The 91,702-nt window shown below is 73.1% G+C and carries 82 protein-coding genes, 1 tRNA gene, 4 pseudogenes and 1 riboswitch; of the genes and pseudogenes, 51 read left to right on the top strand and 36 right to left on the bottom strand.

The genetic code is table 11. The features are described 5' to 3' along the window. Positions 1-136: 136 nt before the first annotated feature. From shc to AB0F11_RS21985, 4 genes are read left to right on the top strand one after another with little or no spacing between them, the layout of a single operon-like run. Positions 137-2,377, top strand: coding sequence for a squalene--hopene cyclase (gene shc, locus AB0F11_RS22000; protein WP_362176261.1), 2,241 nt, complete (start codon positions 137-139; stop codon positions 2,375-2,377). Continuing rightward, positions 2,377-3,141, top strand: coding sequence for a 1-hydroxy-2-methyl-2-butenyl 4-diphosphate reductase (locus AB0F11_RS21995; RefSeq protein WP_362176240.1), 765 nt, complete (start codon positions 2,377-2,379; stop codon positions 3,139-3,141). Before shc ends, AB0F11_RS21995 begins: the two co-directional genes overlap by 1 nt. Positions 3,142-3,146: 5 nt before the next feature. Continuing rightward, positions 3,147-4,178 (top strand): adenosyl-hopene transferase HpnH, encoded by a 1,032-nt coding sequence (gene hpnH, locus AB0F11_RS21990; RefSeq protein WP_362176237.1) that lies wholly within the window; start codon positions 3,147-3,149, stop codon positions 4,176-4,178. Next, the gene (locus tag AB0F11_RS21985) at positions 4,175-5,614 is read left to right on the top strand and encodes an aspartate aminotransferase family protein (protein WP_362176234.1); all 1,440 of its coding nucleotides are present in this window, start codon (positions 4,175-4,177) and stop codon (positions 5,612-5,614) included. The genes hpnH and AB0F11_RS21985 overlap by 4 nt, the downstream gene beginning before the upstream one ends. 23 nt (positions 5,615-5,637) lie before the next feature. On the opposite strand, the gene AB0F11_RS21980 is transcribed toward AB0F11_RS21985, so the two are convergent. Together AB0F11_RS21980 and AB0F11_RS21975 are read right to left on the bottom strand one after the other, a co-directional pair. After that, a complete protein-coding gene (locus AB0F11_RS21980) occupies positions 5,638-6,078 on the bottom strand; it encodes an SRPBCC family protein (RefSeq protein ID WP_362176231.1) in 441 nt (146 codons plus the stop codon). 78 nt (positions 6,079-6,156) lie between these two features. After that, the gene (locus tag AB0F11_RS21975) at positions 6,157-6,975 is read right to left on the bottom strand and encodes a tyrosine-protein phosphatase (protein WP_362176228.1); all 819 of its coding nucleotides are present in this window, start codon (positions 6,973-6,975) and stop codon (positions 6,157-6,159) included. Positions 6,976-7,326: 351 nt separating this feature from the next. Beyond that, a riboswitch (cyclic di-AMP (ydaO/yuaA leader) is annotated at positions 7,327-7,531 on the top strand. A 4-nt stretch (positions 7,532-7,535) separates the two neighbouring features. On the opposite strand from AB0F11_RS21975, the gene AB0F11_RS21970 reads away from it, so the two are divergent. The 3 genes from AB0F11_RS21970 (at position 7,536) to AB0F11_RS21960 (ending at position 10,876) form a co-directional block, all read left to right on the top strand. Continuing rightward, entirely contained in the window at positions 7,536-8,498 is a 963-nt protein-coding gene (locus AB0F11_RS21970) for a LysM peptidoglycan-binding domain-containing M23 family metallopeptidase (RefSeq protein WP_362176225.1), read from the top strand. Positions 8,499-8,681: 183 nt separating this feature from the next. Continuing rightward, entirely contained in the window at positions 8,682-9,482 is an 801-nt protein-coding gene (locus AB0F11_RS21965; protein WP_362176222.1) for an SGNH/GDSL hydrolase family protein, read from the top strand. Positions 9,483-9,673: 191 nt separating this feature from the next. Then, complete coding sequence (locus AB0F11_RS21960; protein ID WP_362176219.1) at positions 9,674-10,876, top strand: MBL fold metallo-hydrolase; 1,203 nt, start codon at positions 9,674-9,676, stop codon at positions 10,874-10,876. Between the two features lie 913 nt (positions 10,877-11,789). Here AB0F11_RS21960 and AB0F11_RS21955 read toward each other — a convergent pair. Continuing rightward, entirely contained in the window at positions 11,790-13,334 is a 1,545-nt protein-coding gene (locus AB0F11_RS21955) for an FAD-dependent monooxygenase (RefSeq protein WP_362176216.1), read from the bottom strand. Between the two features lie 120 nt (positions 13,335-13,454). On the opposite strand from AB0F11_RS21955, the gene AB0F11_RS21950 reads away from it, so the two are divergent. The 6 genes from AB0F11_RS21950 (at position 13,455) to AB0F11_RS21925 (ending at position 18,976) form a co-directional block, all read left to right on the top strand. Then, positions 13,455-14,108: a TetR/AcrR family transcriptional regulator C-terminal domain-containing protein gene (locus AB0F11_RS21950; protein ID WP_362176213.1), complete on the top strand. Its 654-nt coding sequence runs from the start codon at positions 13,455-13,457 to the stop codon at positions 14,106-14,108. Positions 14,109-14,388: 280 nt separating this feature from the next. Beyond that, positions 14,389-16,839 carry an ATP-binding protein gene (locus AB0F11_RS21945; RefSeq protein ID WP_362176210.1) on the top strand — a complete coding sequence of 817 codons (2,451 nt, stop codon included), beginning with the start codon at positions 14,389-14,391 and terminating at the stop codon, positions 16,837-16,839. Positions 16,840-16,901: 62 nt separating this feature from the next. Beyond that, positions 16,902-17,393, top strand: a complete 492-nt coding sequence (locus AB0F11_RS21940; protein WP_362176258.1) for a roadblock/LC7 domain-containing protein — start codon at positions 16,902-16,904, stop codon at positions 17,391-17,393. Further along, positions 17,393-17,806, top strand: coding sequence for a DUF742 domain-containing protein (locus tag AB0F11_RS21935; RefSeq protein ID WP_362176207.1), 414 nt, complete (start codon positions 17,393-17,395; stop codon positions 17,804-17,806). Before AB0F11_RS21940 ends, AB0F11_RS21935 begins: the two co-directional genes overlap by 1 nt. Then, complete coding sequence (locus AB0F11_RS21930) at positions 17,784-18,428, top strand: ATP/GTP-binding protein (protein ID WP_362176204.1); 645 nt, start codon at positions 17,784-17,786, stop codon at positions 18,426-18,428. Before AB0F11_RS21935 ends, AB0F11_RS21930 begins: the two co-directional genes overlap by 23 nt. Then, positions 18,425-18,976: a GAF domain-containing protein gene (locus AB0F11_RS21925; protein ID WP_362176201.1), complete on the top strand. Its 552-nt coding sequence runs from the start codon at positions 18,425-18,427 to the stop codon at positions 18,974-18,976. Before AB0F11_RS21930 ends, AB0F11_RS21925 begins: the two co-directional genes overlap by 4 nt. An 87-nt stretch (positions 18,977-19,063) precedes the next feature. On the opposite strand, the gene AB0F11_RS21920 is transcribed toward AB0F11_RS21925, so the two are convergent. Then, the gene (locus AB0F11_RS21920; RefSeq protein WP_362176255.1) at positions 19,064-19,960 is read right to left on the bottom strand and encodes a transketolase C-terminal domain-containing protein; all 897 of its coding nucleotides are present in this window, start codon (positions 19,958-19,960) and stop codon (positions 19,064-19,066) included. 11 nt (positions 19,961-19,971) lie between these two features. Further along, entirely contained in the window at positions 19,972-20,673 is a 702-nt protein-coding gene (locus AB0F11_RS21915; RefSeq protein ID WP_362176198.1) for a transketolase, read from the bottom strand. 146 nt (positions 20,674-20,819) lie between these two features. On the opposite strand from AB0F11_RS21915, the gene AB0F11_RS21910 reads away from it, so the two are divergent. Next, positions 20,820-20,893 (top strand) — tRNA-Pro (locus tag AB0F11_RS21910). A 32-nt stretch (positions 20,894-20,925) separates the two neighbouring features. Here AB0F11_RS21910 and AB0F11_RS21905 read toward each other — a convergent pair. The 4 genes and pseudogenes from AB0F11_RS21905 to AB0F11_RS21890 all read right to left on the bottom strand — a co-directional run bounded on the left by AB0F11_RS21905 (position 20,926) and on the right by AB0F11_RS21890 (position 25,997). Continuing rightward, positions 20,926-21,498: a tyrosine-type recombinase/integrase gene (locus tag AB0F11_RS21905; protein WP_362176252.1), complete on the bottom strand. Its 573-nt coding sequence runs from the start codon at positions 21,496-21,498 to the stop codon at positions 20,926-20,928. Between the two features lie 38 nt (positions 21,499-21,536). Continuing rightward, positions 21,537-22,001: pseudogene (locus AB0F11_RS21900) on the bottom strand (IS5 family transposase); the annotation flags it as partial. A gap of 45 nt (positions 22,002-22,046) precedes the next feature. Then, positions 22,047-22,817, bottom strand: a complete 771-nt coding sequence (locus tag AB0F11_RS21895; RefSeq protein WP_362176195.1) for a transposase family protein — start codon at positions 22,815-22,817, stop codon at positions 22,047-22,049. Positions 22,818-23,042: 225 nt separating this feature from the next. Continuing rightward, on the bottom strand, positions 23,043-25,997 hold the full coding sequence (locus tag AB0F11_RS21890; RefSeq protein ID WP_116157895.1) for a BTAD domain-containing putative transcriptional regulator: 2,955 nt from the start codon (positions 25,995-25,997) through the stop codon (positions 23,043-23,045). A gap of 80 nt (positions 25,998-26,077) precedes the next feature. Here AB0F11_RS21890 and AB0F11_RS21885 point away from each other — a divergent pair, with 80 nt between their 5' ends. The 3 genes and pseudogenes from AB0F11_RS21885 (at position 26,078) to AB0F11_RS21875 (ending at position 29,623) form a co-directional block, all read left to right on the top strand. Next, positions 26,078-27,607, top strand: a complete 1,530-nt coding sequence (locus AB0F11_RS21885) for a GNAT family N-acetyltransferase (RefSeq protein WP_362176192.1) — start codon at positions 26,078-26,080, stop codon at positions 27,605-27,607. Positions 27,608-27,643: 36 nt separating this feature from the next. Next, positions 27,644-28,834 (top strand): annotated as a pseudogene (locus AB0F11_RS21880) (glycosyltransferase); the annotation flags it as partial. A gap of 51 nt (positions 28,835-28,885) precedes the next feature. Then, the gene (locus AB0F11_RS21875; protein ID WP_362176249.1) at positions 28,886-29,623 is read left to right on the top strand and encodes a class I SAM-dependent methyltransferase; all 738 of its coding nucleotides are present in this window, start codon (positions 28,886-28,888) and stop codon (positions 29,621-29,623) included. A gap of 232 nt (positions 29,624-29,855) precedes the next feature. Here the strand turns inward: AB0F11_RS21875 and AB0F11_RS21870 are convergent, their stop codons facing one another. Beyond that, a complete protein-coding gene (locus AB0F11_RS21870; RefSeq protein ID WP_177181577.1) occupies positions 29,856-30,020 on the bottom strand; it encodes a hypothetical protein in 165 nt (54 codons plus the stop codon). A 282-nt stretch (positions 30,021-30,302) separates the two neighbouring features. Between AB0F11_RS21870 and AB0F11_RS21865 the strand changes: the two genes are divergently transcribed. Together AB0F11_RS21865 and AB0F11_RS21860 are read left to right on the top strand one after the other, a co-directional pair. After that, positions 30,303-30,974 (top strand): DUF4097 family beta strand repeat-containing protein, encoded by a 672-nt coding sequence (locus AB0F11_RS21865; protein ID WP_116165214.1) that lies wholly within the window; start codon positions 30,303-30,305, stop codon positions 30,972-30,974. A gap of 107 nt (positions 30,975-31,081) precedes the next feature. Beyond that, complete coding sequence (locus AB0F11_RS21860; protein WP_362176189.1) at positions 31,082-33,358, top strand: DPP IV N-terminal domain-containing protein; 2,277 nt, start codon at positions 31,082-31,084, stop codon at positions 33,356-33,358. A 246-nt stretch (positions 33,359-33,604) separates the two neighbouring features. Here the strand turns inward: AB0F11_RS21860 and AB0F11_RS21855 are convergent. The 4 genes and pseudogenes from AB0F11_RS21855 to AB0F11_RS21840 all read right to left on the bottom strand — a co-directional run. After that, a pseudogene (locus tag AB0F11_RS21855) lies at positions 33,605-34,126 on the bottom strand (serine/threonine-protein kinase); the annotation flags it as partial. 510 nt (positions 34,127-34,636) lie between these two features. Further along, complete coding sequence (locus tag AB0F11_RS21850; RefSeq protein WP_362176186.1) at positions 34,637-35,050, bottom strand: TraR/DksA C4-type zinc finger protein; 414 nt, start codon at positions 35,048-35,050, stop codon at positions 34,637-34,639. 44 nt (positions 35,051-35,094) lie between these two features. Continuing rightward, the gene (locus AB0F11_RS21845; RefSeq protein WP_362176183.1) at positions 35,095-35,601 is read right to left on the bottom strand and encodes a hypothetical protein; all 507 of its coding nucleotides are present in this window, start codon (positions 35,599-35,601) and stop codon (positions 35,095-35,097) included. Between the two features lie 195 nt (positions 35,602-35,796). Beyond that, positions 35,797-36,357, bottom strand: coding sequence for a hemerythrin domain-containing protein (locus AB0F11_RS21840; protein ID WP_362176180.1), 561 nt, complete (start codon positions 36,355-36,357; stop codon positions 35,797-35,799). 406 nt (positions 36,358-36,763) lie between these two features. Here AB0F11_RS21840 and AB0F11_RS21835 point away from each other — a divergent pair, with 406 nt between their 5' ends. Continuing rightward, positions 36,764-38,395: an MFS transporter gene (locus AB0F11_RS21835; RefSeq protein ID WP_362176177.1), complete on the top strand. Its 1,632-nt coding sequence runs from the start codon at positions 36,764-36,766 to the stop codon at positions 38,393-38,395. 58 nt (positions 38,396-38,453) lie between these two features. On the opposite strand, the gene AB0F11_RS21830 is transcribed toward AB0F11_RS21835, so the two are convergent. The 3 genes and pseudogenes from AB0F11_RS21830 to AB0F11_RS21820 all read right to left on the bottom strand — a co-directional run. Beyond that, positions 38,454-38,876 carry a hypothetical protein gene (locus tag AB0F11_RS21830; RefSeq protein ID WP_362176174.1) on the bottom strand — a complete coding sequence of 141 codons (423 nt, stop codon included), beginning with the start codon at positions 38,874-38,876 and terminating at the stop codon, positions 38,454-38,456. A 107-nt stretch (positions 38,877-38,983) separates the two neighbouring features. Continuing rightward, entirely contained in the window at positions 38,984-39,613 is a 630-nt protein-coding gene (locus AB0F11_RS21825) for a potassium channel family protein (RefSeq protein ID WP_362176171.1), read from the bottom strand. Between the two features lie 736 nt (positions 39,614-40,349). Further along, positions 40,350-41,630: pseudogene (locus AB0F11_RS21820) on the bottom strand (diacylglycerol kinase family protein); the annotation flags it as partial. Between the two features lie 257 nt (positions 41,631-41,887). On the opposite strand from AB0F11_RS21820, the gene AB0F11_RS21815 reads away from it, so the two are divergent. The 7 genes from AB0F11_RS21815 to AB0F11_RS21785 all read left to right on the top strand — a co-directional run bounded on the left by AB0F11_RS21815 (position 41,888) and on the right by AB0F11_RS21785 (position 50,637). Continuing rightward, entirely contained in the window at positions 41,888-44,491 is a 2,604-nt protein-coding gene (locus AB0F11_RS21815) for a LuxR C-terminal-related transcriptional regulator (RefSeq protein WP_362176168.1), read from the top strand. Positions 44,492-44,616: 125 nt separating this feature from the next. Then, complete coding sequence (locus tag AB0F11_RS21810; protein ID WP_362176165.1) at positions 44,617-44,814, top strand: hypothetical protein; 198 nt, start codon at positions 44,617-44,619, stop codon at positions 44,812-44,814. A gap of 47 nt (positions 44,815-44,861) precedes the next feature. Continuing rightward, positions 44,862-46,271, top strand: coding sequence for a DUF2252 domain-containing protein (locus AB0F11_RS21805; RefSeq protein WP_362176162.1), 1,410 nt, complete (start codon positions 44,862-44,864; stop codon positions 46,269-46,271). A 54-nt stretch (positions 46,272-46,325) separates the two neighbouring features. Continuing rightward, positions 46,326-47,684: a hypothetical protein gene (locus tag AB0F11_RS21800; RefSeq protein ID WP_362176159.1), complete on the top strand. Its 1,359-nt coding sequence runs from the start codon at positions 46,326-46,328 to the stop codon at positions 47,682-47,684. 87 nt (positions 47,685-47,771) lie between these two features. Next, the gene (locus AB0F11_RS21795; protein ID WP_362176157.1) at positions 47,772-48,179 is read left to right on the top strand and encodes an SHOCT domain-containing protein; all 408 of its coding nucleotides are present in this window, start codon (positions 47,772-47,774) and stop codon (positions 48,177-48,179) included. 42 nt (positions 48,180-48,221) lie between these two features. Next, positions 48,222-49,181 carry a hypothetical protein gene (locus AB0F11_RS21790; protein ID WP_362176156.1) on the top strand — a complete coding sequence of 320 codons (960 nt, stop codon included), beginning with the start codon at positions 48,222-48,224 and terminating at the stop codon, positions 49,179-49,181. 187 nt (positions 49,182-49,368) lie between these two features. Beyond that, positions 49,369-50,637 carry a phosphatase PAP2 family protein gene (locus AB0F11_RS21785; RefSeq protein ID WP_362176153.1) on the top strand — a complete coding sequence of 423 codons (1,269 nt, stop codon included), beginning with the start codon at positions 49,369-49,371 and terminating at the stop codon, positions 50,635-50,637. A 24-nt stretch (positions 50,638-50,661) separates the two neighbouring features. Here the strand turns inward: AB0F11_RS21785 and AB0F11_RS21780 are convergent, their stop codons facing one another. After that, complete coding sequence (locus AB0F11_RS21780; RefSeq protein ID WP_362176150.1) at positions 50,662-51,126, bottom strand: hypothetical protein; 465 nt, start codon at positions 51,124-51,126, stop codon at positions 50,662-50,664. 512 nt (positions 51,127-51,638) lie between these two features. Between AB0F11_RS21780 and AB0F11_RS21775 the strand changes: the two genes are divergently transcribed. Beyond that, the gene (locus tag AB0F11_RS21775; RefSeq protein ID WP_362176147.1) at positions 51,639-52,577 is read left to right on the top strand and encodes a Rieske (2Fe-2S) protein; all 939 of its coding nucleotides are present in this window, start codon (positions 51,639-51,641) and stop codon (positions 52,575-52,577) included. 12 nt (positions 52,578-52,589) lie between these two features. Here the strand turns inward: AB0F11_RS21775 and AB0F11_RS21770 are convergent, their stop codons facing one another. The 5 genes from AB0F11_RS21770 to AB0F11_RS21750 all read right to left on the bottom strand — a co-directional run bounded on the left by AB0F11_RS21770 (position 52,590) and on the right by AB0F11_RS21750 (position 56,502). After that, entirely contained in the window at positions 52,590-53,324 is a 735-nt protein-coding gene (locus tag AB0F11_RS21770) for a DUF6766 family protein (RefSeq protein ID WP_362176144.1), read from the bottom strand. 81 nt (positions 53,325-53,405) lie between these two features. After that, positions 53,406-53,891, bottom strand: coding sequence for a hypothetical protein (locus AB0F11_RS21765; RefSeq protein ID WP_362176141.1), 486 nt, complete (start codon positions 53,889-53,891; stop codon positions 53,406-53,408). A 184-nt stretch (positions 53,892-54,075) separates the two neighbouring features. Continuing rightward, positions 54,076-54,318, bottom strand: a complete 243-nt coding sequence (locus AB0F11_RS21760; RefSeq protein ID WP_362176138.1) for a DUF6480 family protein — start codon at positions 54,316-54,318, stop codon at positions 54,076-54,078. A gap of 47 nt (positions 54,319-54,365) precedes the next feature. Next, on the bottom strand, positions 54,366-55,310 hold the full coding sequence (locus AB0F11_RS21755; protein WP_362176135.1) for a helix-turn-helix domain-containing protein: 945 nt from the start codon (positions 55,308-55,310) through the stop codon (positions 54,366-54,368). A gap of 391 nt (positions 55,311-55,701) precedes the next feature. Then, on the bottom strand, positions 55,702-56,502 hold the full coding sequence (locus tag AB0F11_RS21750) for a VOC family protein (protein WP_362176132.1): 801 nt from the start codon (positions 56,500-56,502) through the stop codon (positions 55,702-55,704). Between the two features lie 179 nt (positions 56,503-56,681). Between AB0F11_RS21750 and AB0F11_RS21745 the strand changes: the two genes are divergently transcribed. Next, the gene (locus tag AB0F11_RS21745; RefSeq protein ID WP_362176130.1) at positions 56,682-57,044 is read left to right on the top strand and encodes a hypothetical protein; all 363 of its coding nucleotides are present in this window, start codon (positions 56,682-56,684) and stop codon (positions 57,042-57,044) included. A gap of 69 nt (positions 57,045-57,113) precedes the next feature. On the opposite strand, the gene AB0F11_RS21740 is transcribed toward AB0F11_RS21745, so the two are convergent. After that, positions 57,114-57,452: a hypothetical protein gene (locus AB0F11_RS21740; RefSeq protein ID WP_362176127.1), complete on the bottom strand. Its 339-nt coding sequence runs from the start codon at positions 57,450-57,452 to the stop codon at positions 57,114-57,116. 255 nt (positions 57,453-57,707) lie between these two features. Between AB0F11_RS21740 and AB0F11_RS21735 the strand changes: the two genes are divergently transcribed. The 6 genes from AB0F11_RS21735 (at position 57,708) to AB0F11_RS21710 (ending at position 61,928) form a co-directional block, all read left to right on the top strand. Then, positions 57,708-58,898 (top strand): zinc-dependent alcohol dehydrogenase, encoded by a 1,191-nt coding sequence (locus AB0F11_RS21735; protein WP_362176124.1) that lies wholly within the window; start codon positions 57,708-57,710, stop codon positions 58,896-58,898. A gap of 70 nt (positions 58,899-58,968) precedes the next feature. Beyond that, complete coding sequence (locus AB0F11_RS21730; RefSeq protein WP_362176121.1) at positions 58,969-59,397, top strand: STAS domain-containing protein; 429 nt, start codon at positions 58,969-58,971, stop codon at positions 59,395-59,397. Positions 59,398-59,485: 88 nt separating this feature from the next. After that, a complete protein-coding gene (locus AB0F11_RS21725) occupies positions 59,486-60,037 on the top strand; it encodes a hypothetical protein (RefSeq protein ID WP_362176118.1) in 552 nt (183 codons plus the stop codon). A 20-nt stretch (positions 60,038-60,057) separates the two neighbouring features. After that, positions 60,058-60,621, top strand: a complete 564-nt coding sequence (locus AB0F11_RS21720; protein ID WP_362176115.1) for a hypothetical protein — start codon at positions 60,058-60,060, stop codon at positions 60,619-60,621. Between the two features lie 117 nt (positions 60,622-60,738). Beyond that, positions 60,739-61,671, top strand: a complete 933-nt coding sequence (locus AB0F11_RS21715; RefSeq protein WP_362176112.1) for an endopeptidase — start codon at positions 60,739-60,741, stop codon at positions 61,669-61,671. Next, entirely contained in the window at positions 61,668-61,928 is a 261-nt protein-coding gene (locus tag AB0F11_RS21710; protein WP_362176246.1) for a carboxypeptidase-like regulatory domain-containing protein, read from the top strand. The genes AB0F11_RS21715 and AB0F11_RS21710 overlap by 4 nt, the downstream gene beginning before the upstream one ends. A gap of 57 nt (positions 61,929-61,985) precedes the next feature. On the opposite strand, the gene AB0F11_RS21705 is transcribed toward AB0F11_RS21710, so the two are convergent. From AB0F11_RS21705 to AB0F11_RS21690, 4 genes are all read right to left on the bottom strand, one after another. Then, positions 61,986-63,164, bottom strand: coding sequence for a cytochrome P450 (locus AB0F11_RS21705; protein ID WP_362176109.1), 1,179 nt, complete (start codon positions 63,162-63,164; stop codon positions 61,986-61,988). Then, a complete protein-coding gene (locus AB0F11_RS21700; protein ID WP_362176106.1) occupies positions 63,161-63,862 on the bottom strand; it encodes a tRNA-dependent cyclodipeptide synthase in 702 nt (233 codons plus the stop codon). The genes AB0F11_RS21705 and AB0F11_RS21700 overlap by 4 nt, the downstream gene beginning before the upstream one ends. Before the next feature lie 314 nt (positions 63,863-64,176). Continuing rightward, a complete protein-coding gene (locus AB0F11_RS21695) occupies positions 64,177-64,479 on the bottom strand; it encodes an SHOCT domain-containing protein (RefSeq protein ID WP_362176103.1) in 303 nt (100 codons plus the stop codon). 43 nt (positions 64,480-64,522) lie between these two features. Further along, positions 64,523-64,978 (bottom strand): DUF6325 family protein, encoded by a 456-nt coding sequence (locus AB0F11_RS21690; RefSeq protein WP_362176100.1) that lies wholly within the window; start codon positions 64,976-64,978, stop codon positions 64,523-64,525. Between the two features lie 180 nt (positions 64,979-65,158). Between AB0F11_RS21690 and AB0F11_RS21685 the strand changes: the two genes are divergently transcribed. Beyond that, positions 65,159-65,998, top strand: coding sequence for a class II glutamine amidotransferase (locus AB0F11_RS21685; RefSeq protein WP_362176097.1), 840 nt, complete (start codon positions 65,159-65,161; stop codon positions 65,996-65,998). A gap of 9 nt (positions 65,999-66,007) precedes the next feature. Beyond that, positions 66,008-66,673 (top strand): DUF308 domain-containing protein, encoded by a 666-nt coding sequence (locus tag AB0F11_RS21680; RefSeq protein ID WP_362176094.1) that lies wholly within the window; start codon positions 66,008-66,010, stop codon positions 66,671-66,673. 13 nt (positions 66,674-66,686) lie between these two features. Here AB0F11_RS21680 and AB0F11_RS21675 read toward each other — a convergent pair whose 3' ends face one another. Further along, complete coding sequence (locus tag AB0F11_RS21675; protein ID WP_362176091.1) at positions 66,687-67,391, bottom strand: hypothetical protein; 705 nt, start codon at positions 67,389-67,391, stop codon at positions 66,687-66,689. 237 nt (positions 67,392-67,628) lie between these two features. Between AB0F11_RS21675 and AB0F11_RS21670 the strand changes: the two genes are divergently transcribed. Then, entirely contained in the window at positions 67,629-69,449 is a 1,821-nt protein-coding gene (locus AB0F11_RS21670; protein ID WP_362176088.1) for a VanW family protein, read from the top strand. Between the two features lie 51 nt (positions 69,450-69,500). Here AB0F11_RS21670 and AB0F11_RS21665 read toward each other — a convergent pair whose 3' ends face one another. Both AB0F11_RS21665 and AB0F11_RS21660 read right to left on the bottom strand, forming a co-directional pair. Further along, the gene (locus tag AB0F11_RS21665; protein WP_362176085.1) at positions 69,501-69,725 is read right to left on the bottom strand and encodes an acyl-CoA carboxylase epsilon subunit; all 225 of its coding nucleotides are present in this window, start codon (positions 69,723-69,725) and stop codon (positions 69,501-69,503) included. Continuing rightward, on the bottom strand, positions 69,722-70,966 hold the full coding sequence (locus tag AB0F11_RS21660; RefSeq protein ID WP_362176082.1) for a cytochrome P450: 1,245 nt from the start codon (positions 70,964-70,966) through the stop codon (positions 69,722-69,724). Before AB0F11_RS21660 ends, AB0F11_RS21665 begins: the two co-directional genes overlap by 4 nt. A gap of 223 nt (positions 70,967-71,189) precedes the next feature. Here AB0F11_RS21660 and AB0F11_RS21655 point away from each other — a divergent pair, with 223 nt between their 5' ends. From AB0F11_RS21655 to AB0F11_RS21640, 4 genes are all read left to right on the top strand, one after another. Beyond that, positions 71,190-72,251, top strand: coding sequence for a type III polyketide synthase (locus tag AB0F11_RS21655; protein ID WP_362176079.1), 1,062 nt, complete (start codon positions 71,190-71,192; stop codon positions 72,249-72,251). 16 nt (positions 72,252-72,267) lie between these two features. Beyond that, positions 72,268-73,485, top strand: coding sequence for a cytochrome P450 (locus tag AB0F11_RS21650; RefSeq protein WP_362176077.1), 1,218 nt, complete (start codon positions 72,268-72,270; stop codon positions 73,483-73,485). Beyond that, entirely contained in the window at positions 73,482-74,018 is a 537-nt protein-coding gene (locus AB0F11_RS21645) for a cupin domain-containing protein (RefSeq protein ID WP_362176074.1), read from the top strand. The genes AB0F11_RS21650 and AB0F11_RS21645 overlap by 4 nt, the downstream gene beginning before the upstream one ends. An 87-nt stretch (positions 74,019-74,105) precedes the next feature. Next, positions 74,106-75,128 carry a hypothetical protein gene (locus tag AB0F11_RS21640; RefSeq protein WP_362176072.1) on the top strand — a complete coding sequence of 341 codons (1,023 nt, stop codon included), beginning with the start codon at positions 74,106-74,108 and terminating at the stop codon, positions 75,126-75,128. Between the two features lie 3 nt (positions 75,129-75,131). Here the strand turns inward: AB0F11_RS21640 and AB0F11_RS21635 are convergent, their stop codons facing one another. The 3 genes from AB0F11_RS21635 to AB0F11_RS21625 form a co-directional block, all read right to left on the bottom strand. Further along, a complete protein-coding gene (locus AB0F11_RS21635) occupies positions 75,132-76,673 on the bottom strand; it encodes an MFS transporter (RefSeq protein ID WP_362176069.1) in 1,542 nt (513 codons plus the stop codon). 152 nt (positions 76,674-76,825) lie between these two features. Next, complete coding sequence (locus AB0F11_RS21630; RefSeq protein WP_362176066.1) at positions 76,826-77,893, bottom strand: NUDIX domain-containing protein; 1,068 nt, start codon at positions 77,891-77,893, stop codon at positions 76,826-76,828. Positions 77,894-77,978: 85 nt separating this feature from the next. After that, on the bottom strand, positions 77,979-78,602 hold the full coding sequence (locus tag AB0F11_RS21625; protein WP_362176064.1) for a LysE/ArgO family amino acid transporter: 624 nt from the start codon (positions 78,600-78,602) through the stop codon (positions 77,979-77,981). Between the two features lie 69 nt (positions 78,603-78,671). Here AB0F11_RS21625 and AB0F11_RS21620 point away from each other — a divergent pair, with 69 nt between their 5' ends. From AB0F11_RS21620 to AB0F11_RS21585, 8 genes are all read left to right on the top strand, one after another. After that, complete coding sequence (locus AB0F11_RS21620; protein ID WP_362176061.1) at positions 78,672-79,598, top strand: LysR family transcriptional regulator ArgP; 927 nt, start codon at positions 78,672-78,674, stop codon at positions 79,596-79,598. 9 nt (positions 79,599-79,607) lie between these two features. After that, a complete protein-coding gene (locus tag AB0F11_RS21615; protein ID WP_362176058.1) occupies positions 79,608-80,003 on the top strand; it encodes a TOBE domain-containing protein in 396 nt (131 codons plus the stop codon). Between the two features lie 467 nt (positions 80,004-80,470). Further along, positions 80,471-81,553, top strand: a complete 1,083-nt coding sequence (gene corA, locus AB0F11_RS21610; RefSeq protein ID WP_362176055.1) for a magnesium/cobalt transporter CorA — start codon at positions 80,471-80,473, stop codon at positions 81,551-81,553. Positions 81,554-81,875: 322 nt separating this feature from the next. Then, positions 81,876-82,679, top strand: a complete 804-nt coding sequence (locus tag AB0F11_RS21605) for a chitosanase (protein WP_362176243.1) — start codon at positions 81,876-81,878, stop codon at positions 82,677-82,679. A gap of 345 nt (positions 82,680-83,024) precedes the next feature. Further along, positions 83,025-83,378: a DUF805 domain-containing protein gene (locus AB0F11_RS21600; RefSeq protein WP_362176052.1), complete on the top strand. Its 354-nt coding sequence runs from the start codon at positions 83,025-83,027 to the stop codon at positions 83,376-83,378. Between the two features lie 233 nt (positions 83,379-83,611). Next, positions 83,612-85,837, top strand: a complete 2,226-nt coding sequence (locus tag AB0F11_RS21595) for an NADP-dependent isocitrate dehydrogenase (protein WP_362176049.1) — start codon at positions 83,612-83,614, stop codon at positions 85,835-85,837. Between the two features lie 118 nt (positions 85,838-85,955). Then, positions 85,956-86,531: a GNAT family protein gene (locus tag AB0F11_RS21590; RefSeq protein WP_362176046.1), complete on the top strand. Its 576-nt coding sequence runs from the start codon at positions 85,956-85,958 to the stop codon at positions 86,529-86,531. Positions 86,532-86,592: 61 nt separating this feature from the next. Then, positions 86,593-87,369, top strand: a complete 777-nt coding sequence (locus AB0F11_RS21585) for a hypothetical protein (RefSeq protein ID WP_362176043.1) — start codon at positions 86,593-86,595, stop codon at positions 87,367-87,369. A 270-nt stretch (positions 87,370-87,639) separates the two neighbouring features. On the opposite strand, the gene AB0F11_RS21580 is transcribed toward AB0F11_RS21585, so the two are convergent. Together AB0F11_RS21580 and AB0F11_RS21575 are read right to left on the bottom strand one after the other, a co-directional pair. Beyond that, positions 87,640-88,110, bottom strand: a complete 471-nt coding sequence (locus AB0F11_RS21580; RefSeq protein ID WP_362176040.1) for a hypothetical protein — start codon at positions 88,108-88,110, stop codon at positions 87,640-87,642. A gap of 134 nt (positions 88,111-88,244) precedes the next feature. Next, on the bottom strand, positions 88,245-89,588 hold the full coding sequence (locus AB0F11_RS21575) for a DUF2254 domain-containing protein (protein WP_362176037.1): 1,344 nt from the start codon (positions 89,586-89,588) through the stop codon (positions 88,245-88,247). Positions 89,589-89,734: 146 nt separating this feature from the next. Here AB0F11_RS21575 and AB0F11_RS21570 point away from each other — a divergent pair, with 146 nt between their 5' ends. Continuing rightward, entirely contained in the window at positions 89,735-91,399 is a 1,665-nt protein-coding gene (locus tag AB0F11_RS21570; RefSeq protein WP_362176034.1) for a glycoside hydrolase family 71 protein, read from the top strand. The last annotated feature ends 303 nt before the right edge of the window (positions 91,400-91,702 follow it).

Genomic DNA, 91,702 nt, shown 5'->3' with positions numbered 1-91,702 from the left:
GACGCAGGCGGCTGCGCCGCCCTGCGGCGCAGCCGCCCACCGGCCCGGCCACGCCCCGGCCGCCCGGTCCGAGCCCCGGCCTGCGGCCGTGACCGCATCCGAGCCCGTGAGCGCGGCCGTGATCGAGCCCGAGCTCATGGCTGCGGTCGTGGTCGAGCACGAGCTCATGGCTGCGGCCGTGAGCGAGCCCGAGCCGGTGACCGCGGCCGTGACCGCACCCGAGTCCGTGGCGGCGGCCGTGTTCGAGCCCGTGGCCGCGCCCGCGGGCGGGCTTGAAACCGCATCCGGGGACGGACCGGCGGCCGGCACCCCGCCCGCGCCCGGCTCTGCTCCGCTCCGGGAACGGAGCGGAACCCGGCACCCGGCCCGTGACCGCAGCCGGGGGCGTACGGGCCCGGTCCTGGTCCCGACGGCCGGCCCGGACCACGGCGGCGCGGGCCCCGGCCCCGGCGGTGTTCCTCCGGGGGTGTACGAGGCCGCCGCGCGCGCGACCCGGCACCTGCTGGAGCGCCAGGACGCCGCCGGCTGGTGGAAGGGCGACCTGGAGACCAACGTCACCATGGACGCCGAGGACCTCCTGCTGCGCCAGTTCCTCGGCATCCGCGACGAGGCCACCACCCGCGCCGCCGCCCGGCACATCCGCGCAAAGCAGCGCGAGGACGGCACCTGGGCCACCTTCCACGGCGGCCCGCCCGAACTCTCCGCCACCATCGAGGCGTACGTCGCCCTGCGCCTGGCCGGCGACGCCCCCGAGGCCCCGCACATGGCCCGCGCCTCCGCCTGGATCCGGGGGCACGGCGGCATCGCCGGCGCCCGCGTCTTCACCCGGATCTGGCTGGCCCTGTTCGGCTGGTGGAGCTGGGACCACCTGCCCGAAATCCCGCCCGAGCTCGTCCTGTTGCCCTCGTGGGTGCCGCTGAACATCTACGACTTCGGCTGCTGGGCCCGCCAGACCATCGTCCCGCTCACCATCGTCTCCGCGCACCGCCCCGTCCGCCCCGCCCCCTTCACGCTGGACGAGCTGCACACCGACGCCCGCCGGCCGCGCCCCGCCATCCGCCCGGCGCCGCTGACCGGTTGGGAGGGCCTCTTCCAGCGGATGGACAAGGCCCTGCACCTCTACCGGCGCATCGCCCCGCGCCCGCTGCGCAGGGCGGCGATGGCGAAGGCCGCCCGCTGGATCATCGAGCGGCAGGAGAACGACGGCTGCTGGGGCGGAATCCAGCCGCCGGCCGTCTACTCGGTCATCGCCCTGCACCTGCTCGGATACGACCTCGGCCACCCGGTCATGCGGGCCGGGCTGGAGTCCCTCGACCGCTTCGCCGTCTGGAGCGAGGAGCCGCCCGGGCCCGACGGCGCCCCCGGCGGCCCCGTCCGCATGGTCGAGGCCTGCCAGTCACCGGTCTGGGACACCTGCCTCGCCGCGATCGCCCTCGTCGACGCGGGTCTGCCGCCCGACCACCCGGCCCTGGTCAGGGCCGCCGACTGGATGCTGGGCGAGGAGATCACCCGTACCGGTGACTGGGCCGTACGCAGGCCCCGACTCGCCCCCGGAGGCTGGGCGTTCGAGTTCCACAACGACACCTACCCCGACATCGACGACACCGCCGAGGTGGTCCTCGCCCTGCGTCGGATCCGCCACCCGGACCCGGCCAGGGCCCAGGCGACCGTGGCCCGCGCCGTGTCCTGGACCCTCGGCATGCAGTCCCGGGACGGCGGCTGGGGCGCCTTCGACGCCGACAACACCAGCCCCTTCCCGAACCGGCTGCCGTTCTGCGACTTCGGCGAGGTCATCGACCCCCCGTCCGCCGACGTCACCGCCCACGTGGTGGAGATGCTCGCCGTCGAGGGCCGGGCCGCCGACCCGCGGGCCCGCCGCGGCATCACCTGGCTGCTCGCGCACCAGGAGCCCGACGGCAGCTGGTTCGGCCGCTGGGGCACCAACTACGTCTACGGGACCGGCTCGGTGCTCCCGGCGCTCGCCGCCGCCGGGATCCCCCCGGCCCATCCGGCCGTGCGCCGCGCCGTGCGCTGGCTGGAGTCCGTACAGAACGAGGACGGGGGCTGGGGCGAGGACCAGCGCTCCTACCGGGACCCCGCCTGGGCCGGCAAGGGCGCCTCCACCGCCTCCCAGACCGCATGGGCGCTGATGGCCCTGCTCTCGGCGGGGGAGCGGGACGGCAAGGCCGTCGAGCGGGGCATCGGGTACCTGGTGGGGACGCAGGCCCCGGACGGCTCCTGGGACGAGCCGTACTTCACCGGAACCGGCTTCCCGTGGGACTTCTCCATCAACTACCACCTGTACCGGCAGGTGTTCCCGCTCACTGCGCTCGGCCGCTACCTGTACGGGGAACCCTTCGCGCCCGGGGCCTCCTGATGGCCGCCGCCCGGGCCGGCGGGCCCCGGTCCGGCCCCGGCCCCGGGCCCGATCCCCGGTCCGGCCCCGGCCCCGGGCCCGATCCCCGGTCCGACCGCGGGCCCGTACCGCTGCTGGTCGCCTGCGCCCTGCGCATCGAGCAGGCGGCCCTGCGCAGCGGCGGCGAGCGCGGCGCCCCCGACCGGTACGCCCTGCTGCGCACCGGCATGGGTCCGCGCGCCGCCGAACGGGCCGTGGGCCGGGCCCTCGCGGAGCCCGCCCTGCGCGGGGCGGCCGTGCTGGCCACCGGGTTCTGCGCCGGACTGGTCCCCGGCATGCACCCAGGCGACCTGGTCGTCGCCGAGGAGACCCGCGACCCGCGGGGCACCGTCGCCTGCTCGGGGACGGCCCTGCTCGCCGAGGCACTGGCCCGGGCCGCACCGGGCCGCACCGTGCACACCGGCCCCCTGACCGGCTCCGACCACGTCGTCCGAGGCCAGGAGCGCGCCCAGCTGCGCGCCGGCGGCGCCATCGCGGTCGACATGGAGTCCGCGGCCACCCTGTGGACCGCCGCCCGGGCGGGGCCGCCCTGGCCGCCCGCACCTCCCGGTCCTCCCGGCCCCCACCGCCCGGTTGCGGCCGTCCGGGTGATCGTGGACGCTCCGGAGCACGAGCTCCTCCGTATCGGCACGGTCCGCGGTGGAATATCTGCCTTCCGCGTACTACGTGCCGTAATGCCCGCTTTCTATGACTGGCACCGTTCTTTGCTGCTCCCCAGGAGGTGAGCCAGATGGCCATGCCGCTGCGACAGTCCATCAGGGTCGGGACCTATCTGCTCGAACAAAAGCTCCGGAAGCGGGAGAAGTTCCCGCTGATCGTCGAGCTCGAGCCGCTCTACGCCTGCAACCTGGCCTGCGAGGGCTGCGGGAAGATCCAGCACCCGGCCGGCGTGCTCAAGCAGCGCATGCCGGTGGCCCAGGCCGTCGGGGCCGTCCTGGAGTCCGGCGCGCCCATGGTGTCCATCGCGGGCGGCGAGCCGCTGATGCACCCGCAGATCGACGAGATCGTGCGGCAGTTGGTTGCGCGGCGCAAGTACGTCTTCCTCTGCACCAACGCCCTGCTGCTCCGCAAGAAGATCGAGAAGTTCGCCCCCTCGCCCTATTTCGCCTTCGCCGTGCACATCGACGGACTGCGCGAGCGCCACGACGAGTCGGTCGCCAAGGAAGGCGTCTTCGACGAAGCCGTCGCGGCCATCAAGGAGGCGAAGCGGCGCGGGTTCCGGGTGACCACCAACTCCACCTTCTTCAACACGGACACCCCGCAGACCGTCATCGAGGTGCTCAACTACCTCAATGACGACCTCAAGGTCGACGAAATGATGATCTCGCCCGCCTACGCCTACGAAAAGGCGCCCGACCAGGAGCACTTCCTCGGCGTCGAGCAGACCAGGGAACTCTTCAAGAAGGCCTTCGCGGGCGGGAACCGGCGCCGCTGGCGGCTCAACCACTCGCCGCTCTTCCTTGACTTCCTCGAAGGCAAGGCCGATTTCCCGTGCACCGCCTGGGCCATTCCGAATTACTCGCTCTTCGGCTGGCAGCGCCCCTGCTATCTGATGAGCGACGGGTACGTGCCCACCTACCGCCAACTGATCGAGGAAACCGACTGGAACGCCTACGGCCGCGGAAAGGACCCGCGCTGCGCGAACTGCATGGCGCACTGCGGCTACGAGCCCACCGCCGTCCTCGCCACCATGGGATCGCTCAAGGAGTCCCTGCGCGCGGCCCGGGAGACCCTCGGCGGCAACCGGGGCACCTCGTCATGAGCACCCCCGCCACGCCGGCCACCCCTGCCACCCCTGCCACCCCGCGGCAGGGCCGCACGGGCTTCGACCTGAAGGCCCTGCTGGCCGAGCGCGGCGGGGAGCGCTACGAGCTCCACGCCCGCCACCTCAACCCCCAGCTGCCCCGGATGCTCCACACCATCGGCTTCGACAAGGTCTACGAGCGGGCCGAGGGCGCCCACTTCTGGGACGCCGAGGGCAACGACTACCTGGACATGCTCGCCGGCTTCGGGGTGATGGGCCTGGGCCGCCACCACCCCGTCGTCCGCCGCGCCCTGCACGACGTCCTCGACGCCGGCCTCGCCGACCTGACCCGCTTCGACTGCCCGCCGCTGCCCGGACTGCTGGCCGAGAAGCTGCTCGCGTACAGCCCCCACCTGGAGCGGGTCTTCTTCGGCAACAGCGGCACCGAGGCCGTGGAGACCGCCCTGAAGTTCGCCCGGTACGCCACCGGGCGGCCCAGGATCCTCTACTGCGACCACGCCTTCCACGGGCTGACCACCGGATCCCTCTCGGTCAACGGGGAGAGCGGGTTCCGCGACGGCTTCGCCCCGCTCCTGCCCGACACCCGGATCGCGCTCGGCGACCTGGCCGCGCTGGAGCGGGAGCTGAAGCAGGGGGACGTCGCCGCGTTCGTCGTCGAGCCGATCCAGGGCAAGGGCGTGCACGCGACCCCGCCCGGCTTCCTCGCGGCGGCGCAGGAACTGCTGCGCCGGCACAAGGCGCTGCTGATCGCCGACGAGGTGCAGACCGGCCTCGGCCGAACCGGCGATTTCTACGCGTACCAGCACGAGCCGGGCGTGGAGCCGGACCTGGTGTGTGTGGCCAAGGCGCTGTCGGGGGGCTACGTCCCCGTCGGGGCGACCCTGGGCCGGGAGTGGATCTTCCGGAAGGTCTACTCGTCCATGGACCGGGTGCTGGTGCACTCCGCCAGCTTCGGCTCCAACGCCCAGGCCATGGCGGCCGGGCTGGCGGTCCTCAGCGTCATGGAGGAGGAGGGACTCACCGCCCGTGCCCGAACCATGGGCGACCTGCTGCGCGGGCGCCTCGCGGCCCTGGTGGACGAGTACGAGCTGCTGCACGAGGTGCGCGGGCGGGGCCTGATGATCGGCATCGAGTTCGGCCGGCCCGCCTCCCTGCGGCTGCGCAGCCGGTGGACGATGCTCCAGGCGGCCCGCAAGGGCCTGTTCGCGCAGATGGTCGTGGTGCCGCTGCTCCAGAGGCACCGGATCCTGACCCAGGTCTCGGGGGACCACCTGGAGGTCATCAAGCTGATTCCGCCGCTCGTCGTGGACGAGTCCGACATCGACCGGTTCGTGGTGGCGTTCCGCGCGGTCATGGACGAGGCCCACGGCGGCGGCGGACTCATGTGGGACTTCGGCAGGACCCTGGTCAAGCAGGCCGTCGGCGGAGGCTGACGGCCTGCGGCCGGGCCGGGCGGTCAGGCCGCCTTGGCCCGGCGGATCACGTCCAGGGTGTGGGCGACGGCCTCGGCCATGGTGGCTTCCCGGCGCTCCGCCTCGTCCGGCCCGAACTCCTCGGCGTACTCGCCGCTGAAGGTGAGCAGGAGTCCGCCGCGCTCGTCCTCGTCGATGTCGTTGGTGATGGTCCACACGGCGCGGTCGTCGGAGCGGTGGAACGCCACCCGGCGGCCGGTGTCGAAGACGATGTCCTCGACGAACCGGTCGCCGCCGAGGACGATCTCCCGGACCAGGCCCTGCGGCCCGCTGGAGAGCACGGTGCACTCGGTGATGGCGGGGATGTACGGCAGCGGGTCGGCGGCCTTGGCCACCAGCCCGGCCCAGACGTCCTCGCGGGTGAGGCGGGGCTCGGCCGTGCCGTCGGCTCCGTTGACGGGCAGGGTGAAAGCGGTGCGGGTCACTTCGGCTCCCTCGTCGGATGATCTTGCCGAAAGGGCCAACCGGGTAGGGGCCGGATCCATTCCGCCGCCGGACAGGCCCTAGTGGAGGAACTGCTCGCGCAGCCGGGCGAGGGTCTCCGGAGCGAGGCGCAGACCCTCGGCGAGGTAGTGCTCGACGCCGCCCCAGCGCTCTTCGATGGCTGCGAAGGCCGCGTCCAGGTAGGCGGCGCGGGCGTCGAAGAGCGGGGCGAGCAGCTCCATCACCTCGGGGGAGCGGGCCTCGGGCACATCGCTGCCGCGGCGCACGCGGTAGCGGCGGTGCGGGGCGTTCGACTCCAGGTAGTCCGCACTGATGGCCTCGCGCTCCACCCCGAGGGCGAGCAGGGTGACGGCGATCGACAGGCCGGCCCGGTCCTTCCCGGCCGCGCAGTGCATGAGCGCCGGGACGCTGTCCTCGGCGAGGGCGTGCAGGACCCGGCTGTGCTCGGCGGTGCGCTCCAGGACGATCGCGCGGTACGAGTTCGTCATCCGGGCGGCGGCCTTCCCGTCGCCGAGGATCCCGCGGAGCTGCTCGACGTCGCCGTCGCGGACCATCGTCCAGAACTCCTTGCCGTCGGCCGGGTCGGACAGGGGGATGTTCACGTTGCGCACGCCCGGCAGCTCGACGTCGGGGCCCTCCAGGGCCTGGTCGGCGCGGTTGCGGAAGTCGAAGACGGTGTGGAGGCCGAGCGATGCGAGGAATTCTGCATCGGTTTCGGTGGCATGTGCGAGATGTCCGCTTCGGAACAGCCGTCCCGGCCTGACCCTCCGCCCGTCCGTGGTCGGCAGTCCGCCCACGTCGCGGAAGTTGCGCACTCCGGACAGTTCGGGCTCCGGTATCCGGTCCGCCGACGGGGGCGGGGGTATCTGCTGGGTCACGGGAACTCCTCCGGCGTTGTCGTGGTGTATCGGCGTGCGTCTGGTTCTGTCGAGGTCTGTCGCGGTCTGTCGAGGTTTGGCGTGGTGTCCGAATTGCACTGCTTGGGGCCAACTTGCCGTTGTCGGTGGCCAGATCGGGCGCAACCGGCGTGAGCCAGATCATACGGTGACCGTGAGTGCCTGATCGTCAATCCCGAATGGCCCGGCAGGAAAGGCCGTTGGCGGCGCGGAATGGACGGAGGGTGACCGGTAATTGCCTCGAAATCCCGCTTCTGTGAATCCGTCAGGAATTCATGGCTTGTTCCGTGATGCCGTACTCGATTACCTTCGCCATCGATCCGGATGGACCGCCTAATCCTGCCGCCGTCCGGAAAACCGCACCCGACCGAACATGTGCGGCAGGAGCGGGGGAACCAGGTAGGCCGCTGCTCTTTTTGGATCTTTTCCTTGAGGAGCAGCTCGGGGTGAAGCCGTACACGTTCCGCTCGGTGCGTGTTCGGCCGGACATCTCCAGTCCGAACCCGACAGCTCACCTCGCAGGCGACGGAGAGGAATGCGCCATGCCGGCTCAGGGCAAGCACCGCCGTCCCAAGTCCCGCTCGATAGCCCGCGGCTTCGCCTTCGCCGGCACCGGTGGCGCCGCCCTCGCGCTTCCGCTGATCGGCGCCGCCGGCGCCCACGCGGCCGCCCCGGCCGCGGCCCCCGCGGTCGCCCCGCAGGTCCCGGTGTCGCTCCAGGCCCAGCCGACCGCTGCCGTGCAGGCCGCGCCCCAGGCAGCGCCGGCCGTGTACACGGTCGTGCCGGGCGACTGCCTCTCCACCATCGCCGCCGACCGCCACCTGCCGGGCGGCTGGGAGCGGCTGTACGCCGACAACCGCGAGGCCGTCGGCACCGACCCGTCGCTGATCCACCCCGGCCTGAAGCTGACCCTGGGTGCGCAGGGCGACGCCGCTGCGGCCGCGAAGCCCTCCGAGGCCCCGGCCGGGAAGCCCGCTGCCGCGCCGCAGGCCGCGCCGAAGAAGAAGTCCCCGGCGGCCGCCGCCGACCAGGGCGCCCCGGCCGTCGCGGCCGCCCCCGCTCCCGCTCCCGCGGCGAAGGCCCCGGAGGCCGCCCCGGCCGCCGCCTTCGTCGCCCCCGTCGGTGGCGGCATCTCCACCCAGTACAAGACCCCCGGCGCCATGTGGTCCAGCGGTTACCACACCGGTGTCGACTTCATCGCGAGCTCCGGCACCACCGTCAAGGCGGTCGGCGCGGGCACCGTCGTCTCCGCCGGCTGGGGCGGCGCGTACGGCAACCAGGTCGTGATCCGGCACGCGGACGGCAAGTACTCCCAGTACGGCCACCTGTCCCAGCTGTCCGTCTCGGTCGGCCAGACCGTCGCCGCCGGCCAGCAGATCGGCCTCTCCGGCTCCACGGGCAACTCCACCGGCCCGCACCTGCACTTCGAGGTCCGCACGGGCCCCTCGTACGGCTCGGACATCGACCCGCTGGCCTACCTCCGCTCGAAGGGCGTCAGCATCTGACGGCCGCCGTCGCCGCCGCTGCCGTCGCCGCGGAGGCGTGAAGACCCGCGTGAGGCCGGGACCCGAGGGGGGCCCCGGCCTCACGCGCTGTTATTCCGCACCTGCCCGGTGGTAAAGATCACGGTCCGTCAACCCCTTCCTACGGTGGCGTAGGTCACGCGCCGCGGTGAAGGATATGGTCCCGTGGCAGCGACGACGACAGAGACGACGAAGAAGACGAACAGGACCATCGGCTCGTACGCGGCGATCGGGGACAGCTTCACGGAGGGTGTGGGGGACCCGGGACCCGAGGGGAGCTTCGTCGGCTGGGCGGACCGCCTGGCCGTGCTCTTGGCCGACCAGCGCCCGGAGGGCCGGTTCCGGTACGCGAACCTCGCGGTGCGGGGGCGCCTGCTCGACCAGATCGTGGCCGAACAGGTCCCGCGGGCCAAGGAGCTCGCGCCGGACCTCGTGACCTTCTGCGCGGGCGGCAACGACATCATCCGGCCCGGCAGCGACCCGGACGCCGTGGCGGAGCGGTTCGAGGCGGCCGTCGCCGACCTCGCCGGCTCCGTCGGACAGGTCATGATCACCACCGGGTTCGACACCCGTGGCGTGCCCGTCCTCAAGCACCTGCGGGGCAAGGTCGCGACGTACAGCGCGCACGTGCGCGCCATCGCCGACCGGTACGACTGCCCGGTCCTCGACCTCTGGTCGCTGAAGTCCGTACAGGACCGGCGCGCTTGGGACGACGACCGGCTCCACCTGTCGCCCGAGGGCCACACCCGGGTCGCCCTGCGCGCCGCCCAGGTGCTCGGGCTCGGGGTGCCGGCCGACCCCGACCAGCCGTGGCCGCCGCAGCAGCCGCGCGGCTCGGTGGACGTGACCCGCGACAACATCCAGTGGGCCCGCGAGCACCTGGTGCCGTGGATCGGGCGCCGGCTGCGCGGGGAGTCCTCCGGAGACCATGTCGAGGCGAAGCGGCCGGACCTGCTGCCGCTGTAGGCCGCCCGCGGTGGGCCGCGTCCGGACCGGAGCGGGGGGCGGGGGCGCTGCGGAGTCCGTTGCGGAGTCCGTCGCAGAATCCGATGCGGAATCCGATGCGGAATCCTTCGGGGCCGCGACGCGTTGGGATGGTGGCGGGCCGGGGTGTCATCCCGGCCTGCTCCCGTCCGCCCCACCTCCCAGGAGGCGCCTTGACCGGCTCCCTTCCCCTGCGTCCCCGGCTGCGCGCCCTGCGCCCCGAAGCCTTCGGCGCGGATCCGTCCGGCGCACGGCTGGAGCGCATCCGGCGCTCGCCGAACTTCGCCGACGGCGTGTTCCAGAACCCGGTGGGGGCCCGGACCAGGCCTTCCGGCTCCATGCTGGAGTTCGCCAAGATCTACTTCCACAAGGAGCAGCGGATCCGGCGCAGCCCCGTCGCGCCCGTCCCCGTCTACCCGACCACCCTCGCCGAGCTCGCGAAGCCGCCGGCCAGCGGGCTGCGCCTGACCTGGATGGGGCACTCCAGCGTCCTCGCCGAGATCGACGGGCGCCGTGTGCTGTTCGACCCGGTCTGGGGCGAGCGGTGCTCCCCGTTCCCCTTCGCCGGGCCCCGGCGGCTGCACCCCGTACCCGTGCCGCTCGCCTCGCTGGGGCCGGTCGACGCCGTGGTGATCTCGCACGACCACTACGACCACCTCGACCTGCCCACCATCAAGCAGCTGGCCGGCACCGACACCGTCTTCGCCGTCCCGCTCGGCGTGGGCGCGCACCTGGAGCGCTGGGGCGTGTCCGCGGACCGGCTGCGCGAACTCGACTGGAACGAGAACACCGAGATCGCCGGGCTGTCCCTGACGGCGACCCCCGCACGGCACTTCTGCGGCCGCGGGCTGCGCAACCAGCAGCACACCCTGTGGGCCTCGTGGGTCGTCGCCGGAGACGAGCACCGGATCTTCCACAGCGGCGACACCGGCTACTTCCCCGGCTTCGAGGAGATCGGCGCCGCGCACGGCCCCTTCGACGCCACGATGATCCAGATCGGTGCGTACTCGGAGTACTGGCCCGACATCCACATGACCCCGGAGGAGGGCATGCGCGCCCACCTCGACCTCCAGGGCGGGATCCCGCACGGCACGATGCTGCCGATCCACTGGGGCACCTTCAACCTGGCCCCGCACCCGTGGGAGGAGCCCGGCGAGGGCACCGTCGCCGCGGCGCAGGAGCGGGGGGCCGCCGTCGCCCTGCCGATTCCTGGGCAGCCCTTCGAGCCGGGGGCCGCCGACGTACCGGCCGAGCCGTGGTGGCGCCCCTTCGCCGTCATTCCGGTGCGGCCCGCGGCGCCCGCAGCCGCCCTCTCGGCAGCCGCCGAACCGCAGCCGCCGGTCGCCCGCGAGGAACCGGAGGCCGTGGGCTCGTAGTCGCGGGGCGCGCCCCGGGCCGGCCGGCCTACGACCCGCCGGGCCGACCGATGCCGCGCCCACCCGCACCGCCGTCCGCCGGGCTCCGCCCGACCCCGCGCCTCAAACGCCGGCGGGGCTGGATTTGCCCGCCCCTGGCTTCGACGGCGGCCGTCGACCTGTCCTGGGCCGCTTTCGAAGCGGGTGTGGGCTACTTCAGCCTCGCCGGCGTTGGAGGCGCGGGCTTTGGGGCGGCGCCTCAGGAAACCCGGCTCCGCCGGGCACCGGGCTCTGCCAGGACTGCCGCCTCGGCCGCCGGCGGGGCTGGTTTTGTCTCGCCCCTGGCTTCGACGGCGGCCGTCGACCTGTCCTGGGCCGTTTTCGAAGCGGGTGTGGGCTACTTCAGCCTCGCCGGCGTTGGAGGCGAGGGGTCTGGGGCGGAGCCCCGGAACGCCCGGCCCCGCCGACCTTCGAAGCCCGGGGCTGGTTTTGCCCCGATCCTGGCTTCGAGGGCGGTCGGGCTGTACTGGACGACTTTCGGAGCGGGGGTTGGCATCCCAGCCTCGCCGGCGTTCGAGGCGCGGGGTTTGGGGCGGCGCCCCAGGACACCCGGCTCCGCCGGGCACCCGGCTCTGCCCGGACCCTCCCCCAGACTTCGTCCGGGGGACCCCCACTCAAACGCCGGCGAGGCGGGAAATGCCGGGCTCTCGTCGTAGGCGTCGGCAGAGCGCCCTGAAGTGCCGGGTCTGCCGGGTGCCGCCGGTGGGGGGGCATGGGATGCCGGCTCGCCGGGTGTCGCGGTGGGGGCGTGGGATGCCGGTCCTGCCGGTGTCGCGGTGGGGGCGTGGGATGCCGGTCCTGCCGACGGCGGGGCGTGTGGGATGCGGGGCCTGGCGGCGGTGAGGTGCCGGCTCTGGCGGGCTTCGGGACCTGGTCAGCCCGCCGGGGTGGACGGTGCGCTCTGCGTCGGACCGGGCGCCGGCGGGCCGAACCAGGTGGTGAGGGCCGTGTGGAGGGCTGACGTGTCCGGTATGGCGTCGGCCGCCCAGGCCACGTGGCCGTCGGGGCGGATCAGGAGTGCGGCGGGGGCCGGTATCGGCTCGGCGCCCGGGACGGCCCAGGGGCCGTCGTCGCACCGGGCCTCGACCAGGTCGACGCGGTCGGACCAGCCCCCGGCAGCCGCCGCCACGGCCGTGCTGCCGCGCAGGTCGAGGAGGACCGGGCGGGCGCCGCGCAGCAGCTCGACGACGCGGGTTTCGCCGTCGGCGGTCTTCAGGTCGGCGTCGGGGACCCGCCGGCCCGCCAGCGGGTGCTTGCAGCCGACGGCATAGCGGACGTCCAGCGCGCTGATCATGCCGCCCAGGTACGCGTTGACGTCCTCGAACCCGATGAGCCGGGCGAACACGTCGCGCAGCGCATCGGCCTGCGGGCCGGGCCGGGACAGTGCCGTCTGCGCACGCGTGTTGTGCAGCACCCGCTCCGCGACCGGATACCGCTCGGCGTGGTAGCTGTCGAGCAGCGTCTGCGGCGCCCGGCCGCGCACCACCGAGGCAAGCTTCCAGCCGAGGTTGACGGCGTCCTGCATTCCGGTGTTCATGCCCTGGCCCCCGGCGGGGTAGTGGACGTGCGCCGCGTCGCCCGCCAGGAGCACCCTGCCCTCGCGGTACCGCTCGGCCTGCCGGGCGGCATCGCCGAACCGGGAGACCCAACGCGGGCTGTGCATGCCGAAGTCGGTGCCCGCGGTCCGGAGCAGCGACTCCCGCAGCTGCTCGTACGTCGCCGGCTCGCCGCGGCCCGCGACGCGGTCGTACTGCACGGTGATCACCCGGTACCAGTCCGGCCCGAAGGGGATCACCGAGAAGTCGCCCTGCGCACTGCGCTGCATGAACACCGGCTCCGCGGGCGGTTCCTGGAGTTCGACGTCGCCGAGCAGCGCGGTCAGCGTCGCAGGCGTGCCGGGGAAGCCGATGCCGGCGAGCCTGCGCACCGCGCTGCGCCCGCCGTCGCAGCCCACGAGGTACCGGGCCCGCAGCGTGCGCCGGGGCGCGCCCGGGGTGTCCAGCGCGGCCTCGACCCCGGCGGCGTCCTGGCGGATCCCCGTCACCTCCGAGGACCAGCGCACCCGTACGCCCAGCTCCAGGGCCCACTGCGCCAGCACCTGCTCGGTGGCGGACTGCAGGATCATCAGCGGCTGCGGGTACCTGGTGGCGAGGTGGTCGAAGTCCAGCCACAGCCCCGAGAAGTGCCCGATCCGGCGCGGTACCCCCGCCGCCAGGAAGCGGTCGAGGACCCCGCGCTGGTCCAGCACCTCCATCGTCCGGGCGTGCATCCCGCCGGCCCGTGACTCGCCGCTCCGCTCCGCGAGCCGGTCGACGACCGCCACGTCGACGCCGGCCAGCCGCAGTTCGCAGGCGAGCATGAGGCCGGTCGGGCCGGCGCCCGCGATCAGTACGTCCGTGACCCTGCTGCCGTCGGTCATCGGTTCCCCCTTGGTACGGTCCGGTTGATGTTCTCTAACACCATTAGAGGTTCTCTCTAATGGTGTTAGAGTGTCAAGTGGCGGATGCGCAGGGGGAATAAGGGAGAGCGGGCCGGTCGGATGAAGATCAACCCTGAGCTGATCGCGCAGACGGCACTGCGCCTGCTCGACGAGGTGGGCCTCGACGGGCTCAGCATGCGCGCGGTCGCCGACGAGCTCGGCGTACGGGCGCCGACGCTCTACTGGCACATCAAGGACAAGCAGCAGCTGCTCGACGCCATGGCCACCCTCGTCTACGTCGAAGCGGCCGAGCAGCTCCGGCCGCCCCGCGAGGGCGCCTCCTGGGACGACTGGCTCGGCGACTGGGCCCGGCACCTGCGCCGGGCGATGCTCGGGCACCGCGACGGCGCGCGCGTCCTGGCCGGCACCTACGTGAGCCACCCGTCCGTGCAGCGGGCCGTGGAACTCGCCCTGCGCACCCTCCAGGACGCGGGGTTCGGCCCCAGCGAGGCCGCGCGGGGCCTCCCGACCCTCCTGCACTTCACCATCGGCCAGACCATCGAGGAGCAGGCCCACAGCGGCGCGGCGTACGGCGAGGACAACCCGTACGCGCCCGAGCGCATGGCCGCCGGCATCGACGCCGAGCGCTTCCCGCTGACCGCCGGCGCCATGGCCGAGCTGCTCGGCGCGGACGGCGACCAGGCCTTCGAGCACGGGCTGCGGATCATCCTCCTCGGCATGCAGGCGGCCAGGACGCCCCCGCGCGGGGAATGACCGCGCGCGGGAGGCGCGCACCGGGCGACGCGCCGGACCGCCGGACTGCCTTACGACCCGGCAGCGCACCCCGTACGGCCGCAGCGCAGCACCGCACCGAACACGCGCTCCCGGCGGATTCGGGCGGCCGTACGAGCGCTCCCGCGGGAGCGGGAAGCACCCCGGTGAAGTTCCCCAACTGGCTGTCAGCAGCAGGATCCTGCGGTCTAGCGTGGGTATCCGGTGATCAACACCGGGCCCCGGAACCCCTGGTGGCCCGGGCCCCACGTAGAGGACGCCGATGTCCGGACTCCGCGCTGCCCGCCACGCCCCGTCGAGACACGCCGCCACCGGTCCCGGGCGGCAGATACGGCCCCAGCTGGTGCGCGCCGCCGTGCTGCCCACCCTCGCCGCCGGTCTCAGCGGAACCGCCGCGGTGATCTTCACCCTCCAGCTCGGCGGCGGCGCGGGCCACCGCGACGCCCGCCTGTGGCCGGTCCTCTTCGGCTGCGCCCTGCTCGTCGTCGGCGCCCTGACCGCCGCCCTGCTCGGAGCCCAGCGCTCCGCCAAGGCCGTACGGGACCGGTGCGAGGCCCTGCGCCGCTCCAGCGTGCGCGGCCGCCAGGAGCTGCGCGCCGCCGCCGACCGGCTGGAGCGCGGCGAGCCCCCCGCCCGGCCCGTGCGCGGCGGACCCACCGCGCCGCCGCCCGGCACCGACCCCGAGCGGGTCGACGAGTTCTGGCTGCTCTCCCAGGAGTTGCGCGGCGCCCGCGAACTGGCGCACACCACCCTCGTCCGGCTGGCAGGACCCGCGGCCCCCTCCGACAGCGACCGCAAGGTCGAGGTCTTCGTGAACCTCGCCCGGCGCCTGCAGTCCCTCGTGCACCGGGAGATCTCGCTGCTCGACGAGCTGGAGGACACCGTCGAGGACCCCGACCTCCTCAAGGAGCTCTTCCACGTCGACCACCTGGCCACCCGGATCCGCCGCCACGCCGAGAACCTGGCTGTCCTCGGCGGCGCCGCCTCGCGCCGCCAGTGGACCCGGCCCATCGACCTGAGCGAGGTGCTGCGTTCGGCCGTCGCGGAGGTCGAGCAGTACACCCGGGTCAAGGTCGTGCCGCCCGCCGGGGGCACCGTACGCGGCCACGCCGTCGCCGACGTCGTGCACCTGCTGGCCGAACTCATCGAGAACGCCACGGTGTTCTCCGCCCCCGACACCGACGTGGTGGTGCGGGCCGAGCGGGTCACCGCGGGCATCGCGGTCGAGGTGGAGGACCGCGGCCTCGGCATGCCGGCGGCCGAGCAGCACCGGATGAACTCCCTGCTCGTCGACCCCGACCAGGTCAGCGTCCGGCACCTGCTGGCGGACGGGCGGATCGGGCTGTTCGTGGTCTCCGCCCTGGCCCGGCGGCACGGGATCGCCGTCGAGCTCAAGTCCAACATCTACGGCGGCGTGCTCGCGGTGCTCGTCCTGCCGCAGGACCTGCTCGGTGCGCAGGCGCCCGGCGGCGCCGACGCGCTGAACGGCTCGCGCGCCACCTCGTGGGGGACCGGCCAGGGCTCGGGCACACCACCGCTGGAACCGGTCCGGGTGAACGTGCCGCGGCCGATTCCGTCGACCCCGCCGACGCCACGGCCTACGTCGATCCCCGCGGCGCCGCAGGCCCGCCCGGCCTCGCCGGCGGAGGGGTCCCGCGAGGCAGCTGCTGGGCGGCACGCCGGTCCGGCGCCGGTCCGGGACGCGGGGCGTACGGCGGTTCCTGATCCCGCCGAGGCGCCCGCGGCGCCGCAGGCCCGTTCGGTTTCGTCGGCAGAGGGGTTCCGCGAGGGCGCCCCGGGTCGGCACGCCGGTCCGGTGTCGGTCCGGCACGCGGGGCGTGCGGCCGTGTCCGGTCCCGTCGAGGCGCCCGAGGACCGCTCGGCTTCGTCGGTGGACGGGTTCCGCGAGGGCTCCGCCGGGCGGCACGCCGGTCCGGCGTCCGTTCGGGACGCGGGGCGTGCGGCCGTGTCCGGTCCTGCCGAGGCGCCCGTCCGGCATACCGGGCCGGGCAGCAGCGGGGCGATGGCATCCGGCTCCGGGGTCCGGGGCGGAGCCCCGGTTTCGGGAAGGGGCGGGGTGGGGAATCCGCCGGAGGCCGAAGCGCCCCCGGCCGGGTCTGCCGGCGCCCCGCGTGACGGGGGAGCCGCCCGGGACAGGGCGGCCGACGCCTGGTCGCTGTACTTCCGGGGTACGGGGGCCGCCCCGGCCGCCGCCCCGGGCCCGGTGGAGGCGTCCGGCCCCGCGGGGGACGCGGACCCCGCTTCCGTACGGAGCCCGGGGCGGGCCTCGGCGGCGGATCCCGGCCGGGACGCCGCGCCGGTCTCCGGCTGGGACGGGGGGTCCCGGCCCGGCGGCGCCGGTGCCCTGGGGGCAGCCGGGGACCCGGTCCCGGGGGCCGCCCTGGACCTCGGGGCCGGGCTGGACCTCGGCCGGGATCCGGGACCGGGACCGCGGTCGGCCCCCGCCCCCCGCGGGGCAGCCCACCCGGGGCCCACCCCCGACCGGCTGCCCGTGACCGTACCGGCGGCGCGGACGGACCCCGACCGGCCGCCCCTGCCCCGCCGGCGGGCCCAGTCCCACCTCGCGCCCGAACTGCGCGACGCCCCCGCCCCGCGGCGGGCCGGCACGCCCGACCAACCCGTCCACGACCCCGGCCTGATGGCCGCCTTCCGGCGCGGCTTCGGCCTCGCGCACGCGGAGGACGAGGCATGACCCCGACCACCCCGACCACCCCGACCCCTCCGACCCCCCACCCCAGCAAGGAGCGCACCACCATGGGCGGCGAAACGGCAACGCGGACCAGCCGGCTCTCGGACCTCGACTGGCTGCTCAGCGGCCTGGTCCAGCGGGTCCCGTACACCCGCAGCGCGGTGCTCCTCACCGCCGACGGCCTGGTCACCTGCCGCCACGGCCTCGACGCCGACAGCGCCGACCACCTCGCCGCGCTCGCCTCCGGCCTGTACTCCCTCGGCCGCAGCGCCGGATCCCGCTTCGGCGACGGCGCCGAGGTCCGGCAGGTGGTGGTCGAGCTCGACAGCGCGCTCGTCTTCGTCTCCGCCGCCGGATCCGGCACCTGTCTGGCGGTCCTCGCGGACCGGGAGGCCGATGCGGGCGTGCTCGGCTACGAGATGGCCATGCTGGTCAAGAGCGTCCGCCCCTACCTGGCCGCCCCGCCGCGGCGCCCCGTCGCCGCCGACCGGGACCCCGACCGGGACCTCCACCGGGACCTCGACGGGGAGCCGGCCCGCGACCGGGCTCCGGAGTGATGCGGGCCCGCACCGCACCCGGCCGGGGAGCCCCGCGCGACGCCACGCCCTGGCTCGACGACTCGGCGGGCCGGGTGATGCGCCCGTACACGGCCAGCGGCGGCCGGACCCGCCCCGCCGTCGCCCTGGACCTGCTGTCCCTGGTGACCGCGACGGGGGTCCGGCCGCGCGCCGCCCTCGGCACCGAGCACACCCTCGCCCTGCGGCTGTGCGCGGGCGCCGCGGCCGTCACCGTCGCCGAGGTGGCCGGGCAACTGCGGCTCCCGGCCGTGGTGGTGAAGGTGCTGCTGTCCGACCTGATGGAATCGGGGGCCGTCACGGCGCAGGCGCCGCGGTTCCCCGGCGGCTCCTTGGCCGCAGACGACCTCTCCCTGCTCCGGGCGGTGCTCGATGGCCTACGCCGACGACTGTGACACCCGCACCGCCACCCTGCCCGCGACGCTCAAGATCCTGGTTGCGGGCGGGTTCGGGGCGGGCAAGACGACCTTCGTGGGCGCGGTGAGCGAGATCGAGCCCCTGTGCACGGAGGAGCTGCTCAGCGGGTTCGGCGAGGCCGACGACCCGCTGGACGGCGTCGAGCGGAAGACCGCCACGACCGTGGCGCTCGACTTCGGGCGGATCACCCTGGACGAGCGGCACGTCCTCTACCTCTTCGGCACGCCCGGCCAGCAGCGCTTCTGGTTTCTGTGGGAGGAGCTGTGCGTGGGCGCGCTCGGCGCGGTGGTCCTCGCCGACACGCGCCGGCTCGCCGACTGCTTCCCGGCCGTCGACTTCTTCGAGCGGCGCGGGATCGGATTCATCGTCGCCGTCAACGAGTTCGACGACGGCCACCGCTACAGCGCCGAGGAGGTCCGCGACGCGGTGGGGCTCGGGCCCGAGGTGCCGGTCGTACGGTGCGACGCGCGGCTGGCGAGCTCGGGCAACGGGGCCCTGGCGGCCCTCGTCAACCACCTGCTGTTCACGGCGGCGTCGGCCACGCCGGCCTCGGCGGCAGACAACTCAGCGAAGTCCTCGGATTGGGGGGAACGGCCATGACGTACTACGAGTCGACCGGACACCTGTTGCTCACGCCGGTGGACCGGGAGGCGCCCGCGCGCGCCGTCCGGCTGCGCGAACTGGGCCTGGGGGAGCGGGCGGACCCGGAGCTCGACGCCTTCGCCCGGCGGGTCGCGGGCGCGCTGGACGCGCCGTACGCGGGGGTCAACTTCGTCGGCGAGGAACGGCAGTTCTTCGCCGGGCTGCACCACACCCCGGACGCCCCCGCGAGCGGCTACCCGGCGCGGGTGCTGCCCCGCGACCACGGCTACTGCCCGCACGTGGTGGTGCGCAGGAGGGCGCTGGTCCTGGAGGACGTCCGGGACTTCGCCCGGTTCGCCGGCAACGCCGTCGTCGACGAGTGCGGGGTCCGCTCGTACGCGGGGGCGCCGCTGACCGACGCGCGGGGGATGGTGCTGGGCACGGTGTGCGTGGTCGACCTCGAACCGCGCCGGTGGGGCCTGCAGGGACTGGCCGCGGTGAAGTCCCTCGCGGCGGAGCTCGTGGAGCTCATTCAGGCGCGCGAGGAGACCCTGCGGGCCGGCTGAGCGCCGCTGCCGCGGGCCGCCCGGCGGCCCGCGGCCCGGGAGGGGCGGTACGCGTCCTCCCGGGGCGGGGTCCCTCCCGGGGCGGGGTCACCGCAGGAAGGTGCCGATCCGCTCGCGCAGCGCGCGCGGGTCCAGGCCGTGCGCCGCGGTGTGCTGGTCGATGGTGCCGTAGCGGCGCAGCTCCGCCCGCCCCACGCCGAGCCCGAGCACGCGGTGCGGCACCTCGACCAGGGCATGCGCGGCGGCCTGCGAGGAGGTCCCGGCGAGGTAGGGCTCGACCAGGACCACGTCGGCGGCGCCCCGACCGACGGCCGCGCGCAGCGCCGCGTCGTCGAAGGGCCGCACGGTGCTCGCGTACAGCACCGTCACGTCCAGCTCCTCGGTCGCGGCGAGGACGTTGTCGAGCAGCGGGCCGACGGCGACGACCACGCCCCGGCTCCCCTCCCGTACGGTCCGCATCCGCAGGCCGTCCACGGGCTGCGGCGCGGCGTTCGACTGGAGCGACAGCCGGACGTACACCTTCTCGTCCCCGGCGGCGTACGCGTGGCGCAGCAGCGCCTCGGCCTCGTCCGGGTGCCCCGGCACGTGGACCGTCCAGCCGTCGAGGGTGTCCAGCAGGGCCACGTCGCCCGGCGCCATGTGGGTGAACCCGCCGGCCGGCCAGTCGTAGCTGGCGGCCGCGCTGACCAGGACCCCGCCCGTGCCCTGGTGCCCGAAGTCCAGCTTGACCTGCTCGAACGGCCGCTCCACGAGGAAGCTGGCGAAGGTGTGCAAGACGGGCCGCATCCCGGTGAGGGCGAGGCCGCCGCCGACGCCGAGCAGCAGCTGCTCGCGGATGCCGACGTTGATCACGCGCTCCGGGTGGCGCTGCTGGGCGGGCCGGAACCCGTCCATCGAGATCTCGGCGAGCACCAGCGCCAGCCGGGGATCCCGGTCGAGCTCCCGGGACGTGACCGAGATGAACCGCTCGCGCATGTTGTCCATGACGCTCCCCCTCATGCCTTCTTCTCGACGCGGGCGACCACGGCGTGCGGCCGGCCCGGGTGCGGTGCCGTGTAGGCGGCGTGCAGTGCCGCGTGGTCGCGCCCGTCCACGGTGACCGCGGACCAGCCGGCTGCCTCGAAGCGGGAGGCGATCCCGCCCTGCCAGCCGTGGGTCGCCGAGGCGTTGTCGATCACCAGCGTGTGCAGCCGGTCCAGGCCGGCCGAGCCCGCGTACGCGATCGCCTCGTGGTTGCTGCCCTCGTCGAGCTCGGCGTCCCCGATGAGCACCCACACCGCCGGGTCGGTCAGCCCCTGGGCCCGCAGGCCGAGCGCACTGCCGACGGCGAGCGGCAGGCCGTGCCCGAGCGATCCGCTGGCGATCTCCACGCCCGGGATCAGGAGGCGGTCGGGGTGGTGTCCGAGCGGCGAGTGGTACGAGCCGAAGCCGCTGAGCCAGTCGACGGGGAAGAACCCCTTGGCGGCGAGCACGGCGTAGTACGCCATCGGCCCGTGCCCCTTGGAGAGCAGGAACCGGTCCCGCCCGGGGTCCTGGGCTGTCCCCGGCCCGACCCGCAGCACGCGGTCGTAGAGCACCCACAGTGCGTCCAGCGTGGACGTGGCCGCGGGCCCGTGCTTCTCGTCCCCGGTCATGAGCGCCATGAGGCGGTTCAGATCCTCGTAGCGGAACTCGGATTCCGCGGTTGCCTGTGTCATGAAAGGATCATGCAACCTCAAGCGCGATTGAGGTCAACAGCCGCCTGCGCCGACCCTCCGGGGAAACCTGCGCGCGACCACCCGGCGAAGTGCGGTATTGTTCTCGTGCGCGTTCGGCAAGGGGGAAACCCCAGGTCAGCGGGCATCGGGACGTGGCGCAGCTTGGTAGCGCACTTGACTGGGGGTCAAGGGGTCGCAGGTTCAAATCCTGTCGTCCCGACTGTGCGGAAACGCAGGTCGGAGGCCGTTCTCTCATCCATGAGAGGGCGGCCTTTCGTGCGTTCGGGAGCGTGGTGGTCGCAGTGTGGTCGCACGCCCGGGCTGGGATTGATTGGCTGCAGCGCTGGAGGCGGGCGGTGTGGGGGAGCGGAGCCGGCCGACGACCTCGCGGAGGCGGTGGAGGTGGTCGCGCGGTGGTCGCAGCCACGCGGGCCGGTCCGTACGGTCGGCCTTCTGCTGGGCGCCGCTGAGGACGTGGTCGATGGTGTCGACGGCCTGGTGCGCGGCCTGTTGGGTCAGGTGGCTGTACAGGTTCGCGGTCGTCGACAGGGTGGAGTGCCGCAGCGTCTTGGAGACCACGGTGAGGGGGACGCCGGCGGTGATGGTGATGGTGGCGGCGAGGTGTCGCAGGTCGTGGACGGTGACTCGGGGGACGCCGGCTTCCTCGGACAGCTGGTGGAGCCGGTCGAGCACGAGGTGCGGTCCGAGCGGGCGGCCTTCGGGTCGGCAGAAGACCAGACCCGCGAACGGATCACTGGGGTCGCCGCAGGTCCGGGCTGCCGAGCGTGCCCGGCGGCGGAGGGCTGCGGCGACGCGGGGCGAGATGGCGACCCAGCCTCTGCTCGAAGGCTATCACCACGCTGTCCTGCGGTGACCAGCAGGGACAGCGGCCGCTGGCCTTGCTCGCAGGCCAGGTGGATCTTCGTGGTGAAGCCGCCGCGGGACCGGCCCAGGCCGTGGTCGTCGGGCTCGACATGGATGCCGCCCGGCGGCTCGTTCTGAGCGTGTCCGTCGCGGCGGGCACCTGCGGCATGTTGGTGGGCCCGGCAGATCGTGGAGTCCACGTTGACCTCCCACGTGATCAGCCCGGCCGCGTCCGCCCGGGCCTGCAGCCCGGTCAGCAGCGCAGGCCACGTGCCGTCGCGCTGCCAGCGGCGGAAGAGTTCATAGACGGTCTGCCACGGCCCGTACTCCGACGGCAGATCCCTCCACGGAGCACCGGTCCGCACCCGCCACCGGATCCCGTTGATCAGCCTCCTCCGGCCAACCGACGGTCTGCCCAGCACCGCAACCGGCAACAACGGCTCCAGCACCGACCATTGCTCGTCTGGTTGCGTCCGGGCAGGTCGGGTCTGGTTTCGGTGCCGGTCTGGTCATGCGGCGAGGGCGAGGTTGTGCATATGGGCGACGGCCTGGACCGCGTGGTGGAGGCCGTTGCCGCGCTGTCGGCAGTCGCGGAGGATCTTGTAGTGCTTCATGCGGGCGAAGGCGTGCTCGACACGGGCCCGCACCCGCCGGTGCTCGGCGTTGTCCTCCTCCTCGCCCGGCAGCAGGGCCCGGCCGGGGCGTTTGCGGTGCGGGACGACCAGGCCGGTGTTGATGTAGGCGCCGTCGGCCAGCACGGTCACACCCTCGCACGCGGTGGCCAGGCCGGAGTCCCGCCAGGCCTTCGCGTCCGCGGTGGTGCCCGGCACCGGCCGGGCCGCAGCGACCACGAGTTTCGTGTCCGCGTCGATGATGACCTGCACGTTCGCCGAGAACCGGTAGTTGCGTGAGGACGCCCCGGTCTTTCGGTCGCGGACCGGGATGAGGGTGCCGTCCACGATCCACAACCGCTCGAGGGCGTCGGCCGGACGGGAAACGGGTTCGATCGCGAGCAGCGGCCGCAGCCGCTTGATCACCCGGCACACCGTCGCCGGTGAGACCCCGAAGAGCGGGGCGAGCTGCCGCATGGTGAGGTTCGTGCGGTAGTAGACGGCGACGAGCAGCACCCGGTCCGCCAGCGGCAGGCACCACGGCCGGCCACCACCAGGCCCGTTCCCACCCCGTTCACGCACGACCTTCACCAGCCGTTCGAACTGCCGCATCCGCAGGCCGGTGAACGTCTCAACCCACAACGGCTCAGCCCTCAACACCCCACGCATACAAGGGAAATGCCCGCTCCGCCGCCTTCTGCAACACGCTTTAGGCGGCGTCCCCGGGGGCGTGTCCGGAAAGTCTGGCCCGGCTCTGCGGGCGGACGCCAGTTCACTCCCGCGACCCGGCCTTGGTCGGCCCGGTCGCGGCGGAGCCGGAAGGGCACGCTGCTGCGGCTGGTCCGCAGCGGCCTCCCGTCGCCCGAGGCCCGTGGCCGAGGGCCGGGACCCCGGTCAGGACGTCTGGATGGAGCCCGTCGCGCCGTGACCGCCGCCGCCCATGCCGCCGGGACAGCCCTCGGTCGGCGGTAGCTCGGTGAGGAAGGTGCGGATCTCCTCGGCCTCGGGGACGGCGAGGGCGGTGTACAGGTCGAGGGCGTGTCGGGCGTGGTCGTGGGCGAGGGCGATGTGCCCCAGGTCGCGGTGGATGTGCGCCAGGCCGTCGTGGGCTCGGGCCTGCTCGGGCCGGTAGCCGGACTCGCGGGCGAGGGCCAGCGCGGTGTCGTGTTCGACCGCGGCCTGGGCCAGGTTGCCCAGGGAGCGGGCGGCCTCCGCGAGGGCGTTGAGCGACTCGGCCTCGTCTCCGGGGAAGTCGAACCTGCGGCTCAGCTCCAGGGCATCGCTGTGATGGCGCCGGGCCTCCTCGTAGCGGCCCTGCTGTTGGCACAGGAGCCCGAGGTTGTTCAGGACGATGGTCTCGCCGATGCGGGAACCCGCATCGCGGTAGGCATGCAGCGCTTGCCGATGGTGCTCGTGGGCGTCCTCGTACTGTCCTCGGCGTTCGTGGAGGAGGCCGAGGTCGGTCAGGCACCTGGCCTCGCCGGCGCGGTCGCCGAGCTCGCGGAAGAGCACGAGGGACTGCGTGCAGTGGTCGTGAGCCTCGTCGTACGCGCGCCGCCGCCGGGCGACGGTGCTGAGGCCCTGCAGGGCCCGGGCCGCGGCGCCCTGGTCGCCGGTCTCGTGCGCGAGGTCCAGGGCCTGGCGGTAGTGCTCGGCCGCCTGCTCGTGGTCGCCGTGCCACCAGTAGTGCACCTCGCCGAGATCGATGAGGGTGCGCGCTTCGGCAGCCGTGTCGCCGCTGCGGCGGCCGGCCTGGAGGGCCAAGCCGTGGAGGGCCAACGCCTCGGCCTGGTGGGCGTGGCCCAGCAGGTAGCGGTGCAAGGTGGCGGCCAGTTGGCTGGTGTGCAGGGGCCAGTCGTGTTCGGCCGCGTACGGGGCGGTTGCCATGAGGTTCGCGCGTTCGCTGTCCAGCCAGGTGATCGCCTCGGCCTCGTCCTGCGGGGGACTGGCGACCGGGCTGTCCGGCGCGGGGATGCGGGGCCTGCGGTTCCTGCCCTCGGGGTAGAGGTGGTCGATGGCCGTGCTCGCGGTGTGGAGATAGTGGTGGAACACCCGGCCGAGGGCCTCGCGCCGGGTGTCGGGGGATTCCTGTTCGGCCGCGGTGGCGAGGGCGTGCTCGCGCAGAAGGTCGTGGAAGGTGTAGCGGCCGAGCTGGTGCTGGGCCAGGACATGGGCGTCCAGGAGGTCTTCCAGGAGTATCTCGGCCTCATCGAGGGAGACGTCGGCCAGCGCGGCGGCCGCCTCAGGGACGATGTCACGGCCCGGCTGGAGCCCCAGGAGCCGGAACATGCGCTGCTGATCCGCGCTCAGCTGCTGGTAGGACAGCGTGAACGCCGCCGCCACTCCGCGCTCCGAGGTGGCCAGCTCCGCGAGTCTGCGGCGCTGGTCGCGGAGCCGCCCGGCCAGGTAGGCGACGGTCCAGCGGGGGCGATGGTGCAGGCGGGCGGCGGCGATGCGGACGGCCAGCGGCAGGAACCCGCACAACTGCAGGACATCGAGGACGGCCAGCGGTTCGGCGGCCGCTCGCTCGCCGACGATCGACGCAAACAACTCCATGGCGTCCGCGGCAGGCAGCACGTCCAAGGACAGGGCGTGCGCCCCGTCCAGGTCGGTCAGCCGTCGGCGGCTGGTGATCAGGACGAGCGCGCGGGAGGCCCCGGGCAGCAACGGGCGTACCTGCTCCGCGCCGAGGGCGTTGTCGAGGACCGCCAGCACGCGCCGGCCGGAGAGCTCGGCCCGCCACAGCGCGGCGCGATCGGCGACCGACGCGGGTATGTGGGCTGCGGGCACGCCGAGTTGACCGAGGAGGACTTCGAGCGCGGCACCGGCGTCGAGCGGCGCCTGGCCGGCGGTGTGCGCCTGCAGGTCGACGAAGAGCTGCCCGTCCGGGAAGCGGTCCGCCAGGCGGTGCCCCGCGTGGACCGCGAGGGTCGTCTTGCCGACACCAGCCATCCCGTCGATCGCCGAAATCGTCACGACAGCGCCGTTGTCGCCTGACCACAGGCGGATCAGCCCGTCCAGCTCGCCCTCCCGACCGGTGAAGTCCGGGACGTCGTACGGAAGGAAGTTGACCCCCTGTGGCCTCGCCGGGGGCGCGGCGACCGGCGGCCGTAGATCGGGAGCGTCCCGCAGGATGTCCTGTTCGAGCTTGCCGAACGCGTGGCCGGGGTCCAGTCCCTGCTGCTCGGCCAGGGTCGCTCGGAAGGTACGTGCCACCTCCAACGCGTCGGTCTGGCGCCCGGCGCGGTGCAGCGCGAGCATCAGCTGACAGCACAGCCGCTCCCGCAGGGGGTGCGCCGCCGCGTGGACGGAGAGCTCGTCGATGAGGGCCTCGTGCCGGCCCCGGGCCAGCTCCAGCTCGGCCAGGCGCTCGACGGCGGTGAGCAGTTGTCCGTTGAGACGCGCTCGGGCGCCCTGGACGTAGTCGGCGGTGATGTCGGCCAGCGGCTCTCCCCGCCACAGCGCCAGCCCGGAACGTATCCGGTCCGCGGCGTCTCCCGGGTCGTCGGAGGCGGCCGGTGCCGTGCCGATCAGGCTGGTGAACTCGTCCAGGTCGAGCTGTCCCGGCTCGGGGGTGATCACGTATCCGCCAGGCCGGGTGGCCAGCATCCCGTCGGCTCCCGAAGCACGCAGCATCCGCCGGATCGCGGCGATCGTGGTCTGGATCTGCGCGCGGGCGGAATCCGGCGGCAGCGGCCCCCACATCGCGTCGACCAGACGATCCGTACTGATCGCCACTCCCGCATGCAGCAGCAGATAGGCCAGCACCGCGCGATGACGGGGCGCCAAGGCGGGCGCATCGGATCCGGGAGCCACGGCCTCCACCGGTCCGAGGATCGAGAACCGCATGCCGTTACTCCCGGGGTCACCAGCGCGTGCATAGAAGAAGCATCGGGAATGTATCAAGATCAACCGGCAGGGTTATCCGCATGACAGCACTCCACACCGTCGAACCGGAGACCGCGACCGGCGAGGCCGCGGCCCTGTTCACGGCCACGCACCAGGCTCTCGGGGTCATCCCCAACCTGGCCAGGGTGATGGCCAACAGCCCCGCCGTGCTGAAGGGGTACGTGGGCGCCCTCACCGCCCTGAGTACGGCGGGCGCCCTGCCGGCCTCCCTGCGCGAACGCATCGCGCTGCTGGTGGCGCAGGAGAACCGGTCCGACTACTGCCTGTCCGTGCACGCGTTCCGCGGGACCAGGACGGCCGGGCTGAGTGCGGCCGAGACCACCCGCGCCCGCCGCGGCGCGTCCGACGACCCCTGGGCCGCCGCCGTCCTGGGTCTGGCCGCGACGATGGTCCGCGACCGCGGCGCCGTCCCGAACGAGCAGCTGGCCGCAGCCCGGCGCGCCGGCCTGTCCGACGGGCAGATCGTCGAGGTCGTCGCCCATGTCGCCCTCAACGTCTTCACCAACTACCTCGCCACGACGGCCCGTATCGACATCGACTGGCCGCTCGTGCGCCACACCGAGGATCCCCACATGATCAGCATCGCCCCGCTCACCCACGTCTCTCCTGAAGCAGCCGCCGCCTGGCACACAGTCGTGTCGGCTTCGCTGGCCCACGATCTTCCGGAAGAACCCCGCCCCACGCTCGACCAGATCCACGCCCAGCTCACCGTCCCCGGGCGGGACAACCGCCGACTGCTCTGGCAGGCCACCGCGAGCGACGGTGCGGTGGTCGGCGTGGCCGCGCTGCGCTTGTTCACCTCGCCCGGTCAAAGCCACCTGTCCCAGCTGGAGCTGCACGTCGCTCCCGACCGGCGGCGCTCGGGCGTCGGCTCGCGCCTGCTCGCCACGGCCGTGGCGGCGGCACAGGCCGATCAGCGCCGCAGCCTCATCGCGGCCGTAGGCGGCAACGGGCCAGGTGACGCCTTCTGCGCCGCACGCGGCTTCCGGCGGGTGCTGGCACTGGACCACCTGCTGCTCGACGTCGCGCAGGCGGACGATGCCGCGGCCGACGCCGAGCACCCCGGCTACGAACTGGCGAGCTGGACCGGCACCGTACCCGACGCCCTGGCCGAGGCGTTCGCCGCCGCCAAGAACGCGATGAACGACATGCCCATGGGCGACATGGACTACGGCAGCCAGACCTGGACCGCCGACCGCGTCCGGGCCATGGCCGAAGTGCTCGCCGATCGCGGTGACGTCCTGCTCACGACGGCTGTGCTCGGCAAGGGCGAGATGGCCGGGTACACCGAGATCGTCATCCGGGCCGGGGAGACCCACCGGGCCCTGCAGTACGACACCGTCGTGGTACCCGCGCATCGCGGCCACGGGCTCGGACTGTGGGTCAAGGCGGAGATGCTGCGCAGGCTCCGCGTCGAGCACCCCGGAATCGTGGAGATCGAGACCGACAACGCCCAGGACAACACCCATATGCTCGCCGTCAACCGGCAGTTGGGCTTCCGCTTCCACCGCAGCACCCACGAGTACCAACTCGACCTGCCCACCACCTGAACACCCCACATCTCAGAGAAAAGAGAAATCACGCCCATGCGTGTGCTGTTGATGGCGTACGGATCGCGCGGCGACATCGCGCCGCTCGCGGGACTTGCGGCGCAGCTGCGGAAACGCGGCGCGGAGGTACGCGTCTGCGCCCCGCCGGACGACGAGTTCGCTGAACTGCTTGCGGGAGTCGGCGCGGAACTGGTGCCCTTCGGGCGCGACGTGCGCGAGCTGGTCACGGGGGCGCCGCCCTCGGACGTCTCCGGGTTCGCGGCCGAGCTGGTCGCCGCGCACTTCGAGACGGTCGGCAAGGCGGCCGAGGGCTGCGACGTGCTCGTGGCGAGCGGACTGATGCCGGCCGGCGCCCGTTCGGTGGCCGAGAAGCTGGGCATCCGCTACGTGTACGCAGGGTTCCATCCGTTCGACCTGCCCTCCGCGCACTACCCGCCGCCGCCGCGGCCCGGCCCGCCCGCGCCGGACGACATGACCGACAACCAGGCCCTGTGGGACCTGGACGCCCAGAAGGTCAACGCCCTCTACCGCGAGCCGCTCAACGCCCACCGCGAGGCGATCGGCCTCGCCCCAGTGGACAACGTCCGCGACCACGTCTTCACCGACCGGCCATTGCTGGCGGCGGACCCGGTCCTGGGCCCGTGGGAGCAGCTGACGAACCTCGACCTCGTGCAGACCGGCGCGTGGATCCTGCCCGACGACCGCCCCCTGCCCGCCGATCTGGAGGCGTTCCTGGACGCCGGCACCCCACCGGTGTACGTCGGCTTCGGCAGCATGCCCATGAAGGCCGCCACCGACATCGCCCGGACAGCCGTCGAGGCGGCCCGCGCGCAGGGCCGCCGTGTGCTCGTCTCCCGCGGCTGGGCGGACCTGGACCTCGTGGACGCCTCGGACGACTGCTTCGCCGTGGGCGACGTCAGCCACCAGACCCTATTCCGTCGGGTCGCGGCAGTCGTCCACCACGGCGGGGCGGGCACCACGACCACCGCAGCCCGAGCCGGTGCACCCCAGGTGGTGGTGCCCCAGTTCGTGGACCAGCCGCATTGGGCCGCCCGGGTGGCCGAGCTGGGCATCGGCGCGGCACACGACGGCCCCACCCCGACCTTCGAGACCCTGTCCGCCGCACTCAGGACCGCCCTGACCCCCGAGACGCAAGCACGGGCGAAGGCCGTCGCCGCCACGATCCGCACCGACGGGACGGCGGTCGCCGCGGACCTGCTCCTCGACGGGACAGTGGCGGCCGCGGACCTGCTCCTCGACACGAAGCCGGCGCCTCCACTGAGCCGCGAACAGATCTCCGCGATCGCCCACACCCACCACCCGATCAAGTCTCCGCTCGACGACGACTCGGTCAGCCGACTGCTCGAACACGCCCTCCCGCGAGGCGACGAGCGCGTCCTCGACCTCGGATGCGGCACAGCGGAGTGGTTGCTGCGCGCCCTGGCCACCCGCCCGCAGCTCCATGCCGAGGGCGTCGACGTCTCCGAAGTCGCCTTGACGCAGGCCCGCCGATCAGCAGGCAGGCTCGGGGTGGACGAGCGCCTGGTCCTCCACCGGCAGGAAGCCGCGGACTTCAGCCCCCCCCAGCCGTACGACCTGGTGATCAGCGTCGGCGCCACGCACGCCTTCGGCGGTCTTCTCGCCACCCTCGCGGCGGCCCGCAAGCACCTGGCTCCCGGAGGCCGCGTCCTGATCGGCGAGTCCTTCTGGGAGCGCACCCCGTCGCCGGCGGCCCTCGAGATGTTCGGCGACCTCGCCGATCTGGCCACCACGGTGGACAGCGTCGTCGCCGACGGGTGGACCCCCGTCCACGGTCACGTCAGCACACGCGGGGAGCGGGACGCGTACGAGTGGGCCTGCTGGGGATCGCTCGCCTCATGGGCCCTGGACCACCAGGACGATCCGGCCGGCGCCCAGGCACTGGAGACGGCCACTGCCGCGCGTTCCGACTGGCTGCACGGGTACCGGGACAGCTTCGGCTTCGTCTGCCTGGTCCTGCGCCGGACATCCGATTAAGAAGTCGTCTTTTGGCGGGTCAGTTCGCTGTGCGGGGGATCGTGAGTGTCTGGCCGCGACACCCACGGGACCGTGCTGCCGGAGCTCGACCTCGGCGGCGGTCACGGCATCGCCTACCGGCAAGGTACGCGCCCCGCCTGATCGGGCGTCACTCGCCGGCCGGAGTCGAGTGCGTGACGGAGCCCTGGGGTGAACGGCTGTTCCGTCTCACCGATCCCAACGGTGTCGTGGTTCAGCTCGCCGAATGGGTGCCGCCGGCCGGCGCCTTCGAACGCCGGTAGTCGAAGGGGTCCGCCTCCTTCGACGAGGGCGAGAGTCCCAAGACGATCGCCGCGTGGGGGGCACGGCGGGCGGCCCGCTGCTCGGCGGCCGACTGATCGCCGCGTACTGGGGGCATGCCGATCAACCTTCCGGTCGCGGGGGAAGCCGCTCGTGCGCAGGACCAGTTCGCCACGGTCGCCGGACCCTGACGTGCAGCCGCTTCGCATCCCTGAGCGTTCACCCTCAATTCATTGCAACGAGTAAGCGGCTGTCGTTGCGTTAATTTCGAGAGTCGCTGCAATGATTTCCCCCAACAGACCTGCGCAAACGATGGTTTCTTGCGGTGATCGTGTTGAGGAATGTATGAATGCAACGTAGCTTTTCCCTCATCGGAAACAACGAGCTCAAGGAGAGCGTCATGCAGAAGTTCGCCACCCCCGCCCCGATCGCCGCCGTCCTGGACATCCCCGCGGGAAGCATCCGGTTCATCGCCGCCGACCGGGCCGACACCACGGTCGAGGTCCTGCCCGCGGATGCCTCGAAGGGCCGCGACGTGCAGGCGGCGGAGCAGACCACGGTCGAATACGGCAACGGCGTCCTGCGGATCGCGGTCCCCGCGCCGAAGAGCCAGATCCTCGGCAACTCCGGATTCGTCCAGGTCGTCGTCCAGCTGCCCGCCGACTCCCGCATCGAGGCGAAGACGGCCAGCGGCGAGTTCCAGGGCGTCGGACGGCTCGGCGACGTCGCCTTCGAGGGCGCACAGGGCACGGTCAAGCTCGACGAGACCGCGAGCGCCCGCCTCGCCCTTCTCGACGGCGACGTCTCGGTCGGCCGCCTGGGCGGCCCCGCCCACATCAGCACCCAGAAGGGCGACATCCACATCGCCGAGGCCATGACCGGCACGGTCACCCTGACCACCGAGCACGGCGAGATCTCCGTCGGCGCCGCCCGCGGGGTCAACGCCTCCCTGGCCGCAGGCACCTCCTACGGCCGGATCCACAACTCGCTCAACAACACCGAAGGCGACGCCGCGAGCCTGAAGCTCCACGCGACCACCTCCTACGGCGACATCACCGCCCGCAGCCTCTGACCCACGCAGCCCCGAAGGGGCACCCCGCTGCAGCCGACGGCCCTGCCGTGAAGGCGCCACCGTGGCGCCACCATGCCCGAAACCGACACCGAAGAAGGACCGAAGAAATGAGCACCACTCAGAACTACCAGGCCGCGGAGCAGCTCCTGTGCCGGCCCGCCCGACCCGGTGAGCTCGTCGTCGGCGACAGGATCAGGCCGCAGTGGATCGACGGAGACACCCGCTTCTGGTACGCGGTGAGCAACGGCGTCGGCAAGCGGTTCGTGCTGGTCGACCCGGCGGCCGGCACCCGTGAGCCGGCCTTCGACCACGCCCGGCTCGCCGCCGCGCTGGCCGCAGCCTCCGGGCAGCAGGCCGACCCCGAATTCCTGCCGACCACGGCGATACAACTGGCCTCGAACACTGTTGAGTTCGACGCGTTCGGCGAGTGGTGGCGCTGCGACCTGGACGACTACACCTGCGAGCGGGCCGAGTTCACGCCGCCGGGCAATCCCCTCGAAGTGCCGTCACCCGACGGGAAGACCGCGGTTTCCCGGCGAGGGGAAGACCTCTGGGCGCGCTCGTTGTCCGACGGCCGCGAATGGGCGCTGACCACCGACGGCGTGCCCGGCTACCAGTACGGCACCGGCCCGGACTGCACGGCGAACGGCACCCTGCTGCGCAAGATCGGCCTGCCGTACATGCCGCCCGCGGTGGCCTGGTCGCTTGACTCGACGAAGGTGCTGGCACACCGCACCGACGAGCGCGACGTCCGGCGGACCCACCTGGTGGAGGCCAGGCCTGCCGACGGCGGGGCCCCGGCGCTGCACACCCAGCGGTACGCCTACCCCGGGGACGAGCACGTACCGCTGGCCGAACTGGTCGTACTGGACGTCGCCGCGGGCACGGTGGTCCGCGCGCAGGCCGATCCGCTCCTCATGCCTCAGCTGTCGCCCATCATGACCAAGTGGGCCTGGTGGGCGGAGGACAGCTCGGCGGTGTACTACCTCGGTCGGCCCCGCGACCTGCGCACGCTCACCCTGTACCGCCTGGACGCGGTCACCGGCGAGGTCACCACCGTGCTCAGCGAGACCGGGGACACCCGCGTGGAGCCCAACCAGTTCGGGTACGAGCCCCCGATCGTGCGGGTCCTCGCCGACGCCGCCGAGGTGCTGTGGTACTCCCAGCGGGACGGCTGGGGCCACCTGTACCGATACGACCTGCACACCGGCGCGCTGCTCGGGCAGGTCACCTCCGGGCCGTGGGCGGTACGGCAGATCCTGCGCGTCGACGAGGCCGAGCGGGTCGTGTACTTCACCGCCTCCGGGCAGGTCGACGAGGACCCCTACCGGCGTACGGTCTGCCGCGTCGCCCTGGACGGCTCCGGCTTCGCCCGGCTCACGGACGACGACCGGGACCACACCGTCACCGTCCACCCGCAGTACTTCATCGACTCCGCGTCCACCGTCGACACCCCGCCGGTGACGACGGTCCGCGACTGGACCGGCCGGGTCCTTGTGGAACTGGAGCGCGCAGACATCGGCAAGCTCACCGCCACCGGCTGGACCGCGCCGGAACGGTTCCGCGTCAAGGCGGCCGACGGGGTGACGGACCTCTACGGGGTGCTGTACCGGCCGCGGGCGTTCGACCCCGCCCACCGCTACCCCGTGGTGGACAACGTCTACCCGGGCCCGCAGGTCAACCGGGTCGCCCCCTGCTTCGACCCCGGCGGCATGGGCCTCGACGCCGAACCCCTCGCGGCGCTGGGCTTCGTGGTGGTGGCACTGGACGGACGCGGCACCCCCGGCCGGGACAAGGCCTTCCATGACACCTCCTACGGCCACCTGGCCGACGCGGGCGGGCTGGCCGACCACGTCGCGGCCCTGCGGCAGCTGGCCGAGTCCCGGCCGTGGATGGACCTGGACCGCGTGGGCGTGCTCGGCCACTCCGGAGGCGGCTTCGCCGCGGCCCGCGCGATGCTGGACTTCCCCGAGACGTACAAGGCCGGAGCCGCCCTCTCCGGCTCGCACGAGGCCCGGCACTTCAACGCCGGCTTCGTGGAGACCTACGACGGCACGGACAACTCCGAGGCCTGGGCCCGCACCTCCAACGTGGACCTCGCCGACCGTCTGGCGGGCAAACTGCTCCTGATCCACGGCGAAATGGACGACCAGGTCCACCCGGACCACACACTGCGCCTGGCCGACCGCCTCATCGCCGCGGGCAAGGACTTCGAACTGCTCATCGTGCCCGGGGCCGAGCACACGTTCATCGACCACCTGGCCTACGTCCGCACACGCTGCTGGGACTTCCTGGTGCGCGAGCTGATGGGCACGCAGCCTCCCGCCTACCGCCCCGCCCCCATCGCCATCGGCCCCGAGATGCTGGCCGAGCTGTTCGCCTGAGCCGGACAGGCGGACGAGCAGCCCGCAGGCTCATGTGACCCGGATCGTTCCGGATGGGCCGATGAGTTCGCTCATGCCTCACGGTCATTCAGGCGACGGGATTCCCGTCCTGCGATCCCTGCCCCGGGTGGGGATCGCAGGCGAGGTGGGCGCGCCATGCCCCACACGATCAGCGCCTCCAGCTCCGCCATACCCAGCGCAGCCGCGCGCCCGACCGGCGGGGTCGGCCCGCGGGGCGCGCCGGGGTCCGGCGGAGCCGGTGCGGTAGTGCTCGGGGCTGACCCAGCCGGGGGTGCCGGTCATGACGCCGGTTCGGGTCACGGACGTGCCGTCTGCGGCATGGGCGATGCCGAAGTCGAGGACGCGGGGGCAGGCCGGGGTGAGGATGACGTTCTGCGGTTTGACGTCCCGATGGACGACCCCCGCCGCATGGATGGCCGCGAGGGCCTGGGCGGTGCCAGCGGCGAAGGCGAGCAGAGTGGCGCCGGTGAGGGGGCCGTGCGCTGTGAGGTGTTGGTCGAGGGTGAGACCTGGAGCGTAGGCAGTGGCCAGCCATGGGGTGTCCGCGTCCGGATCGGCCGCGAGGAGGGCTATGAGACACGGTCCCTGGACGCGGGCGGAGAGCTGGACCTCGCGGCGGAAACGGGCGCGGAACTCAGGGTCATCGGTTTGAGCAGGATGGATGACCTTGACCGCGACCCGGAGGCCTGCGGCGTTCAGGCCGGCGTGAACGGTGCCCATGCCGCCCGAGCCGAGGCGCCCGATGATGCGGTACGGGCCGACCCGCTTGGGGTCATCTGGGCGGCTGGGCTGTACCCGCCCGCCGGGGCGAGCATTGCTCACGAGGCATCCGTTTCTCTGCTGCGATGGAGCGCGTGGGACTGAACTCACCAGTCGCAGGCACCATTCAGGCCTGGTCGCAGGATGCTATCCGCAAGCCCCTGAAACGAGTGGAGGGAGCTCGCTCCTTGGCTGCCGTGCAGTCATCGCCGGCCTCCCGATGGCAGGACACCGAGCATCTTGGGGACCATTTGGGGACCACACGGTGTGCGCGGCGGTGCACGATGGGCCATCCCGTGCACAACCTACGCCCAGATTAAGCCCGCTATATCCAGAAAATACCCCTGACCCGCTGGGGGTCAAGGGCTCGCAGGTTCAAATCCTGTCGTCCCGACTCTGCTTTCGCAGGTCGGAGGCCGTTCTCTCATGCTGAGAGGGCGGCCTTTCGTGCATCCCGTAGCCATGGTGGTCCCGTGGTGGTCGCAGGCGCGCCGGGTGTTACGCGGGCCGTGGTGACCGGCGGGGGTCGGGGCGGGCGCAGGACACGCAGGTGGTTGCCGCCGGGCGGATCTCCAGGCGCTCGGGCGGGATCGTCCTGCCGCAGGTTTCGCACTGCCCGTAGGTGCCGTGTTCGACCCTGCCCAGGGCTTGGTCCAGTTCTGCCAAATGCTCGCGTGCCTGTGTCAGCAGGGAGGCCACGTGGGCGCGCTCGAAGGCGGTGGTCCCTCCTTCGGGGTCGTGCTCGTCGTCGACTGCGACCAAGGCGTTCGCTGCGACGATCCCGTCGAAATCCCGGCCCACCGCTGCCATCCGCGCCAGTGTGTCGGCGCGGTCGGCTGCGAGGTGCTCACGGACGGTCGCGGCGTCGGGACGGCCCTGCTCGGCACGGGCATGCAGAGGGGCATCGCTCATGTGTACGACAACATGAGTTCGGGGTCGTGCGATTCCTCGTGGCCCTACCCCAGGGCGGCGTTCTCATTGGCCAGCAGGTCCAGCAGCTGCGCCCGGTGGAGGGCGGCGACCGGCTCGAGCAGGTCGGGATGGCGCAGCAGGGGCGCGGCGTCGTGTTCGCGGTCGCCGGGGCGGGTGAGACGGGTGGCCTCGCCGGCCTGGCCGCGATCGACGAGGTGGTGGGCATCGACGGCGAGGGCGGGCGCCGCGAGGAGGCAGGCGGCCCAGCTGACGACGGTTTCGTCCACCCAGGTCCGCCAGCCGGTCTCGGCGTCGTCGTCACCGTGGTCGGCGCCGGTCAGCCAGTCCAGCCCGGCGCTTCCGCCCGGGCCGAGGAGGTGCAGGAGCTCCGCGTCGAGCGGGGTCGGGTACCGCAGGGCGGCGGCGACGGTGACGGCCTGCCGGGCCTGGGCTTCGGCCAGGGCCTGGCTGAAGGCGCCCGGGGCGGGCGGGAAAGCGGTCAGCAGCCAGCGGGTGCCGGCGGCTATGACGGGTGTGAGATCGGCGGACACAGCGGATTCCTCGGGGGCGTGCTCGCCCTGGCCCGTGCCGGGTCCGCGAGCTGCGGCGCGAAGCTGCGCCGCTCCGCTCGTGGGGCATCCAGCGTAGCCGGAAGCGACAGGCGTGCGGCATGACGCACGTCACCGTCCTTCCGGGGGCGGCGGGCCCGGACGCGTACCTGGGGGCCCGCCGCCCCGGACCGGGGTTCAGGACTTGCCGCGCCCGGTCACGAAGTCGCGTGCCCGGTCCACCAGACCGGCGCCCGGTGCGAGGAGTTTGCTGGCCGTGGGGCTGCTCGGTGCGGCGGGGTGCGGGCGGGTGGGTGCCATGGACTTGGCGCGGCGGATCTTGTCACCGAGATCGTCCAGCTGCTGCGGGGTACAGGCCGTTCTCAGCATCGGGAAGAGGTTGGTCTCCTCGTCCTGGACGTGGGCGGCGACCTCGTCCATGAGCTGCCGCAGGAGCGGGCCCATCTGTGCGTCGTCGGGACTCATCTTCTCCAGCTGCTTGAGCATCTTCTCGACGCGGCCGTGGTCCTCGATCTCCTTGTCCGCCATCGGCCCGCCGCCCTCGACGTGCTCACGCACCGCAGGGTAGAGGTACTGCTCCTCGGCGACCGAGTGCCGCACCAGCTCGATGGTCATCTCGTCGATGAGATCGCGGAGCTCCTGACCGCCGCCGGTCATGCCGTGGATACGGCTGAACATCTCCTCCACCTCGCGGTGGTCGGCCATCAGCTCGTCGATCACATTTCCGCCGTGTCCCATGTCGCCTCCGTGTGTGCTCGGGGTCGGGCCGCTGCGGCCCGATCCGATCGGTTCCCCGCCGGACCCGGAGGCGCCCGGCCGCACGGGGCGTCTCACCCACTTGGCCGAGGACTGACCACGACGTGCCGGAGGCACTCTGCTGGTTTTCGGCCGGGCCATGGGTACCGGCAAGAGCCTGCCGCCGCCGCCCGCGCAGCATTCCCGGCTTCACGGCCACGCTCTTCCACCGCCCCGGGCTGATCAATGCCGCGCTCGCGGACGCCTTCGGCAAGCCCGTTCCACCGCCTCCCACCGCATGAGAACGTCCGGCGAGGAGAACGGTGCAGTGCCGGTGTCCCCGGGGCCTCGGAGTCGTGTGGGGCGCGTCGCGGCCGGGGGGTGCGTCAGGGCTGGGATGCTTGCGGGCATGGCACCCGGAGGCACTTCGCCGCGTCCCACGTCCGCCCGGACCACGCTGCTGGCGCTCGCGTCCGCGCAGTTCCTGATGGCGCTGGACAGCTCGGTCATGAACGTCTCGATCGCGACGGTCGCGGCCGACGTGGACTCGACCGTGTCGGGGATCCAGGGCGCCATCACCGCGTACACCCTCGTCATGGCGATGTTCATGATTCCCGGCGGCAAGGTCGGGGCCATGATCGGCCGCAAGCGGGCGTTCATGATCGGTGGCGTGGTGTACGGCTGCGGGTCGTTCACGACCTCGATCGCCCCGAACCTGCCCGTGCTGCTGCTGGGCTGGTCGTTCCTGGAGGGCATCGGTGCGGCCCTCATCCTGCCCGCCATCGTGGCCTTGGTCGCCGAGAACTTCGCCCGCGAACGACGGCCGGCCGCGTACGGGCTCGTCACCGCGGCCGGCGCCGTCGCGATCGCGGTGGGGCCGCTGATCGGAGGCTTGGCGACGACCTACTTCTCGTGGCGCTGGGTCTTCGCCGGCGAGGTGGTCCTCGTGATCGTCATCCTGCTGCTCGCCCGCCGTGTCGCCGACGCCCCGGCCGAGGCCCGGCCCGGCATCGACTTCGTCGGCGCCCTGCTGTCCATCCTCGGCCTCGGCCTCTTCGTCTTCGGTGTGCTGCGGACCTCGGTCTGGGGTTGGTTCCTGCCGAAATCCGGTGGGCCGGCCTGGCTCGGGCTTTCGCCGGTGGTGTGGCTGATGGGGGCCGGCCTGTTCCTGATGTGGCTCTTCATGACCTGGGAGGCCCGCGTCGCCCGGCAGGGCCGGGAACCCCTCGTGGATCCGCAACTGCTGGCCAACCGGCAGCTGACCGGCGGCCTGACGATGTTCTTCTTCCAGTACCTGGTGCAGATGGGGGTGTTCTTCCTCGTTCCGCTGTACCTGTCGGTCGCCCTCGGCCTGTCGGCCCTGACCACCGGGGTGCACATCCTGCCCCTGTCGGCCACGCTGATGGCCGCGGCGCTCCTGATCCCCCGGCTGCTGCCCAACGTGTCGCCGCGCCGGGTGGTGCGCCTCGGGGTCCTGGCGCTGCTGGCCGGTGCGGTGGTCCTGATGGCCGCGCTCGATGCCGACGCGGGCGCGAGTGTCGTGACGATCCCGCTCCTGCTGATCGGACTGGGCATGGGCGCGCTGGCGTCACAGCTGGGCTCGGTCACCGTGTCCGCCGTACCGGACGAGCGCAGCGCCGAGGTGGGCGGCGTACAGAACTCCGTGACCAACCTCGGTGCGTCGATCGGGACGGCGCTGGCCGGGTCGGTCATGCTCGCGGTGCTGACCTCCTCGTTCATCACCAGCATCGAGCAGAACCCGGCCGTTCCCGAATCGGTCAAGACGCAGGCGTCCGCCGAACTCGACAGCGGGGTGCCGTTCCTCTCCGACGCCGACCTGAAGACGGCCCTGGACAACGCGGGTGCGAGCCCGGAGGTGTCCCAGGCTGCCCTCGAAGCCAATGCCGAGGCCCGGTTGGAGGGACTGCGCGCCGCACTCGGGATCCTCGGCCTCACCGCCCTCATCGCGCTGCTCTTCACCCAGCGGATCCCGACCTCCCAGCCCCGTTCACCGGGCGGAGCAGCAGCCCCGGAGCGGTGATCCTCCGGGCGCGCGAGACGCCGGTACGCGGTGTGCCGCGTACCGGCGCCCCACCCCGTCACTGCATGTCCGCCGGGGAGATGATGCACAGCGCCCAGATGACGAAGCCGCTGATGGCGACGGCGATGAGCGACCAGAACGGGTAGTAGGGCAGGGAGAGGAAGTTCAGCAGGATGACGACGGCCGCGATGGCGACTCCCGCGATGCGCCCCCACAGGGGTGCCTTGAAGAGGGCGGCGCCCACGACCACGGCGATGATGCCGAAGATCAGGTGCAGCCATCCCCACGCGGTCACGTCGAACTGGAAGATGTAGTGCGGCGTCCGGACGAACACTTCGTCGCGGGCGATGCCCATGATGCCGCGGCAGATGCCGAGCACTCCGGCGACGAGCAGCATCACGGCGGCGAATACCACCAGTCCTCCGGCAGCCGCCAGGGTCTTTGCGGAGTGGCCGCGTGACGTGGTCGGTGTGTTTGCCATGGTGATCCTTCTCTTTCCGGCCCCCGCTGTTCGCCTTCAGGATCGGTGCGCGGGCCGGCCGTGCCCTCACCCGTGACGGGTGGTTCGGCGACCCGGTGCCGGCACCGCTACCGAGGTTCCTGTGGTTCCTGTGGTCCCTGCGGTTCCTGTGGTCCCTGCGGGGCCCGGGTGTCGGCGGACCGGCGTCGCACGGCTGCCTCCACCGCACCGAACACGATCCGCGTGGCCACGCCGACGGCCAGGATGTTGCCCACCATCTGCGTCATCGTCACGACCCGCGCGGGCTCGGAGACGGCCACGATGTCCCCGAAGCCGACGGTGCTGAACACCGTGAGCGTGAAGTACAGGGAATCGGTGCGGGTGAGGGGCTCCGAGAAGCTCCCGGGCGCGGACGCCTCGATGAGGTAGTAGGCCGTCGCATAGAGCAGCAGGAACAGCGGGATCGTCGTGGCGAGCGCCTCGACCGCCCGCAGCCGCGGGTGGTCGGAGCGGGCGATCGACCGGATCTGCACGGCGAAGATGACCGCGACTGCGCTCAGGCCGAGGGCGAGGCCGGTGGCGTCGACGTTCTGCCCGCTGAAGGGCAGCTGGTAGTACGCGGCGACGACGAGGGCGACCGTGCTCAGGGACCTGAGGGTCACGGCCAGCGCCGCCCGGCCGGGCCGGCGCCGGCCGTCGGCGGGCGCCGCGGGTCCGCCGGGCGCAGCGCCGCCGTGGGCGGAGTCCGTCGCGTCCATCCTGCCTCCCGCCCGGCCCTCACCCGTCCTGGGTGACAGCATGGACCACGCCACGCCGGATCACGGGCATGCGGTGCCGCGGGGGCCGGGGTGCACACGGATGGGCGCGCCGCGCCGTTCCTCAGTGGGACAGGGCCGATTTGGCAGCCACGATCACCGCGCCGAGCACCAGGTTGACCGCGGCGGACGCGGCGACCAGACGGCGCGGCGCCCCCGCGCGCACGGATCCGGCGACGGCCCAGCCGATCTGGCCGCACAGGGCGACGGCGAACGCCAGCCACAGCGTGCCCTTGAGGTCCAGCCCGAGCAGGGGGCTGATCGCCACGGCGGCGGCCGGGGGCACCGCGGCCTCGGCGACGGACCGCTCGTCCTTGCACACCGCCCGGAACTCGTGCCAGGTCAGGCCCCCCTCGGTCAGCGAGATGCCGAAGAGGTGCGCGTAGACGTGGGCGGCCCAGAACACCAGGCCCGTGCACAGCAGTACTGCGCTCAGCTCCACCCGGGGGTACTGCCCGAGCGTGCCCGCCCCGACGATCACGGAGGCGGCCAGCAGCGATCCGTAGACGGCGCCCGTGTAGTCGACGGGCGCCCGGTCCGGTGAGCGCCGCCAGTGCCAGTGCCGCTTGCGGGCCCCGGCCGCACCGGGCTCCTCCCGCGCCGCCGCACCCGGCTGCTCCCGCGCCGCCGCCCCGCGCCCGCCCGCGGGCCCTGCGGGCGGCTCCGGCCGGCGGCCGCCCGCCGCCCGGCCCACCGTCAGGGCCAGTCTGCGCACACCGGCCCAGTCCATCGGGACGCCCGCGCGGTTCCCCGGCCGGTGCCTCGGTACGAGGACGCGCAGCGCGCCGGGCTCCACACGGCAGCGCACCGGTGCCGGCACCGTGAGCGACTCCCCGTCGATCCCGACGCTGACGAGCGGCGCGTCCGAGTCCACCAGCACCTCTCGGGCGGTCAGCGCGGTCAGTCCCGAGGCGTACCGGCCGCGCAGGATGCCCGCGGCCTGCGCGGCGCTGTCGACCTTCACGCCGAGGACGCCGAGGACCCCCGCGTCGAGCCGGCTGCGCCGGCCCAGGCCCGCCGGGTCACCGGTTCCGTAGGGGTTGTTGCTGACCAGCACCGCCTGCGGGCCCTCGACCGTGGTGCCCTCGGCGCGGACCGTCAGCCGGGGGCCGGCGTGGTGCGCCAGCAGGTCCGGCAGCAGGCTCAGCATCGTACCGATCTTGTCGTCGCGGTACGCCGGGCTCTGGACCACCTCGGCGTAGGTGCCGAAGGAGGCGTTGTTGACAAATGCGCGCTCTCCCAGGCGGCCGAGGTCCACGCGCAGTTCGATGCCGTCGGTGAGGGCGTCCAGACACCTCGACGGGTCGCGCCGGTCCAGCCCGAGGTCCATCGCGAAGTGGTTGCGGGTGCCCGCGCTGATGACCAGGAACGGGACCCCGCGCTCGGCGGCGACGTCGGCGACCAGGGCTTGCGTGCCGTCACCCCCGGCGACCCCGAGGAGGTCGGCGCCGCGGTCCACGGCTCGGCGCGCGAGCTCTGCGACGTCCTCGTGGCGGTCGGGGTCGAGCAGCACCACCTCGGCGCCGAGGGCCTCGGCCTTCTCGCGCAGGTGGAAGGCGGCGACCTTCCCTCCCCCGGACCGCGGGTTCATGATCAGGAAGGGGTGCTGCGACGCCTGCGCCGGATACCCCGGCATGCGGGACCGCCCCTCGTCGGCCAGCGCCGACCGTCCCGTCTCCACGGCCAGCGCCCACAGGGCCGCCGCGCACAGCACGACCCACAGGAGCTCTGCGCGTACGTACGAGAGGATCACGGCGACGGGCGCCGCCACGGCCAGGGCCAGGGCGATCCAGCGGACCGGCCCGCGGTGCGCGAGGAACAGCCACGCCGTCGCCGCGGTGACGGCCACCCCGGCCAGGCCCACCGCCACCAGGACGATGCTGCGCAGTCCGGCGAAGACCAGCATGACGGCGAGCGCCGCCACGCCTGCCAGCAGCGCCACCCGGGCCTTGGCGTGCATGCCCACGCAGCCCACCTCCACTCCGCGACACCCGTTCCCCGTCCATTGGCGACCGGGACCCGGCCGGCCCGCATCGCCCGGGCCGGGCGATGTGCGCGGCGTGCGATCAAGACGGCGGGACGTGACCATGGGAGGGCAGTGCTCGGGGCCCCGCCACCGCCCGGCAGCGGCTCCGGCGGCGGGGAGCGGACACGAACACCTGGGCCGAGAGAAGCGGCCCCGGCCGTGCTGAGCCGCTCCACCGGGGGTATGACCTCATGACCGTGCCTCTGACCGGCGACCCCTTGCTCGCCGCCAAACTCTCCGTGCCCTTCCAGGCCCCCGGCCTGGTGCGCCGACAGCGGCTGCTGAACCGGCTCACCCGGGGGACCGAGGGGCCGCTGACGCTGATCACCGGAGCGCCCGGCGTCGGGAAGACCGCCCTGGCCGCCTCGTGGGCCCGGTCAGCGTCCGCGCCCGGCCCCGTGGTCTGGCTGACGCTCGACGAGGACGACACCCCGGGCGTCTTCTGGGCCTACGTCATCGAAGGGCTCCGGCGCTCCGGCGAACTGGCCGAGGACGCCCTCGGCACACCCGTCTGCGCGGACGACGTCGACCGCTCGCTGCTGATCCGTCTCGCCTCCGCACTCGAAGGCGCGCCCGGTCCGCTCGTGGTGGTCGTCGACGGCCTGGAAAAGGCCCGGGGCAAGGCCGTACACGGCGGCTTGCGGTTCGTCTCGGAGCGCGCCGGCCCGGCCCTGCGGCTGGTCCTCATCAGCCGGGAGGACCCGCCGCTGCCGCTGCACCGCTACCGGGCCGAGGGCCGCCTGCACGAAATCCGCGAGCACGACCTGGCGTTCACCCGGCGCGAGGCGGTCCAACTGCTGCGGGGCCAGGGGCCCGCCCCCGACGACCACGTCGTGGACCTCCTCCTGGAACACACCGAGGGCTGGGCCGCGGGCCTGCGCCTGTGCGCGCTCGCCATGGCGCGCTCCGAGGACCCCGCCGCCTTCGCCCGCTCCTTCACCGCGTCCGAGCAGGCGGTGTCCGACTACCTCCTCACCGAGGTCCTCGCCGTCCAGCCCGAGCCGGCCCGCGAACTGCTGCTGCGCACGGGAATCCTGAGCCACGTCCACCCCGACCTCGCCGCGGCCCTGACCGGGCGGACCGACTCCGGCCGCATCCTGCAGAACCTGGCCCGCTGCCATGCGTTCGTCGAACCGCTCCCCGGCACCCGGTGGTACCGCTTCCATCCCCTGTTCGCCGAGGTCCTGCGCGCCCACCTGCGCAGCAGGCAGCCCGAGCTGGAACCCCTGCTGCACCGCCGCGCCGCCCGCTGGTACGCCGAACAGGGCCGCAGCGCCGAGGCGGTGGACGAGGCCGCCGCGGGCGGCGACTGGAGCTTCGCCGCCGCCCAGACCGTCCGGCACCTGCTGGTCGCGCCCATCCTCGCCGGCTCCGGTGCCTCCCCGTCCGCCGACACCTTCTCCCGCATGCCCGACGACACCCCCGGCGCCAGACCGGCCCTCGTCGCCGCCGCCTGCTGCATGGCCCGCCAGGACGTCGAGGGCTGTCGCTCCCGGCTCGCCCGCGCCGAGGACGGAGCGGACGGCCCCGGCCTGGAGGCCGAACCGGCCGACCGGCTCACCGCCGCCCTCCTGCGGCTGCTGTCCGCCCCCGGCCCCGCCGACGAGGCGGCGCACCGGATCACCGCACTCCTGGCGCGAGTACCGGCCGAGGAATGCATCCGCCACCCCGAGATAGAGCCGCTGCGCCTCTACGGCCAGGCGTGCGCCTGCCTGCGCGGCGGCCGCCTGCAGTCCGCCCGCGAGGGCCTCGAACAGGCGGTGCGGGCCTGTTCCGGCGACGCCACGGTGCTGCTGCGCCACCGCTGTCTGGGACGGCTGGCCCTGGCCGACGCCGTCGCCGGAGCACTGACCCTCGCCGAGGAGCACGGCGCAGCCTCCCTGGCCATCGCCGACCAGCACGGCATCCCCGATTCCCACCGCTCCGGTGCGGCCGGCCTGGCACTCGCCGCCGTGGCCGTCGAACGGGAGGAGCTCGCCGCGGCGGCCGTGCAGCTGGACCGCGCCGAACTGCTCGCCGACACCCATCGCGACCCCGACCTGCTGATCGAGTGGTCGGTGCTCCGCGCGCAGTTGGAAACTGCCCGGGGCCGCTGGGACGCCGCCCGCAGCCACCTCGACGGCCACCTCGACGAGGCGGCCGCCTCCCCGCCCGGGCCGGCCGCGCGCCTCGCCGTCGCCTACGCCACCGCGGCCCTGGCCCGCGGCGACGTCGACGCGGCGGCCACCGCCCTGGACCACGTTCCGGCGGAGGCCGGCCCCCCTTCGCACACCGTGGCCCTCGCGCAGGTCCGGGCCGCCGCCGACCACCCCGTACAGGCCCTGCAGCTGATCGAGACCGCGGAGGAGTCCGATGCGGTGACCGTGCCCGACCGGGTCCGCCTGGTCCTGCTGCGCGCCCACCGGGCACTCCTCGACGGCCACGAGGACACGGCACGCACCCTGCTCGTCCAGGCCCTCGACACGGCACGCCCCGAAGGACTCAGGCGGCCGTTCACGGAGGCCGGCCCCTGGGTGCGGCACCTGGCCGCCGGCCTCAACGGGCGCAGCGACTCGTACGCGTGGCTCGCCACCCCGCACGGCCCGGCCGACCGCCGGGTGGTCGAGGAGCTGAGCCGCCGTGAGCGGGAGGTCCTCCGGCAGGTGGCGCGCATGATGTCCACCGAGGAGGTCGCCGCCGAGCTGCACCTGTCCGTCAACACGGTCAAGACCCACCTGCGCGGCATCTACCGCAAGCTGTGCGTCTCCCGCCGGCGCGACGCGGTCGAACGCGCCCGCGAGCTGCACATGCTGTGACGCCGCCGCCACCCGCGCGGCCCCTCCTCACCTGCGACGGGTGAAGTGCGCCGACGGGCCGCTGCCCACCATGGACGAGGCGGGCCCGACGGGCTGCGGCGACTGGGAGGGAAGGACGGGTGCCCATGCGCTACGAATTTCGGATCACAGGCCACGTGTCCGAGCCGGTCTCCCATGCCTTCCCGGAACTCAGCGAGTCCCCGGCGGCCCGGCAGACCCTCTTCTTCGGCACCGTGACGGACGAGGCACACCTCTACGGCCTGCTCGGGCGGTTCCGGGACCTGGGGCTGCACGTCGAGGAGATGCGACGCCTGCCCGACTGACCGGGCAGGGTCGCCCAGGACCCACGCAGGCAGGAGGCGGCAGCACCGTGACCACGTCCGCAGTCCCCCCGGTCCACGCCCTCACCCTGGCCGAGCGCGCCGAGCGCGGCAAGCGGGCGCGCGGATACGTACCGCGCTCCCAGCAGGCGTGGTTCGATCCGGGCGAGGACAGGCCCGACCCCGTCGAGGTGCTGCTGGCCCAGGCCGAGACACGGGTGCCGGAACTGGTTCCCATCCGGCACGGGCGCATGCTGCAGTCGCCCTTCCGCTTCTACCGCGGTGCCGCCGCCGTCATGGCCGGCGACCTGGGACGCGCACCTCACACGGGCCTCACCGTCCAACTGTGCGGGGACGCCCACGTCCTGAACTTCGGCCTCTTCGCCTCGCCCGAGCGCTCCCTCGTCTTCGACGTCAACGACTTCGACGAGACGTACCCCGGCCCCTTCGAATGGGACGTCAAACGGCTCGCGGGGAGCCTCGCCGTCGCCGGCCGCGACAACGGGTTCACCCCGCAGGAGCGGGCCGCCGTCGTGAGCGAGGCCGCCTCGGCGTACCGGCGGCGGATGCGGCGCCTCGCCGAGATGCGCGTCCTGGACGTCTGGTACGCCCAGGACGACTCCGAAGACCTCCGCCTGATCGCCGCACAGGGCGGCGACCGCATCCTGCGCCGCATGGACCGGACCCTGGCCAAGGCCCGCACCAAGGACCACCGCCAGGCCCTCGCCAAGCTCACCCACCGCGTCGACGGGAAGCTGCGCATCGCGCCCGACCCGCCCCTGATCGTGCCCCTGTCCGACCTGCTGGACGACTCCGCCCGCACGGACCAGGACACCGCCGTGCGCAGCCTCGTCGAGGCCTACGCGCAGAGCCTGTCCACGGAACGCCGCACACTGCTCGCGCGCTTCCGCCTGGTCGACATCGCCCGCAAGGTGGTCGGCGTCGGCAGCGTCGGCACCCGCTGCTGGATCGTCCTGCTGGCCGGCCGGGACGAGGACGACCCGCTCCTGCTCCAGGCGAAAGAGGCACAGGAGTCCGTCCTCGCCCCCTACACCGCCCCGGTCTCCTACGAGAGCCAGGGCCAGCGCGTCGTGTCCGGACAGCGGCTGATGCAGGCCACCAGCGACATCTTCCTCGGCTGGATGCGGGCCACCGGCATCGACGGCCTGAGCCGCGACTTCTACGTCCGCCAGCTGCTCGACTGGAAGGGCGGCGCCCCCGTGGAGACGATGCGCCCGGAGGGCCTGCGCCTGCTCGCCCGGGCCTGCGGCTTCTCCCTCGCCCGGGGCCACGCCCGCTCCGGCGACCCCGTCGCCATCGCCTCCTACCTCGGCATGGCCGACACCTTCGACCGGGCGCTGACCGCATTCGCCGAGACGTACGCCGAACAGAACCTGCGTGACTACGACGCGCTCGTCGACGCCGCGCGGACAGGCCGCGTACCGACGGCCGAGGGCTGACCGACCGACCGCCCGCGGGCCACGCCTGCGGGCACCGAAGGAGGGACGAAGAACATGGACCCGACCGCCCCGGTCCCCCCGGAAGGCCAGAGCCCCCAAGGGCCCCACCCCCCGCTGAGCGCGGAGGAGCAGGCGGAGTACAGACGGCTGCGCAAGGCCGCCACGGTGCGCCACCGGCGGGTGCGCTACTCGGGGGCCTCGGTCCTGCTCCTGCTCGCGCTCCTGCTGTCGCCGGTCGCCGTCGTGGCGGCCTGGCTGGACGAGACGATCAGTGACACGGACCGGTACGTGCAGACGGTGGCCCCCCTCGCCGACGAGCCCGCCGTGCAGAACGCGGTGACCGACCGGCTGACCAACCGGGTCGTCTCCAACGTCGACGTCAAGGGGATCACCGAGGCGCTCGGCCGGGCCCTGGAGAAGGCCGACGCGCCGCCCGTGATCGTGGAGAAGTCGCAGGCGCTGGAAGGCCCGTTGAAGAGCGCCCTCACCTCGGCGGTCCACGCAGTGGTGGCCAAAGTGGTGACGAGCGACCAGTTCGAGACGGTGTGGACCGAGGCCAACCGGCGGGCCCAGGCCGCCGTGGTCAAGGTGCTGACCGGTGAGGGCTCCAGCGCCGTACAGGCCAGCGGGGACACGATCGTCCTCAACCTCGGCACGCTCACCGACGAGCTCAAGAAGCGCCTCGTCGATGCCGGGTTCGAGAAGGCGTCCGCCATCCCCGAGGTGGACAAGCAGATCCCGCTGCTCAAGGTCGACAAACTCAACCAGGCCCAGGACGCCATGCGGCTGTTGAACGTCGTCGGCGTGTGGCTGCCCGTGGTGGCCCTCGCCCTGGCGGCCCTCGCCATCTGGTGCGCCCCCGCCCACCGGGTGTGGCTGATGGCCACCGCCATCGGAGTGGGCGTGATGATGGCGGTGCTGCTCATTGCCCTGGCCGTGGCCCGGCAGATCTACCTCGACTCGGTGCCGCCAGCGACCCTGCCGCCGGACGCCGCCGCCGTCATCTACGACACGCTGGTGCGGTTCCTGCGGGAGAGCGCCCGCACGCTCATCGTTCTCGCCGTGGTCATCCTGCTGGCCGCGTACCTGTACGGGCCGGGGCGCGGCGCCCGCGTCGTGCGCACCGCGGCCGGCCGAACCACCGGCGCCGCAGGGCACTCGCTCGCGCGGCTCGGCCTGCGGACCGGTTCCACGGGGCGGTGGCTGGACGGCCACCGGCGCTGGACGACCGGCGTGGTGATCGGGGCCGGGGCGCTGGCCCTGCTGCTCTGGAACCATCCGACATCCGCGGTCGTGGCGATCGTCTTCGGGATCGTCGTCGTCGTCCTGTTCCTCCTCGGCATCCTCGCGGCCGCCCCGGGCGACGGTCCGCATCCCGGCCGGGAGGCGGGCCACCCCACCCGGAGCGGGTGATGCGGCCGGCGGACGAGCGGAGGGAGCGTGGAGTAGGCCAAGCATTCGCCGCCCCGACATCGGGGCGGCGGCCCGACGGAGGCGAAAATGAACGACTATCCGCTGCTCAACGCATTCCTCACCATGCTCTACTTCTTCCTGTGGATCATGTGGTTCTTCCTGCTCTTCAAGGTCATCTCGGACATCTTCCGGGATGACAGCCTGGGCGGCTGGGGAAAGGCCGGCTGGACCGTCTTCGTCTGCCTGCTCCCCTTCCTGGGCGTCTTCGTGTACCTCCTCGCCCGCGGCCGCGGCATGGGCGAACGCGACGTGAAGCAGGTGCGTGAGCAGGAGCAGGCCTTCCGGTCGTACGTGCAGCAGGCGGCCGAGAGCGCCCCGTCCGCGGCTCCGACGACGGGCGAGGAGCTGTCCAAGCTCGCCGCGCTGCGCGACCACGGCGACATCACCCCCGCCGAGTACGAGCAGGCCAAGACGAAGGTCCTCGCATCCCACTGACCGCAACGTGCGCAGGAGGGTGCCCGGGAAACGGAGGGCGAGGTGGCCGCTCCCGAGGGTGCGCCTGAGGTCCTCCTGCGTGCGGTCCTGCGCACGCCGCAGAGGATGCCCGAACTGCTCGCCGACTTCGCGCTGCGGCACGCCGGACCGCGTGCCGCACGAAGCGTGGCCCGGCTGCGCGCCGAGCGGCCCGACGCGGACGTCGGCTCGCTCGGTGCCGAGGCGGTCGCGCGGGGCATGCGCAGGACGGTCAGCGAGGGCGCCTTCGTCGGCGGCCCGTTCCTGGTCTTCGTCCCGGTCGCGTTCTGCGCGGCGCTGCTGAGCCAGGCCCGGACGATGCTGGAGCTGGCCGCGCTGGCCGGCCACGACCCGACGGCGCCGCGGCGGGCCGCCGAACTCCTGGTGCTGCAAGGGGTCTACGAGGACGAGGAAACCGCGGAGAAGGCCCTGGCGGCGGACCGGGCCGAGGACCGCCGACCGCCCGAGCCGGACGGGGACGGCCCGCGACGCCGCCGGTTCTCCGTATTGACCGCCCTGGTCCTGCGCATGGCCAAACTCCTCGGGCTGATGCCGCCCCGCCGTACGGACCCCCCTCCGACCGCCCGCGACCGCCTCGTCCTGGTGGGCCGCTGGGCGCTCCTGGGTGTGACGTTCCTGGTGGGCACGGTGGCCCCGCTGGTCTGGCTGCCGTACATGGCGGTGTCGTACCGCAGGGCAACCCGCCAGGTGCTGGGCCGCGCCGCGGCGTACTACCTGACCGACGCCCCGCTGCCTTCGCAGCGCAGCCCCACGTCCCGCCTGGACCCCGGCATGCTGGCCGCCGCGGTGCGGGCCATGGGATTCGTAGTGCTTCCGGTGCTTTTGGTGCTGCTCGTCCATCTGTTCAACCTTCGGATGGCCGGAAGCCCCTGGCCGGTGGTGGCCATCGTCCTGATCGCGGCATCCGTCGTGGCGGGCGCGCTGTGGCACTACGGACGACGCCGCCGCCGTCGCTCGGACTGACCAGGCCGTAGGCAGTGCTCCCCTCCGCGGGGGAGCGGTCTAGCATGTGCGGACCAACCATGACCAAGTTGAAAACATGAACATCGGCTGAAAATTGATATCTGCGATAGCGCGAGCGGGTGCGCGAACAGACGGGGGAGACGGGTCCGGTGCATGGCGCCGGCCGCGGGTCCTGCTGTGGGCCGCGGTGAGCGTGGTGGGCCTCGGGTTCCTGATCGCCCTGGAGATCGCCGCGCGCCACTACGGCGTGCCGGGCCCGATCACCGTCCAGTCGCGCGAGGTGATCCTCGCGCCGCAGTCGGGCACGGTGCTGTACGCCAGCATGGCGTTGATGCTGGTCGTGCTGCCGTGGCGGCAGCGGTTCTGGGCCATCGGCGCCGCGGTCGGCATCGACCTGGTCTTCTGGCTGGTGCGGTGGGCGGTCGGCGCCCAGATGATGTTCGGCAACGGCGCGCTGTGGGTGACCCTGGGCTGCGCCGTCATCGCCGTCACGCGCCGCACCGGGCGGGAGCGCGCCCTGCTGCTCAAGGGCGTCGGACTGGCCCTGCTGCTGGTGACCGGCCGCAAGACCGGCTACACCTGGCTGCTGATCACCTCGAAGACCCGACCGATGGTGCTCGACCAGTACGTGGCGACCGCCGACCACGCGCTCGGCAACCCGTCCTGGGTGGCGGGCCGGATCGTCGAGGCCACCGGCACGGTCGGCGCCCACGTCCTCGACTGGGTCTACATCCAGCTCGCGGTGGGTGCGGTCCTCGTCGCGCTGTACCAGCTGCGCAACGTGGCGGCCGAGCGGCGCTTCCCGCGCCACCACCTCGTGCGCACGTTCCTCGTCATCGGGCTGCTCGGCCCCGGCATCTACATGATCTTCCCCGTGGTCGGACCGATCTTCGCCTACGGGGCCGACGGCGGGCACTGGGCGGTCGCCGACCTGTGGCCGAACACGCCGTCGCCCGTCGGCATCCCGCAGCCGATGCCCTTCGACGGGGTCACCCCGCGCAACTGCATGCCCAGCCTGCACACGGCCTGGGCCACCGCGATCTTCCTCCACTCCCGCAAGGGCCCGCGGGCCCTGCGCTGGCTCGGCACGTTCTGGCTGATCGCCACCCTCGGCGCCACGCTGGGATTCGGCTACCACTACGGCGCGGACATCGTCGGCGGCGTGGTGTTCACGCTCACGATCGACGCGGCACTGCGCGCGCACGACCAGAGCTGGGACCGGCGGGGCATCCGGCTGACGGTGTACGGCACGGTCGTCTTCGCCGCGCTGCTGTCCTCGTACCGCTACCTGTCCACCCAGATGGCCGGACACCCGTGGGTGTTCGGGCCGCTGGTCGTCCTGGCGATGGGCTCGGTGATCTACGGCTACGTGCGGACCACCAGGGCGTGGGAACGGCAGGACGCCTCCGTACGGCTGCCGCAGCCGCGGCGCGAACGGCAGCCCGAACCGGTCTGAGCCGCGGCGCCCGGCGACACGGGGTCAGGGTGCGGTGGGTGCCGCGGCCTGCACCGGGTGGGCCGCTCCGCGGCCGGGCTCGCAGAGGCGGAAGCGGTGCCGCTCGGCGGCCAGCACATGGCCCGCCGCATCGCTGAACGTCCCGGTGACCTCGTACGTGTCGCCCACCGCGCGACCGTTCGGCAGCCGCTCGGGAGGCATGCGGATCTCGTACGGTCCGCCGGCCCGGTAGCCGCCCAGGGCGGTCCGGATGGTGGAGAGCACCGCGCCGTCGCGGACCCGGGTCTCGGTGTAGACCAGGCCGTCGACGTCCACGGCCGTCCGGAAACTGAGGGCCAGAGTGACCACCGCTCCGTGCGGCAGGTCGAACGGGTCCGGGACCGTCCCGTCGGAGGGCGCCTCCAGGGGGACGTCCATCCGTCCGAACTCCTCGGACAGGAGCGCGATGCCCACCAGCCGGAAGGCGGTGCCCGGTGTCGTGCCGTTCATGGCAGCCGCCTGCCCCTGAACGGCGGCCGGAAACGCGGCCGGGCAGCCGGTCGGGGACGGGCACGCCGCGGGTACGCGGGAACGCCACCCGGCCGGAGCCGGGCCGCCCGTCGAAGCGGCGGTCGAGCCGGCCGTCGAGGAGGAGCCGGAGCCGCGCGCTCCCGGCATCCGCCGGGGGGACAGCGCCCCAGCGGTACGGACCGAAGGGCTCGGCCCCGTACCCGTGGACCTCGCCGGCGGCAACCGCCGCGCCGGCGGCACCGCGCCCGTGCGCCGCACCCGTGGACCCCGTCCACCCGGCCCGCCCCCGCTGCGCCGGTCCCGCTCGGATACGGGTCCGCCGAGATCTCCCGCACCCTGATCGGCGACCCCGGGGGTGGCGAAGAAGAAGACGGCTTGGAAGGCGGACAGGCAGCGGAGGAGGACGACGCGGAACCGGAGGCCGACCCGGCGGACGCCCCCGACGCCGACCCGCACCGCATGCGCCCGGGGCCCTCGGGTAGGCGCGGGCCATGGACACCTACGGCATGACTCCCACGGTCGGCGCGGCCGGGCCGGGCCCGCTGCTCGCGGCCGTGGAACGCCTCGAACAGTCACCGCAGGCCGACGCGTTGATCGGGCTGATCCGCCGGGCCGTACGGGCCGTCCCGCTCGGCCCCGCCCGCGATCTGCTCCACGGCCGCCCCCTGGGCCACCCCGCCCACCCCCTGCTCGTCCAGATCCCCCTCGGGACCTGGCTTTCGGCCGCCGTGCTGGACCTCGGCCCCGGCCGGTGCCGCGCCGCCCACGTCCTCGTCGGGACCGGGCTCCTCGCCGCCGCGCCCGCCGCCGCGGCCGGCTGGGCGGACTGGGCCGAGCTGCCGCCCGAACAGGCTCGCACCGGCCTCGTCCACGCCCTCGGCAACACCGCCGCGGTCGCCCTCTACGCCGGCTCCTTCCTCGCCCGTACCCGCGGCCGCACCCTCCGCGGCAAGGCCCTGGCCATGGCCGGACTGGCCACCGCCGGCGCCGCGGGCGCCCTCGGCGGGCACCTGGCCTACCGCCAGGCGGCCGGAGCGAACCACGCCGAGCACGTCTCCCACCTCGTCTCCGACGGCTGGCACCCCCTCGGCGCCCTCACCGACTACCCCCTCGGACGCGCAGCCCGCGCCCGCCTCGACGGAGTCGACGTACTCGTCGTACGCCAGGGCGAGGACAGCGCCCACGTGCTCGCCGACCGGTGCGCCCACATGGCCGGCCCGCTCGCCGAAGGGGAGATCGCCGACGGCTGCGTCCGCTGCCCCTGGCACGGCAGCCGCTTCCGACTCTCCGACGGCTGGAACGTCGAAGGGCCGGCCACCGCCCCCCAGCCGGCCTTCGACACCCGCGTCGTCGACGGCCGCCTCGAAGCCCGGCTGCGCCACGGCCACGAGCGCCACCGCCACGACGGACAGCGCCCGTCCGCCGCATGACGGCGGCTCCGATCAGCCCTCCACACCGGTCGCCGTGTGGGGGGCGCCGACCGGCTTGGACTCCGGGGAGCCGCGCTGGCGCAGGTACACCGACAGGATGACCATGGCGGCGACCGCCAGCAGCTCCGACTGCCAGTTCTGCAGCGACCGGTTCCAGAAGTCGGGCGTGCCGAGGTACGCACCCCAGGAAACCGGGTCCTCCAGCTGCCGCAGCTGCTGTTCGTCGTAGGCGGCCCGGCCCGCGATGGACTGGGCGAGCCAGGACAGCACGAACAGGGCGCCCATCACCAGGCCCAGGGAGCGGGAGTAGAGGTGCTGGCGCCAGTCCTTCGTACGCGCCCAGCGCGGCGAGCCGGGGCCGGCGTGCTCGCCCATCCGCTGCTCGCGCTCGCTCTCGGGGCCCGCCTTGTGGACCTCCTTGGACTCCGGCGATCCGCGCTGCACCAACCACACGGTGCCGAAGATGTAGAGGAAGAACTGCAGGAACTCCGACTGCCAGTTCTCGGTGACGTCGACGGCGAAGTCCGAGGACGCGAGGTACTGGAGCAGGGTGATCTGCTGGAGCCCGTCCACGCCGAGCTGCTCGTTGAACTCCGCCCGCCCGGACAGCGCCTGGCCGGCCAGGACGACGAGGAAGGCGGCGCCGAAGGCCAGCGTGAGGCTGTTGTCGTGCCAGAAGCCGCCGCGACGGCCGCCTTCCCCGTTCCGGCCGTCCCGACCCTGTTTCCGTTCCCGTCCCGCGTTCATCGGTGCATCGCTCCGATCGCGATGAAGTAGCCGAGCCCGCCCACGATCAGGACCAGGGTCGCCACAAAGAGGAAGCGCATGTCAGTTGCCTTTCACGGCGCACCGGTACGGCTTGTCCGCCTCGGGCCGGCACCCCGCAGCGACGACCCGCCAGCCGCCGTCGAACTGGGAGAGGAACAGGGTGTCCTCCTCCAGGCGGACCATGGCCTGCCGCCCGTACACCTCCGTCCCGTGCACGGTACGGGTCCGGGCGCCGGGGAGGTCCTGGCCGACGAGGGCCAGGACGCAGGGCTTCTGCTCGCCCTCCTCCAGCTCCTGCCGGGTGCCGGGCGCCAGCAGGGCGCAGGCGGCCCGGAAGTCGCTCCCCGCCACGGCCCGTGCGAAGGCGAGGGCGGCGTCCCGGGCTCCGTCCACCCGCGGGGCGGAGGCTCCGCAGCCGGAGACCAGCACGGCGGCCGCCAGCGCGAAGAGCAGGTACGAAAAGGTCCGCCCGGACCGGGGACCGGGGCGGCCGTGACAGGCGAGACGGCCGTGACGGCCGGTCCCGGGGGTTTCGGCTGGGTCCATCGGCCCCCTCCTGGGGTTGCGGCGGCATGAGCGGGCGCCGGCGGGCGCGCCACCTCCCTACGTATGCCGCAGGGAGCCGCCGAGGTACCCGCGAGCGCCGCACAACACACCGGAACACCCCCGCTCGGTCCAGTGCGCGGGTCGTTTCCCGGTCGTCCCGTCCCTCCTGGCCGACCCCCATGAATCACATGGCGACGATGATGGCGTAGGCGAGGAAGAACAGGGCGACGGCGATGGCGAGCACGACGATGATCACGAGCGGGCCGCGGGCCCAGCCCCGCTTCAGGGGGCGGTGGGGGCCCGCACCGGTGCCGGTGCTCGCCTCGGCCGGGGGCGTCTCGCCCGGCGGCACGCTGCCGCCGGGGGTGAGTCCGGTCGTGCGGCTCGGTTCGGGATCGGGATTGCTGGTGGGACCGTATCCGTTCATATCCGGCGGCTCCCCGCAACGGCCCCGGATATGCCTGCGGGGGAGGGTCAGCTGTGCAGGGTGACGCTCGGTGGGACGCCGTAGACCTCCCGGTAGGCGGCGGCGAACCGGCCCAGGTGGCCGAAGCCCCAGCGGGCGGCGACGGTGGTCACCGTCGCGCCCCCGCCCGTGTCGGCGGCGAGGAGGTCCTCGTGGGCGCGTTCCAGGCGGACCCGGCGCAGATAGGCCAGCGGGGTGGTGCCGGCGTGCCGGCGGAAAGCGTACTGGAGGGCGCGCGGGGTGACGTGGGCAGCCGCGGCGATGTGGCCGAGGCCGATCTCCGCATGGGCGTTCTCCTCGATGAACACCACCGCACGGCGCAGCGTGTCGGGCGTGGCGTCGAGCCCGTCGGCCGCGAGCGGCCCGCCGGTGAGGTTGTTCGGGAAGACGGCGAGGGCGGTCGCCGCCAGCAGCCGGCCGGTCTCGGCCACCAGCAGCGGAGGGATCCCGGCCGGCGCGGCGGAACCGAGGACGCGGCGGGCGTACTCGCAACTTCCCCGCCAGAGCCGTACGGCCCGGGCGTCGACGGGCTCGGGCGCGGTGAAGCGGACGTGCAGCGGCTGCAGCTCGGCGGGGACCGGCGCCGCCTCGCGCAGCAGCGGCACGGCCAGGGCCGTCACCTCCAGCACCGCCGAGCGGGCGGCCAGCCGCTGCGGCGCGGCGGGGGGCACGGCGACGAAGGGCCGGCCGGGGCCGAGGTCGCAGCCGGGGGAGAGGGCGAGGGCTCCCCGGTGCAGCTGGACGATCAGTACCGGGCCGTCCGGCTCGGGTACGACGGTGAGCTCGCCCTCCAGCCGCAGCTCGTCGAGCCGGTACGTGCCGCAGTCGATCCGGGTGTGCCGTACGGTCACGGCCTCAGCGCCGGGCACGGCCTCGACGCGGGCTCCGTAGGCAGCACGCAGGTGCGCGCACGCCGAGGCGGTGTCGCGGCCGGCGGACCAGTGCCGGGTCACCCGGACGGGAGCTGCTTCTGTACGGGCGGAAGCCATCGGTCCCCTGAGTTTCTGGGCGGGACCCGCCGGCGCGGCGGGCGGCTCCGGTAGCCGCCGTACGCGCCCCGGCGTTCTCGCGGCTGCACGGCGCCTACCCGGACGGTGGTGGTTCAGACCCTTGGGGGCGTCGGGCCATTTTCGCTTCCGGTATGCCCCCGGCGGCCACAGTGGCCGGGAAGGAGGGGCGCGTGTCCGCGGAACGAAGCCGCCCGCCGGGGCCGACCCCGGACGGACCGTCACAAACCGCGGGTGGGCTGCCGGGCAGAGGTGGGGGCGGCAGCGCGGGGGCAGGCGCCGGTGAGCAGCCAACGGCGCCCGCTGCGACCGGGCCCGGAAGGTTCGGGGCCGAGGTTCAGGAAGGTGTCCGGTCGGAGGGTGCAGGCGCCTGGTCGAGGGTGAACAGGGCGCCGTCCGGGTCCTGCAGCGTCACCTGGCGCCGCTCCAGGGAGCCGGTGTCCTCCACCACGGTGCCGCCGTGGTCCAGCGCCGCGGCGACCGCCGCGTCCAGTGCCGTGCAGCGGAAGTGGACCAGCCAGCGGGGCCGGCGCTGGGGCTGGGGCGAGCCGGCCTCGACCGGGCCGCTGTCCAGCCGGGCGACGGCCTCGCCGTCCTGGCGCAGCACCACCCGGTCCTCCTCGTACGAGACCTCGCAGCAGCCGGCCTCGTTGTCGAGCCACTCCAGCACCTCGCCGTAGAAGAGCGCGGCGTCGAACGCGTCCCGCGTGTGGAGTTCCAGCCAGACCGGGGCGCGGGACCCGCCTACCTTCCAGCCGGCGGCCACCTGGCCCTCCCAGAGCCCGAACACCGCGCCCTCCCGGTCGGACGCGAGCGCGGCCCGGCCCCGCGGCGGGTACGGGACCGGCCCGACCCCGACGGTGCCGCCGCGCTCGCGCACCCGGGCGACCGCCGCGTCCGCGTCGGCGACGGCGAAGTACGCCGTCCAGGCCACCGGGACCGCCAGCTGGGCGGCGACCTCGGCGATGCCCGCGACGGGTACGCCGTCCCGTTCGGCCACGGTGATCGCCCGGCCCAGCCCGGACGGCCGGTACGACCAGCCGAGCACGGCCCCGTAGAAGCGTTCGGCGGCCTTCCGCTCGCGCGCCGCCAGACTCAGCCAGCAGGGCGCACCCACCACATCCGCGGACACCGGCACGCGCGCTCACCTTCCTCCTCGTGCTGTGGGCCCCGACCCGTCCCCCTTGCCGCGGGCGTCTACCCCGCCCGCGCGGTCCCACGCAGGACGGCCGGTACGGAGCGCCGCGGCGGGGGCAGGCGGATGCTGGAGGAGGGCAGAACGCCCGCCAGGTCCGCAGACCCCGAAAGGAGCCCGCCATGAGCAGCACAGAGGTGACCGTGGTGATCAGCGACTGCGCCGAGGAGGACGCACGGGTAGTGCTCGCGGCCCTGGGAGGGGCCTTCACGACCGAGAAGTCGACGCCGCGCCCGGGCACCGGGGCCGCGTCGGCCACCACGGTCTGGACCTCCGTCTACGACGTCGCCGACGCGCACGGGCGGGCCGCGCAGAGCCCCGCCCGGCTCGCGCACCCCGTGACCCTCGAGGCCCAGGGCGGCTACCGGGCGGTGGACCGCGTCCTGGCCGAGCTCGACTCGGCCTTCGTGATCGACGCGGTGGGGACCGCTGCGGGCGACCAGGAGAAGGACGTCCACGTACGGCTCCACGGCCGCGAGACCTGAAGCCCCGTCCGGCAACGGCAGCTCAAGGGCTGTCCGGGACGGGACTCCAGGCCCGCCGTGACCGGGAGACTAATGCCCGTCCCCGCGCCGCTTCGGTGCGTTCGCCCCGCGGTCGGTCTTCCCGTGGCCGGTCTCCCCGGCGGTGCCCTCCGTCGGCGCCACGGTGGGGGCGCTCTTGTTCCGGGAGTCCCGCTGGGCCCGCGGGCTCGGTGACAGCGCGTCCGCGGCCTCGCCCTCCTCGCCCCGTACGTCCTTGGCGCGGTCGGCGGCGGGCCCCGTACGGCCGCGGCCGGCCGACGGGGCCCGGCGCCGGCTCTGCGGGCTGTCGTCGTCCAGCGGAACTCCTCCGGCTCCGCCCTGCTCCATGTCGTCCATCGGCATGTCGTCCATCGGCGCCATCTCGTCCATGGCCTCGCTCCTTCCTGTCCTCCGGCTCCCGGCCCCGCGGCCCGGCTCGCCGGTGTTCCGCCGGAGCGTGTACCCGCCCGCGCCGCTCTCATGGGCCGGTCCCGGCCGGTTGTCGGCCCCGTACGCACGGCGGCGGTGCCCGTGCGCATGGCGGCGGTGAGGACGGGCACGCGCAAGGGGCACGACCACCCTTGCCCTGCTGTCCGGCGCGGCGCGCCGACAGCGCCGCACCCCGCCGCGAGGAGGACGACCACCATGCGTGCACTGACCTGGCAGGGCCGCGAGGACGTCAGGGTCGAGACCGTTCCCGATCCCGCCGTCCAAGACCCCACCGACATCATCGTCAAGGTGACGACCACCGGCATCTGCGGTTCGGACCTGCACCTGTACTCCGTGCTCGGCGCCTACCTCGAACCGGGCGACATCCTCGGCCACGAGGCCATGGGCATCGTCGAGGAGACCGGACCCGAGGTCCGCACCCTCACCCCGGGCGACCGCGTCGTCGTCCCGTTCAACATCTCCTGCGGCACCTGCTTCATGTGCAGCCGGGGCCTGCACTCCCAGTGCGAGACCACCCAGGTGCGCGAACACGGCAAGGGCGCCGCCTTGTTCGGCTACACCAAGCTCTACGGGCAGGTCCCGGGCGGGCAGGCCGAGTACCTGCGCGTGCCGTTCGGCGACACCCTGCCCGTGAAGGTGCCGAGCGGCCCGCCCGACGAACGCTTCGTCTACCTCTCCGACGTCCTGCCGACGGCCTGGCAGGCCGTGGAGTACGCGGGACTGCCGCCCGGAGGCTCGCTGACGGTGCTCGGCCTCGGCCCCATCGGGCAGATGGCGGCCCGTATCGCACTGCACCGCGGCGCCGGCCTCGTCATCGGCGTCGACCTGGTGGACGCCCGCCTGGACAAGGCCCGCTCCCTCGGGGTGCACACCCTGGACCTGCGCGAGCTCTCCGACAACGGCTCTCTCAGCGCAGCCGTGGCCGACCTGACGGACGGGCGCGGCAGCGACTCGGTCATCGACGCGGTCGGCATGGAGGCCCACGGGTCGACCGCCGCCTCCCTGGCCCAGAAGGCCACCGCGATGCTGCCCGACGCCCTCGCCCGCCCGCTGATGGAACACCTCGGCGTCGACCGCATGGGCGCCCTCCACGCGGGCATCGACCTGGTCCGGCGGGGCGGCACCCTCTCCGTCTCCGGTGTCTACGGCGGAGCCGTCGACCCCATGCCGCTGCTGACCATGTTCGACAAGCAGCTCCAGATCCGCATGGGCCAGGCCAACGTCCGCGCCTGGACGGACGACATCCTGCCCCTGCTCACCGACGCCGATCCGCTCGGCGTCGAGGGCTTCGCCACGCACACCGTGCCGCTGGAGGAGGCCCCCCAGGCGTACGCCCGCTTCCAGGCGAAGGAAGACGGGATGATCAAGACGCTGCTCGTCCCCTGAACCGCGCCGAGCCCGGCGGGCGAATGGTTCCCCGGGGCCGGGGTAGGCGCACTCGGAGTGGGAGGTGCCCATGGCAACGGCTTCTGGACCGGTCCCGGCGGACCCGGCGGGGCGCGGACGGCCCCTGGGCCCGTCGGGCGCCGAGCGGTTCTCCGTCGAGGTGCGGCCATCGGACGGGACCGTCGTGCTCCTGCTCTCGGGGGAACTCGACCACGACACGGCCGACCCGCTGCGGCAGGCCCTGGCAGCCGCGCTGGCGGGAGCCGGGCCGGCCCGGCTGGTGGTCGACTGCGGCGGGCTGCGGTTCTGCGATTCGACGGGCCTGAACGTACTGCTGCGGGCCCGGATGGCGGCCCGGGCGGCGGGAGGCGGGCTGGAGCTGGCCGCGCTGCCGCGTCCGGTGGCCCGGATGTTCCGCCTCACCGGAGCCGACCAGGTCTTCCGCGTACACCCGGACCTCGAGGCCGCGCTGCACGGCTCCGACCGCACGCGGACCTGAGCGACCCGAGTTCGCGGCGCCCGGGTTTGCCGGAGGCCGCCACGGGCAGGCGCCGCAGGAGTACGGACGCGAGCCCCTGGAGGACGCGATGTCAACGGGAACCTTGCTGGCCATCATCATCCCCTGCGCCGTCGTGCTGATCGCACTCGGCGTGACCCTGTGGATGCTGGCCCGCCGTCGTCGCCTGCAGCGGGAGTTCGGACCCGAGTACGGGCGCACCGTGGAGCAGACGGGAGGGTCGCTCGCGGCGGACCGCGAGCTGCAGAGCCGCCGGCAGCGGCACGACGAACTGGACATCAAGCAGCTGCCCGCTGACCTCAGGCGGGAGTACACCGACCGGTGGACCCGGGTCCAGGAGCGCTTCGTGGACGAGCCCGAGGGCGCGGTCGCACAGGCCGACGACCTCGTGACCCGTCTGATGCGGGACCGCGGCTATCCGACGGACGGCTACGAGCAGATGGTGAACGACCTGTCGGTCGAGCACAGCCGCACGCTGGACCACTACCGCAGTGCGCACGCGGTGAAGGCCCGTACCGGAGGCGGCCAGGCCACGACCGAGGAGCTGCGCGGTGCGATGGTCCACTACCGGGCGCTCTTCGACGAGCTGTTGATGCCTCCCCGGTCGGGGACGGACGAGTGAATGGCGAATGAGTGAGCACCATGCGAGACGAAAACCACACCGACACCGGTGAGCTGACCACCAAGGACCTGGCCGAGCCGGGCACTTCGGACGACGCGGCGGCCGGGGGCTCCACGGACTACCCCGCCTACCCCGGCGAGGCGACTCCGGAGGACGGCCGCCTGTCGGGCGGCGGCACCTCCACCGACGAGGCCGCACCCGAGGCCGAGGAGGCCTCCGTGGACGAGAGCGCCCCCGCCGATGAGAGCGCGCCCGCTGACGAGGGCACCTCCGGCGGCAACGAGTCCGTCGCCGAGAGCAGCACGGCCACGGAAGAGGAACCCCTGATGCCGGAGTCCGAGGCGGGTGACTTCCGCGATCAGTGGACCCGGATCCAGGGCGGTTTCGTGGACGACCCCAAGGAGTCCGTCCGTGCGGCCGACGCCCTGGTCGCCTCCGTCATGCAGCACCTGGCCGGCACGTTCTCCTCCCACAAGGAAGCCCTGGAGCAGCAGTGGCAGAGCGGCGGCGAAGCGGCCACCGAGGACCTCCGCCTGGCGCTCCAGCGCTACCGTTCCTTCTTCAACCGCCTGCTGAGCACCTGAGCACCTGAGCACCGCGTACCGAGCCAGGCCAGGCTCTCGCCGCGCCGCCGCGTGGCGATCAACGGGACATCGGCTTTTCATGGTCCCTGGGGGCGTATCCGCACCCAGGGAGTTCCCATGCCGAACGGAAATCCGCACACGCCTGTCTCCAACCAGCCCGAGGAGCACACCACCGTCGTCTTGGAGCAGCCCGTCTTCGAAGGGCCGTCCGAGGGCGTGCAGGGCAATCCGACCCCGTTCACCTCCGACGGCCTTGAGCAGGTACCCGGCCACACCCGGACCGAGTTCGACGCCGCGCCGCCCGAGACCTGGGTGGCACCGGCCGCCGTACTGCCGGACATCGGGCAGGCGTCCTTCGGACCGCCCGAGGCCCTGGAGACGGTGCACGGGCCCGATGACCGGGTCCAGATCACGGACACCACCACCTATCCGTGGCGGGCGCACGCGTCCTTGCTCATCACCGCCGCCGACAACTCGCAGTGGATCGGCACCGGCTGGTTCATAGGCCCGCACACGCTGGCCACGGCGGGACACGTCGTCCACATCAAGAACAGCGGCGTCCCCGGACGGGACGGCTGGGTCAAGAGCATCCAGGTCATGCCCGGACGCAACGGCACGGCCCTGCCCTTCGGCTCGGTCACGAGCACCAACTTCCGCTCCGTCACCGGCTGGACCAGTACCGGGGACGAGAACTTCGACTACGGCGCCATCATCATCCCCACCGAACTGGGGGCCACCACCGGATGGTTCGGCTTCGGGGTCTGGCCCGACGCCGACCTGCTCAAGACGTCCGCCAACATCTCCGGCTACCCGGGCGACAAGCCCCCGGGAACGCAGTGGTACGACGGCCGGGGCATCAGCTCGGTGAACCCGCTGAAGGTCTTCTACGACATCGACACCTTCGGCGGACAGAGCGGCAGCGCGGTCTACCGCATCCACAACGGCGGCCGGTACGGCATCGCCGTCCACGCCTACGGCGGCGCGGTGACCAACTCCGGGACGCGCATCACCAAGGCCGTCTACAACAACCTGCTGCTGTGGAAGCAATGACCTCGTACACCCTCGGCGGGGTGGTGCTCGACGAGCACGGCGATCCGGCGGCGGGCGTGACCGTCGCCCTCGCCGGCGGGCCGGGGCCTTTCCCCGACATCGCCGCCCTGACGGGCGCCGACGGCCGGTTCTCGTTCGGGGTGTCCACCGCGGGCGTCTACACCGTGCAGTGCCTGGCCCCGGACGGCAGGAGCGCCCGGGGCCAAGGCGAAGCCGTGGCCGGGGCCGGAGCACCGCTGGTGCTCCGGCTCGGCTGAGGCGGGCCCGAAGGCCCGCCCTGGTGCCCACGGGGGAGGGCGCCAGGGCGGGGCGGGTTACCACATGACGGGCAGGCGCTCCGGCAGGCGCTTCATGAATCCGGTGCGCCACACCAGCTGCTCCACCGGGACGGCCAGCCGCAGCTTCGGCATCGCCTCCAGCACGGCCGTCAGGCCGATCTCGGCGTGCTTCTTGCCCAGCGCGGTGGCCGGGCAGTAGTGCGAACCGCCGCCGAAGGAGAAGTGCGCGGAGGAGTTCTCCCGGTGGAAGTCGAGGCGGTGCGGGTTCGGGAAGACCGCCGGGTCGAAGTTGGCGCCCTCCGGCAGGACGAGGATCAGCTCGCCCGCCCGGACCTCCTGGCCGCCGAGGACCGTGTCCTCCATGGCCAGGCGGGGCAGTCCGTCGCCGATGGACAGGTTGATGCGCAGCAGCTCGTCCACGGCCTTCGGCATGATCTCGGGCTGCGCGGCGAGCTGGTCGAGCTCGTCGGGGTGCGTCAGCAGCGTGACCATGGCCATCGCGAGGAAGCCCGCCGTGGAGATGACGCCGGCACCGAAGAGGGTCACGCCGACGGTGGCGAACATCTCGTCCGAGACGTGCTCGTACTCGGGCGTGCCGCGCAGCGCCGCGAGATCACCGATCAGCCCGCCGGTGGTGTCGTCCAGCCGGTCCTTCATGTACGCGATGTCCCGGTCCCAGTGGAGCCGGGCGGCGGGGATCTCGGTGGCCGAGTTCATGAACGCGATCGGCAGGGACTCCGACAGCAGCGCGGCGTCCTCCAGCGGTATGCCCAGCATGTGGCAGTGCAGCGCCTCGCTGAACGGGTCGGTGAACATGGTGCGGATGTCCACGGGCGCCCCGTGCCTGAGCATCTTCTCGACGAGCTCGGCGGCGTACGAGCGCATGAACTCCTGCAGGCCGGGGGCCTTGGGGTTGATGGCCTTCATGACGGCCTTGCGCAGCCCCGCGCCGGTGATGTTGCCCATGTTGTTGACGACCTCGGGCGGGATCGTCAGCGCGTACTGGCGCGGCACACCGGGGTCGGAGGTGTTCTTGAGGCTGAACCGGTCGTCTTCCAGCACCTGCTTGACCAGCTCGTACGAGGAGACCAGCCAGGCCTCGGCGCCGGCGATGGTGCGGACCTTGGTGATCGGAGGCAGCTCCTGGACCTCGGTGGGCAGCTGAGTGCCGTCCCAGGTGAAGGGGAAGTCGAGGATCGTCTCGGCGGTGGTCAACGGAGGTCTCCTTCGGCGGGGGTCACGATGGCGTGGCCTTGGTTGCGGGAAGCCCGCAGGCCGGCGCCCCGCGAGTAGAGCAGGTCGGCCATGGGCAGGGCCGCGTGGTAGCAGTTCAGCGAGGAGGGCACGCCCATGATGGCGGGCGTGTCGAGGAACAGCGGGGCCTCGGCGGACACGTAGTCGATGCACACCTGGCGCTGGCGCTCGGTGGGGGTTTTCCCGTCCAGCACCTTGGACGACAGGAAGATGTCGACCAGGGCGTTGCAGGTCTCGCGGAAGGCGGGATCGGTGTCGAGCCGCGCGGTGAGGTCGGTGTGGATGCGGCGGTACGCGGGGATGTCGCGCAGCGCCGACATCGGCCGCCCGCGCAGCCGTTCGCCGGTAGGGTCCGTCTCGGCGACGGCGGCGGTCACCTTGGCGCGGACTCCGCGGAGGTTCTTGACGGCCTTGCGGCGGGCGTCGTCCTCCGTGTAGCCGAGGGCCTCGTACATCTCGGCCACGTACAAGTCGGTATAGATGAGGTCGACTTGATCAAAATTTTCGAGTCCCCAGAGCGCCAGGTCCTGTACGCGCTGGGCGGAGAAGTAGGAGTTGCCGGGGCTGATGCCGATGACGGCGTGGGCGCGTTCGTCGGCGATGACCTGGCAGTGCGGCGTGTAGGGCTCGACCGCGAACGCAGAAGTGGTTGTGGTCATGGATGTTGGTTGCATCCCTGACGCCGCAATTCCCCAAGTGGGCTCCCTGCCCAGGGTGCGGCGGCGTCGGCGACAACCTACACAGTGTGATCGTCTTGTCGCCACACGTCGTCCATATGTCGAAAGCTGTTCACGTGCGGACAAGATCGCGTTCACATAGCCGGACGCTTGCGTTCCGGTAACCGGCCTGCATGGCGGCCCGCGTACCGGCCGCCCGACCGGTCGGCGTCGCCTCCGCTCAAGGCCGTTCTCGCAGCGGGTCGTTGGCGTGCACTTCTTCCGATTCCGCCGCCGAACGGCCTCCTGGCGGTGCGTCAGCTGTTGAGGATGCGGGCCTTCTGCGCCGCAAACTCCTCCTCGGTGAGGATGCCCTGCGCCTTGAGCTCCGAGAGCTCCTTGAGCTGGCCGATCTTGTCGTCCATGCCGACCGCGGCCGGCGCGGCGGGGGCGGGGGGCGGCGGGGCCTGGGGCGCCGCGGGAGCCTCGGTGTAGGGCTGCTGTTGCTCGGCCTGCTGGGACCAGCGGCCCGCCTGGCGGCGGGAGACACGGTTGGAGACGGCGGTGGCCGTTCCGGCGACGACGGCGGTGCGTGCGACGCCGCGAAGGAGTCCGGGCATGGTTGCCTGCCTTGGTCGGGGGGATGGGGAAAGCGGGAAGGCGTCAGTCGGGGTTGTCGAGTGCGTCGAGCGCGTCGAGCACGTCCTGGACCGGCACGCGCCCGCTCGCGATCATCCTGGCGTCGGCGCGGCGCAGGGCGGCGGCCAGCGGCGCGGCCCACAGGTTCTCGTAGAGGAGCACGGCGGCGGAATCCCCCGGCTGGAGCAGGGACCCCGCCTCGGAGAGGTCGTCGTCGCCGAGCAGCCCCGAGGAGACCCCTTCGAAGACGGTGAGGTCGGGCTTGCCGTCCCCCGTCACATCGGCGAGTTCCAGACCGCGTACCGTGCCGTCCTCGTCCTTCATGAAGAAGGCCAGGTCGAGGATCCGGATGATTCCCCGGTCGACCAGGTCGACCAGCAGGGGCATCCCCTCACCGGTCAGGTGGCTGCCCGGGAACTCGACAACCAGGTAGTCGATGGGACCCAGCTCGTGGGCCGGGTCGGTGGTTTCTCTGGTCACGTCGTCCACTCCTGTCGCAAGGCCCGTAACGGGTCCGGGACACCTCACACGGCCACGAGCGTAGGCAGCGGCGTGGTGGTGGGGGATCACCCCCGGCGGGTGATGCACAGGGCGCGGACGCGCACCGATGCTCGAATGGCCAGAGGTCTTCACGCCACCACGGAAACGGAGTGATCGACCATGTGCCGGTGGCTCGCCTACTCGGGAACGCCCCTGCTCCTCGACACGATCCTCTACCGGCCCAAGCACTCCCTGATCGACCAGAGCCTCCACGCGCGCATGGGCGTCGAGACGACGAACGGCGACGGGTTCGGCATCGGCTGGTACGCCCCGGAGTCCGGCAGCGACACCCCGGCGATCCTGCGCGACATCGGGCCCGCCTGGAACAACCGCAACCTGCGCGAGATCGCCCAGCACGTGAAGTCCCACCTGCTCTTCGCCCACATCCGGGCCTCGACCGGTACGGCCGTGCAGCAGACGAACTGCCACCCCTTCCGGCACGGCCGCTGGATGTGGATGCACAACGGCTCCGTCAAGGGCTTCCACGAGATGCGCAGGGAACTGTCCCTGGCCGTGGACCCCGGGCTCTTCCTGGACATCGAGGGCACCACGGACTCGGAGGTGATGTTCTTCCTCGCCATGACCCTCGGTCTGGAGGAGGACCCGCCGCAGGCGGTGGCCAAGATGGTCGGCCTGCTGGAGCGGACCGGGCGCGAGCACGGCATCGCCGCCCCCGTGCAGATGACCGTCGCCGTGACCGACGGCACGACGGTGTGGGCCTTCCGCTACGCCAGCGAGGGAGGCGCCCGCTCGCTCTACTACAGCACCAAGGTGGACTCCCTGCGGGCCCAGCACCCCGATGCCACGTACCTGCAGGAGCTGTCCGAAGACACCCGGCTCATCGTGTCCGAGCCCCTCGGGGACCTTCCCGGCGCATGGAACGAGGTGCCGGAGCACAGCTACGGGATCGTGCACGGCGGCCACGACTCACTGCACGAGTTCGCCCCGATCATGCCCTGAGGAGGAGCCATGAGCATGCCTCGACAACCGGAGCCCGGACCGGGACCGGAACGACCGGAACGACCGGAACGGCAGGAACCGCCCCCGGACCGCGCCTACGAGGAAGTGGGCGCAGCCGTACAGGCCGACCCCTTCGGCGGGCTGGCGGTCCTGGGAGCCTCGTGGAAGTGGGCCCTGGGCTCGGCGATCGTCACCCTGGTCGCCGGCGTCCTCGTCCTGGTGTGGCCGGACGAGACCCTGCACATCCTGGCCGTCATCATCGGGCTGTACCTGCTGGTGGCGGGCGGGTTCCGGTTCGTGTCGGCGTTCTCCCGGCACGAGCACGGCGAGCGGTGGCCGACGCTCCTCGGGGCGGTGGTGTTCGTCGTCGCGGGAGTGCTGTGCCTGCGCGGACCGCAGCAGACCATCACCTTCCTCGCGCTGATCGTCGGCGTGGTGTGGCTCGTCTCCGGCATGCTGGGCGCCTCCCGCGCCGTCGTGGTCAAGGACATGCCGCACCGCGGCTTCGCCTTCGGCGTCGCCCTGCTCGGCGTCATCGCGGGCATCGTCGTCCTGTGCCTGCCGCTCGAGTCCGCGGTAGCCCTGACGAGGCTGCTCGGCCTCTGGCTCGTCCTGCTCGGCGTGGCGGAGCTGGTCGCCGTGTTCGCCCTGCGCTCGGCCATCCGACACGCCTGAGGTCCGGCACGCGTCACGGCTTCGCCGTTGCCGCCGTTGCCGCCGTGGGCGCCGTCGCCGCCGAGGGCGCGCCGGCGGCCACCGGGTCGGCCGCCGGCGGCAGGGCGAAGCGCCGCAGGAAGAACTGGGCGAGCGGTCCGATGGCCAGGGCGTACGCGACCGTGCCCACGCCGACGGTGCCGCCGAGGAGGAATCCGGCCGCGAGGACCGCCAGCTCGATCCCGGTCCGCACCAGCCGCAGCGACCGCCCGGTCCGGTGGTGCAGCCCGGTCATCAGGCCGTCGCGGGGGCCCGGCCCGAAGGCAGCGGCGATGTAGAGGCCGGTGGCGACGCCGTTGAGGACGATGCCCGCAGCGAGCAGCCCGGCCTGGAGCGCGACGCCGTGCACATCCGGCACCACCGCGAGCGTGGCGTCCATGGACAGCCCGACGGCGAACACGTTGGAGACGGTGCCGAGCCCGGGCCGCTGCCGCATCGGCACCCACAGCAGCAGCACCAGCGCGCCCACCGCCACGGAGACGGTGCCGATGCTCCACCCGGTGAGCTCGGCGAGCCCCTGGTGGAAGACGTCCCACGGGTCCAGGCCCAGCCCCGCCCGCACCAGGAGCGCCGAGCTCGCGCCGTACAGGGCGAGGCCCGCGTAGAGCTGGAGGAGCCGGCGGGCCAGACGCCCGGTGGGGCGTACGGAGGTGGCGCGAGGGGCGGAGGCGGAGCGCACGGCGGAGCCTTTCGTGGAGCCAATGACCGATGGACCACACCGTGTGGCATCTCCCTGTTCGCGGGACAGGGCCAATCCAGGGTAAGTGGCCTTACTTCTCCGTCATCGGTGACCGCCCGGGCCAGGCGGCCCTCCGCGCCGTGAGAACACGCACATTTTTGACCTGTTTGGTCCGAATTGGTGAATCCTGGTCGGTGACCCGGCGCCCCCCGCGCCCGTTCCAGTCACGGGAGAGACATGCGACGCGTACACCGCCTGAAGAACAACTGGCGGACGGCCCTGCCCCTCGCGGGCGGCGCCGCCGTCCTCGGCTTCGGCGGCCTCTACCTCGTCGGCCTCGCCACGGCGGGCGACGCCATCGCCGACGGCACCACCGTGCGCGGGATCGACATCGGCGGCATGAGCCGTACGGAGGCCAAGGCCGCGCTCGACCGCACCCTCGGCCCGGCCGCCGCCGCCCCGATCGCGCTGCGGATCGAGGACCGGACCGCCCAGGCCGCGCCCGCCGCCTTCGGCCTCTCCCTCGACACCGCGGCGACCGCCGAGCGCGCCGCCCAGAGCCCTTCCGACCCGCTCACCGTGATCGGGCGCCTGTTCGGCCCGGCCGAGGACCGCGAGATCGAGCCCGTCGTCCGGACCGACGGCCCCACCGACCGGGCCGCGGCCGAGCGCCTCGCCGAGGCCGGCCGTACGCCCCGCGACGGCGCCATCACCTTCGAGGACGGCACGGCCCGGGTCGTCGCCCCCGCCACGGGCGTCACCGTACGGGCCGACCGGGCGGCCGCCGCAGTACAGGCCGCCTACCTGCAGCCCGAGACCGCGCCCGTGGCGGTGCCGGTCGAGCACACGCAGCCGACGGTGGACGCGGGGGAGACCGCGCGGGCGCTGAAGGAATTCGCCGAGCCCGCGATGTCCGGCCCCGTCACCCTCACCCTCGCCGGGAAGCACGTCACCCTCACCCCGGCCGTGCTCGGCCGTCACCTCACGGTGAAGGCCGACGCCGGCGGCACGCTCGTCCCGCAGCTGGACGCCGAGGGACTGCTCGCCGACCCCGAGGTCGCCCGGCAGCTCTCCGCCCTCACCACACCCTCGCGCGGCGCCACCTTCCGGGTGGACGCGGCGGGCCGGGCCGTGCTCGTCGAGGACGGTCGCAGCGGGATCCAGGTCACCGCCAAGGCCCTGGGCGACGCGGTGATGCCGCTGCTCACCCGTACGGGCGCCGCCCGCACCGGAGAGCTCGCGGCGACGAGCGTGCCGCCGAAGCTGACGGCCGCGCAGGCCCGGCGCCTCGGCATCAAGGAGCAGGTCTCCTCCTTCACCGTCCGCTTCCCGGTGGCCCCGTACCGCACCACCAACATCGGGCGCGCCGTGGAGCTGATCAACGGCTCCGTCGTCCTGCCGGGCGAGACGTGGAGCTTCAACAAGACGGTCGGCGAGCGGACCAAGGAGAACGGCTTCGTCGACGGCATCATGATCAACGACGGCCGGTTCGTGAAGTCGCCGGGCGGCGGGGTCTCGGCGGTCGCGACGACCATGTACAACGCGGCGTTCTTCGCGGGCGTCAAGCCCGTCGAGCACGGGGCGCACTCCTTCTACATCGAGCGGTACCCCGAGGGCCGCGAGGCGACGGTGGCCTGGGGCAGCCTCGACCTGCGCTGGCTGAACGACTCGGGCCACGCGGTCTACGTCAAGGCCGAGTCCACCGACTCCTCGGTGACCATCACCCTTCTCGGGACGAAGAAGTACGACGAGATCCGCTCGGTCAAGGGCCCGCGGACGAACACCGTCCCGCCGGCGAAGATCACCGGTTCCGGGCCGGCGTGCGAGGTGCAGACGCCGCTGGAGGGCTTCGACGTGGCGGTCGACCGCGTCTTCGTCCAGGGCGGCCAGGAGGTCAAGCGGGAGACGTACCGCACGCACTACACCCCGCGCGACGAGGTCACCTGCGACCCGCAGACCCCGGCGGCCCCGTCGGCGCCGGCCACCCCGGCCGCTCCGCCGGTCCGGGTCGCTGCCGCGGCCCCGGCGGCCGCGCCGGCTCCGGGCCGCGCGGCCTGAGCCGAGCCGCCGCCGGACTCCCTCTCCCCCCCGCCCGGCCTCCCCTTCCCCTCAGTGGGTGAAGGGCGAGGCCGGGCGGGCGCGCCACGAATGCGCCGGATGGTGGACGACGGACGGCAGGTTGCGGTCCCAGTGGGCGCGGCGGTGCCGCCTGGGGCGGGGCGCCCCGCCCACCTCGGACGCGCGCGCCAGCATCAGCAGGGCGGCCGTGAGGGCCGCCAGTTCTATGTGGTCCGGCGTGCCCCGGACCACGTGTATCCGGTGGCGGCCCGTCACCAGGACACCGGCAGGGTCTTGGGGCCGCGGATCAGCCCGCCGCGCTGCCATTCGACCTGCTCCGGCGGGACGGCCAGGGCGAGGCGCGGGTAGCGCTCCAGCAGCGTCCTGAGCATGAGCTCGGACTCCATCCGGGCCAGCATCGAGCCGACGCAGTGGTGCGGGCCGTTGCCGAAGGCCATGTGGGCGATGGGGCCCCGGTCGAAGTCGAGCGTGTCCGGGTTCGGGAAGACCTCGGGGTCGCGGTTGGCCGCGAGGTACGAGGAGTAGACCGCCTCCCCGGCCTTGATCGTGACGCCGGCGATCTCGAGGTCCCGCGTCGCGATCCTCGGCAGGCCCACACCGCTGCGGTGCGGGATGAAGCGCAGCAGCTCGTCGACCGCCTGCGGGATCAGCTCCGGCTCGGCACGCAGCCGCTGAAGGTGCTGCGGATGGGTGAGCAGCGCGTAGACCATGTTGGCGCTGTTGTTGCGGACCGCGTGCGCACCGCTCACCAGAATGGCGGTGGCGAGAGAGACGGCCTCGTCGTCGGTGATCTCGCCGGCCTCCGCGGCGGCGGTGAGCACTCCGGCGAGGTCGTCGCTGTGCTTCTTGCGGCGCATGTCGAGCAGCGCGACGACGGTTTCGCGGACCGTCTTGAGGGCGTCGACGCTCTGCGCGGGGGCCGGGCCCGGCGTCATGGCCACGTTCGCCCAGGAGGTCATGTCCGCCCGCATCTCCTGCGGCATGCCCAGCAGGTCGGCCACGGCCGCGAGCGGGAGCGGGCCGTGCAGGTGTTCCACGAGGTCCGCCGGCGAGCCGTGGCGTTCCATCGTGTCCAGCAGGCCGTCGAGGGTCCGCTGCACCGTCGGCTGCAGATTCTTCATGGCCTTGCCGGTGAAGGCGCGGGCCACCACGCGCCGCATGTCGTTCAGGCGCGGCGGGTCGGCGTAGTTCAAGGACGCCTTCTGCGAGGCGATCGCATGCGGGGAGGAGGCGGTCACCGACCGGCCGACCAGCTCCGACCTGCTGAAACGCGGGTCGGTCGTGGCCGCCTTGACGTCGGCGTAGCGCGCCATCAGCCAGGCGCTGCCCTGGCCGAACGGCAGCTGCACACGGGTGGCCCGTCCGTCCTTCAGCCGGTCGTGGAGGAACGGGTCGAAGTCCAGGCCCTCGAAGTCGTCCAGGCTCCAAACGTGCACCGGTTCGTCCGGGTCCGCCTGCGTACCGGGTCCCGGAGCCGTGCGCGGTTCTGACGTCATGGTTCATCTCCCTGCGTGGATGTCACCCCCCAGGTGCGTTTCCGCGGGGAAGTCGGCTTCCGCGGGGAAATCGGCAGACCCATCCCTTCCCGCTCGCCACACGCGTCGCTGCCTCCCCAGCGCAGCGTCACCGGATTGGCCCATCTCCCCCAACGCCGTAGTCCCGCGCGCGCTTCGGCCGCAGGTCCGTGAGGCTGTGTCAGACACGAAAGGAGAGCCACCCATGGCGACTCTGTGCAGGCCAACGGTGTCCGTGCCCGAGCACGTGATCACGATGGAGCAGACCCTCGACCTGGCCCGGTCCGTCCACGCTGACCATCCGCAGCTCGACCTGGCACTGCGCCTGATCCGGAACACCGGCGTCGCGAAGCGGCACATCGTGCAACCCATCGAGGAGACGCTCAAGCACCCGGGTTTCGAATCGCGCAACACCGTGTACGAGGCCGAGGCCAAGGCCCGGGTCCCTGCGGTGGTCCGGCAGGCGCTCGAGGACGCCCAGCTGCGGGCCAAGGACATCGACATGATCATCTACGTGTCGTGCACCGGCTTCATGATGCCGTCGCTGACCGCCTGGATGATCAACGCGATGGGCTTCCGCACGGACACCCGGCAGCTGCCCATCGCCCAGCTGGGCTGCGCGGCGGGCGGCGCGGCGGTCAACCGGGCCCACGACTTCTGCACCGCCTACCCCGAGGCGAACGCGCTGATCGTGTCCTGCGAGCTCTGCTCGCTGTGCTACCAGCCGACCGACCTCGAAGTCGGCAACCTGCTCTCCAACGGCCTGTTCGGCGACGGAGTGGGGGCCGCGGTCGTCCGCGGCCGCGGCGGCACCGGCATGGAACTGCACCGCAACAGCTCGTACATCATCCCCCAGACAGAGGACTGGATCATGTACGACGTCAAGTCGACCGGGTTCCACTTCAAGCTCGACCGACGGGTTCCGGGCACCATGGAGCCGCTCGCCCCCTCGCTCAAGCAGCTGGCAAAGGCCCACGGCTGGGACGCCGCGGCCTTGGACTTCTACATCATCCACGCCGGCGGCCCCCGCATCCTGGATGACCTCAGCAAGTACCTCGGTGTGGCACCCGAGGCATTCCGCTTCAGTCGGGCCACACTGACCGAGTACGGCAACATCGCCAGCGCCGTCGTCCTGGACGCGCTGCGCCGACTCTTCGACGAGAACGGCACCGCCGACGCCGCGAAGGGCCTGCTGGCCGGCTTCGGCCCGGGCATCACCGCTGAGATCTCACTGGGCAGCTGGACCTCGGAACGAGGAACCGGGTGAGGGAGGAATCCGAACCATGCTGAAGGACGGCCCCGCAACCGCACGGCCACCCATCACGCACTGGCCCACTCCGGCCCTGGACGGGGTCGACTTCGACCCCGTCCTCGCCGGTCTGATGCAGGCGGGGCCGGTCACCCGGATCCGGCTTCCCAACGGTTCCGGATGGGCCTGGCTCGTCTGCCGGTACGACGACGTGCGGATGGTGGCCAACGACCCGCGCTTCAGCCGCAAGCTGGTCGCCGAGCACGACGTCACCCGGCTGGCCCCCCACTTCATCCCCGCGCCGGGAGCCGTCGGCTTCGAGGACCCTCCCGACCACACCCGCCTGCGCCGCACGGTCGCCGCCGCCTTCACCACCACCGGGGTGGAGCGGCTGCGCACCCGGGCCAAGGAGATGCTCGACGCGATGGTCGACCGGATCCTCGAGGACGGGCCGCCCGCGGACTTGACCGAACGACTCCTCGCCCCCTTCCCGCTCGCCGTGGTCTGCGAGCTGATGGGCGTCCCCGAGGAGGACCGGCCGATGGTCCACGAATGGACCACCCTGATCCTGTCCTCGGCCCAGGGCGCCGAACGCAGCGAACAGGCCAAGAACGAGGCGCTCGCCTACCTCGGCGCCCGCCTGGGCTCCGGGACCGTCGCCCACGACGACAGCGTCATCGGCCTCCTCGACCAGGCCGTCCGCGACGGCGAGGTCACCTTGGAGGAGGCCACCGGCCTGGGCCTGCTCATCCAGATCGGCGGCGAGGCCGTCACCAACAACGTGGGCAACATGGTCTACATCCTGCTCACCCGGCCGGACCTGATGGAGCAGATGCGCAGCAAGCCCGCGCTGCGCCCCTCGGGGCTGAACGAGCTCCTGCGCTACATCCCGCACCGCAACGCGGTCGGGCTCTCCAGGATCGCCCTGGAGGACGTCACCATCGCCGGCCAGCGCATCCGCGCCGGCGAAGCGGTCTACATCTCCTACCTCGCCGCCAACCGCGACGCGGACGTCTTCCCCGATCCGGACGAACTGCACCTGGACCGCAGCCCGAACCCGCACGTCTCCTTCGGGTACGGGCCCCACTTCTGCCCCGGCGCCATGCTCGCCCGCCTCGAATCCGAACTGCTCGTGGACGCGCTCCTCGACCGGTTCCGGGACCTGCGCTTCACGGTGCCCACCAACGAACTGCGCTGGCGGCCCGGCGCTCTCATCCGCGGTCCCGAAGGCCTGCCGGTGACCTGGTCATGACCGCGCACGTCGCCCGCGACGGCCTGCTCGTGCCGCCGGGCCACGGCCGCACCCTGCACACCGAGGCCCAGCAGGTCACGTTCAAGGTCACCGGGGAGCACTCCTCGGTGGCCTCCAGTTTCGAGGTGGTCGTCCCGCCCGGATTCGACGTGGGCGCCCACCGGCACATGCGCAGCGAGGAGCTCTTCTACGTCCTGGAGGGTGAACTCGACGTCATGGCCTTCGAGCCGCGCGTGCGCAGCGGCGACAACTGGCGACACTGGGAGTCGCTGGACGGACGCCAGGTCGTGCGGGCCGGCCCCGGAACCGTGATCGTGGTTCCGCCCGGCTGCCCGCACGCCTTCGCGAACCCCACCGGCGAGCCGGCCCGCATGTTCTTCCAGGCCTCACCGCCACCCGATCACGAGCGGTACTTCGAGGAGCTCCTTGCCCTGCTCGACGCGGGCACCACCCCGGATCCCGCCGCGATCCTCGAACTGCGGTCCCGTTACGACATCGAACAGCTCACGCCCCTGCGCCACGGGCTGTCCTGACCGCCACCGCGCCTGCCGCACCGGCACGCGCCCCACACCACACGCCACACCCCACTCAACCCACCCTCATGCTCGGGAGAAGAATTCATGCTGTGCACCCGCCGCAAACTCCGCACCGCGACGTACGCCCTGGCCGGCACGGTCGCGGCCGCCGCCTCGCTCGCCGCAGGCCCGGCACGCGCCGCCGATGCGCTGCCGTCCCACTGGTGCTACGTCAACGGGGTCGAGGCCCCGCCCGGTGACCGGGTGAAGGGCACCTCGGGCCCCGACGTCATCCTGTGCGAGAACGACGTCGAGAACACGATCATCTACGGCGGCGGCGGCAACGACAACATCCGCGTCAAGGGCATGCTCGTCGACTCCCAGGTCCTCGGCGGCGAGGGCGACGACACGCTCCAGGTCAACAACCTCTACCCGCGCAACGGCAACTCCTCGGTGCGCGGCGGGTCCGGCAACGACACCATCATCACCGCCCTCGTCGTGGGCACGGCCGAGCACGGGGCCACCGTCTACGGCGACCACGGCGACGACAACATCACCACCGGCAGCGTGCTCGGCGAGCCCGGCGAGTACCAGCGCGGCGGCGGCCAGGTCTTCGGCAACGACGGCAGCGACTTCATCCGCACGGGCAACGTCGACCTCGGCGGCCGGATCCTCGGCGGCAGCCAGGCCGACATCATCGAGCCGAAGTCGGTGGGCGCGGAGTCCGCGGGCATCGTCCAGGGCGGCCCGGGCAACGACACCGTCCGCGGTCAGAGCGACTCCGTCCTGACGATCGGCCCCGGCTACGGCCAGGTCGACGGCGGCCTCGGCGCCAACTCCTGCAAGCTGAAGCACTACTCGACCGGCGACCGGGTGCGCAGCTCGGTGGCGAACTGCTCGATGGCGGCGGTCACCGAGGGCGCCGCCCCCGCGGCCCCCTCCACCTCCACCCCGGCGGCGCCGTCCAACTCCACCCCCGCGAAGCCGGCGGCCCCCGCCTCCGCCGTCTCCGCCTCCAAGCCGTCGACGTCGGGCGCCAAGCCGTCGGTCTCGGCTGCCAAGCCGTCCACCACCGCCGCCAAGCCGTCGAAGCAGTCCGCCCCCGCGCGGCCGCAGCGCCGCCCCTGACCCTCAGTCAGCCGAGGGCCGGCGGCCCGGGGGAGCGCCGTGCGTGCGCTCCGTCGACAGGCCGCCGGGCAGCAGGAGCATCGTCAGCACGGCCCCGGCGCTGAAGATCGCCGCCGAGGCCGTGAAGACGGTGTGGTACCCCTCCAGAGCAGCCCGCGCCAGAAGCTCCGGCGCGGGCTGCCGGCCTGCCAGGAAGCGGCTCACCGCCACGGCGGCCAGGGTGCTCATCAGCGCCGTGCCCACGGAGCCGCCGATCTGCCGCATGGCGTTCACCGTCGCCGAACCCACCCCGGCGTCGCGCGGGTCGATGCCCGCCGTGCCCAGGTTCATGGCGGCCGCGGTGATCAGCCCCATGCCCAGGCCCGTGAGCACTTGCCCCGGCAGGACGTCGACCACGTACGGGCCCGTCGCCGACAGGTTCGTCATCCACGTCATCCCGCAGGCCGCGAGCACCATCCCGGTGACGATGCGCGGGCGCCCGCCCACCTTGCCGAGCAGGCCCATGTTGCTGCCGATCGCGCTGATCATGGTGCATCCGGACATCGGCATGAAGGCCAGGCCGGTGTGGGCCGGGCTGTAGCCGCGGGTGTGCTGCAGGTAGTAGGTGAGGAAGAGGAACACCCCGAACATGCCCACGCCCGTGATGAACACGGACGCCAGGGCCGTGGCCCGGACCCGGTCGAGCACGATCCGCAGCGGCAGCAGCGGGTGCGGGCTGCGGCGCTGCCACCAGGTGAACGCGGCGAGCAGCGCGGCGCCGGTGAAGAGGAAGCCCATCGCCTCCGTCCCCTCCCAGCCGTGGGGGCCGGCCGTCGCCAGGCCGTAGACCAGGCAGAACAGCCCCGACGAGCCCAGTACGGTGCCCGGCAGGTCCAGCTTCGGCGGGGCGGCCGGGGCCTGGCGGTGCAACAGCAGCGTCCCGCCCGCGGTGGCGACGCCGGCGAACAGCACGTTCACGTACAGGGTCGAACGCCAGCTCAGGTGCTCGGTGAGGACGCCGCCGAGCAGCAGCCCCACCGCGCCCCCGGAGGCGGCGAGCGACCCGAACACCCCGAAGGCCTTGCCGCGTTCGGCGGGCGAGGAGAACGTCGTGGTCAGCAGCGACAGCGCGGCCGGGGCCAGCAGTGCCGCGAACACGCCCTGCAGCGCCCGCGCCGTGACCAGGACGCCGAAGGTGGCCGCCGCGCCGCCGAGGGCGGAGGCCGCGGCGAAGCCGAGCTGCCCGATCAGGAAGGCCCGGCGGCGGCCGATCAGGTCGGCGAGCCGCCCGCCGAGCAGCAGCAGACTGCCGAAGGCGATGGCGTACGCCGTCACCACCCACTGACGCTGCTGGTCGGAGAAGCCGAGGTCGTCCTGGATGGAGGGCAGCGCGATGTTCACGATGGTGGCGTCGAGGACGACCATGAGCTGGGCGAGCCCGATCACGGCGAGGATCCACCAGCGGCGCGGATCGGGCGGGGCCTGGGCCCCGGCGGCTGCCGGTCCGGGGCCGGTGGTGGGGCCGAAGGTTGGTCCGGGGGCCGGACCGGTCGGTTCTGCGGACATGGCCGTCGCTCCAGGGGTAACGCTCGTCCTCACAGGCGAGAGTGGGTGCGGGCGCGGCTGCGCTCCGGTTCGACGATGCGTGAGTCGGGCCCGCCGCCCGCGCGCCACGCCACGATGCCGCCCGGATGGACCAGCGCCGACGCCCGCTCCCGCTACCCGGAGCGCTTCTTCACCGCGGCCGCGGCCGTGTCCTCGGCGACGGCTCCGGCCGGTGCCGGGCGCCCGGCGTGCAGCTCCAGCGGGCCCGTGCCCCGGTCCCGGGCCCGCAGGCACGCCTTGATCTGCCGCCGCAGCGAGGGCTTGACCAGGTTGCGCAACTCGTCGGGGGCCGCGGCGCGCCAGCGCAGCAGCTCGATCGGGGACAGCCGGATCCGGGCGAGGGTGTCGGCCGCCAGTACCCCGCCGTCGTACAGGAAGCGGATCCGGGCCGGCCGGCCGGGCTTGTGGGACCAGTTCACGCCGAGGAGGCGGCCCGGCTCCAGCTCCAGGCCGAGCTCCTCGCGGACCTCGCGGCGGGCCGCCTCGCGCGGGGTCTCGCCGAGGTCGCTGTCGATGCCGCCGCCCGGCAGGTTCCACCGGCCCGGCCGCCCGTACGAGGGCTCCACCAGCAGGACCCGGCCCGCCGCGTCGGTGAACACCACGCTCGCCGCGGTCAGCGCCTTGGGCCGGACCGCCCGGTGGCTCGCGGAGTCCAGGGCCCCGGCGTGCTCCAGCGCCGCCCGGTGCACCGGGTCCAGGCCGGCCGGAGACCCGGTGTGCGGGAACCCGCCGATGAGGTGGGCGACGGTGCCGGCGTTCAGCGCGGCCAGCCCGGCCCGCAGCCGGGCCGCGGCCCGCTTCGGCAGCACCCCGTACGCCTCCTGCGGCGCGAGCCCGCGCCCTGCCGCGGGCAGTTCCGGCGGCAGCGGCCCGGCCAGCCCGACCAGATGGACGTGGACCACGCAGGCGCGCCCGCCCGGCTCCGCCGCAGGCAGCGAGTCCACGACGAGAAGCCGGCCGGCGGGCGGCACGCCCGGGCCCAGCAGCTCCTCCAGGATGCGGTCCAGCCCCTGCTCCGGTGTCTCGGCGCCCGCGAGGAAGCCGCCCGGAAGGTCCGCCTCCGCCCCCTCGGCGCCGGCCGGCACGAGCACCCGCCCGGCCGGGTCCATGACGATCGCGCAGACGGCCACCAGCGGGCCCGGGGCCCCGGCGGGGGCGGGACGGGCGGGACGGTCGGTCACGGCGTGCTCCCGGGGACGTACGGCGAGGGGCGGGGGGCGGGGGTGGCTGGGCCGGAGCCCCGCAGCGACCGTACCGCCCCCGCGGTCAGGCGCCCGCCAGCAGCATTCCGCCCATCGTGACCATGGTCGCCGCGACGAAGCCGTCGAGCACCCGCCAGGCCGCGGGGCGCGCCAGCACACCGCTGAGCAGCCGGGCCCCGTAGCCCAAGGTGCTGAACCAGGTCAGGCTGGCCAGTCCGGCGCCGATGCCGAAGGCCCAGCGCAGGTCGCCGCGGTCGGCGGCCAGCGAGCCCAGCAGCAGGACGGTGTCCAGGTAGACGTGCGGGTTGAGCCAGGTCATGGCCAGACAGGTCAGCACGGCCCGCCGGCGCGAGGCCGCCGCGGCCCCCTCGGTCTCCAGGGCGGCCCCCGGGGTCGGACGCAGCACCCGCCGGGCGGCGAGCACCCCGTAGCAGACCAGGAAGCCGCCGCCCGCGATGCCGACGGCGGTGAGGGCGGCCGGCCAGGCGGTGACGAAGGCGCCGACGCCGGCGACGCCGAGGGCGATGAGGACCGCGTCGGAGACGGCGCAGATGGCGACCACGGCGAGGACGGCGTGGCGGCGCGCCCCCTGCCGCAGGACGAACGCGTTCTGCGCCCCGATGGCGACGATGAGGGAGAGTCCGGTGCCGAAGCCGGCGAGAGCCGCCGTGATGATGCCGTTGGTCATGCGTTCGACCATATGAGCCGCCTGCGGCGCAGTACAGCTAAGGATTTTTACGTACCCTTAGCATTTGTGATGGACGAGCTTCCTCTGGACCAGGTGCGGACCCTGCTCGCGGTGGTGGACGAAGGCACCTTCGACGCCGCCGCGGCCGCGTTGCACGTGACGCCCTCCGCCGTCAGCCAGCGGGTCAAGGCCCTCGAACAGCGGACCGGGCGGGTCCTGCTGATGCGGACCAAGCCGGTGCGGGCCACCGAGTCCGGGCAGGTGGTCGTCCGCTTCGCCCGGCAGCTGGCCCGCCTCGAACGCGATGCGCGGGCCGAGCTCGGCATGGCGCAGGAGGCGGGCGGCCCGGTGCGGCTGCCCATCGCCGTCAACGCCGACTCGCTCGCCACCTGGTTCCTGCCCGCGCTGACCCGGGTGCCGCAGGACCCGCCGGTCTTGTTCGAGCTGCACCGCGAGGACGAGTCCCACACGACGGCCCTGCTGCGCGAGGGCCAGGTGATGGCGGCGGTCACCTCCTCACCCGATCCGGTGGCGGGATGCACCGTGCGCCGGCTGGGCCTGGCGCGCTACCTGCCGGTCGCGAGCCCGGGGTTCGCCGCCCGGCACCTGAGCGGCCGGGGCGGTCTGCCGCGGGCGCTGCGCGAGGCACCGGTGATCGTGTTCGACCGGCGGGACGTGCTGCAGGACACCTTCGTCCGGGCGCTGACGGGGGAGGGCGACGCCGGGGCCGGCGCCGGGCCCCTGCGCCACCACGTGCCCACCTCGGAGGGGTTCTGCGACGCGGTCGCCGCCGGCCTGGGCTGGGGGCTGGTGCCGGAGCCGCAGGCCGCGCCGCTGCTCCGTTCCGGTGGGCTGGAACTGCTCGTGCCGCGGCGGCCGCTGGACGTCCCGCTGTACTGGCAGCAGTGGAAGCTCGACTCGCCGGCGCTGTCGACGGTGGCCGAGGTGGTCGCCGCCGCGGCGGCCGAGGCCCTGCTGCCGCCGGGGTCCCCGTAAGCTGCGGGCATGGACTCCTACACGATCGGCCAGGCGGCGCGGCTGCTCGGCGTGAGCGTCGACACGGCCCGCCGCTGGGCGGACGCCGAACGCTTCCCCACCCGCCGGGAGGGCACCCGGCGGATGGTGGACGGGCCGGACCTGGCCGCGTTCTGCGTGGAGGTCGCGCAGGAGGGCGGCGGCGACGGCGAGGAGGCCCCGTACACCTCGGCGCGCAACGCCTTCCCGGGCATCGTCACCGCGGTCACGCTCGGCGACGTCGCGGCCCAGGTCGAGATCCAGGCCGGACCCCACCGCGTGGTGTCGCTCCTGACCCGCGAGGCGGTGGAGGAGCTGGGCCTGGAGGTCGGCGCCCGCGCCGTGGCCCGCGTCAAGTCCACCAGCGTCTTCGTCGACCGCGCCTGACGCTCCACCGACCTTCGAAGCCGAGGTCCGGCAAATTCAGCCTCGCCGGCGTTTGAGGCGCGGGTTTGGGCCGCAGCCCCAGCAACCCCCACCCCGTCGGCCTTCGCAGCCGGGCCCGGCCATCTCGGCCCCGCCGGCCTTCGAAGCCGGGGTCCGGCCATTCCAGCCTCGCCGGCGTTTGAGGCGCGGGGTTTGGGGCGGAGCCCCGAGGAACCCGGCTCCGCCGGGCACCGGGCTGCGCCCGGACCCTGGCCCCGGACTTCGTCCGGGGGACCTCCACTCAAACGCCGGCGAGGCGAATTGGCCGGACCCCCGTCCAGAGGCAGGCGGCCTGCATCTCGGGGGCGCAAAAGCCGGCGGGGCGAAGGCCCGGTCGCGGCGGGGCCGGACCAGGGGCGGCGGGGGGCCGGCCGGTGGCGGTGGCAGACTGGCCGGTGATCCGCCGAAGGGAAGTCACACCGTTGTCCATGTTCAGCAACCTGCGCCGGGCCGTGCGCCGCGGCTACCGGCGGGCCGTAGACCTCAGCCACCCGGCCCGCTCCCCGCTCGGCAGCGCCGTGGTCAACTGCATCGTCTACGAGGACGGCGTACGCCAGGACGGCTGCGCCGAGGTCGAGGAGGCGCTGCGGCGGGTCCGCAAGACCGGCGACGGGTTCGTCTGGATCGGCCTGCACGAGCCCTCGCAGGAGGAGCTCGCCGGCCTCGCGCAGCTGTTCGGGCTGCACCCGCTCGCCGTCGAGGACGCCGTGCACGCGCACCAGCGCCCCAAGGTGGAGCGGTACGACGACATACTGTTCGCCGTCTTCAAGACCGTGCGCTACGTCGAGCACGAGGAACTCACCGCCACCAGCGAGGTGGTGGAGACCGGCGAACTGATGGCCTTCACCGGCGAGGACTTCGTCATCACCATCCGCCACGGCGGCCGCGGCACGCTCGGCCCGGTCCGCGAGAGCCTGGAGGCGGCCCCGGAGCAACTGGCCAAGGGCCCGGCGGCCGTCCTGCACGCGATCGCCGACCACGTCGTCGACGACTACGTCGCCGTCACCGACGCGGTGCAGAGCGACATAGACGCCGTCGAGACCGCCGTGTTCAGCGAGTCCGGCGGCCGCGGCGACGCGGGCCGCATCTACCAGCTCAAGCGCGAACTGCTGGAGCTGCGCCGCGCGGTGGCCCCGCTGGGCCGGCCGCTGGAGCAGCTGGCCACGCAGCCGATACAGGCGATCCCGGCGGAGGCCCGCGCCTACTTCCGCGACGTCGCCGACCACCTGACCCGGGCGACCGACCAGATCAACGCGTACGACGCCCTCCTGGACTCCATCCTCCAGGCGCACCTCGCCCAGGTGACCGTCGCGCAGAACGAGGACATGCGCAAGATCACGGCGTGGGCGGCGATCGTCGCCGTGCCGACCATGGTCTGCGGGGTCTACGGCATGAACTTCGACCACATGCCGGAGCTGCACTGGACGTACGGCTATCCCGTCGTGCTCGGCGTGATGGGCCTGGCCTGCTTCGCCATCCACCGCGGCTTCCGCCGCAACGGCTGGCTGTGAGAGGGCGGATGACGGAGCGTCCGGCGACCGAGCGTCTGATCTGACCTCCCTCCCGTAGTCGGAACGGGGGCGAAGTGCGCGGCACTTCGCCCCCGTTCTGCTGCGGACGGCCGAATTCCGGTGGGGCTGAGGCCGATCGCAGGGGCTTGAGGCGGCGCAAATCCCAGTAGTAAAGTTTCCTAACGAAGCGCCCGAGCCTCAACTCACCCCTGGAGGCCTTGTGTTCACCCTTCCCCGCACGAAGACCGCGATCGGCGCCGCCCTATTGGGCGGCGTCCTCCTCGCCGCACCGCTGCTCACCGTCCACGCCACCGCAGCCCCAGTGGCGGACGCAGCGGCGGCAAGTGCCGTGCGCACCAAGGCCGTCGGGCTCGACGACCCGGCGAAGAAGGACATCGCGATGCAGATCGTCTCCAGCGCGGAGAACTCCTCGCTGGACTGGAAGGCCCAGTACAAGTACATCGAGGACATAGGCGACGGCCGCGGCTACACCGCCGGCATCATCGGCTTCTGTTCCGGCACCGGCGACATGCTCGACCTCGTCGAGTACTACACCCAGGCCAAGCCGGGCAACGTCCTCGCCAAGTACCTCCCGGCCCTGCGCAAGGTCAACGGCAGCGACTCGCACGCCGGCCTCGACCCGAACTTCACCAAGGACTGGACGAAGGCCGCCCAGGACCCCGAGTTCAGGAAGGCCCAGGACCACGAGCGCGACCGGGTGTACTTCAACCCCGCCGTCAAGCAGGGCAAGTCCGACGGGGTCGGCGTCCTCGGCCAGTTCGTCTACTACGACGCCATCGTCATGCACGGCGACGGCTCCGACTCCACCTCCTTCCGCAACATCCGCAAGCGGGCCCTGTCCAAGGCCAAGCCCCCCGCGCAGGGCGGCAGCGAGACCGCATGGCTGAACGCCTTCCTCGACGCCCGCGTCTGGGCCATGAAGCAGGAGGAGGCCCACAGCGACACCAGCCGCGTGGACACCGCCCAGCGGGTCTTCCTGAAGAAGGGCAACCTCACCCTCGACACCCCGCTCGAATGGAAGGTCTACGGCGACTCCTACCGCATCGGCCAGCCGCCGCCGCGGGGCGTCCTGGCCGGAACCGGCGCGTCCAAGGGCACGGGTTGATGCCTGCGAAGTCGCAGAGCCGTAACGATGTGTGTCCCGACCCCTCGGCCGCGCCGGTCACAACTCCCCTCATACCGGGGAAGTCGCGCACGTCGAACGGCACAAATCGGCTCCCGCGCCTCGTCTGAGGCCTCCCGTCACCCGTATTTCGTCACGTTGTGTGACAACGGACCACCCGTGGGTCCCAAGTGGCGCCCGATAGGGATGTGTTTCGCCGCGGAAGCCTGTGAAAGCGGGCCTTCGGGCGGGTTGTGAAGTGGCTTGACCGCCACGTAAGCGGGGCATAAGTTCTGCCCCGGCTTGCTCCAGCAGGACGGGCCGTCGAACCGTCCTCAGGGGGGACTCGTGCACCACTACACCGACGTTTTGAAGAAGTACGCCGTCTTCTCCGGCCGCGCCCGCCGGCAGGAGTTCTGGATGTTCTTCCTGCTCAACATGGCCGCCGCGATCGTGGTCCTGATCGTCGACAGCATCATCGGCGCCAGCGGGATCCTGTACGGCCTGTACTTCCTGGCCGTCCTCGTCCCGACCATCGCCCTCACCGTGCGCCGCCTGCACGACCTCGGCAAGTCCGGCTGGTGGTACTTCATCGGCCTCGTCCCCCTGGTCGGCGGCATCTGGCTGCTCGTCCTCCTCGCGACCGAGGGTCAGCCGCAGCCGAACCAGTACGGCCCGAACCCGAAGGCCGTCCAGGCCTGATCTGCCGCCCGCAGGCACGCCGCAGCGCCCGAGCGCCGCACCGGCTGGAAACAGCCGGTGCGGCGCTCGCGCCGTTCCCGGCCGACTCTTGCCCGCCCCCACCCGCCACGCAGGGTGACACGCGTCTCGTCCGGCTTGTCGGCAGGGGCTGTCCAGATGGGCCCGATCACGAGATATCTTGATGTCGAGCAATGTTGCAGACGAGAGACGCAGACTGTGGAGCGGAGCATCCGGTGACTGACTCGACCATCATCTACACGCACACTGACGAGGCCCCGGCCCTCGCGACGTATTCCTTCCTGCCTGTGATCCAGGCCTACGCGTCGACGGCCGGTGTGAATGTCGAGACCCGTGACATCTCCCTGGCCGGTCGCATCATCGCCAGCTTCCCGGAGCACCTCGAGGAGGGCCAGCGCATCGCCGACGCCCTCGCCGAGCTCGGCGAGCTGGCGAAGACGCCGGAAGCCAACATCATCAAGCTGCCCAACATCTCGGCCTCGATCCCGCAGCTGAAGGCCGCGATCGCCGAGCTCCAGGGCCAGGGCTACGCGCTCCCGGACTACCCGGACGACCCGAAGACCGACGAGGAGCGCGAGATCCGCGCCCGCTACGACAAGGTCAAGGGCAGCGCCGTCAACCCGGTCCTGCGCGAGGGCAACTCCGACCGCCGCGCCCCCGGCTCGGTGAAGAACTACGCCAAGGCCCACCCGCACCGCATGGGCGCCTGGACCTCCGAGTCCAAGACCAACGTGGCCACGATGGGCGAGAACGACTTCCGGTCCACCGAGAAGTCCGCCGTCATCGCCGAGGCCGGCGCCCTGCGCATCGAGCACGTCGCCGCCGACGGCGCCGTCACCGTGCTGCGCGAGTCCGTACCGGTCCTGGCCGGCGAGGTCGTCGACGCCTCCGTCATGCGCGTCGACGCCCTGCGCACCTTCCTCTCCGAGCAGGTCGCCCGCGCCAAGGCCGAGGACGTGCTGTTCTCCGTGCACCTCAAGGCCACGATGATGAAGGTCTCCGACCCGATCGTCTTCGGCCACGTCGTGCGCGCCTTCTTCCCGCAGACCTTCGCCAAGTACGGCGAGGTCCTGGTCGCCGCCGGCCTGTCCCCGAACGACGGCCTCGGCGCGATCCTGAACGGCCTGGAGTCCATCCCGCACGGCCTCGGCGCCGAGATCAAGGCCTCCTTCGACGCCGAGCTCGCCGAGGGCCCGGCCCTGGCCATGGTCGACTCGGACAAGGGCATCACCAACCTGCACGTCCCGTCCGACGTCATCGTCGACGCCTCCATGCCGGCCATGATCCGCACCTCCGGCCACATGTGGGGCCCGGACGGCCAGGAGGCCGACACCCTCGCCGTCCTCCCGGACAGCAGCTACTCCGGCGTGTACCAGGCCGTCATCGAGGACTGCCGCGCCCACGGCGCCTTCGACCCGTCCACCATGGGCTCCGTCCCGAACGTCGGCCTGATGGCGCAGAAGGCCGAGGAGTACGGCTCCCACGACAAGACCTTCGAGATCGCCGCCGCCGGCACGGTCCGCCTGGTCGACGCCGCCGGCAATACCGTCCTGGAGCAGGAGGTGTCCGAGGGCGACATCTTCCGCGCCTGCCAGACCAAGGACCTGCCGATCCAGGACTGGGTCAAGCTCGCCGTCACCCGCGCCCGCGCCACCGGCGCCCCGGCCGTCTTCTGGCTCGACGAGACCCGCGCCCACGACGCGCAGCTGATCGCCAAGGTCAACACCTACCTCGCCGACCACGACACCGAGGGCCTGACCATCAAGGTCCTCTCCCCGGTCGAGGCCACCAAGTTCTCCCTGGAGCGCATCCGCCGCGGCGAGGACACCATCTCGGTCACCGGCAACGTCCTGCGCGACTACCTGACCGACCTCTTCCCGATCCTGGAGCTGGGCACCAGCGCCAAGATGCTGTCGGTCGTCCCGCTGATGGCGGGCGGCGGCCTCTTCGAGACGGGCGCCGGTGGCTCCGCCCCGAAGCACGTCCAGCAGCTGGTCAAGGAGAACTACCTGCGCTGGGACAGCCTGGGCGAGTTCTTCGCCCTCGCGGCCAGCTTCGAGCACCTCGCCACCACCACGGGCAACGCCCGCGCCCAGGTGCTGGCCGACACCCTCGACCGCGCGACCGGCACCTTCCTCAACGAGGACAAGTCGCCGACCCGCCGCGTCGGCGGCATCGACAACCGCGGCAGCCACTTCTACCTGGCCCTGTACTGGGCCCAGGAGCTGGCCGCGCAGAGCGACGACGCCGCGCTGGCGTCCGCGTTCGCCCCGCTCGCGAAGACCCTGGCCGAGCAGGAGCAGAACATCGTCGCCGAGCTGATCGCGGTCCAGGGCTCCCCGGCCGAGATCGGCGGCTACTACCAGCCCGACCCGGCCAAGGCCGCGGCCGTCATGCGCCCGTCCGCGACCTTCAACCAGGCGATCGCGACCCTGGCGTAAGGACCCGCAGCACAGGTCAGGGGTTCCGCCCCGGTCGGCAGCCGCCGGCCGGGGCGGACCCGTGTCCGCATCGGAAACCCGCTTGCGGCCGGTGCCCGCGCGGGGTTACGAAGACCCGGTGATCCAGGGACGACTGGCCGGGCTGCGCGCCCGGCACGCCGACGACGTCGCCGTACTCCACGCCGAGCTGTACGAGGACGTGCCGACCCGCTCGCGCGCCGACTCGCGGCCGTGGCGGCCGCTGCCCGCCGACGGCGGGCACTCCCCGTACGAGTCCGCGGCCCCGGCCGACCACGCGGCGGTGTTCTCCGTCGTCGACCGCGCCTCCGGCGAGCTCGCGGGAGAGGCCCTGCTGTGGGGCATCGACACCCACAACCGCAGCGCCCACCTCGGCATCTCGCTGCGCCCCGGCAGCCGAGGCCGGGGGATCGGCGCGGAGGTCGTGCAGCTGCTGTGCCACTACGGGTTCACCGTGCGCGGGCTGCACCGGCTCCAGGTGGACACCCTCGCCGACAACACCGCGATGATCGGCGCCGCCCGGCGGGCCGGATTCACCCTGGAGGGGACCCTGAGGCGCTCGGCCTGGGTGTCGGGGGCCTTCGTCGACGAGGTGGTCCTGGGCCTGCCGGTCGACGAGTGGCAGCAGCCGAACGACCGCGACGACCACGACGACCACCACGACCGCCAACTGTGAGCACTGGCGCAGCAGTTGCAGTTGCGTTAGCGTGCCGCCGGGGGTCGTGGGGGGAGACCGGGTGGCACGTCGGCGTCGCGACGAGAGGTCCCGCGGGGGCCGTCTGCTGACGGGCGGTGCCGTGGCCCTCGCGGGCTGCCTGCTGTCGCTGCCGGCCGTCCTGCCGGACCTGGGCGGCGTGTCGGTGACGGGGCCTGAGAGGTGGACCCTGCTGTACGGCGTCCCCGTCGCGATGGCCCTCGTCCTGGCCGCCGTCGCCGGGCGGGGCGCGCGGTTCGTGTGGTGGCTCTTCCTCGTCCGGACGGCGGTCCTGCTCGCCGTGGCCGCCTGCGCCGTCCTCGCCGTCGAGGCACGGGTGGCGGGGCAGCCGGGGAACGTACGGGCCACGGCCGAGGGCGCCGCCGCGGGGCTGGCCGCGCTCGTCGTCCACCTGGGCGTGCGGGGGTGGGACAGGCGGCGCGGGGCGCGGCCGCTGCCCGGCGAGGTGTGGCTGGCCATGGTGCCGCTGCGGGAGGACCCCGAGCGGCAGCTGCGGCACTACTGCGTGGTGCTGGACATCGGCTCCGGCGCCGCCCGCGTCGCCCAGATCACCAGCAAGGACAAGGACGGGCGCCGCGACCACATCCGGATCCCGAACGACGGCTGGGACAAGGTGTCCGGCCGGGCGCACTGGGTGGAGATCGGGCGGGAGCCGCGGGTGGTGCCGTACCGGAGGTTCCTCAAGTCCCGCCCCCAGGGCCGCTGCCCGGCCGGCGTCTGGACCCAACTCCAGTCCCGCCGCCCGGCCCCGCCCCCACCCCCACCCCTGAAACGCTTCCTGTCCCGCCTCCGCAGCTGACCCCGGCCACTTCATCCCCTGCCGGCTTCCTCAGCCGGGCCATTCCAGCCCCGCCGGCGTTTGAGGCGCGGGGTTTGGGGCGGAGCTCCAGGCAACCCGGCTCCGCCGGGTACCGGGCTCTGCCCGGACCCGCGCCTCAATCGCCGGCGAGGCTGGTTTTGCCGGGCCCAGGCTTCGCTTTCGAAGCGGTGGGCAAATTCAGCCCCGCCGGCGTTTGAGGCGCGGGGTTTGGGGCCGGGCCCCAAGGGACCCGGCTTCGCCGGGCAGCCGTTACAGGCGGTGGACGCGTTCCGCGGGGAGGCACAGGGGGAGGCGCCCGGCGGCCAGGATGCGGACGCCGGGGGCCGCGTCGAGCAGGCCGCGGAGCCAGGCCCTCGCGGCAGGGGTCAGCAGGTCGGCCCCGTCCAGGACCAGCAGGATGTCCCGCTCGGCCAGCCAGGACACGGCGTTCGCCGTCCCACACCCCGGCACACACCCCAGCGCAGCCGTCAGCTCCCGCACCCCGAAGGCCCGGTCGAGGGCCACGACGGCCACTCCGTCGCAGAAGTTCGACGACAGCCGCGCAGCGATCTCCCGCACCAGCAGGCTCCGCGGTTCCCGGAACCGCCCGGTGACGGTGAGCACCCGGCCGCGCCGCACGGCGGTGAGCAGTCGGGACAGCTCGGCGGACGTCGCCGGCAGCGTTCCGGCGCGCCCCGGTTCCCTCATCGGCACGATGCCCCCCATTGCATGCGTGTCCATGGCGCGGCCCAGGGTTCCTTCGCGCCGCGTAGCGACGATTATGCGCCAGCACCGCGACAGGACCAGGGGAATGGCACATTCCGTATCACCGCCCACCGCACCGCCCCCACCGCCCGCCCCGCACGGGACACCGCTCAGCCGATGCCCTGCCGATCAGGCTGCAGCGCGAACGCCGCGCGCAGCGGACTCGGCGCGGCCGTCCACACGGCCTCCTCCAGCAGGTCCCGATGGCGCCGGACCGGCTCCCGCCGCTCCGGCGGGGCGAGCTGCTCCAGATCGTCCAGGCAGGCCGCGATCCGCCGGGTGACCTGCACCGACCCCACCCCGTAGTCCCGGATCTCGGTGAGAGCCAGGTCCAGCAGCTCCGGCCAGCTCGGCAGCGTCTCCACCAGCCGCACCGCGCCGCCCCGGCCGCGGTGGTGGGCCCGCCCCAGCGGCTGCCCCGCCAGCGCGGTCAGCAGCACCTGGATCCGGTCCAGCGACTGCACCGCCGTGGTGGGGTCGTTGACCGCCGGCGACAGGGCGCGGGCCGCGATGTCCGCGAGCTGGCGGATCCCGAACGAGAGGTCCTGCTCGGTGGTGCGCTCCGCCCCGATGTCCAGTGCCGCCTGCAGCGCGTCGTCCGACGGCGTCGGCCCGCCGGTGACCCGGAACAGCGGCGTGTACGGCACCAGGAAGTCCCCGATCCGCGGGATCAGGTGCAGCACCAGCCCGGCGCGCTCGGCCAGCGCCACCAGCCGCTCCACGTCCACGGCCTGCAGCACGCCGGGCCGCCAGACGTGCAGCACCACGCTGCCGCCCGGATCCGGCGGCGGATCGGCCTCCGGTTCGCCGTCCTGCCCCGGCAGCGTCGGCTCGGCGCTCTCGCGGATCAGCGCGAGGCTCTCCTCACCGACGTGGTCCATGACGTACGTGACCCGCATCAGCCGGATGGTGGAGTGCACGTAGACGACGAACAGCACGAGGCTGAGCACCACGAAGCCCATGGCGAGCGAAGCGCCCACGTACGGCACCACGGCATCGGCCGCACCGGCCGAAGCCGTGTACTCCTTCTGGAGCCGCAGCGTGTAGAGGAAGGTGCACAGGAACACCGCAAGGGTCAGCTTCGTGACCCGGCTCTCGACGTACAGCCGCAGGACGCGCGGCGAGAACTGGCCGGCGGCCATCTGCAGCGCCACGAGGGTGATCGAGAAGACAACGCCGATGAACGTCAGCATCGCCGAGCTCATCGACGTGACCGCGCCCTTGGCCGAGGCCCCGAGGTCCGCAGCGGTCCGCAGGAACCACAGGTCGGCGAGGTCGACGGCGGTCCACCGCGCGTCGAGGTCGTGGATGAACGTGTCGGTCTGCACGACCGCCGTGGCCAGTAACCAGCCCAGCAGCAGCCCCGCGAACGGAACGAAGAGGAAGGAGTTGCGCATGCGTTTGCGCAGCGTCGGGAACGGACCGCGGCTGCGCCGCACGACGGTCATCGCCATGCATGTCAAGTTAGCCCCGGCAGGGCGGCGGACGCGGCTACGCTGCACCGCGCGCCGTACGTGCCGCGGTTGTCCGGCAGCCGCTCATCGGCTCTACTGCTCTTCGGCCCGGTACGCGGGGCACGTTCGAGGGGGAGGCGGCGGCGATGACGGCGGACCGGACGCAGACGAAACGGGCCGCGCACCGGCGCCGCCGCGGCTTTCACGGCCGGCCCCTGGTGACCTTGCTCCTGGCGGTGTTCCTCCTCGGGGTCTGCGCCGCCACCGGCATCGCCGGGGACCCCTTCACCGCCGGCTCGGGGCGGGGAGCCGGCGCCGCGCCCCGCACCGGCGGGCCCCGGTCCGCCGGCCCGGACACCGGCGCCGCCCCCGGCCCCGCCGCCCCGGACGCGGGCGACACCGCCGACCAACGGCCTGCGGACGCCCTGCCGTTCGACCTGCCCGAACCGACCGCACTGCGCGCCGCCGCCGGACCCGGCCGGAAGCTGGTGTTCGCCCACTACTTCACTCCGTACCCGCTCTCCCTCGACAACGCGAGGGCCGACGAGGACTACTACACCCGCCACTACCTCGACCCCGCCGGCGAGAACGGCAAGCACCGCAGCTACGGCGGCCTGCTGCGCGACCGGCCGCTGCCCGTCCGGCCCAAGGGCGGCGACTGGGAACTGGCCAACCTCCGCCAGGAGGTGCGCACCGCCCGCGCAGCCGGCCTCGACGGGTTCACCCTCGACCTGCTGTCCCTGTCCGGCCCGCACTGGCAGCGGGCCAACCTGCTGCTCCAGGCCGCCCGTTCCGTCGACCCCGCCTTCACGGTCATGCTGATGCCGGACATGACCTCCCTGACCACCGACGACCCGGCCGTGCTCGCCGACGCCGTCGCCGCCCTCGGCAGGGCGCCGGCCGCCCACCGCCTCGGCGACGGCCGGCTCGTCGTCTCCCCGTTCAAGGCGGAGGCGAAGGACCCGGCCTGGTGGCAGAGGTTCGCGGACCTGATGCAGTCCCGGCACGGCATCCGTACCGCCCTCGTCCCGACGTTCCTCGACTTCGAGGCCCACCACGCCCGGTTCGCGCCGATCAGCCACGGCTTCTCCGAGTGGGGCTCGCGCAGCTACACCGGCCAGGACGGCGCCACCCGCAACGCGCAGCGGACGCACGCCGCGGGCAGGATCTGGATGCAGCCGGTGTCCGTCCAGGACGCCCGCCCCAACCAGGGCGTCTACGACGAGGCCGGCAACACCGCCACCCTGCGCGCCACCTGGAACCACGCCATCGACGACGGCGCCGACTGGGTCCAGCTGACCACCTGGAACGACTACTCCGAAGGCAGCCAGTTCGCGCCCTCCCTGCACAACGGCCACGCCTACCTCGACCTCACCTCGTACTACCTCACCCGGTTCAAGACCGGCAGCTGGCCGCGGATCGTCCGGGACACCTTGTACATGTCCTCCCGCACCCAGTTCGCGGCCGCCGCCCCCACCGGCGGCCAGTCGCTGCGGATGTCCCTGCGCAAGGGCAGCGCCGCGTCCCGCGACACGGTGGAGGTGCTCAGCTTCCTGACCGCCCGGGCGACCGTACGCACGCGGACGGGCCCGGCCGAGGAGGCGTACGAGGCCCCGGGCGGAGTCCACTCCGCGCTGCTGCCGCTGCGCCCGGGGACCAGCTCGGCGGTCGTCGTCCGCGACGGGGAGGTCGGCGCCGCGGCGGAGCTGCCCTACCCGGTGGAGGGCACGACCACCGTCCAGGACCTCCAGTACCACGCCACCACCAGCGGCCGCCGACAACCGGCCCAACCCACCCCCACCGACACCTGAGCCCCAGGCCCTGCCGACTCCGCCCCTGCCCCCCTCAGAGCGGCACGGGACCTACCGGCCCACAGCCCCGCCTTCCCTTTCGAAGCCGAGGGGTCGGCAATTCCAGCCTCGCCGGCGTTTGAGGCGCGGGGTCTGGGGCGGAGCCCCAGGAATCCCGGCTCCGCCGACCCCTGTGACGGGGGTCCGGCACATCCAGCCTCGCCGGCGTTTGAGGCGCGGGGTCTGGGGCGGAGCCCCAGCAAGGCCGGGCGCAGCCCCCGGCCCGCAGCTGGGCCAGGGGCTGGCGCGTCCCGCCCCAGCCGA

It is taken from the genome of Streptomyces sp. NPDC032472, from assembly GCF_040636955.1.
Lineage (GTDB): Bacteria > Actinomycetota > Actinomycetes > Streptomycetales > Streptomycetaceae > Streptomyces.
This window is presented reverse-complemented; position numbering and strand designations above follow the sequence as displayed.

Coding starts and splice junctions, on each gene's coding strand:
- AB0F11_RS21840 (WP_362176180.1), bottom strand. CDS start 36,357: ATGGGACACGGCGGAAATGTGATCGACGAGCTGATGGCCGACCACCGC.
- AB0F11_RS21885 (WP_362176192.1), top strand. CDS start 26,078: ATGACAGCACTCCACACCGTCGAACCGGAGACCGCGACCGGCGAGGCC.
- AB0F11_RS21810 (WP_362176165.1), top strand. CDS start 44,617: ATGCGCTACGAATTTCGGATCACAGGCCACGTGTCCGAGCCGGTCTCC.
- AB0F11_RS21935 (WP_362176207.1), top strand. CDS start 17,393: ATGCGGGCCCGCACCGCACCCGGCCGGGGAGCCCCGCGCGACGCCACG.
- AB0F11_RS21615 (WP_362176058.1), top strand. CDS start 79,608: ATGGACTCCTACACGATCGGCCAGGCGGCGCGGCTGCTCGGCGTGAGC.
- AB0F11_RS21770 (WP_362176144.1), bottom strand. CDS start 53,324: ATGAACGCGGGACGGGAACGGAAACAGGGTCGGGACGGCCGGAACGGG.
- AB0F11_RS21930 (WP_362176204.1), top strand. CDS start 17,784: ATGGCCTACGCCGACGACTGTGACACCCGCACCGCCACCCTGCCCGCG.
- AB0F11_RS21870 (WP_177181577.1), bottom strand. CDS start 30,020: ATGCCCCCAGTACGCGGCGATCAGTCGGCCGCCGAGCAGCGGGCCGCC.
- AB0F11_RS21645 (WP_362176074.1), top strand. CDS start 73,482: ATGACCGCGCACGTCGCCCGCGACGGCCTGCTCGTGCCGCCGGGCCAC.
- AB0F11_RS21940 (WP_362176258.1), top strand. CDS start 16,902: ATGGGCGGCGAAACGGCAACGCGGACCAGCCGGCTCTCGGACCTCGAC.
- AB0F11_RS21800 (WP_362176159.1), top strand. CDS start 46,326: ATGGACCCGACCGCCCCGGTCCCCCCGGAAGGCCAGAGCCCCCAAGGG.
- AB0F11_RS21635 (WP_362176069.1), bottom strand. CDS start 76,673: ATGTCCGCAGAACCGACCGGTCCGGCCCCCGGACCAACCTTCGGCCCC.
- AB0F11_RS21765 (WP_362176141.1), bottom strand. CDS start 53,891: ATGGACCCAGCCGAAACCCCCGGGACCGGCCGTCACGGCCGTCTCGCC.
- AB0F11_RS21985 (WP_362176234.1), top strand. CDS start 4,175: ATGAGCACCCCCGCCACGCCGGCCACCCCTGCCACCCCTGCCACCCCG.
- AB0F11_RS21700 (WP_362176106.1), bottom strand. CDS start 63,862: ATGACCACAACCACTTCTGCGTTCGCGGTCGAGCCCTACACGCCGCAC.
- AB0F11_RS21865 (WP_116165214.1), top strand. CDS start 30,303: ATGCAGAAGTTCGCCACCCCCGCCCCGATCGCCGCCGTCCTGGACATC.
- AB0F11_RS21650 (WP_362176077.1), top strand. CDS start 72,268: ATGCTGAAGGACGGCCCCGCAACCGCACGGCCACCCATCACGCACTGG.
- AB0F11_RS21895 (WP_362176195.1), bottom strand. CDS start 22,817: ATGCGTGGGGTGTTGAGGGCTGAGCCGTTGTGGGTTGAGACGTTCACC.
- AB0F11_RS21925 (WP_362176201.1), top strand. CDS start 18,425: ATGACGTACTACGAGTCGACCGGACACCTGTTGCTCACGCCGGTGGAC.
- AB0F11_RS21695 (WP_362176103.1), bottom strand. CDS start 64,479: ATGCCCGGACTCCTTCGCGGCGTCGCACGCACCGCCGTCGTCGCCGGA.
- hpnH (WP_362176237.1), top strand. CDS start 3,147: ATGGCCATGCCGCTGCGACAGTCCATCAGGGTCGGGACCTATCTGCTC.
- AB0F11_RS21655 (WP_362176079.1), top strand. CDS start 71,190: ATGGCGACTCTGTGCAGGCCAACGGTGTCCGTGCCCGAGCACGTGATC.
- AB0F11_RS21950 (WP_362176213.1), top strand. CDS start 13,455: ATGAAGATCAACCCTGAGCTGATCGCGCAGACGGCACTGCGCCTGCTC.
- AB0F11_RS21945 (WP_362176210.1), top strand. CDS start 14,389: ATGTCCGGACTCCGCGCTGCCCGCCACGCCCCGTCGAGACACGCCGCC.
- AB0F11_RS21580 (WP_362176040.1), bottom strand. CDS start 88,110: ATGGACACGCATGCAATGGGGGGCATCGTGCCGATGAGGGAACCGGGG.
- AB0F11_RS21760 (WP_362176138.1), bottom strand. CDS start 54,318: ATGAACGGATACGGTCCCACCAGCAATCCCGATCCCGAACCGAGCCGC.
- AB0F11_RS21660 (WP_362176082.1), bottom strand. CDS start 70,966: ATGACGTCAGAACCGCGCACGGCTCCGGGACCCGGTACGCAGGCGGAC.
- AB0F11_RS21720 (WP_362176115.1), top strand. CDS start 60,058: ATGCGAGACGAAAACCACACCGACACCGGTGAGCTGACCACCAAGGAC.
- AB0F11_RS21575 (WP_362176037.1), bottom strand. CDS start 89,588: ATGGCGATGACCGTCGTGCGGCGCAGCCGCGGTCCGTTCCCGACGCTG.
- AB0F11_RS21620 (WP_362176061.1), top strand. CDS start 78,672: ATGGACGAGCTTCCTCTGGACCAGGTGCGGACCCTGCTCGCGGTGGTG.
- AB0F11_RS21860 (WP_362176189.1), top strand. CDS start 31,082: ATGAGCACCACTCAGAACTACCAGGCCGCGGAGCAGCTCCTGTGCCGG.
- AB0F11_RS21920 (WP_362176255.1), bottom strand. CDS start 19,960: ATGGACAACATGCGCGAGCGGTTCATCTCGGTCACGTCCCGGGAGCTC.
- AB0F11_RS21680 (WP_362176094.1), top strand. CDS start 66,008: ATGAGCATGCCTCGACAACCGGAGCCCGGACCGGGACCGGAACGACCG.
- AB0F11_RS21825 (WP_362176171.1), bottom strand. CDS start 39,613: ATGGACGCGACGGACTCCGCCCACGGCGGCGCTGCGCCCGGCGGACCC.
- AB0F11_RS21640 (WP_362176072.1), top strand. CDS start 74,106: ATGCTGTGCACCCGCCGCAAACTCCGCACCGCGACGTACGCCCTGGCC.
- AB0F11_RS21685 (WP_362176097.1), top strand. CDS start 65,159: ATGTGCCGGTGGCTCGCCTACTCGGGAACGCCCCTGCTCCTCGACACG.
- AB0F11_RS21670 (WP_362176088.1), top strand. CDS start 67,629: ATGCGACGCGTACACCGCCTGAAGAACAACTGGCGGACGGCCCTGCCC.
- AB0F11_RS21710 (WP_362176246.1), top strand. CDS start 61,668: ATGACCTCGTACACCCTCGGCGGGGTGGTGCTCGACGAGCACGGCGAT.
- AB0F11_RS21995 (WP_362176240.1), top strand. CDS start 2,377: ATGGCCGCCGCCCGGGCCGGCGGGCCCCGGTCCGGCCCCGGCCCCGGG.
- AB0F11_RS21915 (WP_362176198.1), bottom strand. CDS start 20,673: ATGACACAGGCAACCGCGGAATCCGAGTTCCGCTACGAGGATCTGAAC.
- AB0F11_RS21970 (WP_362176225.1), top strand. CDS start 7,536: ATGCCGGCTCAGGGCAAGCACCGCCGTCCCAAGTCCCGCTCGATAGCC.
- shc (WP_362176261.1), top strand. CDS start 137: ATGGCTGCGGTCGTGGTCGAGCACGAGCTCATGGCTGCGGCCGTGAGC.
- AB0F11_RS21625 (WP_362176064.1), bottom strand. CDS start 78,602: ATGACCAACGGCATCATCACGGCGGCTCTCGCCGGCTTCGGCACCGGA.
- AB0F11_RS21730 (WP_362176121.1), top strand. CDS start 58,969: ATGGCAACGGCTTCTGGACCGGTCCCGGCGGACCCGGCGGGGCGCGGA.
- AB0F11_RS21890 (WP_116157895.1), bottom strand. CDS start 25,997: ATGCGGTTCTCGATCCTCGGACCGGTGGAGGCCGTGGCTCCCGGATCC.
- AB0F11_RS21815 (WP_362176168.1), top strand. CDS start 41,888: ATGACCGTGCCTCTGACCGGCGACCCCTTGCTCGCCGCCAAACTCTCC.
- AB0F11_RS21570 (WP_362176034.1), top strand. CDS start 89,735: ATGACGGCGGACCGGACGCAGACGAAACGGGCCGCGCACCGGCGCCGC.
- AB0F11_RS21780 (WP_362176150.1), bottom strand. CDS start 51,126: ATGAACGGCACGACACCGGGCACCGCCTTCCGGCTGGTGGGCATCGCG.
- AB0F11_RS21795 (WP_362176157.1), top strand. CDS start 47,772: ATGAACGACTATCCGCTGCTCAACGCATTCCTCACCATGCTCTACTTC.
- AB0F11_RS21725 (WP_362176118.1), top strand. CDS start 59,486: ATGTCAACGGGAACCTTGCTGGCCATCATCATCCCCTGCGCCGTCGTG.
- AB0F11_RS21745 (WP_362176130.1), top strand. CDS start 56,682: ATGAGCAGCACAGAGGTGACCGTGGTGATCAGCGACTGCGCCGAGGAG.
- AB0F11_RS21735 (WP_362176124.1), top strand. CDS start 57,708: ATGCGTGCACTGACCTGGCAGGGCCGCGAGGACGTCAGGGTCGAGACC.
- AB0F11_RS21830 (WP_362176174.1), bottom strand. CDS start 38,876: ATGGCAAACACACCGACCACGTCACGCGGCCACTCCGCAAAGACCCTG.
- corA (WP_362176055.1), top strand. CDS start 80,471: ATGTTCAGCAACCTGCGCCGGGCCGTGCGCCGCGGCTACCGGCGGGCC.
- AB0F11_RS21715 (WP_362176112.1), top strand. CDS start 60,739: ATGCCGAACGGAAATCCGCACACGCCTGTCTCCAACCAGCCCGAGGAG.
- AB0F11_RS21775 (WP_362176147.1), top strand. CDS start 51,639: ATGGACACCTACGGCATGACTCCCACGGTCGGCGCGGCCGGGCCGGGC.
- AB0F11_RS21740 (WP_362176127.1), bottom strand. CDS start 57,452: ATGGACGAGATGGCGCCGATGGACGACATGCCGATGGACGACATGGAG.
- AB0F11_RS21955 (WP_362176216.1), bottom strand. CDS start 13,334: ATGACCGACGGCAGCAGGGTCACGGACGTACTGATCGCGGGCGCCGGC.
- AB0F11_RS21835 (WP_362176177.1), top strand. CDS start 36,764: ATGGCACCCGGAGGCACTTCGCCGCGTCCCACGTCCGCCCGGACCACG.
- AB0F11_RS21850 (WP_362176186.1), bottom strand. CDS start 35,050: ATGAGCGATGCCCCTCTGCATGCCCGTGCCGAGCAGGGCCGTCCCGAC.